91 protein-coding genes (2 of these 91 running past the window's edge) are annotated in these 115,343 nt (G+C 63.5%); 34 read left to right on the forward strand and 57 right to left on the reverse strand.

Going from position 1 to position 115,343, the window contains the following annotated elements; all coding sequences use genetic code 11:
- On the reverse strand, positions 1–471 hold the beginning of the coding sequence (locus JQ507_07855; protein QRI71378.1) for a PAS domain S-box protein. Its footprint begins 1,230 nt before the window's first position; the window shows 471 of its 1,701 coding nt (coding positions 1–471); its start codon is at positions 469–471; its stop codon lies beyond the left edge, outside the window.
- 210 nt (positions 472–681) lie between these two features.
- Here JQ507_07855 and JQ507_07860 point away from each other — a divergent pair, with 210 nt between their 5' ends.
- The 4 genes from JQ507_07860 to uvrA all read left to right on the forward strand — a co-directional run bounded on the left by JQ507_07860 (position 682) and on the right by uvrA (position 5,613).
- The gene (locus JQ507_07860; protein ID QRI71379.1) at positions 682–1,377 is read left to right on the forward strand and encodes a Crp/Fnr family transcriptional regulator; all 696 of its coding nucleotides are present in this window, start codon (positions 682–684) and stop codon (positions 1,375–1,377) included.
- A gap of 220 nt (positions 1,378–1,597) precedes the next feature.
- Positions 1,598–2,188 carry a GAF domain-containing protein gene (locus JQ507_07865; GenBank protein QRI71380.1) on the forward strand — a complete coding sequence of 197 codons (591 nt, stop codon included), beginning with the start codon at positions 1,598–1,600 and terminating at the stop codon, positions 2,186–2,188.
- 1 nt (position 2,189) lies between these two features.
- A complete protein-coding gene (locus tag JQ507_07870; protein QRI71381.1) occupies positions 2,190–2,837 on the forward strand; it encodes an MEDS domain-containing protein in 648 nt (215 codons plus the stop codon).
- Between the two features lie 178 nt (positions 2,838–3,015).
- A complete protein-coding gene (gene uvrA / locus JQ507_07875; GenBank protein QRI71382.1) occupies positions 3,016–5,613 on the forward strand; it encodes an excinuclease ABC subunit UvrA in 2,598 nt (865 codons plus the stop codon).
- A gap of 53 nt (positions 5,614–5,666) precedes the next feature.
- On the opposite strand, the gene JQ507_07880 is transcribed toward uvrA, so the two are convergent.
- From JQ507_07880 to JQ507_07900, 5 genes are all read right to left on the reverse strand, one after another.
- A complete protein-coding gene (locus JQ507_07880; GenBank protein QRI71383.1) occupies positions 5,667–5,975 on the reverse strand; it encodes an antibiotic biosynthesis monooxygenase in 309 nt (102 codons plus the stop codon).
- 197 nt (positions 5,976–6,172) lie between these two features.
- On the reverse strand, positions 6,173–7,396 hold the full coding sequence (locus JQ507_07885; protein ID QRI71384.1) for an adenylate/guanylate cyclase domain-containing protein: 1,224 nt from the start codon (positions 7,394–7,396) through the stop codon (positions 6,173–6,175).
- 211 nt (positions 7,397–7,607) lie between these two features.
- On the reverse strand, positions 7,608–9,905 hold the full coding sequence (locus JQ507_07890; protein ID QRI71385.1) for a xanthine dehydrogenase family protein molybdopterin-binding subunit: 2,298 nt from the start codon (positions 9,903–9,905) through the stop codon (positions 7,608–7,610).
- The gene (locus tag JQ507_07895) at positions 9,905–10,903 is read right to left on the reverse strand and encodes a xanthine dehydrogenase family protein subunit M (GenBank protein QRI71386.1); all 999 of its coding nucleotides are present in this window, start codon (positions 10,901–10,903) and stop codon (positions 9,905–9,907) included. The genes JQ507_07890 and JQ507_07895 overlap by 1 nt, the downstream gene beginning before the upstream one ends.
- On the reverse strand, positions 10,900–11,406 hold the full coding sequence (locus tag JQ507_07900) for a (2Fe-2S)-binding protein (protein QRI71387.1): 507 nt from the start codon (positions 11,404–11,406) through the stop codon (positions 10,900–10,902). Before JQ507_07900 ends, JQ507_07895 begins: the two co-directional genes overlap by 4 nt.
- 95 nt (positions 11,407–11,501) lie before the next feature.
- Between JQ507_07900 and JQ507_07905 the strand changes: the two genes are divergently transcribed.
- The 9 genes from JQ507_07905 (at position 11,502) to JQ507_07945 (ending at position 20,780) form a co-directional block, all read left to right on the forward strand.
- The gene (locus tag JQ507_07905; protein QRI71388.1) at positions 11,502–11,720 is read left to right on the forward strand and encodes a hypothetical protein; all 219 of its coding nucleotides are present in this window, start codon (positions 11,502–11,504) and stop codon (positions 11,718–11,720) included.
- Positions 11,721–11,943: 223 nt separating this feature from the next.
- Complete coding sequence (gene clpB, locus JQ507_07910) at positions 11,944–14,583, forward strand: ATP-dependent chaperone ClpB (GenBank protein ID QRI71389.1); 2,640 nt, start codon at positions 11,944–11,946, stop codon at positions 14,581–14,583.
- Positions 14,584–14,718: 135 nt separating this feature from the next.
- On the forward strand, positions 14,719–15,027 hold the full coding sequence (locus JQ507_07915) for a UBP-type zinc finger domain-containing protein (protein QRI71390.1): 309 nt from the start codon (positions 14,719–14,721) through the stop codon (positions 15,025–15,027).
- 168 nt (positions 15,028–15,195) lie between these two features.
- Positions 15,196–16,770: an aldehyde dehydrogenase family protein gene (locus tag JQ507_07920; protein QRI71391.1), complete on the forward strand. Its 1,575-nt coding sequence runs from the start codon at positions 15,196–15,198 to the stop codon at positions 16,768–16,770.
- Positions 16,771–16,836: 66 nt separating this feature from the next.
- A complete protein-coding gene (locus tag JQ507_07925) occupies positions 16,837–18,534 on the forward strand; it encodes an FAD-dependent oxidoreductase (GenBank protein QRI73249.1) in 1,698 nt (565 codons plus the stop codon).
- Between the two features lie 84 nt (positions 18,535–18,618).
- Positions 18,619–19,104, forward strand: a complete 486-nt coding sequence (locus JQ507_07930; GenBank protein QRI73250.1) for a DUF1931 family protein — start codon at positions 18,619–18,621, stop codon at positions 19,102–19,104.
- 148 nt (positions 19,105–19,252) lie between these two features.
- Positions 19,253–20,104 (forward strand): aldo/keto reductase, encoded by an 852-nt coding sequence (locus JQ507_07935; protein ID QRI71392.1) that lies wholly within the window; start codon positions 19,253–19,255, stop codon positions 20,102–20,104.
- 17 nt (positions 20,105–20,121) lie between these two features.
- A complete protein-coding gene (gene trxC, locus JQ507_07940; GenBank protein ID QRI71393.1) occupies positions 20,122–20,583 on the forward strand; it encodes a thioredoxin TrxC in 462 nt (153 codons plus the stop codon).
- Between the two features lie 26 nt (positions 20,584–20,609).
- A complete protein-coding gene (locus JQ507_07945) occupies positions 20,610–20,780 on the forward strand; it encodes a hypothetical protein (GenBank protein QRI71394.1) in 171 nt (56 codons plus the stop codon).
- Between the two features lie 370 nt (positions 20,781–21,150).
- Here JQ507_07945 and JQ507_07950 read toward each other — a convergent pair whose 3' ends face one another.
- The 10 genes from JQ507_07950 to JQ507_07995 form a co-directional block, all read right to left on the reverse strand.
- Entirely contained in the window at positions 21,151–22,362 is a 1,212-nt protein-coding gene (locus JQ507_07950; protein ID QRI71395.1) for an alkene reductase, read from the reverse strand.
- 401 nt (positions 22,363–22,763) lie between these two features.
- A complete protein-coding gene (locus tag JQ507_07955; protein QRI71396.1) occupies positions 22,764–23,495 on the reverse strand; it encodes a hypothetical protein in 732 nt (243 codons plus the stop codon).
- Positions 23,496–23,568: 73 nt separating this feature from the next.
- Positions 23,569–23,847, reverse strand: coding sequence for a hypothetical protein (locus JQ507_07960; protein ID QRI71397.1), 279 nt, complete (start codon positions 23,845–23,847; stop codon positions 23,569–23,571).
- A 2-nt stretch (positions 23,848–23,849) separates the two neighbouring features.
- Positions 23,850–24,761 carry a J domain-containing protein gene (locus JQ507_07965; GenBank protein ID QRI71398.1) on the reverse strand — a complete coding sequence of 304 codons (912 nt, stop codon included), beginning with the start codon at positions 24,759–24,761 and terminating at the stop codon, positions 23,850–23,852.
- A 45-nt stretch (positions 24,762–24,806) separates the two neighbouring features.
- Positions 24,807–25,349, reverse strand: coding sequence for a nucleotide exchange factor GrpE (locus tag JQ507_07970; GenBank protein QRI71399.1), 543 nt, complete (start codon positions 25,347–25,349; stop codon positions 24,807–24,809).
- 42 nt (positions 25,350–25,391) lie between these two features.
- Positions 25,392–27,305 carry a molecular chaperone DnaK gene (gene dnaK, locus JQ507_07975; protein ID QRI71400.1) on the reverse strand — a complete coding sequence of 638 codons (1,914 nt, stop codon included), beginning with the start codon at positions 27,303–27,305 and terminating at the stop codon, positions 25,392–25,394.
- A 138-nt stretch (positions 27,306–27,443) separates the two neighbouring features.
- Positions 27,444–27,884, reverse strand: coding sequence for an Hsp20/alpha crystallin family protein (locus JQ507_07980; protein QRI71401.1), 441 nt, complete (start codon positions 27,882–27,884; stop codon positions 27,444–27,446).
- 74 nt (positions 27,885–27,958) lie between these two features.
- Positions 27,959–28,612 (reverse strand): BON domain-containing protein, encoded by a 654-nt coding sequence (locus tag JQ507_07985; protein QRI71402.1) that lies wholly within the window; start codon positions 28,610–28,612, stop codon positions 27,959–27,961.
- 235 nt (positions 28,613–28,847) lie between these two features.
- Positions 28,848–29,453 (reverse strand): hypothetical protein, encoded by a 606-nt coding sequence (locus JQ507_07990; protein ID QRI71403.1) that lies wholly within the window; start codon positions 29,451–29,453, stop codon positions 28,848–28,850.
- Positions 29,454–29,519: 66 nt separating this feature from the next.
- Positions 29,520–29,990 carry a PRC-barrel domain-containing protein gene (locus tag JQ507_07995; protein QRI71404.1) on the reverse strand — a complete coding sequence of 157 codons (471 nt, stop codon included), beginning with the start codon at positions 29,988–29,990 and terminating at the stop codon, positions 29,520–29,522.
- Positions 29,991–30,298: 308 nt separating this feature from the next.
- Here JQ507_07995 and JQ507_08000 point away from each other — a divergent pair, with 308 nt between their 5' ends.
- Positions 30,299–31,006, forward strand: a complete 708-nt coding sequence (locus JQ507_08000) for a helix-turn-helix domain-containing protein (protein ID QRI71405.1) — start codon at positions 30,299–30,301, stop codon at positions 31,004–31,006.
- A 237-nt stretch (positions 31,007–31,243) separates the two neighbouring features.
- Here the strand turns inward: JQ507_08000 and JQ507_08005 are convergent, their stop codons facing one another.
- From JQ507_08005 to JQ507_08020, 4 genes are all read right to left on the reverse strand, one after another.
- Positions 31,244–31,813 (reverse strand): type 1 glutamine amidotransferase, encoded by a 570-nt coding sequence (locus JQ507_08005; GenBank protein QRI71406.1) that lies wholly within the window; start codon positions 31,811–31,813, stop codon positions 31,244–31,246.
- Between the two features lie 44 nt (positions 31,814–31,857).
- Positions 31,858–33,066: an alcohol dehydrogenase catalytic domain-containing protein gene (locus JQ507_08010; protein ID QRI71407.1), complete on the reverse strand. Its 1,209-nt coding sequence runs from the start codon at positions 33,064–33,066 to the stop codon at positions 31,858–31,860.
- 335 nt (positions 33,067–33,401) lie between these two features.
- Positions 33,402–34,013, reverse strand: a complete 612-nt coding sequence (locus tag JQ507_08015) for an HdeD family acid-resistance protein (protein QRI71408.1) — start codon at positions 34,011–34,013, stop codon at positions 33,402–33,404.
- A gap of 244 nt (positions 34,014–34,257) precedes the next feature.
- Entirely contained in the window at positions 34,258–35,274 is a 1,017-nt protein-coding gene (locus tag JQ507_08020; protein QRI71409.1) for an NADP-dependent oxidoreductase, read from the reverse strand.
- Positions 35,275–35,358: 84 nt separating this feature from the next.
- Here JQ507_08020 and JQ507_08025 point away from each other — a divergent pair, with 84 nt between their 5' ends.
- Complete coding sequence (locus JQ507_08025) at positions 35,359–35,880, forward strand: hypothetical protein (GenBank protein ID QRI71410.1); 522 nt, start codon at positions 35,359–35,361, stop codon at positions 35,878–35,880.
- Positions 35,881–36,060: 180 nt separating this feature from the next.
- Complete coding sequence (locus JQ507_08030; protein ID QRI71411.1) at positions 36,061–36,534, forward strand: phosphate-starvation-inducible PsiE family protein; 474 nt, start codon at positions 36,061–36,063, stop codon at positions 36,532–36,534.
- Between the two features lie 20 nt (positions 36,535–36,554).
- On the opposite strand, the gene JQ507_08035 is transcribed toward JQ507_08030, so the two are convergent.
- Together JQ507_08035 and JQ507_08040 are read right to left on the reverse strand one after the other, a co-directional pair.
- Entirely contained in the window at positions 36,555–36,944 is a 390-nt protein-coding gene (locus JQ507_08035) for a PRC-barrel domain-containing protein (GenBank protein ID QRI71412.1), read from the reverse strand.
- Positions 36,945–37,206: 262 nt separating this feature from the next.
- Positions 37,207–38,178 carry a helix-turn-helix domain-containing protein gene (locus JQ507_08040; protein QRI71413.1) on the reverse strand — a complete coding sequence of 324 codons (972 nt, stop codon included), beginning with the start codon at positions 38,176–38,178 and terminating at the stop codon, positions 37,207–37,209.
- 537 nt (positions 38,179–38,715) lie between these two features.
- Here JQ507_08040 and JQ507_08045 point away from each other — a divergent pair.
- The 3 genes from JQ507_08045 to JQ507_08055 all read left to right on the forward strand — a co-directional run bounded on the left by JQ507_08045 (position 38,716) and on the right by JQ507_08055 (position 42,011).
- Complete coding sequence (locus tag JQ507_08045) at positions 38,716–39,306, forward strand: WHG domain-containing protein (protein QRI71414.1); 591 nt, start codon at positions 38,716–38,718, stop codon at positions 39,304–39,306.
- A gap of 1,300 nt (positions 39,307–40,606) precedes the next feature.
- Positions 40,607–41,062 (forward strand): hypothetical protein, encoded by a 456-nt coding sequence (locus tag JQ507_08050; protein ID QRI71415.1) that lies wholly within the window; start codon positions 40,607–40,609, stop codon positions 41,060–41,062.
- 1 nt (position 41,063) lies between these two features.
- Positions 41,064–42,011 carry an SDR family oxidoreductase gene (locus tag JQ507_08055; protein QRI71416.1) on the forward strand — a complete coding sequence of 316 codons (948 nt, stop codon included), beginning with the start codon at positions 41,064–41,066 and terminating at the stop codon, positions 42,009–42,011.
- Positions 42,012–42,037: 26 nt separating this feature from the next.
- On the opposite strand, the gene JQ507_08060 is transcribed toward JQ507_08055, so the two are convergent.
- The 11 genes from JQ507_08060 to JQ507_08110 form a co-directional block, all read right to left on the reverse strand.
- Entirely contained in the window at positions 42,038–42,610 is a 573-nt protein-coding gene (locus JQ507_08060; protein QRI71417.1) for a hypothetical protein, read from the reverse strand.
- Positions 42,611–42,613: 3 nt separating this feature from the next.
- Positions 42,614–43,663 (reverse strand): PilN domain-containing protein, encoded by a 1,050-nt coding sequence (locus tag JQ507_08065; GenBank protein ID QRI71418.1) that lies wholly within the window; start codon positions 43,661–43,663, stop codon positions 42,614–42,616.
- Positions 43,663–44,604 carry a general secretion pathway protein GspK gene (locus JQ507_08070; GenBank protein QRI71419.1) on the reverse strand — a complete coding sequence of 314 codons (942 nt, stop codon included), beginning with the start codon at positions 44,602–44,604 and terminating at the stop codon, positions 43,663–43,665. The genes JQ507_08065 and JQ507_08070 overlap by 1 nt, the downstream gene beginning before the upstream one ends.
- Positions 44,601–45,338 carry a prepilin-type N-terminal cleavage/methylation domain-containing protein gene (locus JQ507_08075; GenBank protein QRI71420.1) on the reverse strand — a complete coding sequence of 246 codons (738 nt, stop codon included), beginning with the start codon at positions 45,336–45,338 and terminating at the stop codon, positions 44,601–44,603. Before JQ507_08075 ends, JQ507_08070 begins: the two co-directional genes overlap by 4 nt.
- On the reverse strand, positions 45,335–45,745 hold the full coding sequence (locus tag JQ507_08080) for a hypothetical protein (protein QRI71421.1): 411 nt from the start codon (positions 45,743–45,745) through the stop codon (positions 45,335–45,337). The genes JQ507_08075 and JQ507_08080 overlap by 4 nt, the downstream gene beginning before the upstream one ends.
- Before the next feature lie 28 nt (positions 45,746–45,773).
- A complete protein-coding gene (locus tag JQ507_08085) occupies positions 45,774–46,223 on the reverse strand; it encodes a prepilin-type N-terminal cleavage/methylation domain-containing protein (GenBank protein ID QRI71422.1) in 450 nt (149 codons plus the stop codon).
- 9 nt (positions 46,224–46,232) lie between these two features.
- Positions 46,233–47,438, reverse strand: a complete 1,206-nt coding sequence (locus JQ507_08090) for a type II secretion system F family protein (GenBank protein ID QRI71423.1) — start codon at positions 47,436–47,438, stop codon at positions 46,233–46,235.
- A gap of 7 nt (positions 47,439–47,445) precedes the next feature.
- Positions 47,446–49,161, reverse strand: a complete 1,716-nt coding sequence (locus JQ507_08095) for a type II/IV secretion system protein (protein QRI71424.1) — start codon at positions 49,159–49,161, stop codon at positions 47,446–47,448.
- A 125-nt stretch (positions 49,162–49,286) separates the two neighbouring features.
- Positions 49,287–49,919 (reverse strand): sigma-70 family RNA polymerase sigma factor, encoded by a 633-nt coding sequence (locus tag JQ507_08100; GenBank protein ID QRI71425.1) that lies wholly within the window; start codon positions 49,917–49,919, stop codon positions 49,287–49,289.
- A gap of 245 nt (positions 49,920–50,164) precedes the next feature.
- Positions 50,165–52,618 carry a tetratricopeptide repeat protein gene (locus JQ507_08105; protein QRI71426.1) on the reverse strand — a complete coding sequence of 818 codons (2,454 nt, stop codon included), beginning with the start codon at positions 52,616–52,618 and terminating at the stop codon, positions 50,165–50,167.
- A gap of 183 nt (positions 52,619–52,801) precedes the next feature.
- Complete coding sequence (locus JQ507_08110; GenBank protein ID QRI71427.1) at positions 52,802–54,991, reverse strand: tetratricopeptide repeat protein; 2,190 nt, start codon at positions 54,989–54,991, stop codon at positions 52,802–52,804.
- A gap of 370 nt (positions 54,992–55,361) precedes the next feature.
- On the opposite strand from JQ507_08110, the gene JQ507_08115 reads away from it, so the two are divergent.
- On the forward strand, positions 55,362–57,296 hold the full coding sequence (locus JQ507_08115; protein QRI71428.1) for a substrate-binding domain-containing protein: 1,935 nt from the start codon (positions 55,362–55,364) through the stop codon (positions 57,294–57,296).
- A 173-nt stretch (positions 57,297–57,469) separates the two neighbouring features.
- Positions 57,470–57,961, forward strand: a complete 492-nt coding sequence (gene gspG, locus JQ507_08120) for a type II secretion system major pseudopilin GspG (protein ID QRI73251.1) — start codon at positions 57,470–57,472, stop codon at positions 57,959–57,961.
- Between the two features lie 65 nt (positions 57,962–58,026).
- On the opposite strand, the gene JQ507_08125 is transcribed toward gspG, so the two are convergent.
- The 3 genes from JQ507_08125 to JQ507_08135 are packed head-to-tail and all read right to left on the reverse strand — an operon-like array spanning position 58,027 to position 63,306.
- Complete coding sequence (locus JQ507_08125) at positions 58,027–58,755, reverse strand: hypothetical protein (protein ID QRI71429.1); 729 nt, start codon at positions 58,753–58,755, stop codon at positions 58,027–58,029.
- A 20-nt stretch (positions 58,756–58,775) separates the two neighbouring features.
- Complete coding sequence (gene gspD, locus JQ507_08130) at positions 58,776–61,169, reverse strand: type II secretion system secretin GspD (protein QRI71430.1); 2,394 nt, start codon at positions 61,167–61,169, stop codon at positions 58,776–58,778.
- On the reverse strand, positions 61,159–63,306 hold the full coding sequence (locus JQ507_08135) for a hypothetical protein (protein ID QRI71431.1): 2,148 nt from the start codon (positions 63,304–63,306) through the stop codon (positions 61,159–61,161). The genes gspD and JQ507_08135 overlap by 11 nt, the downstream gene beginning before the upstream one ends.
- A 360-nt stretch (positions 63,307–63,666) precedes the next feature.
- Here JQ507_08135 and JQ507_08140 point away from each other — a divergent pair, with 360 nt between their 5' ends.
- The 3 genes from JQ507_08140 (at position 63,667) to JQ507_08150 (ending at position 78,871) form a co-directional block, all read left to right on the forward strand.
- A complete protein-coding gene (locus JQ507_08140; protein QRI71432.1) occupies positions 63,667–64,170 on the forward strand; it encodes a hypothetical protein in 504 nt (167 codons plus the stop codon).
- Between the two features lie 278 nt (positions 64,171–64,448).
- On the forward strand, positions 64,449–77,732 hold the full coding sequence (locus JQ507_08145) for a filamentous hemagglutinin family protein (protein ID QRI71433.1): 13,284 nt from the start codon (positions 64,449–64,451) through the stop codon (positions 77,730–77,732).
- Between the two features lie 233 nt (positions 77,733–77,965).
- A complete protein-coding gene (locus JQ507_08150; protein QRI71434.1) occupies positions 77,966–78,871 on the forward strand; it encodes an FkbM family methyltransferase in 906 nt (301 codons plus the stop codon).
- 98 nt (positions 78,872–78,969) lie between these two features.
- On the opposite strand, the gene JQ507_08155 is transcribed toward JQ507_08150, so the two are convergent.
- A complete protein-coding gene (locus tag JQ507_08155; protein QRI71435.1) occupies positions 78,970–80,943 on the reverse strand; it encodes a substrate-binding domain-containing protein in 1,974 nt (657 codons plus the stop codon).
- A gap of 625 nt (positions 80,944–81,568) precedes the next feature.
- On the opposite strand from JQ507_08155, the gene JQ507_08160 reads away from it, so the two are divergent.
- Together JQ507_08160 and JQ507_08165 are read left to right on the forward strand one after the other, a co-directional pair.
- The gene (locus JQ507_08160) at positions 81,569–84,673 is read left to right on the forward strand and encodes a DEAD/DEAH box helicase (GenBank protein QRI73252.1); all 3,105 of its coding nucleotides are present in this window, start codon (positions 81,569–81,571) and stop codon (positions 84,671–84,673) included.
- 757 nt (positions 84,674–85,430) lie between these two features.
- Positions 85,431–86,981: a porin gene (locus tag JQ507_08165; protein ID QRI71436.1), complete on the forward strand. Its 1,551-nt coding sequence runs from the start codon at positions 85,431–85,433 to the stop codon at positions 86,979–86,981.
- Positions 86,982–87,480: 499 nt separating this feature from the next.
- Here JQ507_08165 and JQ507_08170 read toward each other — a convergent pair whose 3' ends face one another.
- From JQ507_08170 to JQ507_08185, 4 genes are all read right to left on the reverse strand, one after another.
- Positions 87,481–88,515, reverse strand: a complete 1,035-nt coding sequence (locus tag JQ507_08170; protein QRI71437.1) for an LLM class flavin-dependent oxidoreductase — start codon at positions 88,513–88,515, stop codon at positions 87,481–87,483.
- Between the two features lie 211 nt (positions 88,516–88,726).
- Entirely contained in the window at positions 88,727–89,650 is a 924-nt protein-coding gene (locus tag JQ507_08175) for a glutathione S-transferase family protein (GenBank protein ID QRI71438.1), read from the reverse strand.
- A 112-nt stretch (positions 89,651–89,762) separates the two neighbouring features.
- Entirely contained in the window at positions 89,763–90,521 is a 759-nt protein-coding gene (locus JQ507_08180; protein QRI71439.1) for an SDR family NAD(P)-dependent oxidoreductase, read from the reverse strand.
- 37 nt (positions 90,522–90,558) lie between these two features.
- Positions 90,559–91,128 carry a TetR/AcrR family transcriptional regulator gene (locus tag JQ507_08185; protein QRI71440.1) on the reverse strand — a complete coding sequence of 190 codons (570 nt, stop codon included), beginning with the start codon at positions 91,126–91,128 and terminating at the stop codon, positions 90,559–90,561.
- A gap of 102 nt (positions 91,129–91,230) precedes the next feature.
- Between JQ507_08185 and JQ507_08190 the strand changes: the two genes are divergently transcribed.
- Together JQ507_08190 and JQ507_08195 are read left to right on the forward strand one after the other, a co-directional pair.
- Positions 91,231–92,019: a crotonase/enoyl-CoA hydratase family protein gene (locus JQ507_08190; protein QRI71441.1), complete on the forward strand. Its 789-nt coding sequence runs from the start codon at positions 91,231–91,233 to the stop codon at positions 92,017–92,019.
- Between the two features lie 310 nt (positions 92,020–92,329).
- The gene (locus JQ507_08195) at positions 92,330–93,178 is read left to right on the forward strand and encodes an AAA family ATPase (GenBank protein ID QRI71442.1); all 849 of its coding nucleotides are present in this window, start codon (positions 92,330–92,332) and stop codon (positions 93,176–93,178) included.
- Between the two features lie 15 nt (positions 93,179–93,193).
- Here the strand turns inward: JQ507_08195 and JQ507_08200 are convergent, their stop codons facing one another.
- The 4 genes from JQ507_08200 to JQ507_08215 all read right to left on the reverse strand — a co-directional run bounded on the left by JQ507_08200 (position 93,194) and on the right by JQ507_08215 (position 97,917).
- Complete coding sequence (locus JQ507_08200) at positions 93,194–94,846, reverse strand: hypothetical protein (GenBank protein ID QRI71443.1); 1,653 nt, start codon at positions 94,844–94,846, stop codon at positions 93,194–93,196.
- Entirely contained in the window at positions 94,759–95,619 is an 861-nt protein-coding gene (locus JQ507_08205) for a sugar phosphate isomerase/epimerase (protein QRI71444.1), read from the reverse strand. The genes JQ507_08200 and JQ507_08205 overlap by 88 nt, the downstream gene beginning before the upstream one ends.
- A 3-nt stretch (positions 95,620–95,622) precedes the next feature.
- The gene (locus JQ507_08210) at positions 95,623–96,966 is read right to left on the reverse strand and encodes an MHS family MFS transporter (GenBank protein ID QRI71445.1); all 1,344 of its coding nucleotides are present in this window, start codon (positions 96,964–96,966) and stop codon (positions 95,623–95,625) included.
- Between the two features lie 78 nt (positions 96,967–97,044).
- Complete coding sequence (locus JQ507_08215) at positions 97,045–97,917, reverse strand: phytanoyl-CoA dioxygenase family protein (GenBank protein ID QRI71446.1); 873 nt, start codon at positions 97,915–97,917, stop codon at positions 97,045–97,047.
- Positions 97,918–98,014: 97 nt separating this feature from the next.
- On the opposite strand from JQ507_08215, the gene JQ507_08220 reads away from it, so the two are divergent.
- The gene (locus JQ507_08220) at positions 98,015–99,025 is read left to right on the forward strand and encodes a LacI family DNA-binding transcriptional regulator (GenBank protein ID QRI71447.1); all 1,011 of its coding nucleotides are present in this window, start codon (positions 98,015–98,017) and stop codon (positions 99,023–99,025) included.
- Between the two features lie 63 nt (positions 99,026–99,088).
- Here the strand turns inward: JQ507_08220 and JQ507_08225 are convergent, their stop codons facing one another.
- From JQ507_08225 to JQ507_08260, 8 genes are all read right to left on the reverse strand, one after another.
- Positions 99,089–99,622 carry an NADH-quinone oxidoreductase subunit B family protein gene (locus tag JQ507_08225; protein QRI71448.1) on the reverse strand — a complete coding sequence of 178 codons (534 nt, stop codon included), beginning with the start codon at positions 99,620–99,622 and terminating at the stop codon, positions 99,089–99,091.
- Between the two features lie 12 nt (positions 99,623–99,634).
- Positions 99,635–101,146 carry a nickel-dependent hydrogenase large subunit gene (locus JQ507_08230; protein ID QRI71449.1) on the reverse strand — a complete coding sequence of 504 codons (1,512 nt, stop codon included), beginning with the start codon at positions 101,144–101,146 and terminating at the stop codon, positions 99,635–99,637.
- An 18-nt stretch (positions 101,147–101,164) separates the two neighbouring features.
- Positions 101,165–102,613: a hydrogenase 4 subunit F gene (locus tag JQ507_08235; protein ID QRI71450.1), complete on the reverse strand. Its 1,449-nt coding sequence runs from the start codon at positions 102,611–102,613 to the stop codon at positions 101,165–101,167.
- Positions 102,610–103,272, reverse strand: a complete 663-nt coding sequence (locus JQ507_08240) for a hydrogenase-4 component E (GenBank protein ID QRI71451.1) — start codon at positions 103,270–103,272, stop codon at positions 102,610–102,612. Before JQ507_08240 ends, JQ507_08235 begins: the two co-directional genes overlap by 4 nt.
- Complete coding sequence (locus tag JQ507_08245; protein QRI71452.1) at positions 103,272–104,228, reverse strand: NADH-quinone oxidoreductase subunit H; 957 nt, start codon at positions 104,226–104,228, stop codon at positions 103,272–103,274. The genes JQ507_08240 and JQ507_08245 overlap by 1 nt, the downstream gene beginning before the upstream one ends.
- A complete protein-coding gene (gene hyfB / locus JQ507_08250) occupies positions 104,219–106,231 on the reverse strand; it encodes a hydrogenase 4 subunit B (protein ID QRI73253.1) in 2,013 nt (670 codons plus the stop codon). Before hyfB ends, JQ507_08245 begins: the two co-directional genes overlap by 10 nt.
- Positions 106,231–106,503 (reverse strand): helix-turn-helix transcriptional regulator, encoded by a 273-nt coding sequence (locus JQ507_08255; GenBank protein ID QRI71453.1) that lies wholly within the window; start codon positions 106,501–106,503, stop codon positions 106,231–106,233. Before JQ507_08255 ends, hyfB begins: the two co-directional genes overlap by 1 nt.
- 160 nt (positions 106,504–106,663) lie before the next feature.
- Complete coding sequence (locus JQ507_08260) at positions 106,664–107,491, reverse strand: CHAD domain-containing protein (GenBank protein QRI73254.1); 828 nt, start codon at positions 107,489–107,491, stop codon at positions 106,664–106,666.
- 359 nt (positions 107,492–107,850) lie between these two features.
- Here JQ507_08260 and JQ507_08265 point away from each other — a divergent pair, with 359 nt between their 5' ends.
- The 3 genes from JQ507_08265 to JQ507_08275 all read left to right on the forward strand — a co-directional run bounded on the left by JQ507_08265 (position 107,851) and on the right by JQ507_08275 (position 110,134).
- On the forward strand, positions 107,851–108,285 hold the full coding sequence (locus tag JQ507_08265; GenBank protein ID QRI71454.1) for a MarR family transcriptional regulator: 435 nt from the start codon (positions 107,851–107,853) through the stop codon (positions 108,283–108,285).
- Positions 108,286–108,361: 76 nt separating this feature from the next.
- A complete protein-coding gene (locus JQ507_08270; GenBank protein QRI71455.1) occupies positions 108,362–109,129 on the forward strand; it encodes an enoyl-CoA hydratase/isomerase family protein in 768 nt (255 codons plus the stop codon).
- Between the two features lie 114 nt (positions 109,130–109,243).
- Positions 109,244–110,134: an aldose 1-epimerase family protein gene (locus JQ507_08275; protein ID QRI71456.1), complete on the forward strand. Its 891-nt coding sequence runs from the start codon at positions 109,244–109,246 to the stop codon at positions 110,132–110,134.
- Between the two features lie 111 nt (positions 110,135–110,245).
- On the opposite strand, the gene JQ507_08280 is transcribed toward JQ507_08275, so the two are convergent.
- Complete coding sequence (locus tag JQ507_08280) at positions 110,246–110,980, reverse strand: SDR family NAD(P)-dependent oxidoreductase (protein ID QRI71457.1); 735 nt, start codon at positions 110,978–110,980, stop codon at positions 110,246–110,248.
- A gap of 197 nt (positions 110,981–111,177) precedes the next feature.
- Here JQ507_08280 and JQ507_08285 point away from each other — a divergent pair, with 197 nt between their 5' ends.
- Both JQ507_08285 and puuE read left to right on the forward strand, forming a co-directional pair.
- Positions 111,178–111,591, forward strand: coding sequence for a DUF3830 family protein (locus tag JQ507_08285; GenBank protein ID QRI71458.1), 414 nt, complete (start codon positions 111,178–111,180; stop codon positions 111,589–111,591).
- Position 111,592: 1 nt separating this feature from the next.
- Positions 111,593–112,531 carry an allantoinase PuuE gene (puuE, locus tag JQ507_08290; protein QRI71459.1) on the forward strand — a complete coding sequence of 313 codons (939 nt, stop codon included), beginning with the start codon at positions 111,593–111,595 and terminating at the stop codon, positions 112,529–112,531.
- A 279-nt stretch (positions 112,532–112,810) separates the two neighbouring features.
- On the opposite strand, the gene JQ507_08295 is transcribed toward puuE, so the two are convergent.
- The 3 genes in view from JQ507_08295 to JQ507_08305 are tightly spaced (at most 15 nt apart) and all read right to left on the reverse strand, a layout consistent with a single transcriptional unit that may run on beyond the window.
- Positions 112,811–114,340, reverse strand: a complete 1,530-nt coding sequence (locus JQ507_08295; GenBank protein ID QRI73255.1) for an ABC transporter ATP-binding protein — start codon at positions 114,338–114,340, stop codon at positions 112,811–112,813.
- A complete protein-coding gene (locus tag JQ507_08300; GenBank protein QRI71460.1) occupies positions 114,340–115,023 on the reverse strand; it encodes a cysteine hydrolase in 684 nt (227 codons plus the stop codon). The genes JQ507_08295 and JQ507_08300 overlap by 1 nt, the downstream gene beginning before the upstream one ends.
- Positions 115,024–115,038: 15 nt before the next feature.
- Positions 115,039–115,343, reverse strand: the end of a protein-coding gene (locus tag JQ507_08305) for an ABC transporter permease (GenBank protein QRI71461.1). It continues 622 nt past the right edge of the window; 305 of the gene's 927 nt are visible here — the last part of the coding sequence; the start codon falls outside the window, past its right edge; the stop codon is at positions 115,039–115,041.

Consider the following 115,343-nt stretch of genomic DNA (forward strand, 5'->3'; position numbering starts at 1 on the left):
TTGCATGGCGAGCGTTGCCTGGTTCGCCGCAATTCCGAGAAGAAGCCGGTGTGTTTCGCTCGGAAATTGCGGATTGAGGGAACCTGCAACGATCCTGGCGTTGCCGCCAAAGCCCATCGGCGCAGCCGCGATCCGTAATGTGCCCCTCCCGAGCGGGTTGTCGATCGCGGATATCTGCTCGCGGCTTCCGCGCCACGCACCGCGGAGGATGCGTTCAACGTGACCAGATGGCCGGGAGGACACCGTTTGGCTCGTGCGCACTACTTCGGCCGCAGCCTCGTCGCGCAGTCCCGGTACAGACACGCAAATGACGTCGGCATTGAGCATCGAAAGCATTGCGGCTGCCACGCTGTCGGCGATCTGCCGCGTATCGTAGTCCTTCCAGATTGCCGGCAGCGTCGAAAGCGCGACGAGATCGCGGATGCAGCGCCTGAGTTCTTGCGGCTCGGACAGCTCATCGACCCAAGGCATTTCGCCTGATCCAATCCACAACGCATACCGAAGCTCAGCCTGGATGACCGTTTTTACTCGGTTTGTCACGGAGCCGTCTGTCGGTTATCAAACTAAGGCTGGCTATTTTGTTCCAGCGGAGCTAATATCCCTCATTACTGAGCAATTGATGGCTTCAGTGACTGAGAGACGCTCCTGCGCTCCCGCCGAAACGGCAGAGGGAGCCTCGTCATGTCTCAGTCCCCCAACCGAATTCTCAACGCACTCCCGCAAAAGGTCTTTGCGGCCATAAAGCTCCACCTCAAGCCGGTGAAGCTGTCCTTTGCAGAGGTGGTCGCCGAAACCGATCAGTCGATCACACAAGTGTACTTCCCCTTCAGCGGAGTGGTGTCGCTGGTCGTCGATATGAGCGTAGGCGAAATGATCGAAACGGCGATGGTAGGACGCGACGGGGTGGTCAACGGCACGTCCGCGCTTGACGGCAGGACTGCGCTCCATAGAGGCATTGTCCAAGTTGCCGGTGAGGCGGCGGCGATCCACCCGAACGCTCTGCGACAGCTCGCCAAAGAATATGAACCTTTACACGCCATTCTCATTCGTCATGAGCAGGTGCTGCTCGCTCAGGTGCAGCAGTCGGCTGCCTGTAACGCAAGCCACTCGGTCGAAGCTCGCATGTGTCGCTGGCTGTTGCGCATGCGCGACCTGACAGGTTCTGAGGAGTTGATGCTGACGCAGGAGTTCCTCGCGCAGATGTTAGGCGTGCGGCGCACCAGCGTGTCAGTTGTGGCCGGGACCCTGCAAAAGGCCGGATTCATTCAATACAAGCGCGGCAATATCCGGCTCTTGGATGTGGAGCAATTATTGGAGGGTAGTTGCGAGTGCCATGCAACGGTCAAGCGTCACTACGAACGCATGCTGGCCATATGAATCCTTCTTGAAAAGCTCAACTGGACGGGATTGGGGCGGTCACGCGGGGGACTGACCAGGAAGATATCGGGCAACGCGCCTTGGTTACCGTCGGATTCCGCCGGCACGCACAGTGCAAATGATTACGTAGAATTACCTAATCTGCTTCGCCATCATCCTCTCTTACATTTCATTTGGCCGCGACAATATTGCCGCGGTACGGTCCGCGGAAGCGAAGGCGATGGCAAACCTCAAGGAGCCGCTCGACGCTGCAACTGGACAACAAATCGACGCCGTCCTGCAGCGGCTGAGAGATTCCCAGGATGTCGGTGCAGACCTGCTGCGGGTCGTCGATATCGCGATCGGAATAACCCACGCCGACATGGGTACGCTGCAGCGATTCGACGAAAAAGCCGACTGCCTGACAATTGCTGCCAGCCGCGGACTTTCCGGCAAAGTCCTGACATTTTTCAGTGTCGTACGCCGCGACAATAACACCACATGCGCTGCCGCGCTCACGCGGCGCATGCGGGTATTTGTTGAGGACGTATCGACGAGCTACCTGTTTGTGGGCACGCGCGAACTCGATGTACTGCGTGCCGATGGTATTGCTGCCGTACAATCGACGCCGCTCATCAGCAGCAATGGCCGCCTCTGGGGCGTTTTCACGACGCACTTCCGCGAACCGCAGATCGAGAGCGAGTACGATCATGCTCCACTGGATCGGCTCGCCGTCCAGGTCGCGAACACCCTGGAACAACGAGAGCGCCTGGTGCCGGGCCAGCACTTTCACGGCAAGCAGGCCCCAAAGGACCCTCAAACGGGAGGCTGACATGAATTCAACTGCCAAGCCCATTCCTTTTGGACGATCCATGCTTCGGGAGCACCGCCATGTCTGCGCGTTCTTCAGTTCGGCAGTGGAGGAATACGACGCTTTGGTGCCGTTCATCTGCGACGGTATCAACTGCGGCCAACGCGCGCATCATATCCTCCCGTCTCAGCACAGGGAGGATCACCTCAATTGGTTGCGCAGCGCCGGCATCGACGTGGAGAACGCGATTAAAAGCCGCCAGCTCGAAGTCGAGCCGTTGGAAAGCACTTATCTCAGGACCGGACGCTTCAACATGGACGACATGATCGTCGTGATCCAGGAGGCATTGAAGGCCGGCGCCGAGTTCGGCTTCCCGTTGACGCGGCTGATCGCGCACGCCGAAACGGTCGTGGACGACTGGAGTAGCGGCAATAAATGGGTTGAATACGAGATGCGCCTCAATGAGGTTTTGCCAAACTACGACGATCCCGTGATCTGCACTTACGACATTAACCTGCTGACCACACCGCTTGCAGTCGATATTTTGCGAACGCATCCTATGGTCGTCATTGGTGGGGTCCTGATTGAGAACTCGTTCTTCTCGAGCCCGCAGGATTTTATCCGAGAGGTGCAGTCGCGAACCGGACCAAACCAATCCTATCGGGCATAACTCGACGAAGCCTCAAGTTCTTGTTTGTCGAGAGCAGCCCTCGCTTCCTGACGATCGTCAATGACAAGAGGCCTCGCCGGATCAACCCTCCTTGTAGTCCCGGCGGCAGGACGGAGGCGATGATGATCAAACCCCCGTTTGCGACGGAACTCCACTCGGCGCTCAGGCGTTTCGCCCGATGCTAGAAATCAACAAGCCTCGTTCTCAGGGAGCAGCGGGCGAGGAGCTGCGAGGTTTCGTCCGCGTGCGTGGAGCACGCGAGCATAATTTGGAGAATATCGATCTCGCCATTCCCCGCGATGCCCTGGTGGTGTTTACCGGTGTGTCCGGCTCGGGCAAATCGTCGCTGGCCTTTGGAACGCTCTATGCGGAGGCGCAGCGGCGGTATCTCGAATCCGTCTCGCCTTATGCGCGGCGTCTCTTTCATCAGATGGCGGTTCCCGAGGTTGATGAAATCGATGGCTTGCCGCCGGCCGTTGCCTTGCAGCAGCAACGCGGGTCGCCCACCACGCGCTCGTCCGTCGGCAGCGTCACGACGCTGTCCAACCTGCTTCGAATGCTGTACTCGCGCGCCGGCGACTATCCACGGCAACAGGCGCATCTCGATGCCGAGGCGTTTTCGACCAATACGCCGGCGGGAGCCTGTCCCCGATGCCATGGGCTCGGTCGGGTCTACGAGGTAACCGAACGCTCGATGGTGCCGGATGATTCCAAAAGCATTCGTGAGCGCGCGATTGCAGCCTGGCCGCCCGCCTGGCATGGCGGCAACCTGCGCGACATGCTGACTTCGCTCGGTTACGACGTCGATCGTCCATGGCGAGAATTGCCGAAGAAAGCTCGCGACTGGATCCTGTATACCGACGAGCAACCGGTGGTTCCGGTTTATATCGGGTATGATGCAGACGAGGCGCGAAGGGCGATCAAACGCAAGGAGGAGCCCAGTTACCGAGGCAATTTCTCCAGCGCCAGGCGATATGTGCTGAACACCTTTGCCACCACCGAAAGTGCGTCGATCAAGAAGCGGGTATCGCGCTACATGGTAAGCACCGAATGCCCGCTCTGCCGTGGCAAGCGGCTTCGTCGCGAATCGCTGTCCGTCAAGTTCGCCGGACTCGATATTGCCGACATCTGCAGGATTCCGCTGGCAAGGCTCGCCGACCTCCTGCGTCCCTATGCGGAGGCCACCGCTCCGACCCTGACCAAGCTTAAGGCGCAGCATCCGGAGAAGGCGATGGTGGTGCAGCGGATCGCCGAGGACTTCGGCGGCCGCCTCACGGTTCTGCTTGACCTCGGACTAGGCTATCTTTCGCTGGAGCGGAGTACCCCGACGCTCTCTCCGGGCGAACTGCAGCGCCTACGACTGGCAACCCAAGTGCGCTCCAATCTGTTCGGCGTCGTCTATGTGCTCGACGAGCCGTCCGCCGGACTTCATCCCGCGGATACCGAGGCGCTTTTGACGGCGCTTGCCCGATTGAAAGCCTCCGGCAATTCGCTGTTTGTGGTCGAACACGAGATCGATGTGATCCGCCATGCGGATTGGGTTGTCGACGTCGGGCCTGGCGCCGGCGAACTTGGCGGCCAGGTGCTCTACAGCGGTCCGCTACAAGGGTTCAAGCAGGTCGAAGGTTCGCAAACCCGCCGTTACCTGTTCGGCGACGACATCGTGTCAGGCCGCACGCCGCGCTCGCCGAAGGGCTGGTTGCGATTGCGTGGCGTCAGTCGCAACAATCTCCACGACCTTGATGTCGATTTTCCGTTGGGGGTATTCACGACCGTGACTGGCGTGTCCGGCTCGGGCAAATCGAGCCTGGTGAGCCAGGCCCTGGTGGAATTGATTGCAAACACGCTAGGCCATGCGCTGCCGTCGATCGACGATGAAGGCGACGAGCTCGAGCGGACCGTCGTGACCACGCTCGGTGGCTGGATCGCGAGCGGAATGGAAGGTGTCTCGCGATTGGTGGTCGTCGACCAAAAGGCGATCGGCCGCACTCCGCGGTCCAACCTCGCGACGTATACAGGGCTGTTCGATCACGTTCGCAAGATCTTTGCAGCCACCAAGTCGGCGCGCGCCCGCCGCTACGACGCTGGACGCTTTTCCTTCAATGTCGCCAAAGGCCGCTGCGAGACCTGCGAGGGCGAAGGCTTTGTTTGCGTCGAATTGCTGTTCCTGCCCAGCGTGTATGCGCCGTGTCCAAGCTGTCATGGCGCTCGCTACAACGCCAAAACCCTTGAAATAAAATACCGCGACAAGAACATAGCCGCGGTCCTCGGAATGACGGTCGATACCGCCTTCGCGTTCTTTGCCGAGGAGGCGCAGGTACGCCGATCCCTCGATGTGCTACGACAGGTTGGCCTCGGCTATCTAAGACTTGGCCAGCCCGCGACAGAGCTTTCCGGCGGCGAAGCCCAGCGGATCAAACTTGCCACCGAGCTGCAGCGAACGCAGCGCGGCCAAACGCTCTACGTCCTTGACGAGCCCACCACGGGACTACACCCGGCTGATGTCGAGAAGCTCATCGCCCAACTCGACGGGCTGGTCGAAGCCGGCAACACAGTCATCGTGGTGGAGCATGATATGCGCGTTGCTGCCGGCAGCGACTGGGTCATGGATATCGGCCCAGGGGCAGGTGACGAAGGCGGTCGTGTGGTGGCGTTTGGCACCCCTGCCGAGGTCGCTGGATCGTCCAAAAGCCGAACCGCGCCGTACCTGTCGAGGTTCAGGGCCCGGCTCGCGGCCGACGCATCAACGTCCAATCGCCTCGCGGCACCTCAGTAAGCCACGCGCGTGCGCGCTGCCCTCGGACGGCTACCCAAACGACCACCACACCCTTACCCCGCCGACTTGTCCGCGATGATATCCAGTTTATGAATTTCCGGTGTGTTGTCGAACATGTCGCCCGCCTTGATCTTCTCCATCAAGGCGGCAGCGACCTTTCCATTGAGGTGCGCGTCGCGTCCGACCTCGTCGTCGAAGGTATCGAAGATCGCGAAGGAGGAGGGCCCTTCCTGAATGGCATACCATGAGATCGTCCCGGGTTCGGCGTTCACCAGTGGAACCGCCGACCGCAGAAAGTCCGCGACCTCTTTCTCCTTGCCGGGCTTGGCCACAAGCGGAACGTACAGCGCGAATTTTGTCATTCTACTCTCCTGTTGTCGTCGTCGCGAGTATCAAATCAATTGCGATCTCAGGAACTTGTATCGCGGGCAAGCGCGCGCTGCATTGACCGATGTCAGTGTCGGCGAACGGGATCGTCCCATAGGTAGAAGAATTGAGTGGCGCGCGCTTGTCAAACTATCAAAAGCGAACGCATCGGCGGAATCGGCGTTCTCTTTCATCAAGCTGCCATCCCCGGCAAGTATTCTTGGTCGTTGGGTCTTTCACCTAGAATATGCCAGATCTCCATTTCGCCCGATCCCTTGACGTCTATCGTCCCGCGCGTTTCGCAGACGAAGTCATCCTTGATCAGTTCGTAAGTTGCGTGTGTGATCTGAATGGCTTCGCTCTGGCCGTAAGATTCCATACGACTGGCCATGTTCACAGCATCGCCCCACAGATCATAGATGAACTTCTTCCGGCCGATGATCCCGGCCACTACCGGGCCTGAGTTCATGCCGATGCGGAATGTCAATCGCCTGCCGCCGAAATCACGCGCGGCCACACAAGCTTGCATCTCGAGCGCCAGGCGCGCCAGAGCGTGGGCATGGTCGGCACGCGGGCGCGGCACGCCGGCGACCACCATATAGCAGTCGCCGATCGTCTTGATCTTCTCCAACTGATATTTATCGACCAGCAAGTCGAAGCACATGAAGACCTCGTCGAGCAGCCCGACCAGTTCCATGGGCGACATGGACCGAGCCAGCGGGGTAAACTGCACCACATCGGCGAATAAGATACTCGCCGCGTCGTACTGATCGGCGATCGTGCGGTACTCACCTTTCAGTATGTTGGAGATCTCGATTGGCAAGATATTCAACAGCAGCATTTCGGATCGTGCCTGGAACCTGTTTTTCTTGTCGACGAAATAGTAAAGCATCGCAAAGGCAATACTCAGGACGCAACCAATATTCAGTATGTAGAAGAAAGTGACCATCGACAAAGACAGGGAGGCAGAGCCGTCGGAGGATTGCAGGAGCGCGCTGCTGGCGAGCAGGACGAGGAAGGCCCAGAACCAACGGGAGGCGGTTCGAAGATCATGGACGACAAGGGCGCCCAAAGGACAAAGCGTGGACCAAAGGATTACGGCACTTGAATTGTGGAAGCCGCCGAGACTTATCGTCATCAGCCAAGGCAGAAGCAGGATCAGCGCCAGCTGGGTGAACCGATAGACCTGGTAGCGGCGAAACATGCCGAACAGAAAGGTGTTGGCCAGCGACAATGCGCTATACGCCGCGGGAATGCTGCCGGCGGCCCGTGCTCCGACGCCAATATAAACGAGACCCCACAGTGCTGCTGCGACGGCGGATGTCAACACAACGCTGACGAGTATCATTTTCTGCAGCGCAACGTCGTCGCTGTCGCGTCGGTCAACGCCTATCTTGGCGATCAGGGGGATCCACATACGAAAGCCGGCCTCTAAGGGCATAGGTTACGGAACCACAGTAATATCGGGGAATCGGGCCCAGACGCGGCGTCGGCCAGTCAGGGATCGGAGATTATGCGTCGACATGGCACTAGCCCCATCCGTCGCGCGCGGACGCGCAAGATCGTCGTCGCGACGTTCGTGACTCCGAGATTGTCGGCCTGGTCCTGAACGTCGGCCGATCGCGCACCTACATCAGCTTCTCCATCGTGATCGGCAGCTCGCGCACCCGCTTGCCGGTGGCATGGAATACGGCATTGGCGATAGCAGCGGCGGCGCCGACGACGCCGATTTCACCAACTGTCTTGCCGCCAAGGGCGCTGGCGTGAAAGTCCGGCTCGCCGACTGAAATGACCTCGATATCAGGCACGTCGGCATTCACCGGCACGACGTATTCGGCAAGGTTGTTGTTGGTGATTCGCGAATAGCGGCGATCGATGTGTATGGCTTCGAGAAGCGCTTCTCCCATTCCCATGATCATGCCACCCTTCCACTGACTTTCCGCGAGCCTCGGATTGTACAGCCTGCCGCAATCGAAAGCTCCGAGCATCCGGCGGACACGCACGGTTCCATAGTCCTCGTCGACACGAACCTCCACGAATTGCGCACACCATGCATAAGTCGCGTGGGTCGCTGACGGCGGGCCCATATATTTGAAGCTATCGTAGGCGTCGCGCTGCTCTGTTTCGGACGATGCCTTGTCGGCCGGCATGGTGTTGCGCGTGACCTCGATCCGATCGCGACCGACCATTCGCATCAGCTCGACGATCGTGACGGCGTCGGCGGAGCCATCCGTTGGCGCGATCATTCCATCCTTGATCGTGAAGTCGTTCACGCGCTTGGCCTTGAACGGTGAACCAGCATGACTGGACGCGAGCGTCAACAGCTCCTCGCGGGCGGCGCGGGCGGTCTTATCCACGGCGCCGGTGAGAAGATTGGCAATCTGTGAAACGCCGGCCACCGGTGCGCGGGGCAGGCTGGTGTCGCCGAGACGAACGCGCACCTGCTCGAACGACACGCCGAGCGCGTCGGCTGCCGTCTGAGCAAGGATGGTGTAGGTACCGCCCCCGATGTCCGGGCCGCTCGATGCAACATGGACCGAACCATCGGCGGCAATCGTGACCCTCGCCTCGCCGGGCGTGTGCACGTTCGGAAACGCTCCTCCCGCCATGCCCCATCCGATCAATTCGCGGCCATCCCGCATCGAACGCGGCTCCAGCGAGCGTCGCTCCCAGCCAAATGCCCGCGCGCCGGCTTCATAGGCTTCGCGGAGCCGGCGGGTCGACCAGGGTTTCGCCGATTCAGGGTCCTGACTGGCATAGTTGCGCAGCCGCAATTCGATCGGATCGAGTTTGAGCTTGTAGGCAAGTTCATCCATTGCGCTTTCGAGCGCATAGGCACCGATCGCTTCTCCGGGCGCGCGCTTCCAACTTGGAGTAAAGGAACTGACCCGCACCAGTTTCTGAGTCGAACTCAGGTTCGGCACGGCATACATGACCCTGGCGGTGGCCGCGCCACCCTCGACATAATCGTCATCGACGGAGGTCTCACTGGTGTTCTCGTGAATGAGCACCTGCAGCTTTCCGTCCTCGCTCGCACCGAGCGTCAGCTTCTGCCGTATCGCGGGCCGCAAGCCGTTGCCGGTGAAGTTCTGCGGACGCGACAACGCCAGCTTGACGGGTCGTCGCATTTCGCGAGCAGCCATCGCCGCGAGCAGCGAGTCGGCGTGAGCTGTGACCTTGACCCCGAAGCCGCCGCCCACGAACGGTGAAATGACGCGCACCTTCTCCATCGGAATGGCAAACCATTCGGAGAATGCCCTTCGTGCGCCCTGTGCCCATTGGCTCGGCATCCAAACGGTCAGGGCGCCGTCATCGTCCCAGGTTGCGATTGCTCCAAGCGGTTCCATCGGACAGGAATATTCGCGCGGCGTGGTGTAGACGACGTCCATGCGCACCGCTGCCGCCGCGAGCGCACCCTTTGCGTCGCCCCGGGCCGGACCCGACGACGGCGCCCCGGGGACGTCGATCGATGTAGCCGCTGGATCATCGATGTCGGCGACGGCCAGTTCGGTCTCGTAGTCGATCCGCACGCGGCCCGCAGCCTCCGTCGCATGTTCGAAGCTATCGGCGACCACGAGGGCAATGGGTTGACCGTTGTACCGGATGCGAGCGTCCTGGAGCGGCAAGAAGCTCTCCATGACGCTACCTGCTGGAACCATGGGACAGCTCTTGAGCGGCAGGGCATCGGCATGGGTCAAGATCCGCAGCACACCCGGCATCGTCCGGGCCACGGCAAGATCGATCTTCCCGATGCGCCCCGACGGCACGGTGCTCTCGACAATCACAGCATGGACAACGCCTGCCAGATTGTGTTCGAGAGCGTAGTCGGCTTGCCCGGTAACTTTCGCGACGCCATCAACCCGCGCGATGCGACGTCCGAGAAACGTTCCGTTGCTCTTCAGCGATTCAGACTCGTTGACAGCCATCAGGCGATCCCTCCAACGGTCAGTAGCGCACGCGCGACGACGCGGGGAGCCAATTCGATCTTGAAGCGGCTTTCGCCATGGTCGACGGCACCCTCGGTGGCCAGGCGACTTGCGGCCCGCACAGTCGCTTCGTCGAAAGTACGTCCGACAAGCGCCGCTTCGACGGCACGAGCCCGCCACGGCTTCGTGGCGATACCGCCGAGCGCGATCCTGACGTCACGGACGGTGCGACCGTCCGCTTCGAGTTCCAGGCCGACAGCGGCGCTTGCGGCCGCAAACTCGTACGACTCGCGGTCGCGCACCTTGAGGTAATGCGAGCGGCGCAGCGCGGCGGAGGTCGGAATCTCGACCGCGACGATCAACTCACCGGACGTGAGCGGGTGCTCAACATCGGGCGTGTCGCCGGGCAAGAGGAAGAAGTCATCGATCGGAACGGGACGTTGTGGCTTGCCATTCTCGACGTAAACAGCGGCGTCGAAGGCAACGAGAGCAACTGCAAAGTCGCCGGGGTTGGTAGCGATGCAGCTTGGACTCGTGCCCAAGACCGCATGCCCGCGGTTGACGCCCTCGAGTGCAGCGCAGCCCGAACCGGGATCGCGTTTGTTGCAGGCGCCATAGACCGCCGGCTCCCGGAAATAGCTGCAGCGTGTCCGCTGCATGAGATTGCCACCGATCGTGGCCATGTTGCGCAGTTGGGCCGAGGCGCCGCGCCACAGCGATTCCGACAAAACCGGAAACTCCTTCCGGATTATCGGATGATCGGCGACATCGCTCATTCTTGAGAGAGCGCCAATCCGCACGCGCGCCGGACCAGCCTCGATGGTATCGAGGCCCGGCAAGCGCGTAATGTCGATGAGCGCAGCAGGAACCTCCACCCCGCATTTCATGAGGTCGACCATGGTGGTACCGCCAGCGAGGAAGCGGGAGCCAGCCTGATCGGCAACGGCCCTCAGCGCGTCGGGAATAGCGGTGGCCCGAACATATTCGAAATTGTTCATCGTCCTCGCCCCTCTGCAGAATCGATCGCCTGCGCCGCATCGCGCACAGCTGCGACAATGTGCGGATAGGCGCCACAACGGCACAGATTGCCGGACATATATTCGCGGATGCTCGTGTCCGAGACGGTTCGGCCTTCGTTAATACAGGCGACAGCCGACATGATCTGACCGGGCGTGCAGTATCCGCACTGGAAGGCATCGTGGCGGATGAACGCTTCCTGCACCGGGTGCAGGCTGCCGTTGACCGCCAAACCCTCGATTGTGGTAATCGCCAGCCCTTCGACCTGGGACGCAAGCGTCAGGCAAGCGAGGACGCGCCGTCCATCGACGTGAACCGTGCAGGCGCCGCACTGGCCCTGATCGCATCCTTTCTTGGTACCATAGAGGTGCGTATATTCACGCAACGCATCCAACAGCGTGACCCGCGGCTCGATCTGCAGCAGATGCTCGGAGCCGTTGATGCGAAGTCTGACCCCTGCGTCCGTGATGGATGATTTCGCCATGGCTCGAACTCCTGTAATGACCGTTGCGCGCAGAACAGCCGGTCGATTTCGAAGGCCTCATACCACTCTCATGACACCACGACGCAATGAGCGCCATGACAACCGTCAACTTCAGCACGCCGCACCGCATGAGCCAATCACGACGCAATATCGCGCGCGAATTCTCGAGCGATGCCGCCCAGAAAGATCGGCGATACGCTTTTGCGTTGCTTCAAAATGCGTGCTGCCCCAATGCGGAAGGTCTCTCTATTGACTTGTGCCGGTGGACGGAGTGCGCGCTCAAAGGCGACGACATTGAACGTTCTCTGTCGTAGCATGCGTCAACGCAGGCGATGAAAGCCGCTTGGCGAGTTGACAAACGTCAGTGCGAGCTCGCGGAAACCCGACGACTATCCCGTATGCGGATCATTCGCTTAATGGCGTGCGGTTGGCGACTCGTGGACCCAATACCTTGACCGCGATCGAGCGCAAGAGTGGTACGCTCTTTTTTGGTGATCGTACGTCGGGGTCGGAGCGGCAGGCCGAGGGAAGACGACGATGAATATTGAACAATATACCGAGCGCTCCCGCGGCTTCATCCAATCCGCGCAGTCGCTGGCGATGCGCGAGGGGCACCAGCAGTTTTCAACCCTGCATCTGCTGAAGGTCCTGCTTGATGACAGCGAAGGCCTTGCCGGCGGTCTGATCGACCGCGCCGGCGGCAATTCCCGTGCAATCCTGAAGGCGACCGAGGATGCCCTGAACAAGGTGGCGAAGGTTTCCGGCGACGGTGCCGGGCAGGTTTATCTTGCACCCGAACTCGCGCGAGCCTTCGACGCCGCTGAAAAGGCAGCCGAGAAGGCCGGAGACAGCTTTGTCACGGTCGAGCGTCTTCTGCTCGGCCTTGCCATAGACAGGAACAGCGAGGCCGGCCAGTTGCTGGCCAAGGGTGGAGTTAACGCACAGAACCTGAATGCGGCGATTGAAGCGTTGCGCAAGGGTCGCACCGCAGACAGCGCGACGGCCGAGAACGCCTATGATGCGCTGAAGAAATATGCCCGCGACCTCACGCAGGCTGCGCGCGACGGCAAGCTCGACCCGGTGATCGGCCGCGACGAGGAAATCCGCCGCACCATCCAGGTGCTGTCACGCCGCACCAAGAACAATCCCGTCCTGATCGGCGAGCCCGGTGTCGGCAAGACCGCCATCGCCGAAGGGCTCGCGCTACGCATCGTCAACGGCGATGTTCCCGAGAGCCTGAAGGACAAGAAGCTGCTGTCGCTCGACCTCGGCGCGCTGATTGCCGGGGCGAAATACCGCGGTGAGTTCGAGGAACGGCTGAAAGCCGTGCTCCAGGAGGTAACCGGGAGCGAGGGCACCTTCATCCTGTTCATCGACGAGATGCACATGTTGATCGGCGCCGGCAAGACCAACGGCGCGATGGACGCCTCCAACCTGCTCAAGCCTGCGCTGGCGCGCGGCGAGTTGCACTGCATCGGTGCCACCACGCTCGACGAGTACCGCAAGCATGTCGAGAAAGATCCGGCGCTGGCCCGCCGCTTCCAGCCGATCTTTGTTAGCGAGCCTTCGGTCGAGGATACGATCTCGATCCTGCGCGGATTGAAGGACAAATACGAGCAGCACCACGGCGTGCGGATCACTGATTCCGCGCTGGTGGCGGCGACGACATTGTCAAACCGCTACATCACCGACCGTTTCCTGCCCGACAAGGCGATCGACCTGATGGACGAAGCCGCAGCGCGGCTGAAGATGCAGGTCGATTCCAAGCCCGAGGAGCTGGATTCTCTGGATCGCGAGATCATCCGGCTCAAGATCGAGCAGGAGGCGCTGAAGAAGGAAAGCGACCCGGGCTCTAGGTTGCGTCTCGAGGCGCTGCAGAAGGAGCTGGCCGAGCTCGAGGAGAAGTCCGCGGCGCTGACGGCGCGCTGGAGCGCTGAAAAGAGTAAGCTCTCCAACGCCCAAAAACTGAAGTCAGAGCTGGACGCCCTGCGGGTCGATCTCGCAGATGCTCAGCGCCGGGGCGAGTTCCAGAAAGCCGGCGAGCTGGCCTACGGCCGGATCCCGCAACTCGAGAAGCAGCTTGCGGATATCGAGGCCAAGGAGAACTCCGGCGAGATGGTGGAAGAGGCTGTGACCGCCAACCACGTCGCGCAGGTCGTCTCGCGCTGGACCGGCGTGCCGGTCGACAAAATGCTGGAGGGCGAAAAGGACAAGCTCCTGAAGATGGAAGATGCGCTCGCCAAGCGCGTCGTGGGCCAGGCCGAAGCCGTGCGTGCGGTCGCAACCGCCGTACGCCGCTCGCGCGCTGGCCTGCAGGACCCGAACCGGCCGATGGGCTCGTTCATGTTCCTGGGGCCAACCGGCGTCGGCAAGACCGAGCTGACGAAAGCTCTTGCGGAGTACCTGTTCGACGACGAGACTGCGATGGTCCGCCTCGACATGTCCGAATACATGGAGAAGCATTCGGTCTCGCGGTTGATCGGCGCGCCTCCGGGCTATGTCGGTTACGACGAGGGCGGCGCGCTCACCGAAGCGGTGCGGCGCCGGCCTTATCAGGTCGTGCTGTTTGACGAGATCGAGAAGGCGCATCCTGACATCTTCAACGTCCTTTTGCAGGTGCTCGACGACGGCCGGCTGACCGATCGCCAAGGCCGCACCGTCGACTTCCGCAACACGCTGATCATCATGACCTCGAACCTCGGGTCGGAGTTTTTGGTGAACCAGCCGGAAGGCGAGGACACCGGGGCGGTCCGCGACCAGGTGATGGGCGTCGTGCGGGCGCATTTCAGACCCGAGTTCCTCAACCGCGTCGACGAGATCATCCTGTTCCATCGCTTGCAGAAGAGCGAGATGGGCCGGATCGTCGAGATCCAGTTCGCGCGGCTGCAGAAGCTGCTCGCCGATCGCAAGATCACGCTCACGCTCGATGCGGATGCGAGGGATTGGCTCGCTGCCAAGGGCTGGGATCCCGCGTACGGCGCTCGACCACTGAAGCGGGTGATCCAAAAGCATCTGCAGGATCCCCTGGCAGAGATGATCCTCGCAGGCGAGGTGAAGGATGGCGACAAGGTCGCGATTTCGGCGGAAGGCAATGTCCTGACATTCAACGGCAAGGCGCCGCAGACTGCGGAAATAGCACAGTTCAACGCGCCATCTCCGAAACGGAGATTGCACTGAACGGCCTGCCTGGACGCAGGCATAGTGGGCTGCGCTTGCGAGTACCAGCACTGGTAGGACTAGGACGGCAGGCTCTGCAACGCGCGGGAATTGAGATCAGACAGAAAGTAGCAACCAGATATCGAGCAGGATGACATGGCACAACATTGCAGGCACTTGGGAGGAATTCACGATGTTATTCCCCATTCTCTTGGGTGTGAAGAATGCCTGCAACTGGGCGATCCATGGCTGCACCTGCGCGTCTGCCGAACTTGCGGTCATGTCGGTTGCTGTGATCAGTCACCCAATCGACACGCCACGAAGCATTTTCATGCAACCGGTCACCCCATCATCGAAGCCTATGATCCGCCCGAAGGCTGGGGCTGGTGTTATGTCGACGAATTGTTGTTTGACTTGTCGGATCGACCCACGCCTCAACTAGGTCCGATCCCCAGGTTTTATTGACGCACTACAGCGCGCTGCACGGCCGGCGACTCTGAAGGCGTGGCCCAGCCGTAAACAAGCAGTCGATGCAAGATGCTTTCCGGCGTTTGGGTTGACGGCTGTCAAGGTGGAGAGCCGCTCGACGGGTCATCGTCGGCCGTGAAAGCCAACCTGCCAAGGAAGATGGACATGGTCGCGCGCAGTGCCACCCGCAGTTCCGACCGACATGAGACCTTAGTGCCGGATGGCGCCAAAGTTCGAACCAGAGATCCGCAACCTTATGATCAGTTCGAGTTGCTGCCGATCGCCGGGAGTTGGCGCCATGGCCAGGCAGAGCACAGGCTGGTCGACACGAACCCTTTTACCGGCGATGTCCTCCTCGAAATCAAGCAGGCCGATCGTCACGATCTTGATGCGGCGTTTGCAGCGGGTGCCAAGGCTCAGGTGGAGTGGGCCGTCTCAGCACCAGCGGCGCGGGCGCAGGTATTTCGCCGCGCGGCAGACGTGATGGAAGCGCGCCGTGGCGAAATCGTCGATTGGCTGATCAAGGAATCCGGCAGCACACGGCTGAAGGCGAACCTGGAGTGGGAAGTGACTCATACGGTCATGCTGTGGACGACCTCGGTGCCCCATGCTGTCGAAAGCCGCTACATTCCGTCCGACATCACGGGTAAGGAAAATCAGGTGCGGCGCAAGCCGGTCGGAGTTGTCGGGGCGATCAGTCCTTGGAACTGGCCGCTCCACCTGAGCAATCGTACCATCGCACCTGCACTTGCGGTAGGAAACGCCGTTGTGGTGAAACCCTCGAGCGATACACCTGTAACAGGCGGATTGTTGTTGGCGAAAATCTTCGAGGAGGCAGGTCTGCCGGCGGGGCTCCTCAGCGTCATCGTCGGCGCCGGCAGCGAAATCGGCGACACTTTCGTCAGCCATCCCGTTCCACGAGTCATTTCGTTCACCGGCTCAACGCCAGTCGGCCGCGGGATCGCGGCACTTGCGGCGAAGGCGTCGATCATCAAGCGCGTCGATCTGGAACTCGGTGGCAATGCTCCCTTCGTTGTGCTCGCGGACGCCGATCTGGATCAGGCCGTTGAGGCCGCAGTGTTCGGCAAGTTTCTGCACCAGGGCCAGATCTGCATCGCTATAAACCGCATCATTGTCGAGGAGCGCGTCTATCACACGTTCGTCGATCGCTTTACGCAGCGGGTGGCGAAGTTGAAAGCAGGCGATCCCCGCGATGGCGATACCATGATTGGTCCGATCATCAACAACTCGCAGCTTCAGAAGCTGATGGCACGCATTCGCCGCGCGCGCGACGACGGCTGCAAACAGGTGCTCGGAGGCGGGCCGGACGGTTTCGTGTTGCCGCCGCATGTCTTCGTGAACGTCACCAACCAGATGGAACTTGCAGCTGAAGAAATATTCGGCCCGCTGGCACCGGTCCTCCGGGTCAGCAATGCCGAAGAAGCCTTGGCCGTGGCCAATGAAACAAGTTTTGGACTAAGCGGCGCCGTGTTCACGCGCGACTTGCACCGGGGCGTGCATTTTGCCCAGCAAATGCAGGTTGGTATGGCTCATGTCAATGACCAACCCGTCATCGACTTGCCGACCTGTCCGTTTGGCGGCGAGAAGAATTCCGGCATTGGCCGATTCAATGGCTCTTGGGCGATCGAGGCGTTCACGACGGACCAGTGGCTGACTGCGCAGCACGCGCCACGAGGCTTTCCCTGGAGCGCTTCGGCCGTGCAAGGGCCGTGGTCCTGAAAGGCGTATGGGATGGACGACGTATCCAACACGGTTGCCGCTGGTCTACAGACGAACAGCAACGGCATGCTTGAGTCCCGCCGCGAGCACATGTTTCCCAAGTTCGCGCCCGACGAGATCGACCGCATGCGCCGATTCGGCGAGGTCAAACACTACGCCGTCAACCAATATCTTTTCCGGACGGGCGAGATTCCGCCGGGCATGTTCGTCATCGTTGCCGGTCGGGTATCCATCGAAGCTCGCGATCGACCCGGCCGGACGGAGAAAATCGTTGAACTGGGTGCAGGCGAATTCGTCGCCGAAGTCGCGCAACTCTCCGGCGGACCCGCCCTGGTCGATGCGCGCGCAACCGAGCCCGTTGAATCGCTGCTCTTTTTGCCAGCCAGACTTCGCGCTTTGCTGATCGCCGACGTGCAACTCGGCGAGCGCATTATGCGTGCCCTTGTTTTACGACGGGTGTTCCTCATCGAGGCGGGCGCCGGAGGACCTTGTCTCATCGGGCACGATGGCCATCCCGGAATGGTGCGTCTGCTGGAATTTTTAGCGCGCAACGCTTATCCGCATCAGGTTCTCGACCCCGCAAAGGATCCGGATGCGCAAATGTTTTTGACGCACTATCCTTGCAAGTCGGGTGAATTGCCGCTGGTGGTCTGTCCGAACGGGGCAATCCTGAAAAATCCGAGCGAAGCTGACTTGGCTCGGGCCTTGGGGATGGTGCCTCCGGATCTCGACGGGCGCCGATACGACGTAGCGATTGTCGGTGCAGGTCCAGGAGGACTTGCGGCTGCCGTTTATGCGGCATCCGAAGGTTTGTCAGTCGGCGTGTTCGATGCCCGCGCGTTTGGGGGGCAGGCCGGTGCCAGCAGCTGCATCGAGAACTATCTGGGATTTCCGACCGGAATTTCAGGCCAGGCGTTGGCCGGGCGTGCCTATGTGCAGGCGCAGAAGTTCGGCGTGGAGATGATCATCCCCGAGACGGTCGCGAACCTTCGTTGTGAGCACTACCCATTCGCGATCGAGCTCTCCGACGGTCGGAGCGTCACCGCGCTGAGCGTGGTGATCGCGAGCGGCGCGCGCTATCGCAGGCCAAACATACCGAATCTGGAGAGTTTCGAGGGGCGTGGAGTTTGGTATTGGGCTTCCCCGGTCGAGGCTCGGCTATGCCGGAACGAGGAAGTGGCGCTGGTCGGCGGAGGCAATTCTGCAGGGCAAGCGGCTGTGTTTCTGAGCCGCTATGCCAAGAAGGTATGGATGCTTGTGCGAGGATCGAGCCTCTCCGAGACCATGTCGCAATATCTGATCGACAGGATCGCAGCGACAGCCAATATAGAGTTGCTGACCTGCACGGAAATCGTCGGATTGTCGAGCAATGAGCAGGGCCAACTCGAACGGGCCCGCTGGCGCGACAAGACCGGCGGCGAAGTTGAGAAAACGATCCGCAACGTCTTCATGTTCATCGGTGCGGAGCCCGCAACAGAGTGGTTGAGCGATTGCAACGTTAGCCGCGACAGCAAGGGGTTTGTGCGAACCGGCACGAACGTACCCCCTGACGACCTTCTTTCGGCCGACGGCGCGAGCCCGCCCGCATCGCTCGAGTCGAACATAGCAGGTGTATTTGCAGTGGGTGATGTTCGTTTCGGATCCGTCAAGCGCGTTGGCGCGGCGATCGGCGAGGGAGCCACCGTTGTGCAGCAGATTCACGCGTTTCTCGAGACGGCGCGGACCAGCCGGAGCGGAGAGCCGGTGCAGGCCGCCGCAGCATGATAAAATGGCGGTCGAGGACGAAAGAGCTCAGCGTATATGACGCCTGTCAATGCGACTGGCGGCGAACAATGGCAAACATACCCGATGATCGCTCAACTTCCGCCAGAAAAAATGCCGCCGCCGCGCCCAGAGGGCATACGACAGTTCCAGCGACTATTTCGCGAGGCGGCTGGTCTCAACCTGGACAAGGCTGACCTCAAGCGTTACGAGGAGTTCGTCGACCACAGGATTTATCGGTTTTTACTGCGCGCCGAGGCCGACGCCAAAGCTGGCGGCGACGTCCTGATCGAGCCCTGGAATCTCCCGATCACCGCTGGGCTCCAGGAATGCATCGAGCAATTCAGAAGGTTGAATGAGACGATAGAGCTGGCGCCGATTCTCGACCGTCTCGCTCATCGGCCGCCGCTGCAATTCAGCTACAGCGACGAGACCGAAGCAATGCTGCCGGACCTTGCCGGAGGACTTGGCGTAGCGGTCGCACGAGCATTGAAGATCATCGAGCCGGATTTGAAAAACCCGCAGACCAAGCAGTGGGACCTCGCCTCACGGATCTTCGAGTTGCTGCTGTAGTCGGTCGCACCCGGCTGAGGTTCGCACGTCGATGTCGGATTCATCTGCCGGTGATCTCCCTTATCGATCTCGATAGGGCGATGTCCGATGTTTGCGAAATCCGCCACGTCTACATGCGCGAGAATGTGAAACACCAGGGAGTGCCCCCATGGCTCTGACGGAGACCACCCGGACAGTCGTGCTTCCTTCAGGCGAGCAAATTCCGCGGCTCGGCCAAGGGACTTGGCACATGGCCGAGAATCCGCTGAATCGAACGGGGGAGGTGAACGCGCTGCGTCTCGGCATCGATCTCGGCATGAGCCTGATCGATACCGCCGAAATGTACGCCGACGGTGGCGCCGAGCGTGTCGTCGGCGAGGCGATCAAGGGACGGCGTGACGAGATTTTTCTGGTGAGCAAGGTGCTGCCTCAGAATGCCACCCGGCACGGCACGATGGCGGCCTGCAACCGAAGTCTGGCTCGGCTTGGCGTGGACAAGATCGACCTCTATCTGCTGCATTGGCCGGGGTCGGTTCCGCTGGAAGAGACCGTCGATGCCTTCGACACCCTGGTGGGCGCGGGTAAGATCCGATATTGGGGCGTCAGTAATTTTGACGTCGGCGACCTGCAGGGGCTCGTCGACTTGCCTCACGGTGCAAACGTTGCGACCGATCAGGTGCTCTACAACCTCGCGCGCCGCGGCATCGAGTTTGATCTCATGCCCGCGTGCCTGCGCAGTGGCCTGCCGATCATGGCCTATTCGCCGATCGAGCAGGGTCGTGTGTTGCATCACGTCACGCTCAAGACGATTGCGGCGCGTCTCGGCGCGACGCCGGCTCAAGTGGCGCTGGCCTGGGTGCTGCGCCAGGATGGCGTGTGTGCGATACCCCAATCAGGCAAGCCGGAGCATGTGCGCGAGAACCGTGGAGCGCTCGACGTTCGCCTGACGCCTCGGGATCTGGCGGAACTCGATGATGCCTTTCCGGCTCCGGCCCGCAAGCAACCTCTGGCGTCGCTCTAATTGGGGAGAGATCGAGAATGAGCAAAGACGCCCGCCACATCGTTTGCCCGCATTGCACAAGAACTAACCGCATTCCGGACCGGAGGGACGCGCGCCAAGCGAAATGCGGACACTGTCGGCAGCACCTGTTTACGGGACATCCGATGCCGGTTTCAGCCCGCAGCTTCGCCGCTAACATCCAATGCAACGATATTCCGGTTGTGGTCGATTTTTGGGCGGCATGGTGCGGGCCTTGCAAAGCGATGGCGCCGGCCTTCGAACGCGCCGCCGGCGAGTTCGAACCCGAGCTTCGCTTTCTGAAGGTTGACACCGAGGCGGAAGCGGAGCTGGCGGCCCGCTACGACATTCGAAGCATTCCGACCCTGATGCTGTTCCACAAAGGCAACATCGTCGCTCAGCGGGCCGGCGCCGTCGGTGTCGAGGCTTTGCGCGACTGGTTGCGCCGACATGCGCCGTCAACCGCGACCGCAGCCTCATGAGTTGAAGAGCAGGGTGCTTTGCACCAGTGGAGAAGCTCCTGGTGATTGGGCATGCCGCGGCCGAGCAGCAGGTGCCCGCCTTTTCAATGCTCGCGACGACCTTTCAGGCAAAAGGTGTTGCGCAAAACCTATTGGCGCGACGGTCGCGGCACTGGCGCATCGAGGCGAACCTGAGGGTTCGAATGAACGGCAGGTGATTATTGTGATCTCTCCGTTTCGGCCGATGTCCAATGGAACTCACGTGGCGGCTGCAATTCGCTATTGAGGAGATTCCAAAGATCCCGTCGCTGCATCGGATCATTGCAAGTAACGCCTGGGCGCCCGGCATCGGCGGCTCGCTTGCGAACCAGCCAAATCATCCTCGCGCATTCCGGACAAGGATACGACCTGAAACTTCTGCCCATGATAGTGCTCGCGCTCTGTTTGAACTCTAAGTTCTTCCGCACGCCACACTAGCAGCCACGGCTGACACGGCTCGCTAGCAAAGAGGGCTCGATGGCAGGGAGTTGACTGTGCGACGTAAGGACGATTGATCTTCTCACGCAGACCGGCTCCTCCTCTGTTGCATCATCGCCAACGCTGGTCGACGCAGGCCTTCGCCTTTTCGCCGCGGTCCTGTTCCAGTGAAGGGTAGTCCGTGTAACCGTTCTCGCCGCCACCATAGTATGTCTTGGGATTGTCCACGTTCAATGGTGCACCAACGCGCAGCCGTTCGGGCAGATCGGGGTTGGCAATGAACTTGCGGCCGAAGGCGATTAAGTCGGCCTGGCCATCGCGCAACCATTGCGTGGCGCTATCGGCGTTGAAGCCTCCGGCCACGATGAGCGTTCCCTGATACTTGTTCCGGATCAATCGGGCCATGCTGAGCGCATACGGTTCCGGCTTCTCGCCGTTCTGCATCTGCTCGAGCGCCGGGTTGACGATGTGCAGATAGGCCAAACCGTAGCCGGAGAGCTGCTCGGCGAGGTAACCGAACGTCGATTCCGGGGCATCGTCGCTGATGTCGTTCATCTTGCCGAGAGGTGAGAGCCGGACGCCTATCCTGTCCGCCCCGAGAATGGGAATCAGGGCTTCCGTGATTTCAAGCAGAAGCCGCACTCGATTCTGAACTGTGCCGCCATAGGCGTCACTGCGTCGGTTCGTGCTGCTCTCGATGAACTGATCGAGCAGGTAGCCGTTGGCCGCATGAATCTCGATGCCGTCGAACCCGGCGGCCTCCGCATTCCGCGCCGCGCGCTCATACTGCCTGATAAGGTATGGCATCTCCTCAAAAGTCAGCGCGCGCGGACGCACGAATGGAACCAGTTCTGCCTCGCCGCGCTCGTTTTCGATGAAGGCCTTGCCCGCGGGCGTGATCGCCGAGGGCGCTACGGGTAGCATGTTGTCGGGCTGCAGGGCCGGATGTGAGATACGACCGACGTGCCAAAGTTGGTTGAAGATCAGCCCATCAGCCTCGTGCACAGCCTTCGTAACCTGCCGCCAGGCTTCGACTTGTTCGCGGCTATGGATACCTGGCGTCCAGGCATAACTCTGGCCCTGCATCGAGATCTGGGTAGCCTCGCTTATGATCAGGGCGGCAGACGCACGCTGCGCGTAATAACACGCCGCGAGCTGAGACGGCACATTACCCGGCTGTCGTGCTCTAGAACGGGTCAATGGCGCCATGACGACTCGATGGGACAGGCTGAACGGCCCGAGCCGACATCCTTGGAACAGGGGGTTCGCTTTCCCATTCGAAACCCAGTTGAGCGCACGGACTTGCGTGGTGGCTGTAACCATGTTGCCTCGAGTCGAAGGAGTTAAATGCTTCGAGCTTTCGGTAAGAGAGCGGGCCGAAGATATTTGGATCTCTACACCCTAATATAACGGCGGATCGGTGCATCGCGCTGACAGTCGTCAATGCTCTTGCCGCTGCAGAAGAGAGGTGTGGGTTGCGCAGGCGACGGAAGCCTTCAGCGTTCCTGCAGGGCGATCTGGTGGCAATACGGTTGGCTGACGAGCAGATCGAGTCCCGTATTGGCCGGCTTGAGATTGCAGGATGGTTTGCCGGCGCCAACACGATGTGGAGAGAATGGCTGGCATCAGTGCCGGAAAGGCGTCACGAGCGCGAGATATGACCGTGCAGGGGCGGCAGCGCGGTCAGCCGGGCGATTTGCCGGGTTCGACTGAGCGACGCGTCGTCAAGATTGAATCGGTACACGCGCGATCGTTCGTCCCCATTCATCGGTGACAACGACAGAAAAGCCGGACCAGTCGCCATCCCGCGCCAGTTCTCGAGCAATGGTCAGTCCGCGTTCCGCGGCGTCGTGGGGCGAGAGGAGAATGCTACCGCATTCGTCCGGGTAGTTCACGCCGTTCTCAATATGAAAAAAGAAGCGACCACCTTCTGCGGGGGTCGTTTGCGGATCGCCAATTTGCTGTCCTCCGTTCCGGCGATCGAGATGGCAGCGCGCCGCATACCTGAGGGGTCCCGTGATCGTAGCGATCAGTGGCTCGACATCTTGAGAAAAATGGCGTCCGATCCGTTGATGAACGCCAAGAATGACGGAATGACCTGCCGTGTCCGCGAGCCGCGTTCCGAGGATGTCCCGAACACCGCAGCTCAGCACAAACTCATTGTACCACTCGCTTTTCCGCAAAACGGGCTGTGGAAGACATTTGGAGAGCATGATCCAGCGTGCATCCAGGAGTGGCGAGTATGGATCGAGCGTGGCGTAGTGCTCGACGTAGCGGGATTTGAATTCGGCACTGAGACCGCAAAAGACAGCTTCGTCGACCGTACCCGTCGTCTTGTTCGTGACAATCAGCGCCGCACCCGCCACGCCCGCCTCATCCATCAGCCTGCGAAGCATTTTTGGCCAGGCATCCCAGTGCATCGCTGCATCGTTAAGTGTTGAGAGAAGTGACTGCATGATCCGTGGCCTTCAAGGAGATTGGCGAAGCCCGAACGCGCAAGCTCATGATAGCCGATCAATCGCAAGCGCATCAATGTGTGCGTTCGGAAGCTGTCGTCCGCATCGCCTGGATGTCTCGGAGCAGGCAACGCAGCCCGTATAGCTCATCCAGCAGATACAGGGCCAGCGCGATACCTTCATCGTTGATCCCCAGGTCGCGCTTGAGATCCTGGATGAGGTGGGCTCGTGCGAGATCCTGATCGGAAAACTGATGTCCTGGTGGATGCGCCACCAGCCATTCCGCATTCACCCAGGCTTCAATCGTGGAGGGATCGAGATGAGATCGATCGGCAAATTCCTGGAGCTGCATTGTCACACTCGCATCGACTGTCTCGGGCTATCCGAAGGCTGCCACTCACTCACAAAGCGTTCGAGTTCCGGGTCTGGCTTTTTCGGCAGCACCAGTTTCAGCGTGACGTACTGGTCCCCTCTGCCGCCATCGACGCGCGGCACGCCGCGTCCCTTGATCCGCAGAACCCGGCCCGAACTCGACCACTTAGGTACAGAGACCGCGACAGCGCCGCTCACGGTCGGTACCTTGAGTTTCGCGCCCAGCACGCCCTCTTTCAGTGAGATCGGCAGGTCCAGATGAATGTCGTCGCCTTTGCGGACGAAGTAGGGGTGCGGCAGGACCTTGATCTCGATCAGGGCGTCGCCTGGCGGATTGTCTCCGGCTCCCCGACGACCCTTGGCTTTCAGGCGCAGAATCTGGCCGTCGCGCGTGCCGGGAGGAATGTTGACCTCGAGCGTAGTTTCGTCCGGCAGCACAATGGATTGCTTGCCGCCGTTCACGGCATCGAGAAAGTTGAGCTCCAGGTGATATCGGGCGTCAACCCCGCGTCCGCGCCGGGTGGTGCGCCCGGCGCGCCCAAAGATCTCGGAGAGAATATCCTCGCTGCCGGCGAAGTCATTGAAATCGGCAAAGCCGGCCCCACTCGTGTAGCCCGACCAGCCTTCCCGATCAGCGAAATCGCGGTAGTATTGCCGGGGCTGCTGCTCGGTACCCGATGCATCGATCTCACCGCGGTCGAAACGGGCGCGCTTTTCCGGATCGCTCAAAAGCATGTAGGCGGCAGATAGGTGCTTGAATTTCTCTTCTGCCGCCTTGTTGCCGGGATTGAGATCAGGGTGCAGCTTCTTCGCAAGCCGCCGGTAGGCCTTTTGAATGTCGGCCTGTGCCGCGTCTCTCTTGACGCCTAGCGTTGCATATGGGTCTGTAGCCAACACCAGCTCCTGTTTACGCGTCGGCCGGACCGATCGGCCGGCGCTTCATTGTTGCGGGGGTGGCGGCGATTGTGGCTTAGGCGGTCTGGCTACAACGACCCGGGCCGGCCGCAAGAGCCGGTCGTGAAGCATGTAGCCATTCTCTAAAAGGTCCACGACGTTCCCGGGAGGCTGATCGGACCGATCGGTTTCCATCACGGCTTCGTGCTTCATTGGGTCGAATGGCCGATTTAGAGCGTCGATTTCCTCGACACCAAAGCGTTTCAATATCTGTGTCAGGATCCGATCGGTGGCGACAACTCCGGCCAGCAGGCCGTCGTCGTTCTTGACTCCCTGGTCCGGCGAGCTAGCGTCGATGGCTCGTCGCAGATTATCCGCCACCTGCAGCAGCTCGCGGGCAAAGTCGGCGATCGCATATTGTCGGGCGTCCTGGACCCGACGCTCGGCCATGCGCCTCGTGTTCTCGGCGTCCGCAAGCGCACGCATCAGGCGGTCGCGCTCGGCGCTGGTCTCCTGCGCCTGGTCGCTTTCCCTGTGCTCGCCCGCGAGAACCTCGCCGAGCACATCATCCACGGTCTTGGTGGGCATGTGGTGCTCCATTTGTGGCGTTTGTCCCGGATTGGAAAGACTTCAGGAAGCCTTCCGGCTGCCGGGATCGACCTCTTCGAATTCCGCGTCGACGACATCTTCGCTGCTATCAGGCGATCCTGCCTGTCCGCCGCCGGGAGCCCCGCCTTGGGACGCTGCGCGGTTCAAGGCTTCGCCGATCTTTGATGCCGACTGCTGCAACCGCTGAGTTGCCTGCTGAATCGCTGTCACGTCCTCGGCGCTCAGCCGTTGCCTTGCCTCGGCGATCGCCTGCTCAATCTCCCTCTTGACGTCGGAAGGGATCTTTCCCTCGGAGTCCTTGAGCGCCTTCTCGGTGCTGTAGATCACCGCGTCGGCCTGATTGCGGGTTTCGATGAGCTCCTTGCGCCGCTTGTCCTCGTCCGCATGGGCTTCGGCCTCCTTGACCATCCTCTGGATGTCCGCTTCGGTCAGGCCGCCGGACGCCTGGATCCGGATACTCTGCTCCTTGCCACTCGCCTTGTCCTTGGCCGATACGTTGACGATACCGTTGGCATCAATATCGAAGGTCACCTCGATCTGCGGCACGCCCCGCGGTGCCGGTGGGATTCCGACCAGATCGAACTGACCAAGCAGCTTGTTGTCAGCCGCCAACTCACGTTCGCCCTGGAAGACCCGGATCGTGACGGCGGTTTGATTGTCCTCCGCTGTCGAGAACACCTGGCTCTTCCTGGTCGGAATGGTGGTGTTGCGATCGATCAGCTTCGTCATGACGCCGCCAAGCGTCTCGATGCCCAATGACAGGGGTGTCACGTCGAGCAGCAGGACGTCCTTGACGTCGCCTTGGAGCACGCCGGCCTGGATCGCGGCACCGACCGCGACCACTTCATCCGGATTGACGCCCTTGTGAGGTTCGCGCCCGAACAGCTTCTGCACGGTCTCCTGAACCTTTGGCATGCGGGTCTGGCCGCCGACCAGTACGACTTCGTTGATGTCAGATGGCTGCAGGCCGGCGTCCTTCAACGCTGCCTTGCAGGGATCGATGGTGCGCTGGATCAGATCGTCGACCAGCGCTTCGAGCTTGGCGCGCGACAGCTTGATATTGAGATGTTTCGGTCCAGCCTGATCTGCAGTGATGAAGGGCAGATTGACGTCGGTCTGGGTGGCGCTGGAGAGTTCGATCTTGGCCTTCTCTGCGGCATCTTTGAGCCGTTGCAGGGCGAGACGATCTTTGCGAAGGTCGATTCCGCTTTCCTTGCGAAACTCGTCCGCCAGATAGTCGATGATCCGCTTGTCGAAATCCTCTCCACCGAGAAAGGTGTCGCCGTTGGTTGCCTTGACCTCGAACACACCGTCGCCGACCTCCAGGATCGAGACATCGAACGTGCCGCCACCGAGGTCATAGACCACGATCTTGCCGCTGCCTCTCTTGTCGAGGCCGTAGGCTAGAGCGGCCGCAGTCGGCTCATTGATGATGCGCAGGACTTCCAGCCCGGCGATCCGGCCGGCATCCTTGGTTGCCTGGCGCTGCGCGTCGTTAAAATAGGCGGGCACGGTGATGACGGCCTGTGTGACGGCGCTGCCAAGCGTGGCTTCGGCGGTTTCCTTCATCTTGGTGAGGATGAAAGCGCTGATCTGGCTCGGACTGTACTTCTTGCCCCGGACGTCGACCCAGGCGTCGCCGTTGTCGCCCGGCACGATGTGATAGGGCACCATGGTCTTGTCTTTTGCTGTGATCGGGTCGTCGTAACGTCGGCCGATCAGTCGCTTGATGGCATAGATCGTGTTCTCGGGGTTGGTGATACTTTGCCGCTTGGCCGGCTGCCCGACCAGGACTTCGCCATCCTCCGTGAAGGCAACCATGGACGGCGTGGTGCGTCCGCCCTCGGCATTCTCAATGACCCTGGCTTTGCTACCTTCCGTGACAGCCACGCAGGAGTTTGTGGTTCCGAGATCGATACCGATTGCTTTTGCCATGATCAGTTCCTTCGGGTTTGAATCCTGGGACAGCTGCGGCCGTCCAAAAAATTGTGGCGTCTCGCGCTCTTGGCGGCGAGCGGCGAGACGCGCCGAGCTGGGCTGTTAGGAGACTCGGGCGTCTTGCCGCGTGAACGGTCAAGCAGCTTCCTTGACTTCGATTTTCTTCGGCTCCGGCTTTGCGGGCTTCGGAATCGTGATCTTCAGGACGCCGTTGGTCATCGTCGCCTGGACGAAGGAAGGATCGATGCCGGGCGGCAGCTGCAGCACGCGAAGGAACACGCCGTAGCTGCGTTCGCTGTGCTGGACATTCTTGTCGTTCTTGCCGTCGCCTGTGCCCTGCTCCACCTTCTTTTCGCCTCGAATAGTAAGCGTGTCATCCTCGAGGGAAATGTCGACGTCCTTGCGCTCGAGCCCCGGCATTTCAACGGTGACTTCGATCGCTTTGTCCGTTTCCGCGATTTCGATGTTCGGCACGAGCTGCTGTCCGTTTGGGCTCAAGCCCTGCGAAAACTCGCTGAACAGCCGGTCGATTTCCCGGTGCAGGCCGAACAGGCCGAAGTCGGGCCGCATCAGCATTCCTGCATCACGAGACGGGACGAGTGATCGTAACCTCATTTGGTTCTCCTTTCAGCTTGCGATGCAACTCGGTTCTAGGGGCTCACGACGATGCGATCGTCGACCTTGCTCACGCCGGGCGCCGACCAGGCGACGCGCTCAGCTTCCTCGCGTTCGATCCAGGAGCGCACCGTTCCTTTAAGGATCACTTCGCTGCCGTTGGCCTCGACCTGAATCCGATTGGCGTCGACTTCCGCGTTGCGCTTGAACGCGTCCTGAATCTTCTGCTTGAGCTCGGAAGGCTCGACTTTCGGCTTGACCATGATCACGTTGATGACGCCCTTGACGCCTTTGACCTTGCGGACCGCATTCTCAGCTGCGGTCTTTTGATATTGCCATTCGGCGGAACCTTCGAGTGTGATCCAGCCGTCTCTGACCGTGGCCTTTATCTTGTCGTGAGAGATCGGAAGCTCCGACTTGAGCGCGGAGACGGCGTCGCGTGCGATATCGGGATCCGGGCGCTGATCGATCGATGGCAGCCGAACCTCGATGTCATTGGCTATGGCGCGAACGCCCGCTACGCGCTTCGCCGCGAATTCTGCCTCTAGCCGATCGGCGTAGCTGTGTGTGAAACCTGCAAGCGTGACAACGCCGTCCTTGACCGAAACGGCTATGTCACTGGCATCGAGGTCAGGGTTCCATGTCAGTTCGTCACGGACGTCACGTTCGATCTCACTGTCTGACTTCATGATTGGCTCCTGGCATTTGCGAGTGGTATTCTCGGCGCTGCTCCGTCATCGCCGGTCGGAACAACTTGCGCGTGACGAGAGCAAGCAAGCCATGACGACCGTCAACTTCCGTCTCGACTTTCTCGCTTGAGATCCTGTGAAAGCGAACTGGACGAAGGTCGCCGAAGATGATCTCCGTGGGCGAAGTGAGAAAAGCTGGGAGAAATGACGCAGCGTGGCATGTGTCGCGGCCTCGTTACGGTCGCCCGAGGCGTTCGTCACCCAGCCAGGGATCGGGACGAAGTGAGTGCAGCGGCAGATCTTCCGGCCGCTTTTCGAGGTCGATTTCATGAACGTGCACGGCCTGCCCGCCATGCCGCATCAGAATCTCCTGGGCCTGAGCTTCCTTCTCAGGTGCGCGAACCCGAACCCAGATCAAGAGACCATCCCATTCTGCCGCCGGCTCCAAGCCTTTGGCGCGCTCGCGGCGCAGTAGTCGGTGTATGGGCACGATGACGATGGCTCCTGTGAAGATCCCGATCAGGATCGACCACATGGCGACTGCCATAGTCTCATAGCCTTTGATCATCAGGAAAAGAGCGCAGCCAACCGCTGCAATGCAGCCGAGAACGCCGCTGGCGACGGCTTCGGCGCTAGCCAAATCGTCGTCGCCAAAGCAGGGCTGTCTCGGCGTGGTCGCCATGTCGGCGAGATCGGCTGGAGGAACCACAGCGTAATTCATCCGTCGCTGCACTTCGTCGGGAGATGCGCTGAGGTCGATGTCGGAGCGATCGAATCCCGACAGCAGAAGATCCTGGGCCGCGTCATCGAGCGTACGTCGCGAATGAAAGACACCGGTCACTTCGCGAGTGCGCCTGTGGTCCAGGATCGTGTCGGTTGATCTTGACACCGCCATATGATGCGACTGTCAAGAGGATCGGTAGTGGAATTCCGACAGCTTCTTCAGCTCTTCTTTGGATGCGCCGGGGAGAGTGACCTTGCTGCCGGTATCGTCGATGACGAGGCTTTCAACCGGGACTGCGACCAGATGGCCGCCTGCGCCGAGGAAGCCGCCGACCTGTAGAATCGCGAAGTTGAGTTGTTTCTTATCTTTGGCGGCAATCAAATCGTCCAGGCTTCCGATCTTCTCATTCTTGTCGTTGATGACGGTGCTGCCGATCAGCTTGCTCATGCGATAGCCCTGCGCGACGACACTTAAGTCGACCTTGACGAGAGCCACGCCAGCCTGCGGAAGTGCGGGGCTGATGCTGAGGACAGCCACTATTCCGGCAAGTGCCGCTAAGCCGGAATATCTCCTCCGCGTCGCTGCGTTCTGCCAGCACGGAGTGGCTGCGCTGCTGATGAGTTTCGAAAGGGGACGGGGGATGGTTGCTTCCATGTCTCGCTCCTATGACTGCTGGTAGCTTAGCGAGTACCCTCTTCGAACCAGGAGTGCGCTGACCATTGTCAATTCGCGGGTCGCTTAATCCGGCAGTGCGGGTGAACGCCTTGACTGTCCAACCGTCATGACCGCGCATTCGCGGCAGCCCGCGTCTGGATGTGGCTCAAGCGCCGTTACGTGTTTATACGTATGAAAATTTCCCAGATTTACATGGATGTACTGCTGATAGTTGATTGTCTGCGAACGGATCGTTCCTCCCGCCGAGAGTGCTTGAAGTAAGCGACTGAAGAAGGAAGGACAGAGAAATGAAGCCGATAATCCACCCAGCGGACTATTATCGAAGGATTCTCGCCGCACAGTCGCACGCGTTGAAGGGGCTCGATGGACCGGTTGCAATTATCAAGCTAAACCGTGACCAGCAGGTTCCGGAAGACAAGGGTAGCGCGGGACATTGGTACTACGTGATTGCCGGCGCCGTACGGCGGTCGACCATCCGCACCGACGGACGCCGGCAGATCCTGGACTTGATGCTGGTGCATGATTTCTTCTTTGTCGGGAAGAGCCAGAGAGAAGAGCCGATCGAGGCCATTACGGGAGAGACCGTGCTCGCGGGCTATTCGGGAGCGCGGCTCGAGAGCTTCGGCGAGCGCGATCGCCAGTTCGCAAGAGAGCTGAGAGACATCACCTTTCAATCGTTGGAACGGACCCGACAGCAACTTGTCGTCCTCGGGGGTGTTACGACGGCGGACAAGGTGAGTGCGTTCCTGCTGTTGCTTGAAAGGCGCTACGGAGATCAGCGGGGAAACATACGGCTTCCGATTACGCGGTATGATCTTGCCGAGTACCTCGCCGTGTCCGTCGAGACTGTATGCCGCGCGTTCTCAGACCTGCAGCAGCGCGGTATCATTGCCCTGATTGGGATTCGAACGGTCCGAATTGTGGATCGCGACGCACTGGAGCACCAAACTGGTAGAAAGTATCCGAACGCTGGTTCTGATACGATCGCTGCCTGAATGTGCTCCATCTGGGACGTGGACTTTTCTAACGCGCAGCCACAGCCCGATTGATGCAGGTTGAATCCTTGCGACTTGCTTTGCGGCGAGTTTAATGCGCGTGCCACCGCCCGCGCTGCGGCGGTGGATGCCTTAGGAATCGCCAAGATACAGCGTCCTTGGCCGATCGCCGCGACCGCGCGTCCGAAGGAACCAAAACGCAGGCGCACGAGGCCAATCAGCTTGCTCCGTATGGCGTCACGCAGCAGAACGGCGTCCTCGCGCTTCGGCGAAGAGCTTGATCATCTCTTTGTTGAATGCTGTCGGGATATCATCGGGCTTGCGGCTCGTGACCAGGCCTCTGTCCACAACCGCTTCCTGATCCACCCAATCCGCGCCGGCATTTTTCAGGTCGGTCCTGAGTGAAGGCCACGACGTCATACGACGTCCCCGTGCTGCGCCGGTCTCGATGATGGTCCATGGCCCGTGGCAGATCGAGGCGACCGGTTTGCCGGCATCGAAGAAGGCTTTTGCGAAGGCAACCGCCGCAGGCTCGATGCGAAGCGCGTCGGGATTGATGACGCCACCCGGCAGCAACAGCGCGTCGAAGTCTTCTGCTTTGGCCTGATTGAGGGGAACGTCCACCGGGAACGCGTCGCCCCACTCCGTGAACTTCCAGCCACGGACTTGCTGGTCTTTCGGCGACACGATGCTGGTTTTGGCGCCGGCTTGGTCGAGCGCCTTGCGCGGCTCCACCATTTCGACTTGCTCGAATCCATCCTCGATCAGAATCGCAACCTTCAGGCCGTCGAGTGTCTCACTTGCCATGATTCAAACTCCTATCGCTCACAGGCGTAGCGCTCGGCGCGCGTTCAGGCAGCCTTTTTCAACATATTGTGCGGATCGATAACGAACTTCTTGGGCGAGCCGTCGCTGAAGGTCTTGTAGGCCGCGGGAGCGTCTTCCAACGAGATAATCTCGGTGTTTGCCACTTTGCGCAGATACGGCATGCGGTCCCACAGGATCGCCATCATGAGATCGCGATTGTAGTGCATAACAGGCGCTTGGCCGGCGGTGAGTTTCGGTGACTTGATCCAGGCCTTGCTGAAGGCGAGCGGAAGTTCACCTTTTTTTGCCATGGCGGTCTTCGGCGCGGCGGGATCCAAATTGGTATAAATGCCCGGGATACCCATCGCGCCGCCGGCGCGGACGATGTCGAACAAAACATTGATGATCGCTTCCGAGTGCTCCTCCCGGTCTTCCTCGCCGTAACCGTGAGCTTCCAGGCCGACGCAGTCGACGCCCGCATCAACTTCACGCTCTCCAAGGATCGCCTCGATCTGATCGGGCACCGGCGTCGCGCTGGTCGTATCGACGGTCTCGTATCCGCATTCCTTCACGAGGTTCAACCGCTCCCGCAACCTGTCCGCTACGATGATGCACGACGCTCCGAGAAGACGGGCGCTGGCAGCGGCACAACGGCCGACCGGCCCGGCGCCTGCGATGTAGACGGTCGAGCCGGTCCTAACGCCGGCCTCGATGCAGCCATGATATCCGGTCGGCAGGATGTCGGAGAGCAAAGTGAGATCCAGGATCTTCGCCATCGCTTGGTCTCTGTCGGGGAATTTCAGCAAATTCCAGTCGGCATAGGGGACCAGCATGTAATCGGCCTGTCCGCCTTGCCAACCGCCGAGATTGAACCCATAAGCGCCACAGTCGACGATGTCGTTGACGTAAGAATTTTCACAAACATCGGTATGCCGCTCCTTGCAATTGCGGCAGCGGCCGCAGGAGACGTTGAAGGGAACTGATACCAGGTCTCCCTTCTTGATGAGTTCCACGTCGCGGCCGACCTCGACGACCTCACCGGTATTTTCATGACCCATGACCATGCCTTTCGGAGCCTCAAAGCGACCGTGATAGATGTGCTGGTCGCTGCCGCAGATGTTGGTCGACACCAGCTTGATGATCACGCCGTGTTCGATCTTTCTGCCGTGCGGATCCTCGAGCTTCGGATAGTCAATGGTTTTGACTTCGAGCTTCATGGGACCTTGAAATGTCAGAACGCGATTGCCGGCCATGGTTTGAGTCCTTTGCGTTGAACGGAAGTTTTGCAGCATGCCTGTCGGTTTTGCGCGCTCCTAGCGAGCAACAAATCGCTGCGGGTCGTTCGTGCGATCTCGGGGAGCGTTGGTTGCAGACAGCATACGGAAGTTTTTTTTGCGCGCCCTGACGTTCGTCAATAATTGCGAAAGCGAACTGGAAGGACTGCTTCGGGTTGCCGCCCAGTCCGCAGCGCGATGAAGACATCGTTCGGCTCGTTGACTGTTGAATGGAAAAGGAAGCTCCAATGCCTCTTTACTTCTTTCATTCGGAAGGTGCACCAAGTGCGCCTTGAGATGCTTCGAAGGGATGCTCACGCCGCCTCGGCGAGCGAGCCAGTCTGCTCCTCCTGGCGGGCGCGCAACTTAAAGGACAGAACGACCAGCGCAATGCCAAAGGCCATCGCGTAAGCTCCCATCCACCACGTAAGCACCACAGCCCCGATCAGCGGCATAGCGACCAGCAGCGCGCCATAAACCACGGACAACAGCCCGCCGAAAACCATCCACCAGCGGCCGTGATCAAGCTTGAGGCGAAAGCCAGCACTCATCATCAGCGCGCCCGAGACGATCGCCCAGGCGGCGACCATGAAGACAAAGGCAAACACCGTCAGGCCGGGCCAGATAAAGGCGGCAACGCCGAGGGCGATATTGAGAAGGCCTTCAAGTATCAACAGTCCCCATTGATCCTTCCGTCGCATCGCACGAACAGCGGATATGATTCCTGCTATGCCGTCGACCAACATGTAGGCCGAGAACAATAACACCAGCGAGAGCATGGTGGGACCAGGGAAGAGCAAAGCGAGCAACCCGAAGACAATTCCGAAGATGCCTCGCAACAGGAACAGCCACCAATTCTTGGCAAGCATCGCGGAGGCAGAGTCGATGTTAAAGTCAGCATTGCTGTTGAAGGTCGTGGTAGCCATGTCGAGCTCCAAGATAACCGCCGGTTTCCAGGTCGGGTCATAGTAGCGATCTGCCGCGAGCACGTGCCTTGACAGCTATCAAGCTTTGCTGGCTGTGAGACCATTCGAATGGCGAGGCTTTACGTTCGGTCCGTGCGGCGTTCCCGCAGCGCCCGAACCAGCCAAGGTGACGCCGCAGCGCGTGAAGCAGACGCCGCTGTGCCCATGTGGATCCAGGCCACCCCTTGGTCGGGAAGGATCTCAATCATGCGCCGTGAACTGTCAGCACGATTTTTCCAAGGACCTTGCCTGCCTCGAGACGTAAGTGCGCCTTGTGGGCGTCGGCCAGCGAATAACGCTCTGCGATCGGGACCTTGAGCTTCGCCGCCTGCACTGCGTCATTGAGGTGCTCGAATTCGCGGACCCCGGCAACGGCGTCATATCGAGTCAATGTGATACCGCGTCGCTTCCTTGGCGCTGGCTCGATGCCGTTTGGGTGAGCCACCTTTCCGTTTGGCCGAAGTGCATCGAGGCATTGCCCGAGCGCGTCGCCGCCGGCGAGAGCGAGCACGGTATCAACTCCCTTGGGCGCAAAGGCGCGCGCGCGATTGTCGATGTCGACCACCCGCTTGCCGTCGACGACCGCGTCAGCACCCATCTCTCGCACCAGTTCGACGCCCTCTATTCCGGAAGCCGTAGCAAATACGCGAGCGCCACGCAGCTTGGCAAATTGAACGGCCAGCGTGCCGACGCCGCCCGAGGCGCCATGAATGATGATTGTCTCACCCGCCCTTAAAGTCAGGGCATCGTCGATACCTTGCAGAGCCGTCAGACCTGTTGTCGCAATAGCTCCTGCGTGCTGAAGGTCCAGCCGTTTCGGGATCGGCGCCCCATTGTTGGCGGGTACTGCCACGTACTCGGCGTAGAAGCCGCCTTTCGGGTTCTGCCAGCTGTACGAATAGACCTCGTCGCCAACTTTCAGTCGGCGCACGCGAGAGCCGACAGCCACGACAATACCGGCGCCATCGACGCCCGGAACCATCGGGAAGTGTGGCTTGCGGCCGGCAAAGCGTCCGCGACGCACGTCGATATCCCATGGTCCGACTCCTGATGTATCGAGCGCAATCAAAACCTCGCCAGGATCAATCGTCGGAACCGGCAGCGCGTGCCCGATGAGTACGGCGGGTTCGCCAAAGCGATCCATGGCTGCTGCATACATCGTGCGAGGAATGCGACCTGAGTGAATTCCGGCAAGGGCGGCACGGCGGGGTCGGTCAAGCATGGGTTGGCTCCTTGACGGGCAACGACCAGCGGGCTGGGGCGAGCGACCAAGCAAGCGGCTCGTCGTACTGCCGGGTAGCAATTCATGCATGTCGTAACGGCCTTAAGTACCCATTATCAGCAGATTGGCGTCCAGCTTGCGGCATTCCTCGATCAGCACGCCGGCGGTCTCGAGCTAGCCGAGTTCGTTGTCCTGATCTGGCAGTCCAGTACCGTGGAGCGGCCGCCAGATGCCATGATGGTTGTCAAGCCAAGCTGGGCCAAAGTCTCAAGCGCAGCTGGGTGCGGGCCGCGGCTCGTGTCGCGATCGGTGCCTTCGTTGTGGATGCAAGGAGAAAGTCTGTCGATCACTTTCGTGGACGCCATCCGTGCAACTCTCGGGCTGCTCGGCCTGTTCTTCGGGCCGACGATCATGGTCGCTTTGCTGTCCATGCGGCGCGAGGGGGGCTGCGCCCCGCGCCGGCTGATCTTTCATGCGTGCGGAGAAAGAAAGGACCGCGCAGCTGTGTGCTGGCGGTCCAAGTCGAGGGAGGAAACCCGGGACGGGCTGCGACGGTGCGAAACCTCGCACTTGGATCATCGCAAAAGCCAAGGGGCCGTGCATTGACGATTCTCAATTGAAGCGCGGAAAAATGATGAGCGCGGCGTGCCATGGACGCCGAACATCTGCTGACAGCAGTCAAGGCGAAACAATATCTTCCCGCCATATGGTCCCGTTCGATCCCGATTGACAGCTCGGCCCGACAACGCGCGTCAGGCCAGCGAAGGGAAGAGAGCGAGGGCGATCATGTCGATTAGGGATGAACTCCACGAGACGAAGAGCCAATTCAGGTTGGTGTCACTTTATCAATGGTTTGAGCACGCTGTAGTGCTCTTCCTGACGTCCCTGATCGCGATCGTTGTGGTCGCGGCGGTTTGGACACTGAGCCTGAAGATATTGTTTGGGTTGGTGTTGGCCGGCAGTCTGGATCCGTCTGATTTCAGGGTATTCCAGGCCGTTTTCGGCATGATCTTTACCGTGATCATTGCGTTGGAGTTCAAGAAGTCCTTGCTGGTGGTGGCTGAACGTCGAGAGGCAGTGGTGCAGATCCGGTCCGTGATCGTGATCGCGCTGCTTGCCATCTGCCGAAAGGTCATCATTCTGGATCTGAACGAAACATATGCCTTACACACGCTGGCATTTGCGACCGTTATCCTCGCGCTCGGTGTGGTGTATTGGCTGGTACGCGACAGCGATTGCCGACAGGAAGAAGCAGCCTGAAGGAAGGAGCAACGTTGGCGCTATGGACTGCTGAGATAGACGGGCAGTTTTCCGAGAGCTGCCTGGCTGGCGCCTGGAAGCACAATCTCTCCACGTTGATCGTCGAGCTTGAGACCATGGAAGGGTATTGCGACGAGATGACCACCGGAGCCAACGAGATCGCTGACCGCGAGGACGGCGTAGATGTTGCCATCCTTACCAAATATGAAGTCGCTAATCCTTCCGATCATCTCGCCCTTGTCGCTGATCACAGGCTTTAGCTTGAGGGCCTCAGCCCGATAGCCTTTGGCGACCTCCTTCGACTCCATGGGCGTCAGGGCGATTTCCTGACCTGCGGCTCGGCCAAGTCCTTGAACAAGGGTTGCCAGAACAAGGGCGATCGCGGCGAGAAAGGGACGAATACGGTTCATGAATATCGGCTCCTGGTCGGAAAGAGCGGAGACGCTCGTTGCCGAGAAACCCTTAGCGGATATCGAGGAGGCTTTCCTACAAATGTTCTCGCCCGATCCGGCATCGCCGCCATTTTGGGGCCTCGACATCCGATCTCGCTAACGTCAGCAGCCAACGGCTGCATTGACGATTGTCACGGCGCCACTGCAAATTGTCAGCGGTCGCACTCGCGAAGTTCGCCCGATGCAATTGACGTTGGTGAATGCGATGTAATTTTCAGCTTCAAGTCGTGATCACTTGCATCCGGCGAGCCAGCACCTGGCATTCGCTTGGGGTAATGCCGTAAGTGGCTTTGAATTTCCGCCCGAAGTGAGTGAGATCACCGAATCCCCACCCATATGCTATTTCGCTCACAGTACGATGAGCCTGATCGGGATCCTCCAGAGCGTATCGGCACCGGGCCAGACGCCTCGCCAGCACCAGTTGCATTATGGACGTGTCTTGCGCTGACAAGAGTTCATTCGCATAGCGAACACTGATGCCGACCGCTTCAGCTATGTCCTGTGCATGCAGATTCGAATCGGTCAGCCTCGCCTCTATCGCCGTACGAATACGAGCAAGCAAAATCGCCTTTGATGACGAAACCCGAACACTTCCGCCCTCAAGAGTTCGGGCGATGGACAAGGCAATCAGGTCCACCGCGTGATTGCCCACCATCTCCTCCGTGACAGACGCCATCTTCGCGGCGAGAGAGGGCAGCATCCCAGTGAGCGTCAGGGTCAGGCTGTCATCGACCCGGATCGGACGGACGAGACGGGCGACAAGTTCCCGATTTCGACCAAGGCGGGCTCGCAACTCGAGCCGCGGCACCTTCAAAACGAGCGTCTTCGAGCCATCAAAGAACCTGCAGTCATATGGAAGCAATGGATCGATCAGCGTGAGGTTTCCCGCGCTCAAAGTCACTTCGCGTGCATTTTGTGCGATCAAGACGGAACCGGAGACCTGGTAACACACGAATAGTTGGTCGGAACGCGCGCGAGTCGCTTGCGCGAGGGTGTGGCTTACCTGCATAGGAGAATTGCGAAACTGGACAAGTTCCAGATTGCCCAAGCCGCCAACCTCAATTGAGGCCCCAAAGTTCAACCGATCCGCGGGGATCGTCTCGTGCTCCACGATCCGTTGGCAAGCGACGCTATGCCAATAGTCAAATCGGTCGCGAGCATGCACCTGATCGGTTGTGAAAACTGTCCGCAAGTAACGATCCCTTTACCGTCGTTTGGCCGAGCAATGGCGCTCATTCGACCGAGCGCCCCCCGAGGAGGGGCTTATGCTCAGTCTTGTTCGAAAATTCCCAGGAATGCGTCCGCCTTAGCCAACTGTCGAAGAAATAGCGACTCAAAAGTCCCGTCGAATATCCATAAAACGACTTGCGCCGTGCAACGATGCTGAACACGTCCGGACACGAAAAGAAGCCTCCGTCGATAGCTCCAAGGCAATCGACCGGATCTGATCCTGCGAAAGGCCGACCTCAGACGTTAGGCTTTCCAGCACTTCGCGCCAAACCGAAAAGGGTCACGTTCACTGATCCGTTGGATGCGCGGTGCGTCGCCCTTGACGAGTCATGGTCGACCGATTGCCAAGTTCTAAGCGTGTGGGATGGCGGAGCGCGCTTGTTGGTCCGAGATCCGCAAGACCTGACCAGATTCTTTCTGATTTTCGCGTCGGGCCCGAAGCCGGTATTTCGACGATGCAGGCGGGTCTGGGTCCGCGGCAACAAACTTGAAGTCAACTATGAACGGCAGCAGCCTTGCTTCGCACTGGAAAGGAATCCGCTCGATGAAGCACCCGCGCGATTTCTCGATTGATGAAATCCTGGCCTCGAACTGGGACAAGCGGCTCGCGCACGACATTGCGGCCGAATTGGAACTCGCCTCAGGTGAACCACGCACCAGCATTCCGGAGATCCGGCGGTTTTTCGCGATCAGGTCGTGCCGGAATCTTTTGGGTCGGCTCGAAAGCGCACGGAACGGCAAATCGTCGTTTTCGGCGCTCAGGGCAGTCGCCACTGAAATGCGCCGGTTTGCGGTCGAGCACCCTGCACTGGCTGCAACGACTTTTCGCGCACCTGTAACCGAATGTCCGGAATGGCATCGAGCTTATCAGGAGGTCCACGAGTTCATGATCGCGGTGTTCGCTGAATGCAATCTCAGCGGCCGGAAAGGCGATGTCGCCTTGCAAATTCTCCGATGTCTGGTCCGCGGCTTTGCCCTGCACGAATTCATGGATGCGTTCTTACATACATTTTCTTACGATGAAGCATACGAGCTGGCGCTGGATATTTTTATTGCGGGTCTGCGTGTCAGCGAGACAGGCCGGCTCTGAGTTGGGTTTACGACATGGTGTGTCCGCGGTGACGAGCGATCCGAGGATCTAGTGAGCCCTTCGTCCGTTTCAATCTCCGAAAGTTGGCGGCAGCGCGCAGAGCGTACGCGGTCCCCCATCCAACGGAGCTAACGATCACCTCCGCCGAGTGTCCAGCCAAACGAGTGGCACCGGCTCTCCCGCGAGGGCTCTTCGGCTCGGGGAACCGCTGCGATTGCGCGATCGTCTCGCCCACCATGCCAAGCGTTTCCTCGACCACTCTCTCGACGATTGCTATCCAAGGCTCGTTAACTTGTCCTCGATGGTGCGGGCCACCACCGCCGCAAACAGCGCTTCTTTGCCGGCAAGTGGCCGTAGATCATCGAGTTACTTTCAAGTTCATCGAGAGCGTGCTCTGGTTCTTCGATGGCCTGGAATCCTCAATGACCTGCGCGAAAATGTCGCCACTGTTCGTCTGGCGACGCGCCACCACAAGCTCCGCAGCGATAGCAGGGGAGGCGCTAATCCGGGATGGCTGTTGGCTGTCTATTTGTGGTTCCACCCGATCGGTAGTTCACCAGCTTTTTATCCCTCGCCGAGCAAGGCTCGCTAAACGGGATGATTGTGCAAACGCGCGTTGAAATCATTGAATAAACAAGCAGGTTTTGATTCCGCCATTCGGAGGTTCGATCCCTCCCGCCCCAGCCAGTAATTGAGTCGTTGATTTTGATAGAAAAATAGATTCGCCCCGGTCCAGGCCCGTGCGGCCGTTGAGGACAGGGACCGGCTTGCGCACAAGGAATGCGGCGTTGGCTCCAAGTCGACCCGTGCTCGGCATCGAGTCGCGCCGCCGCGCGAGGTTGAGCGATGTTCAAATCATGCCGGATTCGCCGCAGACGAAAAATATCCTCGGCCGTCGCTCTGTGGCGCGCAGGCGAAAATGCTTGACATGGAGGCCGGCGAAGACCGGCTCGAGAGTGCGGGCGTGTCGTCAGATCATCTGCGCCGTCACGACGCAGCTCTCACCGCCGACACTGCTCGACGTTGAGGCGAAATTCGGATCGACACGCGAGAAATTTTTTGCACGTTAGCCCGGCGTGAATCGTCGCACCTCACCAAGCGATCGGATATTTGCGCGAAGTCGCATCAGCTCTTCTCGCATCACGCAAAACGCAAGCGCTACGAAACGATCAACTGCGCACGTTCGACACTGCGCAGTCATTCGCGCAACGCAGTGCGGACAAGACAATTACAACGGGAAACGCCACAAAACTGCAATGGCGCGATGCTAACGTCCGCTGCCTGCCACGCGGCAGTTGCAATGAATGTCCGCAGTGCGTTCGCCCCCATGTTTCGCTCATCCTATCGACAGCTCGTTCTGACGGCGATGGCGGCGATACTCTCGTCTCGCGCCGATGCGGCTGAATTCACCATCGTCAATGCCTCCAACACGCCGCTGCAGCATCTCTACATTTCGCCGTGTGGAGCGGGGCAGTGGGGGCCGGATCAATTTACCGAGGCGTTGCCGCCGTCGCGATTGCACACGGTCTCGCGCATCGTGCCGGGCTGCTACGATATCCAGTTCGTGGTTGCTCCCTGGAATAACTGCGTCATTGCCGGGGCGGCGCTCCGACGCAACGAAATCTGGAAAGTCACGCAGTGGATGGTGTTCGGTTCACAGGGCGGCGATTGTTCGCATGTCGCCGGCTACGTTCCCTCGCGTCGACGCGCATGGGTCTGGCAACCGCCTTCAGGCTCGGACATGAAGAGGGAGTGACGTGGCAAAAGTGCTGGTGACCGGCGGGGCCGGATTTCTTGGCTCACATCTGTGCGAGCGGCTCGTCGAGCAGGGCCACGATGTGCTCTGCGTCGACAATTACTTCACCGGCAGCCGGGCCAACATTGCGCATCTGGTCGGCAATCCCCGGTTCGAGGTCATGCGCCACGACGTCACGTTCCCGCTCTATGTCGAGGTGGACCAGATCTACAATCTGGCGTGTCCGGCTTCGCCGATTCATTACCAGTTCGATCCGGTGCAGACCACCAAGACCAGCGTTCACGGCGCCATCAACATGCTTGGTCTTGCCAAGCGCGTGAAGGCAAAGATCCTCCAGGCGTCGACCTCGGAGGTCTATGGCGATCCGGAAATCCATCCGCAGGTCGAAGCCTATTGGGGACACGTCAATCCGATCGGACTGCGCTCCTGCTATGATGAAGGCAAGCGCTGTGCCGAGACGTTGTTCTTCGACTATTGGCGACAGCACGGCCTGCGGATCAAGGTCGTGCGGATATTCAACACCTACGGGCCCCGCATGCACCCCAATGATGGCCGGGTGGTGTCGAACTTCATCGTCCAGGCGCTCAGCGGCAATGATATCACCATCTACGGTGACGGCCGCCAGACCCGCAGCTTCTGCTACGTCGACGATCTGATCGAGGCGATGATCCGGGCGATGGACACGCCGAACGATTTCACCGGGCCAATCAATATCGGCAATCCCAGAGAGTTCACCATCCGCGAACTGGCCGAGCAGGTCATTGCAATGACCGGATCAAGAAGCAGACTGGTGTTCGCGCCGCTGCCGTCCGATGACCCCCGGCAAAGGCAGCCGGACATTTCGCTGGCGCGCGCGGTGCTCGGCTGGGAGCCGGCTATCGATCTCGGCCGTGGCCTCGAGCGAACGATCGGCTACTTCCGCGGCCAGTTGAAAGCGGCGGCCGAATAGCATCCGTCCGATTGGGACACCGTCGGTCAAGCCGTCCTGCGGCGCCAGAAGGCGTGCACCGTCAGATTGACCTTCAACACCAGATCGCCGGCGCTGCGTTCGGCCGATCCTCCGGGCTGCACTAGCAGTGCGTCGACGAACACATAGGGGGTGCCGCTTTCGAGCCGGTAGAGCAATGTCTGCAGCGCCGAAAGCGTGGCATTCAGGGAGATCTGCAGTCTGATGGCGTCGCTCTTGTCGTCGCGCTCGGCGGGAACGCCCGACGAGACCAGGACGGCATGCTCGCTTGTCACCAGTTCGGAGAGATAGGCCTGCAACTGCGCGGTGGCGAGGCCGCTGGTCGGCGCATCCAGGAAGGCCGCTGCTGGCGCTGCGAGGCGTTGGGTCTGTGCACCCTTGTTGGCAGCCGGCCGCGAATGTGCCTCCAGCGCCGCCAGCTCGTCGCGCTGTTCGGCGAGGTGTTGCAGAGCGTTGGAACGTGCCTGCAGCGCGCCGGCAATCGCGATCGCACAGAGCATCAGCAGCGCGCAGAAGCCGCCGACCGCGAAGACCTGCTCGCGGCTGATGTCGAACTTGAAGTTGAGCCTCGGCTTCGGCACGGTTCACTCTCCATCGATCCTGACATGCGGCTCGACGCGCGCCTCGATATGGAACACGAAGCGGCCGCCGTCGGCATTGCGCGTGGTCGGGGCAAAGAAATGCACATCCTTGAAATGCCCGGAGCGTTCGAGCGGCGCGATCAGCGACGGCGCATCGCCTGCCAGGCCTGTGATGCGCAGCGTCGAGCCGTCCATGTTCATCTCGGTGAGATAGGACGTATCGGGGAGGGCGCGGGACAGCGCTTCGACCACCACCACTGCAACCGGCGACGTCTCCTTCAGGGCGCGCGCCCGCTCGGCCGGCGCGAGCGAGGCGATGGCCGCTTTCGACGAGCTGCCCCTGATCTGGCGCTGCAGCGTCGCAACGCGCGGTCCGATTTCGTCGCTGTCGCCGTCCGCGGATGCCGCACTCATGAAGGCCCAGACGTTGACGACCAGCGTCAGACAGACCGCTCCGATCATCAGGCCGGCGACCATTCGGCGTGTCCGCGACAGGTTGCTGTCGGTCGCATGGGCCAGGCGCGACCACAGCGTGATCGCTCCGTCATCGCGGTCCTTGCCTGCAACGACGCGATCGACCCGCAGCCCCAGGGCACGGAGCTCACCGCATGCCTCGTCGAGCGTCGCGCGCGAGGTGGCGAGGACCTGCACATTGAGGATATTTGCGTCGGCGCCGGCGGCTACCTTGAAGCCGTAGGCGGCCTGGCTCGCCCGCCATGGAAACAGTCGCTCGATCTGATTGCGCACGATGCCCGCCAGAAGATCGCGCGCCTGTGCCGGAACGGTCATCGCGCGCGAAACAATATCGGGGGCGGGAAGCTCGAGAATGACGAACGATTTCTGCGCGGCGCGAACGATCTCGTCCGGCAGCGCGATGCCTGCAGACCCCGCCGCGGACGTCGATCTCGTCGATTTCTTCGCGTCTTCAAGAATCCATTCGCTGCCGACCCTGGTCACTTTCAACCAATGCCGGGCGCGGCGCCGCTCCTGCCAGCCGAGCCACAGCCGGGCGAGGATGTCGATCCAGCGTCGCATGATCACGTCGATGTTCATCAGGGCACCTCCAGCGATGCGACCGCACCTGGCGTTGCGAACCGCGATACCGGTGTCCAGGCCAGAACCCGGTACGGCTGCTTGTCGTCGGGGAGCAGCACGATGAACGCCTTGGCTCTCGCGGTGTATCCGCCGGTCGTGCCGGCGACGAGGTTCACCGCGACCACATGCGTCTGCGGCGCCTTCAGATATTTCTGCGCCGGTCCGAGCAGGAAGGAGAGCCGCTCGGGATCGACCAACGGAGAACTCCGCATGTCGAGGAAGGTGTCGAGACGCTCCGCATCGAACGACGGCAGGGCCCGCAGTACCGCCACCGGTGCGGTGAGCGGATCGACGCCGTCGCCGCCGAACACGGTGATCAGCGGTGCCATCGCGGCCATCCACTGCGGCTGCATGCCGGGAATACCGGCGATCTGCCCGATGTCGGTGAACGGTGCGGCAGCAGGCGTGGCCGCGGGCTGGTCCGGCTTGGCGGGCGCCGATGGCTTCGCCCTATCGTTCGGCCGCGGCTGCGCATCGTTCGGTCGTGCTTGCCCTGCAGACTCGCGTAGCGCGACGATCCGTTGCGCCAGGATGCCGGCATCGTCATCCTCGGCACCGACACTGCGCAGCAGTGACGCGAGCAGCTCGACCGGGGCCCTTCCGATGTCGATGCGGCCGCCTTCGTCGCTGACGGTCAGCTGGACCGATCCGGCTGCGAATGTCAGCGTGGAGCTGCGCTCGGTAAGCGGAGCATCTCGCGACGCCGCAACGATGCCGGCGGCGGCCTCGAGCCCTGCGGCCAGCAGCCCATCGGCTTGCACGCGCTCCCGGTCGATCCGAACGATGCCGGCGAGGCTGCGAAACGTCGTCGACGTGGCCATGGCGAGGAGGGCGCACAGCGCGATCGCCCAAAGCACGGCGAGCAGAACCATGCCGCGTTGGGCATGATGCTTGCTCATCGGCGTGCTCCCGGCGCCGGGCCCTTGACCGGTGTCTCCTTTGGCGATCCGGACTTGCCGGTGACGCAGTCGGCGTTGGCTCCGGGCTGAGCGCAGCCCATCGGGGCGTCGGCGCGCAACGTAAACTGAACGCCAGGCAACAGATCGGCGCCGCTCGCGCGATCCCGAACGGTCAGCCGCACCAACTGCGGCAGCAGCGGCTGTCCGGCCCATGTCGCGCTCCAGGACAAGGTCCCGTCCGGGCCAGGATTTCCGAACGCGAATGTGATGTCGACCTGGCCTTCGATCATGCGGACCGGGTCTTGCAGCGCGACGCCCGCGAACGGCGTGCGCTGTCCTTGCCATCGGGCCCGGCGCCGGACCAGACGATTGACACCGTCCGTCTCCTCGACCTGCAGGCTGACGACTTCCTCGCCCTGGCCACCACCCGCACTGCTTCCGGTGACGAACGTCATCCGGTTCGCGTCGCCGTCGAAGGCGGCCGTCGCGTCCGCGCCGTCCCCCTGTTTCACCTGCCGGGCCGACCCGATATCCGCCGCGAGGCGGTCGACCGCGAGCAGCAACTGATCGGTCTTTCCCACCAGGCCCGTCCTGCGATCGAAATTCAGCGCGACGTTGTTGATCAGCACCGCGGTTGCGGCAATCACCGCGGACCCGATCGCGAGCGCGGCAAGCACCTCGATCAGCGTGAAGCCACGCGACGCATGGACTACTCTGCGAGGTGGGGTGCTCATTCGTCAGCCTCAGGTCCGAGCCGCAACGTATCCGCGCTGACCATCTGTCCGGGCGCCCACGACACCGTCGCAACGAGATGGTACGCGATCCAGTTCGGCCGCTTCGTTGCCGCCTCCGCCTTCTTGTCCGGCGGGGTTGACGTCGGCGCGTCCCGCCGTACGGCGATGGCACCGACGAACATCGGCTCCGACGTGACCGACCAACGCAACCCGGCGGTCTCGCCGTCACGCGTTCCATTTGCGAGAATCGCACGATCGACCGGAGAATCCAGGATCGTGCGCAACAAGACCTGAGCTGCAATACGGCCGTCGATCTTGTCCGCGATCCTGCGTGCGTAAAAAAGATGCGGGCCGAGCACCGATACGAACGCCAGGAGCAGCGCCATTGCGACCAGCGCCTCGATCAAGGTGAACCCTGCCTCAGCTGCGCGAGGTTCAGGGCAGATCGACCGCAACGCGGCCGTTGTACCAGTTGACGTCCACCTCATAGCGCACATTCTCCCAGGAGAACTTCAGCACCGAGCCGGTCGAGGCGCCGTCCGGCTCGAACCGCACGACCGCCTGCCGTCCCGACCAGAGCTCGTTGACGCCAATCACATCGACCCGGACGTCGCGGGGGATCGCGATCGTACCGGCCTGCGCGACGATCGTGCGCGTATTGCCGTCGAGCGACACGCGGCGGCTCTGCCCGGTGAGAATCGCCGCAAGTCGCTCGCGTCGCAGCAGCGCTACGGTTTGCAGCGTCAGCGCCTTCAGGCTGCCGCGCCCGGTGCCCGGAACGGTCGCCACCACCAGCGATGCCAACATCGCGATGATCAGCATCACCGCCATCATCTCGATCAGGGTGGAGCCCGCCATCGAACCGCTGATTGTCGTGCGCGCCATCGGCCATCCCTACATCGCAAGCTCGGTGATGCTGAGCAGCGCGCTCATGATCGATACCACCAGAGTTCCGATGCCGATGCTGACCGCGATGATGGTGATCGGTCCGATCGCGCCCATCAGCCGGTCGAGGCCGATGGCGAGCCGCTGCTCGTAGAGATCTGCGGCGTGCTGTGCGATTGCCGACAGATCTCCGGTCTCGTCACCGACCCGGAGCATGCGGACCGCAAGCGGCGGCACCAGGTCGCTCTCGGACAGCGCCTCGATGAAACGCCGGCCGTTGCGCACCTGCTCATGCACCTGCTCGACCGCCGCGGCGTAGCGGGGCTCCGTCATGATATCGCGCAGGATCTTCAGCGCGGTCGGCAATGCGACGCCGTTCTCGACCAGCAGTCCGAGCGTGCCGATGAAACGGGCGGTGCGGCGATCGTGCATCGGGCCGGATATGCCGGGGATGGTCGCGAGCAGCGCCATCAGCGATGCGCGCGCGGCCGGCTGGCGCAGCATCAGCCAGCCGAGCAACAGCACCGCGCCGCAGCCGCCAAGGAACGTGTCGAGATGGGCGCGCAGCCAGGTCGACATCGTGAGCGCAAACGCCGCGCCGGAATTGAGACGTCCGCGCAGCTCGGTGAACACCGATTCGAACTGCGGCACGACATAGAGCAGGAAGAAGGACAGGATGACGAGTGCCGACCCGACCAGGAACATGGGATAGCGGACCGCCGAGGTGATCCGTTGCGACAGCTGCTCGCGCCGCGTCCGGTCCTCGACGATCGCCCGCAGCACCACTTCCAGCTTGCCGGACGCTTCGCCGGCGCGCACCATCGCGATGTAGATCTGTTCGATGATCTGGTTGTGGCGCTCCAGTGCCTCGGCGAAGCCGTCGCCGCCGGAGACCGCTGAACGCAGCCCTCCGGCAAAACGGGCCACCGCCTTGTTGGTGTCTTCCTCCAGGGTCTGGAGCGCCGCTTCCAGCGTCAGTCCAGAGCGAAGCAGCAAGGCCAGCAGGCGGAGGAATGTGGTGAGCTCGCGTGGCCGGGGCAGGCTCCCGCTTGAAACACCGGCGCGCAGTGCGCTGCGGCCCGCGACCTCGGCCTCGACCGGCAGGTGGCCGAGATACTCGATCCGCCGCAGCACCTCCTCGCGCGACGGCGCGTCGACGTCGCCGAGAATGATCTCGCCGGCCTTGGTCAACGCGCGGTAGCGATAGTGCGGCATGACCGTCCTACAGGCTCATGGTCAATCGGAATATCTCGTCGAGCGTGGTTTGCCCGGCACGAATCTTTGCGACGCCGTCCTCGGTCATCGAGGTCATGCCGGCGCGCCGGGCAACGGCCTCGAGGTCGGAGGCATCGGTTTTCGGGCCGATCGACCGTCGCAGTGCCGGACCGATCTCCATGATCTCGAACACGCCCTTGCGGCCGCGGAAGCCGGTCGAGCCGCACCAGTCACAGCCCTTGGGCCGGCAGATCACCTCACCGGCCTCGATGCCGAGCGCTGCATAGCGTTCGTCGGCCGCGATGTCGGCGGCCGACAGGGTGTGCGGTTCCTTGCAGTGATCGCACAGAATTCGGACCAGTCGCTGTGCCACGATCACCCGTGCGCACGAGGCCAGCAGGAAGCTCTCGATTCCCATGTCGATCAGGCGCGTGACGGCGCCAGCGGCGGTGTTGGTGTGCAGCGTCGTCAGCACCAGATGGCCGGTCAGCGCGGCGTGGACGCCGATATGGGCCGTCTCGGAATCGCGCATCTCGCCGACCATGATGACGTCGGGGTCGAGCCGCATGAAGGAGCGCAGCGCGGATGCGAAGGTAAGCCCGATGCCCGGATGCACCTGGGTCTGGGTAATGCCCGGTATCTGGTACTCGACGGGGTCCTCGATGGTCAGGATCTTGCGGGTGGGCTCGTTGATCACCGCGAGCGAAGCAGCCAGCGTCGTCGTCTTGCCGGATCCGGTCGGGCCGGTGACGATGACCATGCCATAGGGGGCAAGCAGCGCCTTGCGCAGGATTGCCTCGTGATGCGCGCTGAGCCCGATCTGGTCGAGCGAGACCAGGCCGGCCCCCTTGCGCAACAGGCGAATGACCGCGCATTCGCCGTGCATCGTCGGCATGGTGGCGACCCGCAGGTCGATCCCGTTGCCACCGACCACAATGTGCGCGCGTCCGTCCTGCGCCAGTCGGCGCTCGGTGATGTTGAGGCCGGCCATGATCTTGAGGCGTGACAGGATGCCCTTGGCCATCGCCATCGGCGGTGCCGGAACGTTCTTCAGCATGCCGTCGACGCGCAGGCGAGCCTGCAGTGCATTGCCGGTCGGCTCGATGTGCAGATCGGTCGCGCGTTGCTCGACGGCCAGGCGGAGCAGATCGTCGAGCGCCCGCACGACCGGCGCGCCGCGCGCGAGATCACGCAGATTGTCGAGATCATCCTCACCGGCGCCGGTCGCGGCCTGCGGGGTATCGCCCGGTTGATCCGGCTCGAGCCGCAGCGCCAATGCGGCTTCGAGATCGTCGGCGGTCGCGGCCGCAAGCGCGACCGGCCGGCGCAGCATGAGTTCGACCGCTCGCAACGTCTCTTCGTCAATCGGGGAAGCCACTGCCAGACGTAACATTCCGGCCGCGCCCTCGTAAGGAAACAGGCGCTCCTCCTTGAGGAACCGGGTCGACATCTCGGCGCCGGCAAAGCGTCCGTCCACCAGGTCGTCGCGGCGAACCCGGTCGCAACCGTAAAAGCTGGCGAGCTCGTCGGCCAGCGCCGACGACGTCAGCTTGGTGACGGCGCTCCAGTCGACATGGCCGGCCGACCCGTCGCCGTTGCGCGGGCGACCAGCGCCTTCATCCTTCTGGCTGTCGCGCAACGCGCCCCGGCCGGCGAGGTACGCCATGAAGTCGATCGGCGGCGCCACAGGTGTCGCCGGCGCACCGTTGTCACGCGCTAGCATTGCTTCGCTCCGACTGCCCCGACCTTGCGACGTCGACCTTGGTGAGGATGTTGCAGCTCAAGCGCCGGGCGCGATGTGGCGACCCCGGCGCGACGGACGATGTGGATCTGCCTTGCCATCGTGCATCACCTGCTGCCGCCCAACGGCAATCGCCGGCCAAGCAGCGTATCGCTTTCGCTCGCTGGATGAAGCGCCGCGCGGTCCCGTTCGCTGAACGGGTTTCGACGCCGAAACCCGACCCGCGGCATCTGCGCGTTCCGATCGATGCACACCGCGCAATGCACCAGCGCCTGCTTGATCTCGACCTGGACCGTGCGCACGCTGATGCCGAACCGCTTCGCCACTTGTTGCAACGGGATTTCTTCAACGCATATCGCCATGAAGATCTCCCGGCGACGCGCAGGTAGTTCCTGGATGGCGCGGCGGAGCGCACTGATCTCGGATCGCGCCTCGATGATCCGGTCCGGGCCGGGAGTTTCGTCCGGCAGATCGAACACCGTATCCGCTTGCGGCACCGTGCGACGGCGACGTTCGGCGACACGCCGGTTGCTGATGGCGCTCATCGCCACGCGGAACAGATATGCGGGCAAATCGCGAACTGGTCCGATGCCGTCCGCTTTGCTCAAGCGCAGAAACGTGTCTTGCAACGCCTCGTCGGCGAGATCGGCCGATCCGGTCCGCCGTGTCAAACGTTGTTTGAGATCGTCGTAGCTTGTGACGAGGAGCGCGAGCAACGCCGTTCGATTGGTGTCGCTCATTGCAGGGGCCCCATCCCCAACCGCGGCAATCGTCACATTTCAAGTCCGTCACGACATTTCTAGCGACGATTGGTGACATGGAAATGAAACCACAGCGAGTGTTCACGTCACGGCATGCCACGCCACGATCGATGATGCGGAATTGATCTGCGTGCTGCACGCGTGCTGCGCGCGTCACGGCTGCGGCCACACAAGATCGTTCGCAAGCGTCGAGCACGAAGCGAACACCGGTGAGGAAACGCATGTCACGATATTCCGCTGACGATTGTGTTCCGCTGCACCGCCCGCTCAATTCCGAGCAAGGCCGCAGCACTTCCGGCATCGATTGCCAGCGCCTCACGGAAACTTGTCGATGCTTCATCTGGGCGTTCGAGCGTGAGATAGAGATCGGCAAGCGCACAATGGGCGGTCACCCGGCGCGGATCGAGCGCAACCGCGTGTTTCAGGCTGATTTCCGCGCCCTGCGAATTGCCGCGCGCGGCACATGCGCGACCAAGCGCTTCGTAGAATTCCGAAGACTGTTGCTGATTGATCTTCGTTGCCGCCAAAAAGTGCAGCATGGCGTTATCGATATCGCCGAGTTCGCAGAGGGCCAGTGCATATTGCGCATGCAATGCGTCGCTGGTGGGCGCGAGTTCCAGCGCCTTGCGGTAATGCTGATGTAGCTGTCGCTTCAACATATCGGCATGCATGCCGCTTGCCTGCTCGTCACCGCGGAGCTTTCGCAGCGCATTTGCGTAGGCCGCGTGCGCATCGACGCTCGTCGGCGCAAGCTCGATCGCCTTGCGGTATTGCGCAACCGCTTGCTCGCTCCTGTGGGTAGCGATCAGCACGTCGGCGAGCGCAATACGTGCCGGCGCCAGGTCGGGCGCCGTCGTGACTGCGGTCTGCAGCAACGTGTGGGCGCGCTCATGGTGGCCGCGGCCGAGCTCGATCGCGCCGAGATTGCACAATGTGTTGATGTGTCCGTGATCGAGGCAAAGAACGTGCTCGAAGAGTCTGGTGGCGCGATCCAGCTTGCCTGCGCGATGCTGGCGGCAGGCCTCGACGAACAGGGCGTCGCACATCAGCGCGTTATTCTCCTGGTGCGGGACCGTCATCTTGAGCGCGGAGGCCATGATCTGGTCGGTGATCGATTCGGTCGTCTGCTCGGAGCCGGCCCCGGCGAGCGACCTCAGCGCGGAGTTCAGCCGTCCAATCACCTCCGCCCAATCGCCCGGTCTTGTCTGCCTGAACAGCCGGGCTTGCGGATACCAGGGCGTATCGCTGCGATCCCGGAGCCAACGCCAATCGCTGCCGTTGGCGAGCAGAATCCAGACCGGCTTTCCCATCGCCCCGGCAAGATGCGCGATCGCGCTGTCGATCGAGATGACGAGGTCGAGATTGCCGATGATCGCCGCCGCATCGGCGAAGGATGCCACATCGATCTGTGCGGCGGTATCGAGGATACGCTCGTCGAAATCGGCGAGCTGCTCGCGTCCGCGGCCGATCTGCAGGCTCACAAACCGTGTGCCCGGACAGTCGAGCAGGGGACGTAGCAGATCGAGCCGGATCGAGCGGCGCTGATCATTGAGATGGCCGGGATTGCCTTGCCAAACCAGGCCGACGGAGATGCGGTGGCCGGGATTGCCGCCGAGGCGCTCGCGCCATCGCGCGACCAGATCCTGATCGGGAGCGACGTAGGGAATTGTCGCCGGAACGGCGTCGACCTGCGTATCGAAGATCAGCGGCAAAGACAGCAGCGGCAGCTGGACGTCGAATGCCGGCGCCATGGTCGTATCACTGATCACTTCATCGACGCCGGCGACGGTTTGCATCAGGGACAGCAAGACTTGCGGCGTTCGCAGGATTACGCGGCCACCCCGCGCTTTCACCATCGGCGCATAGCGCACGAATTGAATGGTGTCGCCAAAGCCTTGCTCGGATTGCAGCAGGATGGTCCTGCCGGCAAGGTCCTCACCCTGCCAACGGGGCCGGTCGGTCGAGATCAAATGCCTGCTGACACGCGGATCCGACAGCCGCCCTTCATACTCCGCCCAGGCCGCCGACCAGCTGCCGACGCCGAACAGGCAGACGGCAAGCACGGCGCGCAGTTCTGCGCGCTCCGGGTATCGTTCCAGCGCGCTACGTAGCAACGTGATGCCTGCGTCGTGCCGGTTGGTGTCGCTGAGCAACCATCCGAAATCGACGATCGCATCGATGTAATCGGGAGCGCCAGCGATCAGGTCGCTGAATACCTCGTCGGCGAAATCGCTCAGTTCGAGCATCGCCAGCGCGCGGGCAAGGCCGAGCTGCGCCGCTAGATTGTCCGGCCGCAGCGTCAGCGCGGCAGTGTAGGCGGCCAGCGCCTGCGGATACTGGCGGCCCTTCAGCAGCAGGACGCCGAGATTGCCATGCGCTTCTCCGTCGGCTGGATTGAGCCTGACTGCTTCCTCGATCAGCTCCAGTGCCCGCTCGTCATCGTCACGCTGCAGCGCGATCACGCCGCGAATGTGCAGGACGTGTGGCCGCACTGCGGGTTCCTGCTCCATGGTTTCGAGCAGCAGATCAGCGCTGTCCAGCTGGCCGTCGCGAAACAGCGCGATGGCGCGGTTCATGACAGTCTGGATGAATTCCGCGCGCCGCCCGGACGAAGCTTGATTCAGCATCGCCAGCCCTGCACGCATCGTCTGCGCCTCGCTGATCCCTGCCTTCGACATCAACGCACCCCTTACTCTCGACCTGCGTGTCGTTCGGCCAAGCGACGGCCCGTTATTTTGTCCGCTTCGCCCGCGATTGCGGCTGACGCGCGATGAGATCAGGTCGGATCGTCATCGCGCTCTAGCTCGTTGTTCGAGCATGGTCATTTCGGAAACCCGCGTCGTACTGTTCCGGATCATGCTCTAGGCCGCCGCGTTGGTGCGGGCCTCGCACCACTCCGCCCAGAGCTTCATCAATTCGCGCGAGAGATTGTCGGCGAAGCGCGGCGCGTCACAAAGCGGCGAGGCGGCGACGCGGTCGCGCAGCGTACGGCGCAACTCGGCGAGTTCATCGCGCCGGCGCGTCCATCCGACTGCCATGGCGACGTAGTCGTCGATGCTGTGCGCGCAAAAGCTGCCCAGTCCCGCCGCGGTGAGATGGGCCGCCGAGTGACGGCCGGCGAACGTATCGCCGACGAAGGTCACGGTCGGAACGCCCATCCACATCGCCTCGAGCGTCGTGACGCCGGCAGAATAGGGAAACGGATCGAGCGCGACATCGACCTCACCGTAGGCCACAAGCAGCTTGTCCTGCTCGGTTTCGCCGACCAGCTCGACCCGCTCGCGTGGCATGCCGCCCTGGCCGAGCACGTTGTAGACCGCATCGCGCGTGCTGGTCTCGCCGAGGCCGCCATAAACCATCAGGATGCGGGAATCCGGCACCTGCTCGAGTATCCGCGCCCAGGCCTTGCCGAGCTCGCTGTTGAGCTTCGCCGGACGGTTGAAGCAGCCGAAGGTGAAGCGGCCGCCGCTCAAGCTCGGCAGCGGCGGCACCTCGGGCGCCTTGGCCGGCGGGTGATAGCAGACATAGCAGTCGGGCAGGCGGATCGGGCGCTCGATATAGCTCGCGTCGTGCTCCGGCGGAATCTCCACCGGATCGGCGATCAGACCGTCATAGGTGTCGAGCCCGACCGTGCCGACATAGCCGGCCCAGCTGAGCTGGATCGGCGCCGCGCGCATCGCGAACAGCGAGAGTCGGTTACCGGCGGTGTGGCCGGCGAGATCGAACAGGACATCGATACGGTCCTCGGCAATCTGTTGCCCGAGGGCCTGATCGTCCATCCCCGAGACGTCGCGCCAGGACAGCGAGATTTCCTTGTAGCGTTCGCTGAAATCGTCGTCCTGCCGCTTGCTGTCGGTCTTGTAGCAACAGATCTCGTAGCCGAGCGCGGCGAGCGCCTCGAAGGCGCGCAGCACCAGGAACGACACGGCATGCCGGTGCAGGTCCGCCGACACCAGGCCGAGCCGCGGCTTGCGCGCCGGATCCGGCACGTTGGCGAATGCAAGACGATTGAGCGGCGCGCTCGGCCGGTACAGCATCGCCCATCGCTGGTGCTCGCGCAGCAGCTCGCCGCGCGTCACGCCCGGCTTGTGCTGAAGTGCGAACAGCAGGGTTCCGGCGATGCCGGCGCTTCCGGGATCGAGCTCGCCGGCGCGCCGGTAGGCCGCGACGGCCTCCTCGATGCGACCTTGTCCAAGCAATCCGAAGCCGCGGCCGACATGATGCTCCGCCTGCAGCGGATCAATCGCCAGCGCGCGGTCGACATAGCTGAGCCCGCGCTCGAACGCGCGGTGATTGATCAGAAAGTGGCCGTAGAGATATTGCGGCAGCGCGACGGTCGGCGCGCTTTCGGCGGCGATCTCGAACAGCCGCGCCGCCTGCTGGTCGCGCGCGGCGATGCCGAAATTCATGCCGAGCTCGATGATCGCCTTGTAATTGTCGCTGTCGATCGTCGAGGCGGCCCGGAGATCGTCGACCGCCTTGTCGAACTGTCCGTCCATCACATAGGCGAGGCCGCGGGTGCGATAGGCTTCCCCGTTTCCGGCATCGAGCTCGATCGCCTTGTCCAGCGCCGCGAGGGCCTCGCTGCGCCGGTTCTCGGTCAGGAGCGCAAGGCCGAGGCTGTACTGTGCGAGCGGCATCTTCGGCAGCAGGCGCAATCCATCCTGGAGATAGGGAATGCCGTCGCGGGTGCGTCCGGTGCGTGCGAGGCAGGTGCCGATCTCGGCAAGCGCCGGCGCATGCGTCGGTGTCACCCTGAGTTCCGCGGCGAATGCCTCGCGCGCGTCGTCGAAGCGATCGAACCGGCACAGTGCGACGCCCTTGCAATAATTGAAGCCGGACTGATCGGGCGCGAGCCGCACCGCTTCGTTGAATGCGCGCAGCGCCGGGCGCCAGCGATCCTGGCGTGCGTGTGCCACGCCCTCCTGATGCAGCGCTTGCGCCCGCTTCAGGTCAGTCGATGGATAGCCGCCGTTCAGCGGGCGCGCCAAAATTGCATGGCCGCCATGCCCCACACGAATCGCAAGACGCCCGCTCGAGTTGTCTTCCATGTGGGAGGCCTCGCTTGAATGAAAGCCCGCGGAGATTGCTCTGTCTATCACTTGCGATCAGACAGCGAGCTGTCGGACGCAGAGTCCATAGAGCATCTGACGAGGTATTGCCAAGATGTTTTTCGGGAGCTGATCGAAAATAATCCCTGCGCGATCCCAATCGTCGAATTGTCTATCAGACGTGAAGTCAATCATCGGCGACGGAGACATGACGTCGACGGCAGAGGTGCTTGCCTAATCATAGATTTATTCCAATAAATCTTGGTTAGGTAGAAAGTAAACTTCTTCTTGCTTGAAGATTACTTTGCACTCTCGTGACGACGCGATGACGATGTGTGCCGGTGGTGATCAACCCCACAGGAACAGCGCAATGAAAATGCAATCGTCCAAATACATGCTCGGCACCGCTTCGGTGCTCGCCCTGCTCGCGTCCTCGAGCATCACGCCCGCGAACGCGCAGGCCTCCACCGCCACTGCCGGCATCTACACGGGCGGCAGCACGCTCGCCTCGGAAGCCTTCCGCCAGATCTTCGACTGCTACATGGGCGCCAACGTCGGCTTCGGCACCGCCTATCCCGACGGCTTCGCGTTCGACCCGAGCTTCCCGGCGCCGGGCAAGCTGCCGACCACCTGCACGCTGACGAGCCTGCCGATACAAGGCATGTATGCCGGCGTCGGCAGCGGCAACGGCGTGCGCGGCTTCATCACCAACGATCCGCAGCAGTGGTACAACGGCACGGTCACGCCGAACCCGTCGGCCAACATCTCGATCAACACGCCGCTGCCCGCGAACCAGCCCGCGACGATCGACCTCGCCAATCCGGGAAGCCCGGCGACCCAGTTCGGCAGCTATCCCTATCCGCGCGTCGACATCGGCCTGTCGGATTCGCCGCTGGCCTTCGTTGGTACGTCCACGACGCTGACCACGTCGTCGGTCAGCTTCAACCCGACGCAGAGCTGGACCACCACCGGCGGCGCGCTGACCCAGATCACGCTGAACAGCACCTCGACGGCTTCGGTCGCCTACAACGCCACGGTGTTCGGCAATCCGATCCAGATCCCGGCTTTCGAAGTCAACGTCGCGATCGGCGTCAACACCAGCTCGATGACCGTCTACTCGGCGGTCGCCGGCACCGGCGCCACGCCGGGCACCCAGGCCAACCAGGGCGCGGCCATCCAGCTCTCGACCGCGCAGCTGTGCGCGATCTTTACCGGCCTCGTGACCGACTGGAACGACATCACCGTCGGCAAGATCCCGTACCTCAACAACGCCGGCGGCCAAGTGCTCGCGGCCTTCGACTACACCAACATCGACAACACAGGCGCGGCACAACGCTACACGAGCTCGTCCTTGCCGATCAAGATCGTGTACCGCGGCGATGGCAGCGGCACGAGCTTCATCCTGACCAACTATCTCAAGGCCGTCTGCCCGCTGCTCGATTCCACCGGTGCGTACGGTTACCAGTCGATCTTCAACACCACAACCCTGCCGAGCACCAGTTTCTCGAACCTGATCACCCGCATCGCTGCGGTCCGTGGCGCGGGAGGCTGGAACAACACGACGGCGACGAACGCCTGGATCAGCGCGCAAGGCAGCGGAGGCGTGGCATCTGCGATCAGCACCGACAGCAGCAAGGCCGGCCGTATCGGATACATCAGCGCCGACTTCACCCAGCCCTACACCACACAGGTTGGGACCATCGCTGCGCCGCGCTCGGCGGCTCTGTCGAACGAGCAGCTGCGCAGTGCCGGCACCTATGTTCCGAGCCACGGAGTGTCGCCAGCGACTCAGCCGGCGAGCTTGACATTTATCGCACCGACACCGGATGGCGCCGCTGCCGCGTGGGCTGACACGAGGCTCAAGACGCCCTCCACGACCTGGACCTGGAACGACTACAACATCTACGCCAACGTGTTCGGCGCTGTCACCCAGTCGGGCGTGACCGTCACCGGCCTGCCGGTGTTGCCGCTCACCAACAAGCTGAACGCCTATCCGCTCAGCGGCACGACGTTCCTCGACCTGTACAGCTGCTACAACGTCCAGGCCGACGCCAACCGCCAAACCAACCTGGTCAACTTCCTGACCACCTACGTTGCCGGTGCCGACTCGACCGATCCGAACTTCGATCCGGACGTCTCGGCGGTGATCGAGAATGCCGGCTTCCACGCGGTGCCGGTCAGCTATGCGCAGAACATCAAGAAGCAGTACTGGGGCACGCTGCCGACCGCCATCAGCGCGGCTGCCGCTACCCAGACGAACGGCTGCTTGAACGTGGCCAACGGCGCCAGCGGCGGCGCCAAGTAAATCGGCGCATTGTGGACGGCGCAATCGCGATTGCGCTGTACCGAGATGGTGTCGAGCACATGACAAGGCCGGGCGCCTCAATCGAGGCGCCCGGAACTACCCCAGAGCGTCGAAAGTCTGGTGACGATCCTTGCCTTGCCGCTCATGGGACGAACAGTATTGGACGAACAGTGATGTCGAAGCAAAATTCCATCCTTGTTTCCGGGCGTCTCGAGCGACACAAGACGCGGCAGGGCGAGCGGGGATTCACGCTTGTCGAGATGCTGGTCGTCATCGCCATCATCGGCCTGATCATGGGATTGGTCGGCCCGCGCGTGCTGAGCTACCTGAGTGAATCGAAGGTCAAGGCCGCCAAGATCCAGATGCGGAGCTTTGCGAGCGCGCTCGACCTGTTCCAGCTCGATACCGGTCGTTACCCGACGACTGCAGAGGGGCTCACGGCGCTGGTGCAGCGAACGTCTGGCGCGCCCAACTGGAACGGTCCTTATCTCAAGGGCGGCGTGGTTCCAAATGATCCGTGGAGTCATCCCTATATCTATCGGGCGCCCGGCGAACGCGATGCCTACGATATTCTCTCCTATGGCTCCGATGGTCAGGAGGGTGGCAGCGGGACCGCCGGCGACATCTCGTTGGACAAGCTGACGAGCGCCGCCAGCAACGAGTGAATGTTGCTGCGATCAGCGGCATATCGAGTTGTTGGGCGAGCCTTTCCGAGCAGGTCGCCTCTGCCTTACCTTCCTTGTCGAGGCAGGACATGCTGCCCGGATCTTCCGGCGGCCTCGTGCGCGGGCTGATCGGCCGCTTGCGACCTCGTCGCTGCGTCCTCCGGCTGATTCCCAAGCCCAGCAAGCCATCGATCGTCCGGCGACGTCGGCGGCGGCGCGTGGCGTCGCGGCCGATCGGTCATGATCGCGCCCATGGCGCGCAGATCGTCGGGCGTCAGCCACGCGATCTCGTGGGCGTGCGTTGCCACCATCTGTCCGATGATGCGGGGCGGCACGCCGAACCCGCTGGCGACACGGGCCATGGCAATCGTCGCCTCTTCGGTTTGCGCCGTCTCATGGCCGAATTTGTCGGACACGCCGTGGACGCCGATCGCGGCCTCATAGCTCGCGAACTTCTCGTTTCCCGCCGCGAACACGATGAAGCAGGCCGACGCACAACGCGACCCGGCCGCAACGATCGTCGGCAGCTTGGCCCGGCGGATCAGCCCGGCGAGCTTGATCGCCTCGGCGAGGCTGCCGCCTGGCGAGTCGAGCCTCACCGCGGAGATCAGGCGGTTGCCGTCGTTGGCGGCCTTGATCAGGGCTTCCGCAGCCTCGGTGTCGCCTTGGGCGACGTCGCCGCTGAGTGCGACAATCGTGATGTCGCCCTTCAAGCTCACGCTGCTCAGCTCGGCCGCGATTGCGGCGGTGCTGAAGATGGCTGCACCCAGCACCTGGAGAATGGATAAGACCATCGCCATCGGCGGCCGCAGCGTCATTTGCGCGCGACGGCCGGCCGTGCCGCGCCCGGCACATCGAAGGTCGACGGTGCGCGCCGCATGCTGTCGAGGCGCTCGCGGAATTCCTCGGCGACCACCTGGGCATCGTGGCCGTTGCGCACGAGCTTCGTCGTGACGAACACGATGATCTCCGAGCGGAGCTTGGTGTCGCTCTTCTGGCTCAGCAGGTCGCCGAGATATTTGATCTGGTTGAGGCCGGGCAGTCCGGCCACCGAGCGCTCGTCGTCCTCCTTGATGAGGCCGCCAAGCAGCACGGTCTGGCCGCTGCTGGTGCCGACCGTCGAGTGGATCCGCCGCTGCGAGATGGTCGGCGTCAGGTTCTGGGCGCTCGCGCCGGCCGGATTGACGACATTGGAGACCTCCTGCTCGATTTCGAGCTCGATCGATCCATTCGGATGCACGTGCGGCAGCACCTTCAAGATGATGCCGGTGTTCTGGCGGCTGATGCTGCTGACCACATTGAGGCCGGTGACGGTGCTGCCAGTCGAGATCGGCACCTGGTCACCGACCTCGAGGATCGCCGGCTCGTTGTCGGCGACCACGAGCGACGGAGCCGACAACACCTTGACGGTGGTGAGATTGGACAGCGCGCTGAGGACCAGCTTCGGATTGGCCTCGGCACCGAGCAACAGGTTGAAGCCGGGCAGCACGCGCGCGAGCAGGGCGGTCTGCGCGGCGGATTGCGCGGCGCTGAACAGGCCGACCGATCCCTTGTCAGGGCCGGCGCCGGCGTTGGCGCTGGTCAGATAGGCCTGCACGCCATATTGCAGCTGGTCCGTGAGCGTGACCTCGGCGACCATCGCATCGACGGCGACCTGCAGCCGCGGGCGATCGAGCGACTCGATCGCCCGCTCGATCACCTGATAATCTTCCTGGTTCGAATAGACCATGATGGCGTTGGTCGATTTGTCGGCAGTGACGCGAACGTTCTGAAACACGCCGCGCGGCAGCGAACCCAGCCCCGTTCCGCCGCCGCCCGCCCCCGGCATATCCTGGTCGTCGTCCTTGCGATCGGAGAATCCGACCTGGGCCGCGTTGCCGTTGGTGCCGCCCGAGTTCTGGGTGCCGCCCTGCGGCGACGTCGTCGGATTGTTGCTGCTGCTGAGGGTGCCGGCACCGAGCGAGTCGATGCGCGACGTCGTTCCGCTCTGACCGGGCGCGGTCGCACTGGTCTGGCTGTCACTGGCCGATTGCGAATTGCGGCCGACGAACATCTCGTTGAGGATGCGGGCAATGCTGCGCGCGTTGCCGAAGCGCAGGCTGTAGACCCGCACCGTCGTGCCGGTGGGGTCGGAACGATCCAGCCGCCGCACCCATTGGGTGGCGCGCTCCAGCACCTTGCTGTTCTTGCTCACCGCCAGCACGGCGTTCATGCGCGACACCGGCTGAAACTTGATCACGCCCTGTCCCTGTCCGCCGTCGGCGGTGTCGAAGACCTTCTCGAGCTCGCGGATCATGGTCTCGGGCGCGGTCGACTTCAGCGGATAGAGCCCGACCGACTGATTGCGCAGCCACTCCACATCAAGCGTGCCGATGACGCCAAGCGCCGCCTGTCGCTCGGAGGCGGTACCCTGGATCAACAACACGTTGCGGGCTTGATCGACGCGAACGGCGCCGGGCCGCGACAGGAAGCTCTCCGCCGTCTTGCCGATGGCCGCGGCAGAGACGAAACGCAGTGGTACGATCGAGACGCCATAGCCGGGCTGTCCCGCACCGACGACAGAGACGCCGGCGCCCGCGGCCTCCGGCAGCGGCACGATGCGGATCAGATTGTCTTCGCGCAGCAGCGCCGCATTCGACATTCGCAGCACGCTCTCGAAGATCGGCAGCACGTCTTTGCGCGGAATCCGTTGCGCGGAGGCCAGCGTGATCGTGCCCTGCACGCGCGGGTCGACGATATAGTTCATTCCGAGGCTGTCGCCGATGACGGATTTCGCCACGGTCGGAATATCGGCGTTGTCGAAGTTCAGCTCGATGCCGCCGCTCTCGGTAGCGACGTCGCCGTCAACGGCGCTCGCGAAGCGCGTCGTCGTCGCCGTGACGGCGTCGCGCTGCGTCGGCGGTGCAGCGAGATCCTGATCGGCGCCGGGAAACACCATGGGTTGCGTGCGCGCGGAGGCCGCTGCGCCGGACGTTCCGCCGACCGGGCCGTTCCAGCGCGCCCGCAGGTCGGCATCGCGGATCGGATCGGTAACCTGGTCGCGTCCGGGCAAGTCGATGCTCTTGTCCATCATGCAGCCGCCGAGCAGGCCGGCGAGCGCAAGACATGTGGCGATCAACGCCTTGCGAGGGTGCCGCACGCCGAGTCTCTGTTGCCCGCTCTGCGCCGATGGTTCGGTGTCGCCGGCAGTTCGGTTGTCAATGCGCATCGCTTGCTGCCTTCCAGGGACGATCGGCGGGGGCCAGGCTGCTGCCGGCGAGGTCCTCGACCTCGTTGACCAATGCCCCGGCGCGACCGATCAGTACGCGGGCGTAGGACGGATTGATTGGCCGATGCCCGAAAGCAGCGCCATCGAGTTGCGTGTTGATCTCGCGTGTCAGGGCATCGCGTCTGGTCGTGATCGCGGCCATCATGTCGAGATAACGTTGATAACCGACATCGCCGCCCGTGATGGCCTGGGTCGCAAGGGCAAGGCTGTTGCGTCCGAGCTGGCCAAGCGGATCGTTGATCGTCTTGGCGGCACGCGCCAGATACACATAGGTCTCGCGATCGTCTGCGAGCTCAGCCGGCAGCGCGCTCGGCTCAAGCGCATCTCCAAGCACGACGCCGTCGTGGGTGTAGCGGTCGGTCAGACCCAGCACCGCCAGCAGGGTGGGCCGCAGGTCCGCGTGGTGCGAGAGGATGTCGGGTGTCTCGCCGCGGTGCGCGATCCCCGGCCCAGCCATGCCGAACCAGCTGCCGCCGAGAATCTGCGCGATGTCGCCGCGTACCCACGCCGTGTCGGGATTGACCGCAACGCAGGCCGGCGGTTGCGTACAGTCGGCGCGGCTGCCGGCCGTCCTGACGATGTAATCGGGGTCTGCGAACATGATGACATGCGGCGTGCGCGCCGGGCTTGCGGTCACCATGTGCATGAGCTGCATCTGCGCGCGGTCCGCGACCATCGACGTCAGGCGATCGGTGTTGCCGGTGACCGGGTTGACGACGGCAAGCCTGCCGACATCCTGCGCGAGCGTGCGTGTCAGCGGATCGGCGGGGAGCGGATTGCCGCGGATGTAGAACGGCGGCGCGTTGCCGACCTGAACATCGAACGTGGTCACGTTGTGGCGCTCGGTCGCGAGCAGCCGATCGATGGCGATGCCGATCGCGCCGATCGGCCGGTAGCTGCAAGGCACCGCAAGGCCGTCGCACCCTGGCGGGCTGGGCGGCCCGCCGACAAAACGGTCATTACCCGTGGGCACGACGACGAACAGCGTATTGCGCGTGGTGATCCCGCTTGCGCCCAGCCGGTCGATAAAGCTCCTGAAGGCGGCATCGTCGGCGGCGAGCCTAGCGACATGGTCGTGCTCTCCGGGGCCGAGGGCGCGCCGGCGCGTGGTGGGCGGCCGATGCCCATCGCCGATTCCGACATAGACCACCGGCACGCCGGCCTCCAGCATCGCCGCGGCATAGCCGAGCGATTGTGCGGCCGTTGTCGCTGACGCACCGGGAAAGCCCGGGTGACCTGCGTCGTCGTCGATGATATCGCCGTCAAGATCCCTGACCGGGCCGTCCGGCGAGATTACCGGCTGCACATTGCGGTTGCCGAACAACGCGCTGAAGCCGGCGTAGCCGCCCGGCTCATCGGGCAGCAGATCCGAACGTGCGTTGGCGTTGCTGCATAATGCGCTGCCGCGAGCGCAATGGATCGCAATGCCAAGGAAATCGGCCCGCCCCTTGAGCGGATCGCCGGCAGCGGCGCGGGCTTCGGAGGGGCCGAGCGTTGCCGCGATCTCGGGGCCGATCTCCTGCAGTGTCAGGCCGGTCGTTGCGAACGCGCCGACGTCGCAGCCGGCGGCCGTGAACGGCACCCACGGTGCGGGCACGGTCTTGCCGGTGTCGGCCAACATCAGCGGCTTGCCATCGCTGCTGGTCGCGGTCCAGTAGGCGAAGGCGCTGGCGAAGCCTATGCTGCCGTCGCTGCGGAACGCAGCATTGCTGTTGCCGGTTGCAACGCCCATCCGGTCGCCATGCAGACCGGTCAGGATCGTGAGCGCGTCAGTCGCGGTCTCGGCAAGCGGCGAGGTCTGATGATTGCTTCCGATGATTCCGTCGCGCGTGATGAAGTCGCGCAAATGCGGCATCTGCTCGAGATCCGACGGCACGTTGGGGTCGTCGCGGCGCAGGTGAACATTGTCGAGCTCGATCTGCACGACGTGCTTGATCACGCCGCCGCGCGAGCGCAACTCGCATGCCGCGAGCGCCTGCGCGGATCCGGTGCTGCACGTCACGACACAATCCAGCGCCAGGAACAGCGCGCCGAGCAGCAGCGGCATGAGGCCGGCACGGATGCGACTCGAACGCATGACGCCACGTCTTTGATACCGGTGTTTCGTCTCGACGGCTTTTAGGCGTCGATGCAAAGCGGCAGCGCCGGCAAGTTGCCGCCTGCTACACGCCTGGAGTGTGTGGGGCTTGGATGACGCCGTCGTAACAACAGCTCGCGCATGACGCGCATGGCGACAATGTCCGGCTGTGATTCACTTTCACAGATTTGACGCATACACGCTGCGATGCGCGACACAACGCGTTGCCTAGTAACGAGAAGCCTTGCAACGCAGGCGCTCCTGGCGCAGGTTGATTGTTGCACGCGGTGATGACGATCCGGTGCACGCGGACAGGTGCGAGCAGAAAACAACCAGCTCAGACCTAGGGACAGCCGACAGATGTCGATCGCAGTGCAAATGTTGATGGTTGCCGGGCTTTGTCTTTGCGCATTGTTTGCGCGCGCTGCGGAACTTGCGGCAGGCGGCGAGGTCGTCGTCAACAATCCGGTCGAAGTCCAGCCCTTGCAACAGTTGAGCGCGACCATCGACAAGCCGCTGTTCTCGCCGGCGCGGCGTCCGCCGGCCAAGCCGGTCGCGCCGGTGGCGCGGCAGGAAGCGCCACCGCCACCGCCGCCGCCGAGCGTGGTGGTGCTCGGCATTGTCAGCGAGAATGGCGACGGTCGTGCCGCGATCCGTGCCGCGAGCAAAGGCGACAAAGTGATGCGCGTACGCACCGGTGACGACGTGAGCGGCTGGAAGGTCGAGCGGATCGAGCCGCGCCGGCTTGTGCTCAAACAGGGGGAACGCTCGGTGGATTTCGCCCTGTTCACCGGCGCGGCGAAGCCGCCGAAGCCCGCCGAGCGGCCGCTCCGGCAGTCCAGAGCAGCATCGCCAACCAATTGACGCGACGGTGTTTTTGAACTGGCCGGTTCGCGCCGAGGTTGAGTTCCACCGCAGGGTTAAAACTTTTTTGCGAAATCGCTTCGCGTTAGCTCGTCTCAAACTGTCTTAAGATCAGAGAGGCGTCCCGAACTGTCGGGCGTGTCCGCTCGCGGGCGGCTGCGCCAGCAGGGTTGCGCGCTTTTCACTGAGATGTCGGCATCGGGCCAACTGATCGCAGGCTGGCCGGTGCCTCGTTGCGTCACGATCGTTCGCATCGTCTGCTGCATTGGAAGGCCCGCATGCATTCGCTCCCTCGCTCGATCTCGCGCCGTGGCCTGTTGCTCGCAGGTGCAAGTTCGATCGCGATCGCAATGAGCTCGCCCGCGGCGGCGCGCCCGTTCGGCGCCTGGGGTGGCGTCAGCAGCGCGGCCACGCAGGCGGCGATCAGCGCGGCGCAGGATGCCGCACAGCAGGCGCAGCAGGCCGCGCAGAACTCGCAAGCGTCGATGGCACGCGCCGCGCAGGCGATCCAGGCATTGCAGGCGGCCCAGAGCGTCGCGCGCGGGTTGGCAGCGAGCGCGCCGAGCGCAGTGCCGAACGGCCTCAATGCCGGCGGCCTGGTGCCGAACAGCGGCCTGGCCGCGCCCGGCGTCGCCAATCCCGTCACCAACTGGGTCGGTGCCGCCACGCCGACGCAGACCAGCAGCGGCGGCCAGACCACGGTCAATATCAACCAGACTCAGCCCCAGGCGGTGTTGAATTGGCAGTCGTTCAATGTCGGCAGCGGCACGACCGTCAATTTCAACCAGCAGGGCAACGCGAACTGGGCCGCGCTCAACAGGATTGCGTCGGCCGGCGTGCCGAGCCAGATTCTGGGAACGATCAGGGCCGACGGCGCGGTCTACCTGATCAACCAGAACGGCATCATCTTCGGCGGCACCAGCCAGATCAATGTGCACACCTTGATCGCCTCGACGCTGGATCTGCCGTCGCAGCTCAGCGGCAGCAATTATAAGGGATTCCTGCAAAGCGGGCTGTTCTCGCAGCTCGGCAACGTGCCGGTCAGTGTTGTCCCTCCCAATACGGCTTCGGGTGCTGCGATCTTCAACGTGGGCAGCGGCAGCGGAAAGGTCACGGTCCAGCCGGGTGCGATCATCGACACAACCGGCAAGCTGAGCGCGAATGGCGATGGTGGCTACGTCGCGCTGCTCGGCGACGGCGGCGTCAGCAATGCCGGTGCGATCACCACCAGGAACGGCCAGATCATCCTGGCGTCGGACAGCTCCGTCACCCTGGTAACGCCGCTGTCGACCGCAGTCGGCGTCCAGACCGCGATGCGGGTGCTGGCCAATGGAGGCGTGGTAACGAATCAGGCTTCCGGCCTGCTGACGTCCAATTCCGGCGCGGTCACGCTGTCGGGCGGATCGATCAACCAGCTCGGTGGCATCGTCGCGACCACCTCGACCACCCGCACCGGCTCGATCAACATGAACACGGCCTGCGTGCAAAGCGGCTGCGCGTCCGGTGCCGACGGCAATATCGTGCTGGGGTCGGCGAGCCTCACGTCGATCCTGCCGGACGAGACCAGCGGAACCCTGCCGACCGCGACGCTCAACACACCGACATCAGCGAACGGCGCCAGCAACGCGCCGTATTTCCAAACGGTGCTGCAGCCGCAGCTCAGCATAACGGCGGTTGGCAGCGTCGATGTGCAGGGCACCGGCGCGGGTGCCGCCGGTGCCATGATCAAGGCGCCGGGCGCCGCGCTGACGATCGGCGCCGACAGTGTTGCCGGCACGGTCCTGCTCGAGAAGGGCAGCACCATCGATCTCTCCGGCATCACCGGGGTCACGCTGCCGATGTCGATCAATCAGATCAGCATCCTCGTCACCGCGGCGGAGGTCGCCGACAGCCCGCTCGCCCAGGCCCTGATCGGCAAGACCGTGACCATCGATGCGCGCCTCGGCGGCACGCGTGCCGACGGTGTGAAATGGGTCGGCTCGCCGCTGCTCAACGCGGCCGGCTATGTCGGGCTGATCCCGCAAAGCATAGACCAGATCCTCACGGCTGGCGGCAGCTTCTCGACATCAGGAAAGAATGTCGTGCAGCAGCCGGGCGCGACCATCAACGTGTCGGCCGGCTATGTGCAATACACCGGCGGCTTGATCAGCACGACGCGCCTGCTGGGTGCCGACGGGCGCGTCTACGACATCGGCCGCGCCGATCCCACCATTGCCTATGTAGGCGTCGGCGGCGGCTTCACGGTCCTGCACAAGGTCAATGGCGTCGTCGATACCAAGCTGACTGAGATCTATCTCAGCCCCTGGGGCGGCAGCAGCAATTCGCATTATGAGGCGAGCTACATCACCGGCGCCAATGCCGGCTCGGTCACGGTCGCGGCCGTCAATCCGATCGTCAACGACATCATCGGCAACGTGGTGGCGGGCAGCCGGCAACGCGCGCTGGCGGGATCGTCGAATCTCTCGTCCGCCGACCAGATGCCGAAGGGTGCGTCGCTGAGCATCACGTTCGCGAATCCGACGGGCACCGGCAACCCGAACAATTTGGTGCTCACGTCGCAGGCCGCTGCCGGGGCGGATCCGTACGGTCTCGGCGGCTTGAACTTTGCCAACGCGTCGAGCTGGTCGCCTACGCTCGTCAACGGCCTGTTCCCGATCTTCACCGACCTCCTCTCCAATGCATCGCTCGGGGCCGTCTCGATCACGGGCGCGCATCGGCTAGACATGACAACGAATGCCGTTCTGTCGGTGCGGCCTGGTGGCAGCATCACGCTGGACAACGTCGCCACGATTGACGGCACACTCAGTGCGCCCGCCGGCCAGCTCAGCCTTACCGGCTTCACCTATCCCGTCAAGTTTCAGCCGGCGCAGCCGCCGGTTCCGGCCCTGGTCATCGGGCCGCATGCGGTGCTCGACGTGCGCGGGCGCTGGGTTAACGACACAGGCTTGTCGGCGGATCAGCTCGAGGGACGCGCTTACGTCAACGGCGGCAGCGTGAGTATCTCAACTCTCTCAGCCAGCAACGGGCCGAGCAGAGGTGACGGCGCCTTCGTCGACGTCACTCAAAGCATCGTGCTCTCGCCTGGCAGCGTCATCGACCTGTCCGGCGGCGGTTATGTCGATACGACCGGCAAGGTCAAGATCGGGTCCGATGGCTTGCCGGTCGGCAAGGGTGGTAGCTTGACCCTATCCCTCTACACCGGCGCCTTCTCCGGTAATCTTGGTAGCAATGAAAGCCCTGCCGACTTCAACGTCCTCCCGCACGGCACCAATCCGGATGGCACCGTCAACTATCCCAACCAGGCCAATGTGCTGCTTGGCGGCACCGTCTACGCAGGCGGCTTCGATGGCGGCGGTACGCTGACATTGCAGGCCTCGACCATTGCGGTCGACGGCGCGACCGCGGATGTGACGTCGTATGTTTCCACGAATACGGCAAACGCCGTCGCCCTCCAAAGCGGAATCCCTGTCGCGGGCATGGCCGTATCGGACGCGAAGGCCGGTCGGGTGGTTCTGCCGCCTTCGTTCTTCACCAGCGGCGGATTCTCCCAGTACACCCTGACCGATATTTCTGGCGGGGTCACCGTGACCGCGGGCACGCAGCTGCTGCTGCAGAAGCAGCCGAGCGCCGTGCTCTCCGGCCGCGAGGTGAAGATTCCGACCGGCGCGCGGGTGCGCGACTTCGCGTCCCTGGGACTGGTGCCCGATGGCTTGCGCAAACCGGTCAGCCTGACGCTGGGCGGGACTAATGTGCTGGTCGATCGTGGCGCCGCCATCGTCACCGATCCGCTGGCCACGGTCGCACTGAATGCGGTTGCGACGGCCGCTATTCGCGGCAACATCGTCGTGCCAGCGGGCAGCATCAATGCAACGGGTACGGAGGTGCGCATCGGTGCGACCGCCGTGCTCGATGTGAGCGGCGTGTTCGTGCCCAATCCGCAGGTGACCGCCTATTCGACGGGCACAGTGCGCGACGCCGGCACCATCTCGCTGTTGGCGACCAGCGTGGTGGCGGAGCCCGGCGCGCAGTTCAATCTGCAGGGTGCGGCGGTGACCGCGGAAAGCAACCTGATCCAGTTGCCGCAGGCTGGTTTCGGACCGCACGTCGTCGGGCAGGCGGCCTGGAGCAACGGCGGCAGTCTGCAGCTGTCCGGCAGGACGGTCTATTTTGCCGGGTCCGTCGATGCGGCGGGCGGAGCACCGCTTGCGACCGGCGGCAGCCTGACCATCGGCGTCGTCAATGACACCGCGAAGGGCGCTCCGCCGGCGCCGGACATCATCACGGTGCAGCAGCCCGGCGTGGTCGCAGCGAACCTGCCGGCTTTGGGCGCGTCGGCGACAGCGGGTGCATTCATCGGGGCCGATACGCTGAGCAACAGCGGCTTCGATTCCGTGACGCTCAATGCTCAAACCATTGCGTTCGGCGGCTCGGTCAATGTCAGGATTCCCGGCGCCCTGACCCTTAACGCGCGTGCCGGACACATCGCGATCGCGGACGGGTCGGTCGTCAATCTGAACGCCGGCTACGTTCGCTTGGTCGGACTCGTGCCCAGTGCCCAGTCGATCGTCCCGACTGCCGGCGCCGGCACGTTGAACGTGACGGCTCAATGGATCGACCTCGAGCGCGGCATCGGGCTCGACAACGCCGGCAGCGTCAACCTCACCAGCGCGGGCGCCATCCGGTTGCTGCCGCAATATTATGGTTTCGTCGACGGCAGCTTTGGCGCGGGAGAGACGACGTTCGGTGGAGCGCTGCTGGTTCCCGGCAATCTCACGCTGCGCGCGGCCGAGATCTACCCGGTCAGCAACACCGCGTTCCTCCTGATGTCGACCGGCGCGTCGGGCGCGATCACGATCGCACAGAACGGCATTCCGACGCCGCCGCTTTCGGCGGGCGGAAGCATTGTGATCAGTGCACAGAACATCGTGCAGGGCGGCACGCTGTGGGCGCCGCTCGGCAACATCATCCTGGGCGTGCGGACCAGCAGCGACGTCCCGGCCCAATTCATCAACGCGATTGCCAACGAGGGGCACGTCACCTTCGCCTCGGGGACCTTCACGCCGACGGCGAGCGTGACGCTGGCAGCGGGCAGCCTGACCTCCGTGTCGGCAGCCGGTCTGGTCGTGCCGGATGGCTACACCGTCGACGGCACCACCTGGTATCAGGGCGCTTCTACCAATCAGGGCGTGCCAGTGCTGGCCGCGCCGCCGAGCAAGTCGATCGACCTGTTCGGTACGAACGTGGCGACCCAGTCGGGCGCCTTGCTCGACCTCAGCGGCGGCGGCGATATCTATGCGACGGAGTTTGTCGCAGGCACCGGCGGCAGCCGCAACGTGCTGACGACTTACCAGCAGAACCCTGCGAATGGCAGCGCCATACCGACCTATGCTGACGGTCGCCAGATCTATGCGCTGGTCCCGACCTACTCGGCCGGCGTTGCCGCCTACGATCCCAACTTCGCCTTCGCGCCATACTCTTCCGGCCTGGTGGTACCAGCCGGCAACAGTACGAATGGCGCCCCTGCGGGAAGCGTGCAGCCGTTCGCGAATGGGATCGCGCCGGGCCAGTCGGTGACCATCGGTGCCGGCAGCGGCATCCCTGCCGGCACCTACACGCTGCTGCCGGGAATGTACGCAACGCTGCCCGGCGCCTACCGCGTCGTCCAGGTTGCAAACAACGTCAATCCGAATGCGGTCGCCGGTACCTCGAGCTCGGACGGCTCGCGATATGTCACCGGCACGTTCGGCAATCAATTGACCGGCGCGCGTTCGTCGCAATCCGCCGTATTCCAGCTGCAGTCGCAATCGGTCTGGTCGCAGTATTCGCGCATCGACATTACCTCGGGAACAACCTACTTCCGCAACCAGGCGCTTGCGGCAGGAAATGCTCCGCCGCCGCTGCCGATCGATGGCGGCGTGCTGGTGCTCGGCGCAACCAATTCGCTCAATCTTGCCGGCACCAACCGGTTTGCGCCCGGCACCAGCGATCTGGCGCCAGGCCTCGTCGGCGGCGGTGGCCAGGTGCAGATCAGCGGCAAGAACATCCTGGTCCTCGCTTCCGACAGAGCGGTGCCGGCCGGCGACTGCGTTGGAGGAAGCGCCGCCGGCTGCACGGACGCGAACAACTACCTCGTTCTCGATGCCGACCAGATCAGCGGGCTCGGGGCGTCCTCGGTGCTGATCGGCGGCACCGCTCAAGTCATCAACGGCGTGCAGAACATCACCGCCAGCGCGCTCAATCTCGAGGTCCTGACCGACGCGGCGCATCCGTTGACCGGGCCCGAGCTGCTTCTTGTCTCGCTCGCCGGCGACGGAGCTCTTGTCACCGGCAGGGGCCTTGTCATCGGTGACGGCAGCGTCGTCAGGGCGGTCGGCGCGGTGCCCGGCGGCACCGACCGTAACATCACGATCGGCTCGCTGCCGGTCAAACAGTCCGATGGCAGCTATGTGTTTGCCAGCGGCGACGGTGCGCTGCTGCGGGTTTCGAATGGCGACACGGTGACGGTCAGCCGAATCTATGTTCCCGGGCAATATGCCGGCAGCGGTCCGCCGCCGAGCAGCAAGGTTCCGCTGGGCGCCTTCTCGATCGGCGCCGGCGCGATCATCGATGGCGGCAATGCGCTGACGCTCGACACCAGCGGCAGCGGCACGCTCGCCTCCGACGCCATCCTGAATGCCAGGAATTACGACATCGCCGGATCGGTCATCAACATCGGCGGCGGCAGCACCGGCATTGTGTTGAATTCTACCATCCTCGCGAATTTCAACGATGCCGTCTCGGTCCGGCTGCGCAGCGCGACCGCGATCAATCTGTACGACGCCAACGGATTGCAGATCGGCGATGCTGCGCATCCGATCGGCACGCTGACCTTCGATGGCGCCGGGCTCTTCAGCCAGGGTGGCAACACCACGGTCAACGCCACCAACATCGATCTCGCCAACACCAGTGGCGCGACCGGGGTCGGCATCACCGGCGCCGGCGGCACCCTCACGCTCAATGCGTCGCAGGTCATCACCGAGGACGTCGGCGCCAAGCATCTCGGCGGCTTCAGCCAGATCAATTTCAACGCCGGCAAGGCGATCGCGTTCAGCGGCAACGGCACACTCGATACCGGATCGATTGCGGCTGCGGCGCTGGCGTTCAATGTCGGCGGCGTCACGATCTCGAACCCCGGCACCGGCTATACCGGAGTCCCGACCGTGACCATCTCGGGCGGCGGAGGATCCGGCGCCCAGGGCACCGCGTTGCTCGGCGTGGTCAGCTTCGCCGTCGTCAGTGGCGGTTCGGGCTACAGCAACGGCGATCCGGTCACGGTCTCCGGAACCGACAGTAACGGCAACCCGGTCACGGCGACCGGGACCGCCATCGTCGATGCCAACGGTGCGGTCACCGGCGTCAAGCTCACCTCGTCCGGCTCCGGCTTCCCCGGTTCTGTCGACTCCATCTCCGTCAACAGCGCCACGGGGGATGGCAGCGCCCAGTTGACCGCGGCGCTGGGCGTGGTCGGCGTGACCATCACCAATCCGGGCACCGGCTACACCAGCATGCCCACCTTCTCCTTCTCCGGCGGCGGAGGCGTGGCCACGGCGGCGCAGGTTCTCGTCAATGTGACGGGAATCAACCTGACCAATGCGGGTGACGGTTACCTGAGCACTCCGACCATCAAGATCAGCGGAACCGGCACGACGGCGACCGCCACCGTGTCCGGCGGCGCCGTCACCGGACTGGCGCTGACCAATGCCGGCACCGGCTATTCGAGCCTGCCGACCGTGACGTTCTCGGGCGGTGGCGCGGGCGCCGCGAACATGGTGCTGTCCGCCCCGGCGATCGTGGTCAACAGCGGGGCGACGCAATCGCTGAGCACGCTGGGCAATGTCAGCCTGCTCACCGCCGCAGGTAACAAGCCGGCGAGTGTCGCCAGCAATATCGGCGGCGCTCTCGCCATCGCCGGCGGGTCGATCACCGATAGCGCGACGATCCAGGCGCTGTCCGGCAAGGTCAGCCTGACCGCGACCGCCGGCGACGTCGTGCTGGGTAGCGGCGCGCTCATCAATGCGTCCGGCTCGCGCATTGCGATCCTCGACGTGGTCCAGGATGCACCCGGCGGCGACGTGCAACTCGCGTCGACGACCGGCAATGTGATTGTCGGGCAGGGTGCCACCGTCAGTGTTGCCGGGGCAGGCCGCGGCTTTGCCGGATCGGTGTCGATCCTGGCTGCAAACAGCGCGACGCTCAACGGCACCCTCGACGGTAGCGCTGCGTTCAAGGATCTCGGCGGCAATTTCACGCTGCAGGCGGGAACCCTCAATGGAGCGACCGGCCTGCCGCTCTCGGCATTCTCCGGCGGCTTCACGGTGCGCCTCGGCAATGGCGACATCCGCATCGATGCCGGCCAGACGCTCAGCTCCGGCAAGGTCCTGCTGGTTGCCAACAACGGCAGCGTGATCGTCAACGGCACCATCGATGCGAGCGGGCCGAGCGGCGGCCAGATCTCGCTCTATGGCGCCGGCGTCACCGCGGGCGGCGTCACCACCGGCGGCGTCAGTATCGGCAGCAGCGCCGTCCTCAATGCGTCCTACGCCGCAGGCAATCCATCCGACCCGGCCTACGCCACGGCCAGCCTGGTGCAGACCGGCGGTACCATCACGCTGGGCACCACCGGCACGCCCGACGCCGGCGGCGCCGTCAACGCCACCTATGGCTACCAGAACATGACGACCTCGGGCGCGATCAGCGTCGCCCCGGGGGCCATATTCGACGTCAGCGGTGGCCCGGGCGGGCCGAACATCAACAACTCCGGCGGTGCGGTCATCATCCGGGCGCCGATCCTCACCAACAACACCGTCAATGTCGATTTCCGCGGCACCGTCCGCGGCGTGCTCGATGCCAACGGCAACCCGATCGGCAAGGGTGTCGTGCTCAATCCCTACGCGGTGTGGAGCACCACCGACAGCTCGACCGGTGCACGGCACTTTGACGGCATCATCGATCCGGCCGGATGGTTCGACGCCGCCGGCAATCCGCTGCCGGGCACCGATCAGAACGGCAAGACGATCGTCGCGCCGACGCCGCAGGCGACCGGTACGGTATTCATCGTCTCGGCGCCGAATGCCGATCACGTCAGCTTCTATCAGAACACGCTGGCGGGCTTCGTCCAGAACCTGGCCGTGACGCCGGCGGGCGGCAGCGCGAGCTTCGCCAACATGCACGCGCGGCCGGAGATCGATCTGATCAATCCGAGCCTCAACATCAACAACGGCAACATCACGGTCGCCAGCAACTGGAATCTGGGCGCGGGCAGCGTCGACGCGTCCGGCCATGTCTCGCTGGTGTACCGCACCGCGACCGGCGGCGAGCCCGGATCGCTGGTTCTGCAGGCGAAGAACAACGTCAACATCAACGCGACGGTGACCGACGGCTTCTTCGTCAACTACACGCCGCGCGGCGGGGACGCGTCCGCGCTCTACGCCAGCGAGATCAATTCGAGCCTCTACAGCTCCTATCTCGGCATGTTCCAGAACGGCGTCCTGCAGTACAATTCAAGCGGCATCGTCGACTATCTGGTGAAGACCAACGGCTCGTGGTCGGGCCCGTCATCGCCCACGGCCTCGCCCAGCGCCGCGTTCTTCGGTCTGTCGGCTGCCGCCTATAACGCGCTCGCACTGCAGTTCAAGCTGGTGCAGCCGACTGTCATAAGCTCCAGCAATCCGGCGGTGATCGATCAGTACAATCTGTACTATTCCCAGTACCTGAGGATGTTCCGCGCCTACGAGACCGAGCTGGTCGGGGTCAACGTCAATGGGATCAACGCATCGATGACGGGCGTTTCGGCGCGCGGCGGCATCGTGCTGTCCTACGCAGACTTCGTGGCGTACACCAACACGCTGTCTGACAATCACGTGAAGCCGTCAATCAACGCGATCCCGGCGGCACCAACCACAAGGACACAATATTACAATCTGACCAACGGCATCGGAAAGTTGTTGTACAATTCGGGGACCGGCAACGTGGTCACCGGGGCGCAGGACTATGCCACTAAGTGGACGGCATACTTCCTCAGCGTCATCAATACCAATCTGGTGAACAACAATAAGGGCAAGTTGAACAATTTCGTCAGCCAACCGAATTTGCTGGGAGCCCTGGACCATGCGGCCGGAATCGACGTCGCCGACGGAATCCTTGCGGCTATCGCGGTGACGCCGCCGGCGGCGCCGCCGGCCTATACCACCCTGCAGGGGACATACGCGCCTTCGGGAGATCCGACACCTCCCGCCGACCGGATCGCGAACAATCCGACGATCTACAACCCGCCTGGTGGAAACCCCATCGTCGTCTTCAACACCACCGCGGCGTCGCAATTGATGTCGGCGGCGGTGAGCGGCAAGGGGAGCTTCTCCTACGATATCGTTGCCGGCGCGGCTTTCATCGGCAATACGCCATCGGTTGATCCCAACGCGGTGACCGCCTTGTCGTCGTTGCCGCCGACGGTGACGGGCAAGGTCACCATCGATGGCCACACCTCCTATCTGAACACCGAGCCAAACCTTGCAGGTGCCGGCACCATCTACATTCCGACGGTCGTGCGCACGGGCACCGGCTCCATCACCATCGCTGCGGCCGGCAATGTCGAACTGCGCGACCAGGTGGCTCCGGGCGCGGTCTACACGGCGGGCGCCGCCACGGCCACGCCCGCAGATTTCAATGCACCGACGCTATCTATCGGTTACGGTTTCAATCCGAACGGGCTTGTCAGCACGCCGACTTGGGCAACGGGCGGCGGGGCAGTCACCATCAGCGCTGGCGGCTCGATCATCGGCATCGAGATGCCGATCGATTCCAACGGCAGCCGGTTCGGCGTGCAGGGCGGGCCGGCCGGCCAGATGTGGAGCGACTGGTATGTCCATTACGGCCTCTCAAACGGCACGTCGACGCCGTTCGCGGCATGCGCGGCCTCGGGCTCTGTTGCCTGCCAGACGGCGGCTTGGGTCAATTACGCCACCTTCTTCCAAGGCTTCGGCGCGCTGGGCGGCGGCAACATCGCGCTTTCGGCGGGCGCCGATATCATCGATGTCGGCGCGTCGTTGCCGGAGACGCTCGTGGTCGGCGGCGGTTTTACCTCGGCCAATCCGCCAAAGATCACCTATTTCGGCGGTGGCAATCTCAGCGTAACCGCCGGCGGCAACCTCCTGAGCAGCGATTTCCTGGTTGGCCGCGGTGCCGGCCTGATCCGGGTGGGTGGCTCAGTCCAGGCCACCAGCAGCAATCCGTTGAACCAGGGCCTGCCGACGCTCGGAGTTACACTCGCCGCGAACTCCGTCGCCGGCACCTACCCGCTGCCCTTGTTGCTGGCGGTGCAGGACGGCTTCATCAGTTTGGCCGCGCGAGGTTCGGTGACGCTCGGCAACGTCTACGATCCCGCCGCATTGCCAGTCAATCTTGGGATCCAAGCCGACCCGACGCGATTTTTGCCTGGAGCATCGCCGGATGCTCGGAGCAATGGCAACGCCGCTTGGAGCAACTATTTCACTAGCTATGGCCCAGGCAGCGGCGTTTCGCTGACGAGCCTCACCGGCGATGTGACAGGCCCGACTGTGTCGGTGAATTCGATCCCAGGACTTTTTGTGCACAACGCGGGCGGTGTTCAGATCGGCGGTCAGGCAGACCCTGCGACCGTCGGTCTGCTGCTTCCCGCCACGTTCGATCTGATAGCACTTAACGGAAATCTGACCCTCAGCAAAACGGACGTCAGCAATCTGCTGCCGAGCAACACGGGCACGATCAATCTTGTCGCAGCCGGTTCAATTAGCCTCGGAGCCGGCCTCGCGATGCTAGATATCGATAGCCGCTTCACGCGATATATCGGCTCAAATGACACCTTCGTCAACTTGGCCGGTAACTCTATCAATCTCCTCGGAACTCCGTGGCCCACGCTGACCCAGGCGCTGCATGCCAACGATCCCGTGCCGGCCGTCATCGCGGCCGGCAAGGATATCTATGGCGTTGATCCCGTCAGCACTCTTGCCGCCAGCGTGACCCTGATCAAGCCGGCGCGGATCGAGGCCGGCCACAACATCTACGCGGGGCGGGCCCCGGGCGGCGGCGTCTCGACGACCAGCAATGGCACACCGCTGGGCGGCAACAGCCTTAATTTCCTCGGCCAGAACAACAATGCGACCGATATCACCAGCATCGTCGCCGGCAACGATCTGGTCGGCGGCTCCTATCTCCTCTACGGCCCCGGCACCTTCGTGCTGGAGGCCGGGCATGATCTAGGTCCGTTCTCGCCGTCCGACTCGTCGACACGCGGCATCGCGACGATCGGCAACGGCAGCGCGGCCGGCGGCGCATTCGCTAGTGCTCTTCCCAATAATCCTCTCAAGCCTTATTTGCCGTCCAAGGGAGCCGAGCTCGATCTGCTGTTCGGCGTGAAGCCCGGCATCAACTATGCCGCGGCGATCGCCAACTACGTCGATCCGGCGCAGGCCGGCACCGGCGGTATCGACTTCCTCACCGATATCGCCGCCGTGCTCGGCCAGCCGCGCGATCAGGCCTGGGCCACTTTCAAGGGCCTGCCGCAGGCGCGGCAGCAGCTGCTCGTCAACCGCGCCTTCCTCGATTTCCTGATCCAGGTAGGCAAGGACTTCAAGAATCCGGATAGCCCTTATTTCGGCCAGAACGCCCGAGCCTATACGGCGATCTCCACGCTGTTCCCGGCCGGCTACGGCTACACCGACAACAGCCTGAGCGTCGCCGGCAAGGCCGCGCCGAAGATCGCGACCGGCAGGTTCAATGTCGCGGCCTCCGTGCTGGAGACCCAGATGGGCGGCGACGTCAACATCCTCGGGCCGGGCGGCGGCATCACCGTCGGCCATTCCTCGCTCGATACCTTGAGCCCAAGCCAGGAAGGCATTCTGACCCTCGGCGGCGGCGCCATCCGTGCCTTCGCCGACGCCTCGATCCTGGTCAACCAGAGCCGCATCATGACCCAGCAGGGTGGTGACATCGGCCTGTTCACCGCCAATGGCGACATCAGCGCCGGCGCGGGACCGAAGACCTATGTCTCGAGCCCTGCGCTCGGCGAGATCTGCACCCTCGGCGGCTATTGTTACATCAATCCGCAGGGGCTGGTCACCGGCGCCGGCATCGCCGCGCTGGTCACGCTGCCCGGACAGGATCCGACCAAGAGCAACGTCACCCTGGTCGCGCCCCGCGGCACCATCGATCTCGGCGCGGCGGGCGTTCGCGGTCATGATCTCATTTTCGTGGCGCCGGTCGTCCAGAACGGGTACAACGCGCAGGCCACCGGCACGGAGACAGGGCTCACAGCCCCACCATCCGCGAACACGGCGCTGGCCGGAGTCACCAACAACGCGGCGGCGGCGACCCAGCAGTCCGGCCAGCCGGCGCAGAACAAGCCCAACGACCAGCCTTCGGTCGTGATCGTCGAGGTGCTGGGCTATGGCGGCGGTGGCGACGACGCGACGCCGGCCGGTAGCAGCGGCAGTGGCGACAGCCAGAAGCAGAACGGCAGCGACGACGAGCACCGCCGGCAGCAGCCGTAGCCTGTCGTTGGCCTCACGGTGAAGGCCAGTGAATGCATGCAACCTCGTCATTGCGAGGAGCGAAGCGACGAAGCAACCCATGGTTCCGCGCGTGTGGACGGATGGATTGCTTCGCGGAGCCTGTCATCCGGCGGCGCTTCGCGCCGACCGGGTGGCTCGCAATGACGGGGATTGAGCTTTGCGCTTCGACCGCAAGGTTCGACGCGCCTTGCAACGCTCCGTGAGGTCTCATGATGTCATCCCCGTCAACCGCGTCCGCGCCATCGCTTCCCGTTTCCGAGACCGACCCGCTGAGCACGCTGCTTGCAGCCGAACGGCTTACCGCTGTGGTCGATATCGGCGCCAACCCGATCGACGTCCCGCCCTATCTGCCGCTGCTGCAGAAACGCCTGTGCCGGCTGTTCGGCTTCGAGCCGCAACCGAGCGCGCTGGCCGAGTTGAATGCCCACAAGAGCGAGCTCGAGACTTATCTGCCTCATGTCGTCGGCAGCGGCGAGCAGGCCCGCCTCCGCGTCTGTGCCGCACCCGGGATGACCAGCCTGCTGGAGCCCGACCCAGTCATGCTGAAGCACTTCCAGGGCTTCAACGAATGGGCCCGCATCATCGCCGACAGCAGGATCGCGACGCATCGGCTCGACGATATCGGCGAGATCGATGCGATGGATTATCTCAAGATCGACGTGCAGGGCTCGGAGCTCGCGGTTTTCCAGAACGGACGGCGGCGGCTCGCGGAAGCGGTCGTGATCCAGACCGAGGTCTCGTTTCTGCCGCTGTACAAGAAGCAGCCGGTGTTCGGCGAGATCGACCTCGAGCTGCGCAGCCAGGGCTTCATCCCCCATGCCCTGCTGGCGATCAACAAGCGGATGATCTGGCCGATGCGCGGCGTCAATGCCTATGAGGCGTTCAACCAGCTGCTCGAGGCCGACGCCGTCTATGTCCGCGATTTCACCAAGGCCGACGCGATGAGCTCCGAGCAGCTCAAGCATCTCGCCCTCGTCGCCCATCACTGCTACGGCTCCTACGATCTCGCGGCGATCTGCATCCAGCATCTGCTCAATCGCGATGCGATCATCCCCCAGGCCGGAAGCCGCTATTTCGAGCTGGTCGCCGCGCAGCGCGCCGCCGCCACGGCCGGCTGATATGGCAACGAAACAGCCGGGCCTCGATCGAGAGCCCGGCTGCTGAAGTCTTGAAGATCGTGATCCGGATCGTCCCGGATCACGATCCGATGTCGGCGTCAGTTCGCGCCGCCGGTGACGCCGGCGCAGCCGTCGGTTTGCGTGCCCGACGTGCTGTAGGCCGCGATCGCGGTCGGCAGGCCGCCGGCCGCGCTCGATGTCAGATAGGCGTTCAGGATGTTGGTGGCCCACAGGCCGTCGAGTTCGTGGAAGCCGTTGTTGCGGATCACCCGGGCGACGTTCGGATCATAGCCGGGATTGTCGGAGTTCGAGGTCGCCGGATTGTAGTTCGGCAGCCCGGTGATCGATCCGCCGAAGTACCAGGCGAGCCAGTTCTTCACAGCAGGCACCCGCGTCCCGGCCGTGTCGCTGTAGCAGCTATACACGTTGAGGAAGCTCGCGCCGGTGATCGGATAGTCGCTCTGCGTCTGCAGCGGGATGCCGATGACGGACAGGCCGTCATAGGTCACGCCGCCGACGACGGTGCCGGCGGGATAGACCTGGGCATACAGGTTCCAGGCATCATAGCTGCTGTTGACGCTCGGCGCGGTCAGGTTGGAAAACGCCAGCTGGGCATTGTTCGGCGTCGGCCGGACGAAGTTTTGCGCCCTGCCATTGCTGCCGGTCTGACCGGGGTGATAGACGCCGAGCAGGCGCTGCCGTTCGTTCTGGACGCTGGCCGACAGCGGTGCCGCCGCGGAGATCGTGGTGCCGGCGATTTCCTCGGTCACGGTCTGCGCATAGGGCTGGGTGAAGTCGGCGCTGAGATAGCCGATGCGGCCGGCGAAGCGCGGATCGGTCCCGATCTTCAGCGCTTCGTGGTTGCTGCCCGACGCGCTGATCCAATGCGGATCCGGACGTTCCTCATCGTCGTCCACGTCGAACGGGTCGCTCTGGTCGGAGCTGCTCACCGCCCTGATGTTGTCGAGCAGGCGGGAGAACTTGCCGGACGGCAGGTTCGCCGTGGTGCTGCCGCCGACGCCGACGCCGGTGAAGATCTTCTTGTAGTTATAGGTGCCGGTCGGGTCGAGTAGCGGGCAGAGGTTGGCGAGGTAGTTGGTCAGGATGAAGCTCGCGCCGGCATCATCCACGCGGTAGACCACCTTGATCGGCAGCCGGCCGCTGGTATAGGCGACCGGGGTCAGCGAACCGTTGGTGTTGGCGTCGTAAAAGTGCTGGAATTGCTGCACGCCGTGGGCGTCGAGCGCGGGGATCAGCGTCGAGGTGTCGTGCCAGTCCGTCACGGTCGCCGAGAAGATCGCGCAGAGCTGCGCGGCGGAGAGCTGGATCGCTCCGCCGGCCTGGTTGTTCGGCGACAGCGCCGACTGGTTGGTCCAGGTCACGCCCGAAGCGGAGTTCGACGTGTTGACCGCAATCGCAACCGGGACCTCCATGGCCGGCACCTGGATCGGCGCGCCGACGGCTGACGGATTGAAGCTGGCGGCCGTGCTGCTCAGGGCGCCGATCAGCAACGTGTTCTGCCAATTGGTCGACGGGATGAAATTGCTGAACGAGATCGTGGTCAGGCTTGCAATCGAGCTGGCGAGCGGCGCGTCGCTGGCGGCGAAGTCGAGCCGCGGATAGGGATAGCTCTTGAAGGCCGAATTGGCGGTGTCGCGGAACGCCGGCTTGGCCGAGGGCTTGCGCACCACGGCCGGCGCGGAGGCCGGGCTGCCGCGGAACAATTGCTGCGCATCGTCGGCGATGTAGGCGCGCTGGCCGTTGCCGGAGCCGACGGCGGCGAACAATCCCTCGATCGAGGTCGAGAACAAGGTGCAGCTGGTCGGCAGCAGGTTCGGGCTCGGCGTCGCGGTCGAGAAGCTCGGCGAGAATGCCTGGCCGTCATTGGCCAGCGTCGCGCCCGCATAGCAGTCGAAGATCTGCCGCAGCGCCAGCGACGACAGCGTGCTGCCGCCACCGTAGATGCCGGTTTGGGCCGCAGCCGGTTGCTGGGCTCCGATCATGGCGGCGGCCGACAACACGACCAGCGAGGTCGTGCCCAGCACGCGTTCGGCGAACGATTTCGTCTTCATGATAACCTTCCCTGTTTTTGTTGCGTGACACAGAAGCGCCGCGTGACCGCCTGACGGCCTCGTGATGTCCAGAACGTCTTGTTCGATGGCAGTGAATGGGACGGCGATGAAGAAGACCTTGCAGGAACGTCTCAAGACAATCGAAGCTGTTCGCCGCCCAAGGTGAACAGCCCTGCGCGGCGTGTGTCGGCTTCGGCGCCGATGTGGCTCACACCCCTTAGACAATCTGAATTGGTGCGATGCGCAGGAGCTCGTGGTGATTTTTCAGACGAGTGGAGTTCTCGGACAAGTGGCGTCTCACCGGAGCAAAGCGCAAGCGCCGCGACCTGATGTGGGGGCCGGATGACAAAGGAGCTGACGGCACCGCGCGAGACGATCCCCGTTGCCGCAATTGATCCCCAACCCGCGGCTATCCAACGCGCGTGCGAGACTGTAATGAGGGCGCGGCCTGCGTGCGTCGGGGGGCGCCGGCGGCCTGCGGTCGCTTGTCACCAGGCGATCGCTCTCACGAAATAACGATGGATTTGACGTGGCGAATACCAAGAAGGCCCGCGCTGCTGCTGGCGCGACGAAGAACAGCAAGGGAGCGGCGCGTTCCGGGATATCATCTTCCTCGCCCCTCGGCATGTTGGCGCTGCACCTCCGCGAGCAATGGAAGCAGTCCGGCCGCGACGGCGTCGTTTTCCTTGCAGAGAGCGAGAACAGGGCCGAGCGCCTCGGCAGCGTGTTGCATTCGCTCGATGCTTCGCTCGAGGTGCTGGTATTCCCGCGGCTGAATACCTTGCCGTTCGACGGGCTGGAGCCGTCGCGCGAGATCGCCGGCCGGCGCAGTTCGGTGTTGCGGCGTCTTGCGAAGCGCAAGAAGCCCGTCTTCCTGGTGTCGACCGCGGAGGCGGTCATGGAGCGGCTGCCGTTGCCCGCGAGCTGGGGCCGCCTCAGCATCAGCTTGAAGGTCGGCGCGCGCCATTCCGAGCAGGATCTCAAGGATCGCCTGGAGGCGCTCGGATACGATCTCGACGAAGAGGCGGATTATCCCGGGAGCGTTCTGTTCCACGGCATGACGTTCGAAGTGTTTCCGGCCGGCGGCCTCGGGCCGTTCAGGATCGAGCATTCCGGCGACGTGATCCGCAGGATCGCCCGCGTCGATCCCAACGAGCACGACGTCGTCTTCGACACGCAGGAGCTGCTGATCGATCCGATGTCGGAACGGATCGCGCTCGGCGGCAAGCGGGCGCAGCGGGCGGTGCTGCCGGATTATTGTGAGCGCGCACGCTGGATCGCGGACGCGGGCGTGTCCGGTCACGCCGATAGCTGGCTCAGCACGATCAAGGAGGCAGCCGGCCGCAGGGAGACCGAGCGCGAGTATTTTGCGCCTGCTGACTGGAAGCGGCTGACCAAACGCATGAGCGTGCTGCCGCGAAAGGCGGCGTTCACTCCGACGCCTGATTTCTCCAAGGTCGCCTCGTCGCGGAAGGCGCTCCGCGCCTTTGTCGCCGACACGGAGCGCGCCGGATCGCGGCTGCTGCTGGTTGCGGCGGTTGAGGACGACCTGCGCGCGATGGAGCGGATGGGCGGGATCAAGGCGGAGCGCTTCACCGACTGGGACGAGGCGGCGAACGGACGGGGCGGCGAAGCAGCGCTGCTGGCGGACTTCGACACCGGCTTCATCGGTTCGGGCCGCAAGCCGCTTGTCGTCGTGACGGCGACCGACGTGCTCGGCAGCCGGGCCCATCATCCGCAGCCGATGGCCAGAGCCTGGAGTGCGGCGTTCGATCATCCCGACGTGCCGGAGCGGGGCGCGGTCGTGGTTCATCTGCAGCGGGGGCTCGCCGTGCTCGATGGCTTGCAGGCCCTCGACATGGGCAAGGGATCATCCCGCGAGATGATCAGGCTGGCATTTGCGGGCGATGATGCCGCGCTCGTTCCGCCCGCTGACCTCGCGCTGATCTGGCCCTATGCGGCGGAGCTCGGCAGGCTGACATTGGACCGGGCGGATGGCAGCACGTGGTGGGCGCGGCGCACCAGGGCGGAGCAGGAAATCCAGATCGCCGCCAAGGCGCTCGCCAAGCACATCGCGCAGCGGCGGCGCCGGCGCGCTCCGAAGCTGGTCGCTCCCGGTCCCGCCTACGAACGGTTCGTCGCGCGCTTTCCGTATTTCACGACCGTCGACCAGGCGAAGGCGATCCGCGATGTGCTCGACGATCTTGCGTCGGGTCATCCGATGGACCGGGTCGTCTGCGGCGACGTCGGTTTTGGCAAGACCGAGGTGGCCTTGCGCGCGGCGGCGGCCGTTGCCCTGTCGGGCAAGCAGGTTGCCATCGTCGTGCCGACCACCGTTCTGGCAAGGCAGCACGTCGCAACGTTCCGCAAGCGCTTTGCACCGTTCGGCATCGAGGTGGGAAGCCTGTCACGCGCGACGTCAGCGCAGGAAATGCGAGAGACCAAGGAAGGCCTGCGAAGCGGCAAGATGAAGGTCGTGGTCGGCACGCAGGCGATCGCCTCGAAGGACGTGAAATTCGCCAAGCTCAGCCTGGTCATCGTCGACGAGGAGCAGCACTTCGGGGCCGCGGAGAAGGCGAAGCTCTCGGGGCTCGCGAAGGGCGTCCATACGCTCTGGATGAGCGCGACGCCGATCCCGCGCACGCTGGCGGCGGGTCTTGCGGGCTTCAGGGATCTGAGCGTGATCGCATCCCCGCCTGTGCATCGGCTTCCAATCGTGACCAGGATCGCGCCGTTGTCGGACGCGGCCATTGCCGCGGCATTGCTGCGCGAGCAGCGGCGTCACGGGCAGAGCTTCCTGATCTGTCCGCGCATCCAGGATCTCGATCCGCTGCTGGCGCGCGTGCAGGCGGTCGCCCCGGAGCTCCGCATCGTTTGCCTGCATGGCAAGCTCCCCGCCGACGAGCTTGACGACCGCATGATGAGCTTTGTCGAAGGTGAGGCCGACGTTCTGCTGGCGACCAATATCGTGGAGAGCGGTCTCGACATTCCCCGGGCGAACACCATCGTGGTCTGCTGGCCGGAAAAGTTTGGCCTCGCGCAGCTGCACCAGCTGAGGGGACGGGTGGGGCGCGGCGGAACGCGCGCCTTCGCGTACATGCTGACTGAATCGAGCTCGGAGCAGTCCGGCAAGCGTCTGGCGGTTCTGGAGGAGTTCAGCAGGCCGGGTGCCGGCTTTGCGATCAGCGAGCGTGATCTGGACCTCAGGGGTGCCGGAGATTTGTTGTCCGAGCGGCAGTCCGGCCACGTGCAGGTGTTCGGACCGGTGCTGTACAGCCACCTTCTGAAGCAGGCTTCGGAGAAGGCCAGCGATCGGTCCGGCGATCTGTGGGTGCCGGACCTCAATATTCCGGTCGCGGATCTCTTGCCGAGGAGTTACGTGCAGTCGGAATCGATGCGCCTCGAAATCTATGGCCGCGTCGCGAGGTGCCGGAACGAGGACGATCTGGAAGATCTCGAGGAAGAGACCTCTCGCCGCTTCGGCAGGCTGCCGCCGGCGGGGCGCGACTTCTTCGCGGCGGCAAGACTGAGGATCGATTGCAAGCGGCGCGGCATCGTCAGGCTCGACGTCGGACCGGAGGCCGTCGCAGCGACGTTCCTGCCTGGGCGGTTGCCTAAATCCAGAGCGCGATCGCTACAACGTGACGGCGATCGCGTCTTCTACTCGGGCCGGACGCAAGAGCCGCCGTTCGAGCGGATCAACGATCTGCTGGATATCCTGGACGAGTGACTGCGACGGCGTTCGTCGGCGGCGTCATCTCACGGCGTCGCGCCTTGTGACTGCTTCACGCATGCAGTGGAGATATTTCATCGCGTGGCTGCTGCGGAGAACGAATCGACTGATCTGCGGACTGACATCGCGGTGACATGTAGCGCCGCTAATGCAGACAACAAGCGGTCCGTCCGCCGTCTTCGTGCCTGCTCCGAGCCGATCGGAAAGCCCCCTTCCAGGCGCGAGTCGACGGTATTTTGGGCGGGCTATGTTCTACAGATAGCGGTTTTTTTGGACTGAAACAGTCTGCCCGTGGCCGGAATCAGTGCCGCCAAAACGGGCTCCGATTTTCGCCTTCTCCGTAGGACTACGCGTTTTGCACACCGTTCCGCCCGGTGTTGCCCAATTTGTGCCCGCTAGCGGTAACTCCAAATATTATGTATATTTTTCAATGACTTGCTGAAATGCCGCAGTTCAAAAGCCCGTGATATTTGTGCAACATTTGCCCAAAAACAGCCGCAACTCCTGCCAAGGCGAGCGGTCTTTTGTTGCGTGATCGGGGGCCTTCTGTCTCATATGGAACTGCGACGGAGGGGGGCATCCCAAGGTCGTCCCGTTCTAGGTGGTTCGCTTAAGTCCCTCGCGTTCATGCGGGTGTGTCCGAAGGCGCGAAGCGACTGAGCGGGGATTTAAGGGACAAAGGGAACCAACCTGAGGGTGTTTTACCCGGCGGATCCGGAACCTTCCCTGAGATAGAGCAACTTGGAGGTTTAACATGAAGATGGTTAAGAGCCTTATCCTCGGCTCGGCGGCGGCACTCGTCGCGGTCGGCGGAGCTCAGGCGGCCGATCTTCCCGTCAAGGCCAAAGCGGTCGAGTACGTGAAGGTTTGCTCCCTGTATGGTCCCGGTTTCTATTACATCCCGGGCACCGACACCTGTATCAAGCTGGGCGGCTACCTGCGCGCCGACGTCGTCGTGAACTCGAACTCGGATCACACCGGCAACACCTCGGGTGCCGGCGGTGCAAACAACCGGTTCACCAACGGCTACACCTGGCGCTCTCGTGAAGACCTGAACATCGATACGCGTACTGCGACCGAATACGGTGTCGTCCGTACCTTCTTCGATGCGACGTTCTCGTGGACTTCGGATACCTACGCCGGCCAGGGCAACGGTGCGACCGTTTACTCCCCGATCGGCGCGGTTCAGGCCCCGAACAACGCGAACTCCGGTGCGGTTGCAGGCGGTACGGTTGGCGTCTACTACGCCTTCATCCAGTTCGCCGGCTTCACGATGGGTAAGGCAGTCTCGCAGTTCTCGGCTCCGTGGGCCAACTATCCGGGCAACAACTTCGACGGCCTCGTCGGCGGCGGCGGTACTATCACTGGCGTGAACCAGTTCACCTACACCGCTCAGTTCGGCAACGGCGTGTCGCTGTCTCTGTCGGCTCAGGACCAGACCGCCTACTACCAGGCTGGCGTGAACAACATCCTCGCGGGTGGCGCTTACGGCACCAGCGATTACGCCGGCACGATTGCTCCGGACCTCGTCGCGATGCTGCGCGTCGACCAGGCTTGGGGTCTGTTCCAGGCGTCGTTCGCGGCGCATAACAACCACGCGGCCTACTACGGCGGCACTGAGTTGACCGGTCATCCGGACGACAAGTGGGGCTGGGCTGGTCAGCTGGCCTTGTCGATCAAGAACATTCCGACCGGACCTGGCGACACGATCAACGTGCAGGGCGTCTACACCAACGGTGCGACGCGCTACAACATCCAGGACCTCGCTGGTTCGGCTGGTGCGAACACCATTTATGGTGGAACCGGTCTGCCGGGCGCCTACCAGAGCGTTGGTATCGGCGTTGCGCCGGACAGCGTGTTCGGTGCTATCGGTGGCGTGAACACCGGGCAGCAGCTGGTCACGACCTGGGGCTTCCGCGGTGCATACGTGCACAACTGGAGCCCCTACTGGAACACCTCGATCTACGGTGCTTATGCCGGTATCACCTACAACGATACGGCTAAGACCCTGCTCTGCGGCGTCGGCGGCGTGGGCGGTTCGGTTCGGACCACCCTCAATGCTCTGGGCGGCGCGATCACCACCTGCAACCCCGACTACAATATCGCGCAGATTGGCACCCAGACCCAGTGGACCCCGGTCAAGAACCTGACCTTCACGGCAGACCTGACCTACACCCATCTGGATCAGAAGTATGCTGGTACGGTGGCGGCGCCCAGCGCCGCGATCGGCAAGCCTGCTGCTCTCTACGAGTTGAAGGACCAGAATACTGTGACCCTGCTGCTCCGCGCTCAGCGCAACTGGTAATACCGGTTGATCTGATAGCCAGCTAACAGAGCCCCCGGCGCCAAAACGCCGGGGGTTTTGCTTTGTTCGGGCAATGCGGCTGCTCTCACAAGAGCGCCATTTTTTCGTACGATGTCATATTTGGTTCATTAATCAGTACCGATCCACCGATGGATCGTTTTTGGCGACCGATGACGGTAGCTCAACAAATAATTCGGCTTATTCGCGAACAGCCGGGTCTGACCGAACGCCAGATTGCCGAGCGTATCTTCGGCGACGGAGGCTCCATACAGCGCGTCAATCCAACGTGCCGAAAGTTGGTGGCAGAGGGCTGGCTGGAGCGACATGGTCGAGGATGGGCGGCGGACCCGTTCACGTATCACGCCGCGAGACCCAACCTCTGAACCAAGATTGAGGTTGATTCGATTGTTTCGGCCAGCCAGGCATCGCGGGCCTGTCTGTAATGCGCCCCGGCGCTAGAACGCCGGGGGTCTTGCTTTGTGTGGGCGGCTCGCAGGTGTCACGCGGCGAGCATGTCGCGCACCATCGGCACCACCTTGCTTCCATAGAGCTCGATGCTCTTCATCAGCTTCTCATGCGGCAGCGGGCCCGCCGAATATTTCAGCTGGAAGCGCGCGGCACCGAGCGCCTTCACGGTCGCCGCGATCTTGCGCGCGACGGTTTCCGGCGCTCCGACATAGAGCGAGCCGTGCTCGGCCTCGGCGACGAACTCGTCGCGGCCCATCGGCGGCCAGCCGCGCTCCTTGCCGATCCGGTCACGCATCACCTTGTAGTGCGGCCACAGCTCTTCGCGGGCCTGCGCGTCGGTCTCGGCGACATAGCCCGGTGAATGCACGCCGATCGGCTGCGGCGTCCGGCCGAACTGCTGGTAGGCGCGCTGGTGCAGATCGACATAGGGCGCGAAGCGCTTGGGATCGCCGCCGATGATGGCGAGCATCAGCGGCAGGTCGTAATGCGCTGCGCGCACCACCGATTCGGGGCTGCCGCCCACGCCGATCCAGGTCTTCAGCCGGCCGCGCTCGACCGGCGGATAGACCGACTGGTCCTTGAGCGGCGGCCGCAGCTTGCCCTGCCAGGTCACCGGTTCCTGCTTCAGGAGCTCGGTGAACAGGTCGAGCTTCTCCTCGAACAGCTCGTTGTATTGCCTGAGGTCGAAGCCGAACAGCGGGAACGATTCGGTGAAGGAGCCGCGGCCGAGGATCACCTCGGCACGGCCGTTCGAGACCGCATCGACGGTTGCGAAGCGCTGGAACACGCGGATCGGATCGTCCGAGCTCAGCACGGTCACCGCCGAGCCGAGGCGGATATTCTCCGTGCGCGCGGCGATGGCCGCCAGCACGGTCTCGGGCGAGGAGATCGCAAAATCGGCCCGGTGGTGCTCGCCGAGCCCGATGAAATCGATTCCGAGCTGATCGGCCAGCACCGCTTCGTCGACGACGTTGCGGATCACCTGGGCGTGGGCCAGCGGCGCCCCGCCGGCGTCGTTGGTGACGTCGCCGAACGTATCGAGCCCAAATTCGAGGGAGGTCGTCATCACATAGTCCAGTTTGTCGGCGTGGCGGAGCATCCGCCACGGGCCACCCATCGCACGCAGGCCGAGAGGTCGTGTTGCTTGCTGAGATGTCCGCAAGCCCGCGCTGTGGAGCCTTCAGTTGGAGATGGGACGGAAATATTACCGGTTCGCGGCCCGACAAGGTCACGTCGCGAAACGCAGCGTTTCCAGGTCGCGGGGCGCCGCTGGCTGATCAGCCCGGAACGACCAGGAAGCCGGCGCGCGGGAAATGCACCACGACCGCGCCGGCGCGTTCGTCGGACCGGCGGATCGCGATGTGCTGGGCCGACAGCGAGACGATCTCGCCGCGGACCGGGACCTTGCCGTAGTCATCCGGCATCACGCTGACGATGTCGCCCGGTTTGCGGCCGTTCGGATCGGCAGGGTCGCCGAAGACGGGCGACTCCGGCCGCGCCTTCGCCGCGATCTCGAGCGCGTCGCCCGACGACATCTCGGTGCGCGTGCCGTGGCCGATGGCGCGGATGCGTTGCTCCCAGGCCGCAATGCGGGGCCAGGATTTCATCATCTCGTCCATCGTGGCGAGGCTCTGCCGCGCGTACCACACGTTCATGTAGGCGCTGACGTCGGCGAGGCTGAACTCGCCGAAAAGAAACGGCCTGTTGTCACCGAGTTGCGCCTCGATCCAGTCGACATTGGCGCGGAACTGGTCGCGCATCTGTGGCAGCGCCGCGGTCATGGCGGCAATGTCGAACTTGCCGCCACGCAGCTTCTCGCGGTCCGCGATAAAATCCTGCGGGACCTTGTCGCCGATGAAGCCGAATACGAGGTTCACCGTGCTCTGGAAGAATGGCCGGTCGGTCCACATGCCGAGCGCCCAGGGCATCCCGGCATGGCCTGCCGGAAACAGCGTCGGCGTTGGAAAGCGCCGCTCCAGTTCGCGGATGATGATCTGGGTGTCGCAATAGATGTCGGCACCGATCTGCATCGTCGGCGTGCGGCGGTAGCCGCCGGTCATCGGCATCAGGTCCGGCCGCGGCATGATCCGGGAAATCCGCACCGAGTTCCAGGCGAGCTGCTTGAATCCGAAGATGACGCGGATCTTCTCGGAGAACGGCGACTGGTCGAAATGATGCAGGATCGGCGTGGGCTGCGACATGGCCTTCTCCCGGGACAGGTTGCGATCTCGAACGGACCTTGTCGCATAGCCTGACAAGATTTGCGCCGATCGCAATCGATTTTCCCGGGTGAAGGCGTGCCGCCACGGGCGCTCAGAACTGCTCCGCCCACGGCCGCAGATCAAGCTCCAGCGTCCAGGCGCTGCGATGCTGGTGATGCAGCACCCAATAGGCGTCGGCGATCGCAGCGATGTTGAGCAGCCCGTCCGGTCCGCGATCGTCCTTCAACTGCGGACGCAGGCTCAGCAGGCGATCCCCCTCGATGCCGCCGTCGACCACGACGTGGCCGACATGAATGCCCTGTGGCCCGAATTCCCGCGCAACGCTCTGCGCCAGCGCGCGCAGCGCCGCCTTGGCGGCGGCGAAGGGCGAATAATTGGCTTTGCCGCGCAGCGAGCCGCTGGCGCCGGTGAACACCAGCGTGCCGCCGCCGCGCGCGAGCAGCGCGGGGATCGCGGCCTGAGCGAGCTGGAAACCGCCGAGCGCGTGCTCGCGCCAGTGCTCCTCGAAACGCTGCTCGCTGACCTTGAGAAACGGCGCCGGCCGGTTGGAGCCCGCATTGTGCACGGCCATCGCGAGCGGCGCGAGCTTTTGTGCAGCCTCGACGAAGCGCGCGACGTCGGCCGCGGTGGAGGCATCGCCAACCACATGCGTGACCCTGGCGCCATCAGCAGCGAGTTCGGCGGCGGTTGCGGCGAGCTTCTCGGCATTGCGCCCGGCGATCGCGACGGGATAGCCGCCGGCGGCAAAACGGCGCGCGATCGCGGCGCCGAGGCCATTGGATGCGCCGACGCCGGCAATCAGCACGCTGCCCTGCACGGCAATTGGTTCAAGGCCGGATCGGTTGTTCATGGCTCACTCCATTCAAGCTGCCCGCGTAGCGGGAGGATCATTCGTCCGATGCCATTGCCACGATACCGTCGCGCACCGTGCGCAACACGGCGTCGGAGCGCCTCGAGTCGGTCAGCACGCGCGAGATCGCAAGCGCGCCGACCATCGCACTGACTGCCAGGATTGCGCGGCTATCGTCATCATCATCGAATGTCTCGGCGACCTTGGCGATGAAGGATTCGATGTGCGGTTCCATCACCGCGCGGCATTGCGCGTCGGCGCGGCCGACATCGGAGATCAGCGCGCCGATCGCGCAGCCCGACTTGGGCTGGTCGCGATGGGCGCGGCTGAGATAGCTGCGCACCAGCGTGTTGATACTGACCGGCTTGTCGGGGTCGCGCGCTGCATGCGCCGACGCTTCACCGGCATTCAGCGCATGTTCCAGCGCCGCGGCGACCAGGTCGGAACGCGAGGCGAAATGCCCGTAGAATCCGCCATGGGTGAGCTTCACCTGCTGCATCAGGCTGCCGATGCTGAGCGCGTCGAGCCCCTTGTCGCGGATCTGCGTTGCGGCCTCGTTCAGAATCCGCTCGCGGCTCCTGGCCTTGTCGGCCTGGGAATGGCCCATCTCAGTACCCCTGTTTGACTCTCATTCTGGATTATGACCATCATGCATCTGGATGACAAGCATCATCCAGAAAATAGTCAGTCACAAAGCAGGGAGCAACAGATGTCGGGCAGCGCGAGCGAGGGTCGGGTCCGCCACGAGCGTCACGATCACATCCTGAAGATCATCATCGACAATCCCGCGAAGAAGAACGCCTTCAGCCCGGAGATGATGGCCGAGCTGTCCGACGCGCTGACACTGCTCGACAATGACGACGGTCTCTGGGTCGGCGTGCTCTGTGCTGCCGGCGGCAGCTTCACTGCAGGTCTCGACATGCCGAAATTCTTTGGCCCGACCGCATCGCGCAAGCCGCTGCCGGAGGGCAACGTCGATCCCTTTGGATTGTCGAAGCGCTGCCGCAAGCCGATCGTCACGGCGGTGCAGGGCATCGTATTCACCGTCGGCATCGAGATGATGCTGGCCGGCGATATCGTCGTCGCCGCCGATGACAGCCGGTTCTGCCAGATGGAGGCCAAGCGCGGCATCGCGCCGCTGGCCGGTGCGCATTTCCGCTACATCAGCCGCGCCGGGTGGGGTGATGCGATGTATCACCTCTTGCTGTGCGACGAGTTCACCGCAGCAGAAGCGCACCGGATCGGCCTCGTGCAGGAGGTCGTGCCAGCGGGTCAGCAGGTGGAGCGTGCGATGGCGCTTGCCGGGATCATTGCGCGCAATGCGCCGCTTGGAATCCAGGTGACGAAAGAGGCGGGCCGCAAGTTCATCGAAGCCGGCGAGCAGGCGGCGATCGCGATCATCCCCGAGATCCGCGAACGCGTGCTCAACACGTCGGATGCGGCCGAAGGCATCAAGTCATTCGTGGAACGCCGCGCCGCCGTGTTCCAGGGGCGCTGAAGCATGATCCGGAAAAGTGCAAAGCGGGTTTTCCGGAAAGATCATGCTCGAACAAGGCGCTAAAGCGCGATGACGATCCTACCTGGTCTCATCGCGCCTTCGTCTCAGGGACGTTAGTCCCTGAGACGTGCATTGCGTTCACGGTACGTGCCCTCGATGCGGTTGTGACAATGATGTCGCAACCGCACGAATTTCGATCACGGTGATGTTGCGACGACTCTTGTCGAGATTCGTCGAATCAGGGAGATTCAAAGCATTCATGAAATTTGATTTCGTCCTGCTTTGGCTCAAGCGTCCGGTAGGGATTCCCATGACAAACGCACGCGTCATCGTTGTAGGAAACAACAAGGGCGGCTCCGGCAAGTCGACGATTGCCATGCACGTCGCCGTCGCGCTGATCAAGGCGGGTCAGCGCGTCGCCACCATCGATCTCGACAACAAGCAGAAATCGCTGACGCATTACGTCGATAACCGGCGGGACTGGGCGCGAGAGACCTCGCTCGATCTCGGCATCCCGGCACATATGTGCTTCGAGACGGTGAGCGGCAGGAGCAGCGAAGTCGAGACGCTCGGCCGCAGCGCGCTTGCCGAGATCGTCGAACGGCTCAGCCGGTCGCACGACTTCGTCGTCATCGACTGTCCCGGCCATGACACTTATCTGACGACGTTCACGCATGCGCTGGCGAATACGCTGATTACGCCGCTGAACGACAGCTTCGTCGACTTCGACGTCCTCGGCACCGTCGATCCGAACGACTTCAAGGTGACCGGCATCAGCCACTATTCGAAAATGGTGGAGGAGGCGCGGCGGCAGCGCAGCGCGAACGACCAGCCGGCATTCGAATGGGTGGTGCTGCGCAACCGTCTCTCCACGATCGGTTCGCGCAACAAGCGCGTGGTCGGCGAAGCCCTCGGCGAGCTATCGAAGACGCTGAACTTCCGCCTGGTCGACGGCTTGGCCGAACGTGTGATCTTCCGTGAATTCTACCCGCGCGGATTGACGGCGGTCGACGACGTCAATCAGCTCGCGATTGGCGGCCGCCCGACCATGTCGCATGTCACTGCATGGCTTGAGATGGAGCGGCTGATGACAGCGATCATGCTTGGCCATCTGGTGCGCCCGGCAGCCTCCTCCGAGGACAGCCGCGACGCGGCGTAAGGCGGCGTCGGCTCGCTATCGGCAATTGGTGTTGCCGGCATTGGCAATGGTCAGGAACGTGATCGTCGCGGGCGCGAAGGTGATCGGTCCGGCCGCGGCAACCTCACCATTCAGCGCGGGGATCTGGTCGAAAGCCGCCAGCGCCAGCGGGCTGTCGTTGAGCCGAACGGTGCCGTCTGCGGGGTTTGCGCTCGCCAATGTGTATCGTTGCGAGGCGGCTGACAGGGTCAGCTTGCGCTGGTAACGCCGATCATTGTTGATGACGAGCAGGGCTACTCCGTCCGGCATGTCGCGTGCGCAATGCGCATAGACGTGGAGGCCGGGCTGCACGGTGACGCCGGCATCGAGCACGCTGGTTCCCATCAATCGCCGCCACAGCAGCGCGGCCCAGTAGTTCGGCCGCGGCAGATGGGTTCGCTCATCGAGCAGCCCGTAGTCGCTCGCCGCGAGCGTGTTGTGCATCACCACTTGAACGCCGGCCCTGGCGAGACGGCCGAGCTGATCGAGGTAGCGGAACGTATCGGTGAAGGTTGCAGCCCAGCGATTGCCACCGCAGGCAGTTTCCGCGGTCTCGGTCAGCCAGATCGGTTTGCCCGATGCGAGCCGGTCGCGAAGCGTTCGGTAGAAGGCGAGCGTCTTCCCGGTTCGTGCCAGCCAGGCGTCCGACAGGGCGAACTTCGCGGTGCGATCGCCGGAGCAGCGCGCGGAGAGGGCGCCGTAATGATGATAGGAGACCTCGTCGATGCCCGCAGCCGACACCGCAAAGCGCGCGCGTGTATCGGCGCCGGTGCCGATCGTGCCTGGACCGAGGATCGTCACATCGGGCGCTGCGTCCTTCATGAAGGCACTGAACGCTGCAAAGTCGCGGCCGTAGGCTGCGGCGTCATAGCCTGCGGGAGCGCCGCCGATCGTCGGCAGATCGGGCTCGTTCATGAATTCCGCTGCGGCGATATGGCCACCGGCCGACCGCGTGAAGGCGAGAAGCTGCCGGGCCTGTTCCGCGCTCCATCGCCCCCCGGCGTCACGCGTGCCGGCGCTGATCGCAAAGGACGTGACGATGGGAGCGTCGACCGCGTGCGAGAAATCGATCACCTCTCGCCATTGCTGCCGTGTCAGCACGCCGTTGAAGCCGGCCGGCGGTGCGGCCGGCGGCGTATCGGAATCGGCAAAGAACGTGCTGTTGGCCCAGGTTCCGCTCACGCGAAGATAGGCCGGAGCGAGCGCTGCGGCGAGTTTGCGCAGCCTGCCATCGCGCAGATCGATCGGTGTGCGCGGTGCCAATTGTTCCGTCTTGGCACTCGCATCGGCGGCCGCATAAGGCTTCCAGAACCGTCCGCCGGTCACCTCGACCATCTCGATGTTGTAGGACTGGAAGCGCGGGCCGATCGTGGCGACGCGCGGCATGGCGGCGACATCAAGCGTCGGCTCCGCCGCGATCGCCTTCGTGCCGAGGCAGGCGGCGATCGCCAGGACGACGACGCATGCGAGGCGTCGAAGCGGATATGCCAAGCGGTCGCGCACAGCCCCTCGCGTCCCTCCGAATTGCGGTTGTCGCAGGATGCGGCCGCGGCTCGTCCAAATCAACGCGGCGGCGGGCGTGGCGGCTCGTTCGCGATGCGCTCCCACAGCGCGCGGATCATGTCCTTCATGACCAGCGCGTCCTGCCATCGGTCGGACAATTCCCTGCCGTCGGGCCCGGTGATGGCATAGGGCGGCGGACCGAGCTCGCACAGGAAGGTCAGGGTTGCATCGGGCCCGGCGCGCTTCCGCCAGGAGCGGATGCCGTAGTCCCACCAGTCCATGAACAGCGACACCCAGCCCTGATGCTGCGCGAAGCCAAGCGAGATCTGCACCTGCTCGCGGCTCGCGATCCGGCCGTGGATGCCCCAGGCATGGTCGAGAATGCGATGCATCATCGCATGATTGACATCGTCGACCGGCCAGGCGAATTCGCGGCCGACCAGATAGTGCGAGAGGTCGGCGGTCAGCCGCAGATCGGGAAAGCAGTCGAGCAGATCGAGCATGAAGAACAGGTCGGTCGTCATGCGGTCGCGATGGGTCTCGACATGCACGGGAACGCCGGCCTCCGCGGCAAGCCGTCGCCAGCCTTCGAGCAGGGGAATGCAGTCGGCGAGCCGGCGCGGCCGGACGTCCGGCTGCAGGTTGACGTGATCGGCGCCGAGCTCGGCGACCAGCTCGAGCACCGGCTTCAGGTCATCGACGCACTTCGGGTAGCATTGCGCCTGCCAGATCATGCCATGCGCGCGCAGGAAGCCCGTCACCTCGCGCGCGAAGGCCGGATCGATGAAGCGGACGCCGGCGCCGTCAAACCCGGCATCGCGGATCATCGCGAGCTGGGTTTGCAGCGGCCATTCGGCCTCATCCGCCAGCCGCCGCTCCATCGCCCAGAGCGATTGCAGGACGCGCAGCTGCTGCGCCACCGCTCAGGCCCGTGCCGGGATCGCGGCGGGCAGCTCGGCCTGCTCGCTGGCATCGGCCGCGATGTTCTCCTGATAGGTCTCCGGTCCGATCCAGATCGCAACCACCGTACAGGCCGACAGGAACATCGCGTAGCAGGCGACCGGCCACCAGGTGCCGTAGGCCGCCACCAGCGCGGTGGCGACGAACGGCGCCGGGCCGCCGGACAGCAGCGAGCCGAGCTCGCGCGCGAAGGCGAAGCCGGCGAAGCGGCGTTGCGGCGGGAACAGTTCGGCGAAATACGCCGCCTGCGGCCCGAACATCGCCGCCGTCACCACCGCGCGCGCCAGGATGAAGGCGAGCGCGATCATGATCCACTCCTTGGTGCCGACCATCCAGAAGAACGGGAAGGCGAGCGCCACGCCGGCCAGCGCGCCGAACATGTAGACCGGACGCCGTCCGATCCTGTCAGACAATGCCGCGAAGCCGAGGATCGCAAACAGCTCGACCGTGAACGCCAGCATCAGCGCGCTGAGCGCCTCCGCTTTGGGCACGCCGAGCGTGGTGATGACGTAGCTCAGGCCGAACACCGGGAAGAAATAGCCGAGCCCGTTCTCGGCCATCCGCGCGCCGAGCACGACGAAGAAGTTGCGCGGGTGCTGGCGCAAGGCCTCCATCGCGGGATTGCTCTCGACCTTGCCGCGCTTGACCACCGCCTCGGTATAGACCGGTGTCTCGGTGATGCGCATGCGGACGAAGATACCGACCACGATCAGGAGGAAGCTAGCCAGGAAGGGCAGCCGCCATCCCCAGCTCATCAGCGCCTCGCGCGGCAGCATGGTCACCAGCGCGAAGGCGCCGGCGGCGAGCAGATTACCGACGGAGACGCCGAGCGGCGCGAAGCCGCCCCAGAAGCCCCGATGCTTCGGCGGTGCATTTTCAACCAGATAGATCACCGCGCCGCCATATTCGGCGCCGGCGCCAAGGCCCTGGATGACGCGCATCGCGACCAGCAGGATCGGCGCCCAGACGCCGATCTGCGCATAGGTCGGCAGGAAGCCGATCGCCGTGGTGCCGATGCCGATCATCAGCAGGGTTGCGACCAGCACCGGCTTGCGGCCATAGCGGTCGCCGAGGATGCCGAACAACAGGCCGCCGAACGGTCGCACCACGAAGCCGACGCCGAAGGTCAGGAACGACAGCAGCGTGCCGACCACCGGATCGCTCTTCGGGAAGAACAACTCGCCGAACACCAGCGCGGCGGCGGTGCCGTAGAGGAAGAAGTCGTACCATTCGAGCGCAGAGCCGATGCTTGCGGCGAGAATCACACGCAGGCGCGATGTGCTGGCGCCATCTGCCATCTTGGTCATTCGTTTCCCCGTTGTATTGATTTTTATGGTTTGAAAGCAGCAACGCCCGCGGCCTGGCCGCGGGCGTTGTCGTCAGTCTCAGGCGGCGCGCGTGAAGTAGGATTTCTTCGACGCGGATTGTGTCTCGTAGATTGATCCCTGCCGCTTGGCCGGCGGCAGCGGCATCCGCACCGGCACGTCGGTGAGCCGCGGTGCGACCACCGGTGGCCCCGCCAGCAGGCGGCTGTTGAACTCGTCGAAATCCTTCACGCCCATCAGCGGCCAGGCGTCACTGGCGGCGACTTCATAGAGCAAGAGGTTGCGCGGCCGGTTCGAGGTGTTGGTCGCCGAGCCGTGCAGCGCGCGCACATGATGGAAGGACATGCTGCCGGCCTTGCCCATGCAGGGCACCGCGCGCTTGATGTCGTCCTGGATCTGGTCCGGATCGATCAGGCCGGCGAAGCAGCCGTCCTCGCCATGGTGATCCCACATCGTGGCGCCGGTGTGCGTGCCTGGGGTCACCAGCATCGGGCCATTCTCGAGATCGCAATCGTCGAGCAGCACGCCGATCGCGAGGATGTCGTCATTGGTGTGCGGATAGAACGCCCAGTCCTGATGCCACTCGACCGGCGAGCCGTATTGCGCCGACTTCATGTTGAGCTTGGAGCCGTGCAGGCGCAGCCCGGGACCGATCAGCTTGGTCAGGATCGAGATCACGGCGGGGCTGCGGACGATCTCGTCGAAGATCGGGTGCACCTTGTGCGGCGCCTTGATGCGGCGGACGCGCGGGGTCTCCGGCGTGTGGCCCGGTTCGAGATCGTAGACATCGGTGTGCTCGGTCACCGCGGCGGCGCCGGCCACCAGCTCCGCGAGCACCGTGCGCACCCGCCCCAGGGTCTCCTGGTCGAGCACCTCGGGGACCACGATCACCCCGTCGCGCTTGTAGGCTTGAGCCAGCTCGTCCGAAATCATGCCGTTTCTCCCATTTTCATTGATGTTAGCGCTAACATAAGGCAATGCTAGCGCTAACATCATGGCTTGGCAACCCGGAATCGTGCAGGCTCCCGCCATGAGCTCCGAACTGACCGAACCCGGGCCCGGCCCGGCCGGTGCCGCGCCCACCCTCTCCGAGGTGGCCAAGCGCGCCGGCGTGTCCTCGATCACGGTGAGCCGGGTGGTGCGGATGCCCGACCTGGTCGCCCCCGAGACCCGGGCGCGGGTCGAGCGGGCAATGCGTGATCTCGGTTATGTCCCGAACCTCGTGGCCGGCGCGCTGGCGAGCGCGCGGACCAATTCGGTCGGCGTGCTGGTGCCGACCATCGCCAATTCGATCTTCGCCGACACGGTGCAGGGCCTGTCCGACAAGCTTGAGCCGCTCGGCTTCTCGGTGATCCTGGCGCAGTCGCGCTACGATGCGGCGCGCGAGGACCGCATGCTGGCGGCGCTGCTGTCGCGGCGGCCCGAGGCGATCATCATGGTCGGCTCGCCGGCGACCGAAGACGGCACCCGCCTGCTGCGCAACGCACGGATCCCGATCGTCGAGACCTGGGATCTGCCGGCCAACCCGATCGATGCGGTCGCGGGCTTCGACAATTACAAGGCCGGTGTCGCTGTCGCGAAGCATCTGGTCGCGCAGGGACGCAAGCAACTCGCCTTCATCGGGGGCGACGATCCGCGCGGCACGCGTCGCTGGTTCGGCTTCAGGGACGAGGCGCTGGCAGGCGGTCTCGCCGAGCCGCGAAGGTTGATCCTCGACCGCAAGGACTCCGGCAGCGTGGCGGCGCATGCGCGCCTGCCCGATGTCGACGCGGTGTTCGCTGCCAATGATGCGCATGCGATCGGCTTCATGTCAGGGCTGCGCAAGGCCGGCCTGCTGCGTGACGGGCCCGCATCGGCGCAGCCGGTTGCCGTGATCGGGCTTGGCGATCTCGAAATGGGCCAGCTGATTTCGCCGACATTGAGCACGATCAGCGTGCACGGCGATGCGATCGGGCGCACGGCGGCGACGCTGACGCTGGAGCGCGGCGGCGAACGCCGCGTCGATCTCGGCTTCGAACTGGTGCTGCGCGACAGCGGCTAAAACATGATCCGGAAAAAGTGCGTAGCGGTTTTCCGAGAAGATCATGCTTAAAAGCGCGATCCCTCAGCGCGCCGCGCCGCCGGCGTCCACCTCCTCGAGCAAGCTGAGAAGACCACGCAGGATCGTCATCGGAGGCGGAGGGCATCCCGGAATGTGGAGATCGACCGGGACAATTGCGGAAACCCCGCCCACCACTGCGTAGCTGCCAGCAAAGCATCCGCCGTCCCTGGCGCAATCGCCCGCCGCGACAACCCATTTCGGATCGGGCGTTGCATTGTAGGTTCGCTCCAGCGCCTCGCGCATGTTCTTCGTCACCGGACCCGTGACGAGCAGGACATCGGCGTGACGGGGTGACGCGACAAACCAGATTCCAAATCGCTCGACGTCATAATACGGATTGCTGAGCGCGTGAATTTCCAGCTCGCATCCGTTGCACGAGCCGGCATCAACCTCGCGGATCGACAGGCTGCGGCCGAGGCGGCGCCTTGCGGTGCGGCCGACCGTGGCCGCGAGTTCCGCGATCGCGGCGTCATCGGGACGCGGCGCCTGCTCGGTCAATGGCTGGCGAAACAGACTCTGAAGCAGAAGTTTGCGCATCGCGTCCGGTCCTCAGAGGTCGTGCCCTGAATAGGAGCAGTTGAACGACTTGTTGCACAGCGGGAAGTCCGCCACGATGTTGCCTTCGATGGCCGCCTCGAGCAGGGGCCATTGAAACCATGACGGATCGCGCAGATGACATCGTTCGATCCGGCCATCGCTCAGGCGGAGCCATGCCAGGATGTCGCCCCGGAAACCTTCGACGAGCGCGATGCCCTCGCAAGGCTCCGGCGCAATCTGCAACGGCACCCTGATTGGGCCGGCCTCGAGTGCATCGAGGATCTGGCCTGCCAGCGACAGGCTCTGCTCGACCTCGCGGATCCGGATCCAGACGCGGGCGTTCACGTCGCCGTCGTAGAGCGTAGGCACATCGAAGCGCAGGCCATCATAGGGGTGATAGCCGGGGCTGCGGCGGGCATCGTAGGTGCGGCCGCTGGCGCGTCCGACATAGCCGCCGGCGCCGAATTGAGTTGCGAGTGCCGCGGTGACGATGCCGGTGCCGACGGTTCGGTCCTGCAACGATGCCGTGTTGTCATAGAGCTCGACCAGCGATGGAAAATGCCGGCGGATCTGCTCGAGCGCGGCCCGGATTGCCGCAGGTCCTTCGCCGGCGATGTCGCGTGCCAGGCCACCGGGAACGACGATGTCGCGCATCAGGCGGTGGCCGAATGCGGCGTCAGCCGAGCGCAGCACCTGTTCGCGCAGCACGCCGCAATGCGCATGCATGAGCGCGAACGACGCGTCGTTGCAGATCGCGCCGATGTCGCCGAGATGGTTGGCCAGCCGCTCGAGCTCGGCCATCAGCGCGCGCAGCAACACCGCGCGCGGCGGCACCGCAATCTGCTGCGCGGCCTCGACGGCTTGCGCGAACGCCAGTGCATAGGCAACCGTGCTGTCGCCGGACACCCGGCCGGCCAACCGCGCGGCCTGCTCGACGGTGCGTCCCGCCATCAACCCTTCGACCCCCTTATGGGTGTAGCCGAGCCGCTGCTCGAGGCGAACCACGGTCTCGCCGCTGGCGGTGAAGCGGAAATGTCCGGGTTCGATGATGCCGGCATGCACGGGGCCGACCGCAATCTGGTGCAGGCTGTCACCTTCGGCCGGAAGGAACGGATAAGGCGCTGGATCCGGTGCCGCATCGAGACGTTGGCCCAGCGGTGCCTGCATTTGCCAGCGACCATGATCGAGCCAGGGGCGGCTGTCCGGCGTCGCGGTGGCCACGAGTCCGAACAGGTCGTGGATGGTGCGCTCCGGTCGAAGCGCCGGGCGATGGCGGGCGGCGACGGAGGGGTAGCGGCGATCGGGGCAATCCAGGCTGATCACACCAATATTGGATGTGCTGTTGTCAAGCAGCGCCATATGCACGCGCGACGGCTCGCCCCACAGTCCGAGCAAGCTCAGGCTGCCGTCCGCAAGGGCGCCGGCGGCGGAGCGCCAGGTGCCGCCGTCGACGCTGACGCGCGGCCATGGGTGATGCCGTTCAACTCTGCGGCCTGCCCGGATCAGATCGATCAATGCCGGCATGTCTCGTTCTCCCTCGCGCTAGCCCAGGAGGTTGGCGACGTGTTGGAACCAGACAACGAGCGGTCTCGGAAGATAGATGCCCGCAGTCAGCACCAGCGCGAAATGCGCGAACATCGGCAAATAGGACGCTTCGGCCGGCGCCGCACTGCCGCGCGGCTCGCCGAACGCAAGGCTCGTCAGGCGCAGCACGAGCGCGCCGAAGGCGAGCAGCAGGCCAAAGACCAGCGGGATCGCGAGCAGCGGCTGGCGCGCGAAGGTCGAGCTGACGATGAGAAATTCGCTCATGAAGATACCGAGCGGCGGCAGACCGGCGATTGCGACAACGCCGATCACCAGGCCCCAGCCGAGCGCGGGATGGGTTTCAGTCAGGCCGCGAATGTTGGCGATCCGCTGCGTGCCCTTCACCTGCGCGATGTGGCCGACCGCGTAGAAGATCCCCGACTTTGTCAGGCTGTGCATCACCATGTGCAGCAGGCCGGCGAAGTTGGCGAGCGGGCCGCCCATCCCGAATGCAAACACGATGATGCCCATATGCTCGATCGAGGAATAGGCGAACAGCCGTTTGATATCGCGGCGGCGGTAGAGCATGAAGGCCGCGAACAGCAACGAGGTCAGCCCCATCGTCACCATCAGCGGACCCGGTGATATCGCGTCCGGATTGGCGGCAAGCAGGATCTTGAAGCGGAGCACCGCGTAGAGCGCGACGTTGAGCAGCAGGCCGGAGAGCACGGCGGAGATCGGGGTCGGGCCCTCGGCGTGCGCATCCGGCAGCCAGGCGTGCAGCGGCGCGAGGCCAACCTTGGTCCCGTATCCGAGCAGCAGGAAGATGAAGGCAACGTTGAGCAATGCCGAATCGAATGCCGCGGCGCGGCTGACCAGCACTGTCCAGACCATCGCGTCCTGACCCTCGCCGACGACCGGCAGCGCGGCCATGTAGACCAGGATGGTACCAAACAGCGCGAGCGCGATGCCGACGCTGCCGAGGATGAAATATTTCCAGGCAGCCTCCAGCGCCGCGTGGGTCCGGTAGATGCCGACCATCAAGACGGTGGTGAGCGTCGCGATCTCGATCGCGACCCACATCAGGCCGATATTGTTCGACACGAATGCGAGGTTCATGCCGAACATCATGACCTGATACATGGCATGGTAGAATCGCAGATAGCGCGGCGTCAGCCGTCCGGTCTCGAGCTCATGAGCAATGTAGCTCGCGCTGAACACGCTCGTGGTTAGACCGACGAAGGTGTTGAGCACGATGAAGACGATGTTGAGATCATCGACCAGCAGATACGGGCCGGGTTGCGGGCGGGCGACGACGAGCAGCGAAAGCGCAGCCAGGAAGGTGCTGAAGCTGGCAACGATATTGAGCCCCGCGGTCAGCCGATAGCCGGGCAGCGCCGCCAGCACCGCTGCGGCGCAGATCGGTATCAGGAGAATCCAGGCAACGGCATCCGACGCCGCGTTCATCGCCGCTCCCCCCTGAACTCATCGAGCGCACCGACATCGACGGTGTCGAAGCGCTCCCGGATCCGGAACAGGAACACGCCGATGACGATGAACGCGATCAGGATCGAGAAAGCCACGCTGATCTCCACGACCAGCGGCATGCCCTTGGCGCCGGTCGCGGCCAGCACCAATCCGTTTTCCAGCGACATGAAGCCGACGACCTGGCTGACGGCGTTGCGCCGCGTCACCATGACGAGCAGTCCCAGCAGCACCACCGACAGCGCGAAGGCGAGATCTTCCCTCGCCAGCGGATCGGCCGCGCCGGTCACCCGCAGCATCAGTACCATCGAGAGGGCGACGAGGCCCATGCCGGCCAGCATGGTCGGGCCGATACCGACTGCGGTCTCGATATCGCGATGAATGCCGAGCTGCTTGACGATCCGGTGCAGCGCCACCGGAATGATGATCGCCTTGAAGACCAGTGCGATGACCGCGGTCACGTAGAGATGCGGTGCGTTCTGGATGAATGCCTGCCAGGCGACGGAGAGCGCGAGCACCACGGCATGAGCTGCAAAGATGTTCAGCAACGCATACAGGCGATCCTGATACAGCATCATGAAGCTGATCAGCACGAGCCCGCCGGCGAGCAGATGAGCAATGTCGAAGGCGAGGTTGTGCATCAGAAGCCTCGCGATACGAACCGGAGAAGCGTACCGAGCAGGCCCAGCATGAGCGCGGCGCCGAGGAACTCGGGAACACGGAAGACCCGCACCTTCGCCGTCGCGGTCTCGAACATCGCAAGCAGGAAGCTTGCGATCACGAGCTTGAGGATGTAGGCGGCGACGCTCACGAGGTAGGATAGCGGGCCTGCGCCTTCGGTGGTGATCTGCCAGGGAAAGAACACGCAGATGATCAGCGAGACGTAGAGCTGGAGCTTGAGAAAGGCGCCGAACTCGATCATGGCGAGATGGCGTCCGGAATATTCCAGGATCATCGCCTCATGCACCATGGTCAGCTCCAGATGCGTGGCCGGGTTGTCGATTGGAATACGGGCGTTCTCGGCGAGCGCCACCATGATGAGGGCAATCATCGCCATGCCGAGCGAGACGCGCAGGCCCACTTCGGATGACGCCATGAAGGTCGCGACCGTCGACAGCTGGGTCGAGCCGGCGATTAGCGCGACGCAGAACACCATCAACAGCATGGCCGGTTCGGCGAGCGCGGCGATCATCACCTCGCGGCTGGAGCCGATGCCGCCGAAGCTGGTGCCGACATCCATGCCGGCAAGCGCGAGGAAGAAGCGCGCGCTGCCGAGCAGGGCGACGATTGCGATCAGGTCGGCACTCCAGCTGAACTCAAGGCCGGTGGCAAATGTCGGGACCAATGCCGCGGCGACCCAGATCGCGGCGAACGTGATGTAGGGTGTGACGCGGAACAGCCAGGACGCGTTTTCGGCCAGAACGACTTCCTTGCGAAGCAACCGCAGCAGATCACGATACGGCTGGACGATCGATGGTCCTTTGCGGCGTAGCAGGCGAGCCTTCATCTTGCGCACGACGCCGGTCAGGAGCGGCGCAAGCAGCAGAACAAGCGTCATCTGGCCCAGTTGAACGAGGATGTCCGAGATCACGACCATATCGCGAGCGCCAGCAGCAATGTGACGAGGGTTGCGAAGACCAGGCTGAGATAGCGGCGGATGGTGAGGAACTGGAGCTGGTTCAGCCGATCGGCAAAGAACCACACCGTTTCGGTCACCGGCGTGTAGAGCCGTTCCCAGACTGGATCGTGCATGTCGATCCTGAGGCGGGCCGGCCGCAAGTCACCCGGCGGCGGCATGTCGACGTGTTCGCGGGCCTGGAAGATCAATGTGCCGAACACGCGGCGGATCGGCTGGACGAAGCTTACTCCGGAATATTGCGCCGCCGGAGCCGGATCGGTAAAGCCGCAACCCCAGGCGGGCCCGCGCCTGATCGCGCGCGATGCAAACCGATGGATGAAATACACGGCAAGCGATGCCGCAGCCGTGATGAAGATGAAGACGAGCAATCCGTTGTAGGAGCTGCGGCTCTCCTCGATCGGAACGATCGAAAGCCAGGCGTCGCTCGCCTGAACCGGCATTCGGTTGCCGATCACGGCCATTGCGACGGGCGACAGCGCGTCGATCACCAGGCCCGGCAGAATTCCGGCGAGGAAGCACAGCGCGGCGAGGCCAAACATCGCGGCGAGGCTATAGCGATCGACCTCGCCGGCGGCCTCAGCGGCCGGGCTTCGCGCGCGGCCGAGGAAGGTGATCCCGAAGGCCTTGACGAAGCACGCGGCCGCGAGCGCTGCCGCCAGCGCCAGCAACGCGCCGACCGCGGGCACCATGATCTTCAGCATCCATTGTGGCAGATCGGGGCTTTGCAGGACCGCCTGGAACATCAGCCATTCCGATACGAACCCGTTGAACGGCGGAAGCGCCGAGATCGCAACGCAGCCGACGAGAAAGACGAAGCTGGTAAGCGGCATGCGGTGGATCAGGCCGCCCAGTTTCTCCATGTCGCGTTCGCCGGTGGCCGTCAGCACCGCACCGGCGCCGAAGAACAGCAGGCTCTTGAAGAACGAATGGTTGAGGACGTGGAACAGCGCGGCTGTGAAAGCGAGGGCCGCCGCCAGGCCGTAGCCGTTCGCCTGAAACGCCAATGCGAGACCGAGGCTCGCGAACACGACGCCGATGTTCTCGATCGTGCTGTAGGCGAGCAGGCGCTTGAGATCCTTCTCCATCAGCGCATAGAGGATCCCCATCACCGCGGTCACTCCGCCGAGCACGAGAACGACGACACCCGCCGACCAGTTCGGCGGTCCGAGCAGATCGAACACGACGCGGATGAATCCGTAGACCGCGACCTTCGTCATCACGCCGCTCATCAGCGCCGAGACATGGCTCGGGGCCGCGGGGTGAGCGAGCGGCAGCCATACATGCAGCGGGACCAGGCCGGCCTTCGACCCGGCGCCGAGCAGCATCAGCGCAAGCACCAGCGCGGCTTCGAACGGCGTGTGCTGGACGCCGCGCATGGCCGCAAAGCTGTAACTGCCGCCGGCTCCCGACAGCAGGCCAAACGCAAGCAGCAGAGCCAGGGTCCCGAAGCTTGCCATCACGAGATAGACGTAGCCCGCCCGAGCATTGTCTGCTTCACGGTGGTGCGCCATGACGAGCGCCCACGACGCGAGCGACATGAATTCCCAGCACAGCAGATAGGTGAACGCGTCGTCGGCAAGCACAACGAGATTCATTCCGGCGAGGAACGCCGGAAAGAACGGCAGGACGCGTTGCGGCGTCGATTCGTGGCTGCCGTAGCCGAGCCCATACAGGCTTGCGGCCGCACCGCCGAGATTGACCACCGCGAGAAAGAATGCGGCGAGCGCATCGAGACGGAAATGCGAGCCCAGCCAGGGCAGGCCGACCGGCAACATCAGTTCGGTCGCATTGCTGTGGGCGATCAGCGCGTGCAGCGCCGCGGCCAGCGCGATCGCCGAGATGGCAAAGGTCGCGCCGTAGACGACGGCTGTCGATCGGCGTGATCGGCTGGTGGCAATCGCGAGAATGGTCGTCGCCAGCAGCGCGGCTACACACCAGAGCTGCTGGGCGACCGTTGAGATCACGTCTGCACCTTCGGCGAGCCTGACCCGGCCCTCAATCGTACGCCGCGGCCGCCGCCGCTGCTGACGGCGCCCTCGCCGATGACCTCGACGCCGGCCGCACCGAGTGCGTCGATCAGTTTCACCAGCGAGTCGACATTGCCTCGAATGGTGCCTTCGCTTGCTTCCATGCGCTGGATGGTCGGCACCGACAACCCGGACAGCTCGGCGAGCTGCCGCTGGTCGATGCCAAGCAAGGCTCTTGCAGCCCGAAGCTGCGCTGCAGTGATCATCGATCGGGCCGTCGGTTGGGAGTCGGGTCTAGCTGAATGTCATCTATGCATATTAAGTAATGATGTTGCAAGTGCAATAAGTAATGTTTTATACATCATTTATGGGCGGACTATCGGCGCGATCGATGCCGCGTGCGGGCAAGAATCCGCTGCTGGGTGCTCAGTCGGCGATCTTTCGGTAGACGTCCGCAGCGCGGCGCAGCAGCTTGCTCTTGCGCTTCCGCTCGTGCACGCGCTGGTGCTTGGCCTTGCGCTCCTGGGCGCGCTGCGCCAGGGCATCAGCACTTTCGACCAACGCGCGGCGCACCTCGTCATCGTTCAACTCGCCGAGCAGCTGCTGTCCCTTTCGCAGATGCTTCAGCACGTTCCGCCATGATGCGTAGACATCGGCAGGCAAGCCGCCCTCCGAGAACTCGATGGCGTAGCGCAGCCGCTTGCTGGCGAGCCGGACGCGGTGGCGCTTGTTCTTGCCCATGCCTTGCAGCCCGCGGCTCCTCTGGCACAGCTTGCCATGCCACCGCGCGAGCCGGCGGGCGTGAAACACTGCGACCGGTACCGCACGCCGCTGCGCGGCGCGGCGGTTCTGCCGCGTGGTCCAGGGGCCGCTGCCGACCCAGTCCCACATGCCGTCGAACCATCGCCAGTATCGGTCGCTTTGCAGCGCTTCCTTGAGGGCGTCGAACGCGTCGGTTCGCGCCGTCTGGAGCATGCGCTCCTCGGGCAAGCCCTTGCTGTTCGCGATCGCCACGTCGAGATCGCGCGTCGCGCCGAGATGGGCGCTCAGCCATTTCAGTTCGGACTTCAATCGCGTCCATTCGCTGTCGGCCACCATCGGGCCGTAGAAGGCGACCGCCGCCTTCAGCCGGGTCAGTGCGATCCGGGTCTGGTGGAGCGCTGCGGGATCGCCGGAGCTCAGCGCCTCGTGGTTGGTCGCGACCTCCTCGAGGCATTCGGACAGGATCAGGCGAAACGCGGTCTCGCAACGCATGGCCTGGCTGAGATGACGCGGCCGCTTCGGGCGGACGACGCGCTCCCTGTCCGGACTTGCCGCTGCCGACATGACACTCCCGTGGCGCCGCCGGAGCCGCAACGCAAATGCGGCTCCCGGATGGAGATTTCCCGTTTGATCGTTGTCGATCAAGGGTTTTCTGCGCGGCCGCGATGCGACGCTCCGGCGGCGCGATCAAAATGTCGCAATCGACCCCGCTCGACGGGGCTCATTCCAGCCAGCATATGGGTTCTGTCGCCGGAGTTTTTGGAGGTGTCGCAACCGATGGCGGCAAATATCAAAATGTTTCGCGTGCGAAACATGTTGATATTTCGTACGCGAAATATATAACGGCGTGTATGAAAGCGGAACACCGGCTGATCTTCCTTCTGACCGTGGCCTATCGACGGCTGCAACGCGCCATCGATCAGGAGACGGCCGCGCACGATCTGACGTCGGCCCAGGCCGGCGTGCTGTTCTTCCTCGGCCGCAACGACGGCGCGCTGATCGGCGACGTGTCGCAGGCGCTCGACATCGTGCCGTCGGCGATGACCGGTCTTGCCGACCGGATGGAGCGCGCGGGCCTCGTGAAGCGCCGGCGCGACGGCGAGGACGGGCGCAGCCAGCGGCTCCATCTGACCTCGGCGGGGCAGGAGCTCGGCAAGCGTGCCGCGACGCGGACCAGGGTGATCAACAACCGCCTGATGGATGGCTTCTCGGAAGCCGAGATCGACGTGGTATCGCGCTGGCTGACCAGCCTGCAAGACAAGTTTCCAAAGGACAGGGACGGTTAGCGTTCGCGAGCGAAGCCGGCACCCGTTCGCGCGAAGCGAACGCGTCAGACAAGCAGCAAGCAACAGGAGTGAGAGCATGAGTGAGGTGGTCGTAACGCTGGACGGTGGCGTCCTCACCGTGACGATGGCGCGTCCGGACAAGAAGAATGCGATTACCAATGCGATGTATGGCGCAATGGCCGATGCGCTGCAGCGCGCTGAAAGCGATACCGCGATCCGCGCCGTGCTGTTGCAGGGCGACGGCGACAGTTTTACTGCCGGCAACGAGCTCGTCGATTTCGCCGCGGTGTCGCGCGGCGTGCAGGGCGAGCGTCACGTGAGCCGTTTCCTTGGCTGTCTTGCCAAGGCGACGCGGCCGCTGGTTGCGGCCGTGCAGGGCAATGCGGTCGGCATCGGCACCACCATGTTGCTGCATTGCGACCTCGTCTACCTCGCGCCGACCGCGCGGCTGATCACGCCGTTCGTCAATCTGGCGCTGGTGCCGGAGGCGGCCTCGACCTACCTGCTGCCGCAACGGATCGGCTATGCGCGCGCCTATGCGATGTTCGCGCTGGGTGAACCGGTCGAGGCCGAGACTGCGGTCTCCATCGGTCTTGCCAATGCCGTCGTGCCGCTCGCGGATCTTCGTGCCAAGGCACGCGCTGCTGCTGACGCATTGGCGAAGCGGCCGTTCGGCTCGCTGCAGCACACCAAGGCGTTGATGCGCGATCCCGCTGGGATCAGCGCGCAAATGGCGCGCGAGGGCAAGATCTTCCAGGAGCGGCTGATGAGCGCCGAAGCGCGCGAGGCGTTTGCGGCCTTTGCCGAGCGTCGCCAGCCGGATTTCTCCAAGATCAGCGGTTAGGCTTGGCGCCCCGGGGCCGCTACGCGGGGGCGGCCCCATCGCTTTTGGGTTGACGGCTTCGCCGGCATCGAACATCTCGTGGCGGGGCACAGTGCAACCCCGACGAGGCCAGCCATGACCGACAGTCACACCCTGCGCGGCGACGGGATTGCCGCAACCATCAACGCCCAAGGCGCCGAATTGTCGTCGCTCAGGAATGCCGAGGGAAGGGAGCTGCTGTGGCAGGCCGGCCCGCAATGGCCACGCCATGCGCCGATCCTGTTCCCGATCGTCGGCCGGTTGAAGAACGACAGGCTTCGCCACGACGGCAAGACCTATCCGATGACGCAGCACGGCTTCGCGCGCGATCGCCGCTTTGCCTGGGTGGAGCAGGGGACCCAGTCGTGCAAGCTCGCGCTGTCAGACGATGCGGAAACGCGGGCGCGCTATCCTTTCGCGTTCAGGCTGGAGGTCACCTATGCCGTTGACGGCGCAGATCTCGAGGTCGGTTTCGAGATCATCAACACCGGCGACGAGATGCTGCCGGCCTCGCTCGGCGGTCATCCCGCGTTCAATTGGCCGCTGGTGCCGGGGCTGCCGAAGGAGGCCTACACGCTGACTTTCGGCAAGACTGAACCCGCGCCGATCCGGCGGTTGAAGGATGGATTGATGCGGCCGCAGCCTGAGCCCAATCCGGTCAAGGGCAGAACGCTTGCGCTGACGGAGGAGCTGTTCGATGACGACGCGATGGTCTTCGATCAGATCGCAAGTACATCGATCCTGTTCACGGCGACACTGGGCCCGGCAGCAGCCACGCAAGGCCCGGCGATCGAAATCTCCTGGCGTGGATTCCGCGAGCTTGGCGTCTGGTCGAAGGTTGGCGGGGCCCCGTTCCTCTGCATCGAGCCGTGGCACGGTTATGCCAGTCCGGCGGAGTTCGAAGGCGAGTTCGCCGACAAGCCCGGCCTGCTGCAGATTGCGCCCGGCGCGCGCCGATCGCTCAGCTACCGGATTCGCGTGAGCTGACGAAACGGCATCGCTTGCGTGATCCGCTCAATGCGCGCGGTTGCCGACGGCGGATTTTCGTGCGCCCAGGCCTCATGCGCGGCGAGATCGCGGTCGATCGTGCTCGGGAACTTAGTTGAACGCCATGCCGCCGCTCATCGCGATGGTCTGTCCGGTCATGTAGGGATTGTTGACCAGCAGCATCACGGCCTGCGCGACTTCCTCGACGGTGCCGAAGCGGCCGACCGGGATGCGGCTGACCAGGCTACTCTGTCCCTTCATCATGTCGGTCTCGATCAGTGAGGGCGCCACCGCGTTGACGGTGATGCCTTCCTTGACGAGGCGCGCGGCATAACCGCGGGTCAAGCCTTCCACAGCCGCCTTCGATGCATTGTAGTGCGGCCCGATTGCACCGGCGCCACGCGCGGCACCGGAGGAGATGTTGACGATGCGGCCCCATTTCCGGGTGCGCATCATCGGCAGCACCGCCTGCGTGCAGAGAAACGCCGATTTGAGGTTGACCGTGATGGTGCGGTCGAAATCCTCCTCGGTGAGGTCGTCGACACCCCTGACGATCGCGATGCCGGCATTGTTGACGAGAATGTCGACCGGGCCGAGCTCGGATTTGGCACGTTCGACCAGCGCGGCGACGGCGGCTGCTTCCGAGACGTCGGCGGCAATCGCAACCGCCCGGCTGCCGGCGGCAATGATGCCCTTCGCCAATGTCTCGGCTTCGGCCGAGCGTTCGCGGTAATTGATCGCGACGGCAGCACCGGCCTCCGCCAGCATCTTGACGATCGCAGCACCAATGCCGCGCGATCCGCCGGTCACCAGCGCCACATGTCCGTGCAGACTGTTTGTCGTCATCTGGGCACCCTGTTTGACGTGCCCTCACAGGTTCGCAAACGGGGCGACGCGGCGCAATGCAACCCTGCTCAAATCTGCGTTGCCGCAGCCGGCATGCGGCGAAAAACCGGCTTCCGGGGCCGGAATCGGCCTTGCGTCCGGCGCGGGCCGGCGGCAATGGTTGGGGTATCACTTCTTCCAGCTACCACGAGAGTCCGATGAGCAAACTGATTGTCCGCGCCGGCGATTTCACCTTTGACGCCCGTTTCGAGGAACAGCTGGCGCCGAAGACGGTCGCCGCGTTCCGCAAGGCGATGCCGTTCGAGAGCCAGGCGATCCACGTGCGCTGGAGCGGCGAAGGCGTCTGGATGCCGCTCGGCGATCTCGATTTCGGCGTCTCCTACGAGAACCACACCAGCTATCCGGCGCCGGGCCAGATCATCCTCTATCCCGGCGGCATCAGCGAGACCGAGATCCTGCTCGCCTATGGCGGCGTGCACTTCGCCAGCAAGATGGGCCAGCTCGCCGGCAATCATTTCATCACGCTGACCTCGGGGCTGGAGAACCTCACCGCGTTCGGCAAGACCGTGCTGTGGAAGGGCGCGCAGAACATCCGGTTCGAGGAAATCTGATGTGACCGAGGCCCGCTATCCGCGCGATCTCCGCGGCTACGGCCGCAACCCGCCGGATCCGAAATGGCCGGATGCTGCGCGGATCGCCGTGCAGTTCGTGGTCAATTTCGAGGAGGGTGGCGAGAACAACATCCTGCACGGCGATCGCGCCTCGGAAGCGTTCCTGTCGGACGTGCTCGGCGCGCAGCCCTGGGTCGGCCAGCGTCACGCCAATATCGAAACGATGTTCGAATATGGCTCGCGCGCCGGCTTCTGGCGGCTGTGGCGGATGTTCACCGAGCGGAAGCTGCCGGCGACGGTGTTCGGCGTCGCGATGGCGCTGAAGCGCAATCCGGATGTGGTCGCCGCGATGCAGGAGGCGGGCTGGGATATCGCAAGCCACAGCCTGCGCTGGGTCGAGCACAGGGACATGTCGGAGGACGAGGAGCGCGCGGAGATCGCGCGCGCCATCGCCGTGCATACCGAGGCGACCGGCGCGCGGCCGCTCGGCTGGTACACCGGCCGCTCCTCGATCAACACGCTGCGGATTTTGATGGAAGCGGGCGGTCTGCGCTATCTCTGCGATTCCTATGCCGACGATCTGCCGTACTGGATCAAGGCTGCCGGCACCGAGCCGCATCTCGTGATCCCCTATACGCTCGATGCCAACGACATGCGCTTCATCAACGCACAGGGTTTTGGCGGCGGCGACGAGTTCTACACCTATCTGAAGGATAGTTTCGACGTGCTCTATGCCGAGGGCGCGACGTCACCGAAAATGATGTCGGTCGGCCTGCATTGCCGTGTCGTCGGCCGTCCTGGTCGCGCGGCCGCGCTGATGCGCTTCCTCGATTACATCGGGAAGCACGAGCACGTCTGGGTGCCGACCCGGCTTCAGATCGCCGAGCACTGGCAGGCCAATCTCAGGCATCTCGCTGAGCAGGCGTTCGAGATCGGCTAGCGCGGTCGTTAGCGACTCGTGGCCACTTCGCCTCGCCTGCGGCAGGGCAATCGCATATGGCAAAGAACTTCGTCGTCCCGGACAAGCGCAGCGCAGATCCGGGACCCAAAACCACAGGGCGTGGTGATAAAATCGAGCTGGGGGCACAGCCTTGTTCAACAACAAGGCCCTGTGGTTATTGGTCCCGGCCTACGCCGGGACGACACCGAACTTTTGTCATGCTGCCTGCGGGGAAAGGCCGGAACGCATCGCCAGATGCGTTCCGGGTGAGGGAGAACCTCAATGCCCCGCCATATGCCGGCCGATCTCGGTGAGGTCGGCTTCGCTGGCCCGGGCCTCGTGGACGAACGCGCCGTGGAACATCACGACCAGCCGATCCGACAACTCCAAGAGCTCGTCGAGGTCTTCGCTGACCAAAAGCACCGCCGCGCCACGGTTGCGGGCGGCCATGATCTCGGCATGGATCTGCGCCACCGCAGCGAAGTCGAGCCCGAAGCAGGGATTGGCGGCGATCAGCACTTCGACGTCGCCCGACAGCTCGCGTGCCAGCACCGCGCGCTGCACGTTGCCGCCGGAGAGCGCGGCAATCGGCGTCTCCGGCGTGCGGGTCTTGATCTTGTAGCGGTTGATCTTGCGCTCCGCATCGCTCCTGAACGCTTTGCCGTTCAGCCACCAGCCGCCGCGGGCGAACGGGGCGCGGTCGAATTCACGAAACGCGATGTTGTCGGCGACGCTCATGCCGCCGACACAGGCGTTCTTCAGCGGCTCCTCCGGCAGCAGTGACATCCTGTGCCGCCGCATCTCCTCGCGGCTCGCCGCATAGGCCTCGCCCTGGACGCGGATCACGCCGCTCTCGGCCTCGCGCTGGCCGGCCAGCACCTCGACCAGTTGGCGCTGGCCGTTGCCGGAGACGCCGGCGATGCCGACGATCTCGCCGCTCTTCACCGTCAGCGAGACGCCATGCACCGCGATCGCGCCGGCATCGTCAAGCGCGGTGAGTCTGTCGAGCTCGAGCCGCGCTGCGCCGGTCTCGCCGGTGCGCGGCGGCTGCACCGTCAGCTGCTCGGCGCCGATCATGGTGCGGGCCATCTCGTCGGGCGTGAGGTCGGCGACCCGGCCGGTGCCGGCGAGCTTGCCGCGGCGCAGGATCGTCACCTCGTCGGCAAACGCCATCACCTCGCGGAACTTGTGCGTGATCATCAGGATGGTCAGTTCGCCCGCGACGACCATCGCGCGCAGCATGCCGAGCACTTCGTCGGCTTCGCCCGGCGTCAGCACCGAGGTCGGCTCGTCCAGGATCAGGAAGCGGCGCTTCAGATAGAGCTGCTTGAGGATCTCGCATTTCTGCCGTTCGCCGGCGGAGATGTCGGAGACTTTTGCGTCGAGCGGCACCTTGAACGGCATCCGCGCCAGGAAGGCCTCAAGCTCCTTCTTCTCCTTGCGCCAATCGACGATCGAGGGCACGTCGTCGCGTGCCAGGACCAGGTTCTCGGCGACCGTCATCGCCGGCACGAGGGTAAAGTGCTGGTAGACCATGCCGAGACCGAGCGCATGCGCGTTCTTCGGATTGGCTATGCTCTGCTGGCGGCCGCCGACGATGATGTCGCCCTCGGTGGCGTGGTAATAGCCCATGATGCATTTCACGAGCGTGCTCTTGCCCGCGCCGTTCTCGCCCAGCAGGGCGTGGAACGAGCCGGGGCGCACTTTCAGTTCGACATTGTCGAGCGCGAGAAAGTCGCCGAACCGCATCGTCACGGCGATGGCGTCGACGCCGAACGCGCCTGACGGTGCGGGCGGTTCGCCGATGATCACGACAGCGCTCCGATCAGGTCGGCGGATCTGGTCACCGCGCCGAACACGCCGCCCTGCATCTTGATCATCTTCAGCGCGTGGTCGTGGTTGCTCCGGTCGGTCGCGCCGCAGCAGTCCTCGACCAGCACGCATTCGAAGCCGCGGTCGTTGGCCTCGCGCATCGTGGTGTGGACGCAGACGTCGGTGGTGATGCCGGTCAGCACGATGTTCTCGATGCCGCGCAGCCGCAGCATCAGTTCGAGGTCGGTGGCGCAGAACGAGCCCTTGCCGGGCTTGTCGATGATGGGCTCGCCCGGCAGCGGCGCCAGATCGGGGATGATGTCCCAGCCCGGCTCGCCGCGCACCAGGATGCGGCCGCACGGACCGGGGTCGCCGATCCCGGCGCCGATCTGGCGCGAGCGCCAGCGTTTGTTGTCTGGCAGGTCGGCCAGGTCAGGCCGGTGGCCTTCGCGGGTGTGGATGATGTGAAAACCCTGCGCGCGCATCACCGCGAGCAGCTTCTTGATCGGCTCGATCGGCGCCCGCGTGAGCGAGAGGTCATAGCCCATCTTGTCGACATAGCCGCCGACGCCGCAGAAATCGGTCTGCATGTCGATGATGATGAGCGCGGTGTTCTCCGGCCGCAGGTCGCCGTTGTAGGGCCAGGCGTAGGGCTCGGATTTGATGAAGCGCTCGGGCATGAATGATCTCGCGGTCTATCGGGTGATGGACAATTCGGCCGGTGCGCCGGTCAGCGTGCGCTTCGGCGAGCAGGTGATGATCATGATCGCCAGGGTCAGGATGTAGGGCGCGGCGTTGAACAAATGATAGCCGGAGGTAATGCCGACCGATTGCAGCGCCGGCCCGAGGGCTGCGGCGCCGCCGAAGGCGAGCGAGGCCCACAGGCACAGCATCGGGTCCCAGCGCGCGAAGATCACCAGCGCCACGGCGGTGATGCCTTGTCCCGAGGAGAGGCCTTCGTTCCAGCTGCCGGGATAGAACAGCGACAGGAACGAGCCGC

Source organism: Bradyrhizobium sp. PSBB068 (genome assembly GCA_016839165.1).
Lineage (GTDB): Bacteria > Pseudomonadota > Alphaproteobacteria > Rhizobiales > Xanthobacteraceae > Bradyrhizobium.

Excerpts from the sequence above, each read along its gene's own strand:
- JQ507_08020 (QRI71409.1), bottom strand. The coding sequence starts at position 35,274 with ATGCTTGACCGACCCCGCCGTGCCGCCCTTGCCGGAATTCACTCAGGT.
- JQ507_08115 (QRI71428.1), top strand. The coding sequence starts at position 55,362 with ATGAAAATGCAATCGTCCAAATACATGCTCGGCACCGCTTCGGTGCTC.
- JQ507_08175 (QRI71438.1), bottom strand. The coding sequence starts at position 89,650 with ATGTCGCAGCCCACGCCGATCCTGCATCATTTCGACCAGTCGCCGTTC.
- JQ507_08030 (QRI71411.1), top strand. The coding sequence starts at position 36,061 with ATGTCGATTAGGGATGAACTCCACGAGACGAAGAGCCAATTCAGGTTG.
- clpB (QRI71389.1), top strand. The coding sequence starts at position 11,944 with ATGAATATTGAACAATATACCGAGCGCTCCCGCGGCTTCATCCAATCC.
- JQ507_08025 (QRI71410.1), top strand. The coding sequence starts at position 35,359 with ATGCATGTCGTAACGGCCTTAAGTACCCATTATCAGCAGATTGGCGTC.
- JQ507_07865 (QRI71380.1), top strand. The coding sequence starts at position 1,598 with ATGGCAAACCTCAAGGAGCCGCTCGACGCTGCAACTGGACAACAAATC.
- JQ507_08170 (QRI71437.1), bottom strand. The coding sequence starts at position 88,515 with ATGACGACCTCCCTCGAATTTGGGCTCGATACGTTCGGCGACGTCACC.
- JQ507_08105 (QRI71426.1), bottom strand. The coding sequence starts at position 52,618 with ATGTCGAAGGCAGGGATCAGCGAGGCGCAGACGATGCGTGCAGGGCTG.
- JQ507_08265 (QRI71454.1), top strand. The coding sequence starts at position 107,851 with ATGAAAGCGGAACACCGGCTGATCTTCCTTCTGACCGTGGCCTATCGA.
- uvrA (QRI71382.1), top strand. The coding sequence starts at position 3,016 with ATGCTAGAAATCAACAAGCCTCGTTCTCAGGGAGCAGCGGGCGAGGAG.
- JQ507_08235 (QRI71450.1), bottom strand. The coding sequence starts at position 102,613 with ATGAACGCGGCGTCGGATGCCGTTGCCTGGATTCTCCTGATACCGATC.
- JQ507_08135 (QRI71431.1), bottom strand. The coding sequence starts at position 63,306 with ATGCGTTCGAGTCGCATCCGTGCCGGCCTCATGCCGCTGCTGCTCGGC.
- JQ507_08165 (QRI71436.1), top strand. The coding sequence starts at position 85,431 with ATGAAGATGGTTAAGAGCCTTATCCTCGGCTCGGCGGCGGCACTCGTC.
- JQ507_07925 (QRI73249.1), top strand. The coding sequence starts at position 16,837 with ATGCTTGAGTCCCGCCGCGAGCACATGTTTCCCAAGTTCGCGCCCGAC.
- JQ507_08070 (QRI71419.1), bottom strand. The coding sequence starts at position 44,604 with ATGAGCAAGCATCATGCCCAACGCGGCATGGTTCTGCTCGCCGTGCTT.
- JQ507_08150 (QRI71434.1), top strand. The coding sequence starts at position 77,966 with ATGTCATCCCCGTCAACCGCGTCCGCGCCATCGCTTCCCGTTTCCGAG.
- JQ507_08180 (QRI71439.1), bottom strand. The coding sequence starts at position 90,521 with ATGAACAACCGATCCGGCCTTGAACCAATTGCCGTGCAGGGCAGCGTG.
- JQ507_07870 (QRI71381.1), top strand. The coding sequence starts at position 2,190 with ATGAATTCAACTGCCAAGCCCATTCCTTTTGGACGATCCATGCTTCGG.
- JQ507_08255 (QRI71453.1), bottom strand. The coding sequence starts at position 106,503 with ATGATCACTGCAGCGCAGCTTCGGGCTGCAAGAGCCTTGCTTGGCATC.
- JQ507_08160 (QRI73252.1), top strand. The coding sequence starts at position 81,569 with ATGTTGGCGCTGCACCTCCGCGAGCAATGGAAGCAGTCCGGCCGCGAC.
- JQ507_08145 (QRI71433.1), top strand. The coding sequence starts at position 64,449 with ATGCATTCGCTCCCTCGCTCGATCTCGCGCCGTGGCCTGTTGCTCGCA.
- JQ507_08190 (QRI71441.1), top strand. The coding sequence starts at position 91,231 with ATGTCGGGCAGCGCGAGCGAGGGTCGGGTCCGCCACGAGCGTCACGAT.
- JQ507_08230 (QRI71449.1), bottom strand. The coding sequence starts at position 101,146 with ATGCCGGCATTGATCGATCTGATCCGGGCAGGCCGCAGAGTTGAACGG.
- JQ507_08015 (QRI71408.1), bottom strand. The coding sequence starts at position 34,013 with ATGGCTACCACGACCTTCAACAGCAATGCTGACTTTAACATCGACTCT.
- gspG (QRI73251.1), top strand. The coding sequence starts at position 57,470 with ATGTCGAAGCAAAATTCCATCCTTGTTTCCGGGCGTCTCGAGCGACAC.
- JQ507_07950 (QRI71395.1), bottom strand. The coding sequence starts at position 22,362 with ATGGTTACAGCCACCACGCAAGTCCGTGCGCTCAACTGGGTTTCGAAT.
- JQ507_08300 (QRI71460.1), bottom strand. The coding sequence starts at position 115,023 with ATGCCCGAGCGCTTCATCAAATCCGAGCCCTACGCCTGGCCCTACAAC.
- JQ507_08110 (QRI71427.1), bottom strand. The coding sequence starts at position 54,991 with ATGGAAGACAACTCGAGCGGGCGTCTTGCGATTCGTGTGGGGCATGGC.
- JQ507_07985 (QRI71402.1), bottom strand. The coding sequence starts at position 28,612 with ATGAAGTCAGACAGTGAGATCGAACGTGACGTCCGTGACGAACTGACA.
- JQ507_08075 (QRI71420.1), bottom strand. The coding sequence starts at position 45,338 with ATGAGCACCCCACCTCGCAGAGTAGTCCATGCGTCGCGTGGCTTCACG.
- JQ507_07900 (QRI71387.1), bottom strand. The coding sequence starts at position 11,406 with ATGGCGAAATCATCCATCACGGACGCAGGGGTCAGACTTCGCATCAAC.
- JQ507_08090 (QRI71423.1), bottom strand. The coding sequence starts at position 47,438 with ATGCCGCACTATCGCTACCGCGCGTTGACCAAGGCCGGCGAGATCATT.
- JQ507_08225 (QRI71448.1), bottom strand. The coding sequence starts at position 99,622 with ATGCGCAAACTTCTGCTTCAGAGTCTGTTTCGCCAGCCATTGACCGAG.
- JQ507_08085 (QRI71422.1), bottom strand. The coding sequence starts at position 46,223 with ATGGCGCGCACGACAATCAGCGGTTCGATGGCGGGCTCCACCCTGATC.
- JQ507_08245 (QRI71452.1), bottom strand. The coding sequence starts at position 104,228 with ATGGTCGTGATCTCGGACATCCTCGTTCAACTGGGCCAGATGACGCTT.
- JQ507_08240 (QRI71451.1), bottom strand. The coding sequence starts at position 103,272 with ATGCACAACCTCGCCTTCGACATTGCTCATCTGCTCGCCGGCGGGCTC.
- JQ507_07895 (QRI71386.1), bottom strand. The coding sequence starts at position 10,903 with ATGAACAATTTCGAATATGTTCGGGCCACCGCTATTCCCGACGCGCTG.
- JQ507_08260 (QRI73254.1), bottom strand. The coding sequence starts at position 107,491 with ATGCGTTGCGAGACCGCGTTTCGCCTGATCCTGTCCGAATGCCTCGAG.
- JQ507_08005 (QRI71406.1), bottom strand. The coding sequence starts at position 31,813 with ATGGCAAGTGAGACACTCGACGGCCTGAAGGTTGCGATTCTGATCGAG.
- JQ507_07960 (QRI71397.1), bottom strand. The coding sequence starts at position 23,847 with ATGCAGCTCCAGGAATTTGCCGATCGATCTCATCTCGATCCCTCCACG.
- dnaK (QRI71400.1), bottom strand. The coding sequence starts at position 27,305 with ATGGCAAAAGCAATCGGTATCGATCTCGGAACCACAAACTCCTGCGTG.
- JQ507_07905 (QRI71388.1), top strand. The coding sequence starts at position 11,502 with ATGACAACCGTCAACTTCAGCACGCCGCACCGCATGAGCCAATCACGA.
- JQ507_07980 (QRI71401.1), bottom strand. The coding sequence starts at position 27,884 with ATGCTGATGCGGCCCGACTTCGGCCTGTTCGGCCTGCACCGGGAAATC.
- JQ507_08270 (QRI71455.1), top strand. The coding sequence starts at position 108,362 with ATGAGTGAGGTGGTCGTAACGCTGGACGGTGGCGTCCTCACCGTGACG.
- JQ507_07930 (QRI73250.1), top strand. The coding sequence starts at position 18,619 with ATGATCGCTCAACTTCCGCCAGAAAAAATGCCGCCGCCGCGCCCAGAG.
- JQ507_08155 (QRI71435.1), bottom strand. The coding sequence starts at position 80,943 with ATGAAGACGAAATCGTTCGCCGAACGCGTGCTGGGCACGACCTCGCTG.
- JQ507_07935 (QRI71392.1), top strand. The coding sequence starts at position 19,253 with ATGGCTCTGACGGAGACCACCCGGACAGTCGTGCTTCCTTCAGGCGAG.
- JQ507_07880 (QRI71383.1), bottom strand. The coding sequence starts at position 5,975 with ATGACAAAATTCGCGCTGTACGTTCCGCTTGTGGCCAAGCCCGGCAAG.
- JQ507_08220 (QRI71447.1), top strand. The coding sequence starts at position 98,015 with ATGAGCTCCGAACTGACCGAACCCGGGCCCGGCCCGGCCGGTGCCGCG.
- JQ507_08000 (QRI71405.1), top strand. The coding sequence starts at position 30,299 with ATGAAGCCGATAATCCACCCAGCGGACTATTATCGAAGGATTCTCGCC.
- JQ507_08280 (QRI71457.1), bottom strand. The coding sequence starts at position 110,980 with ATGACGACAAACAGTCTGCACGGACATGTGGCGCTGGTGACCGGCGGA.
- JQ507_08185 (QRI71440.1), bottom strand. The coding sequence starts at position 91,128 with ATGGGCCATTCCCAGGCCGACAAGGCCAGGAGCCGCGAGCGGATTCTG.
- JQ507_08065 (QRI71418.1), bottom strand. The coding sequence starts at position 43,663 with ATGAACATCGACGTGATCATGCGACGCTGGATCGACATCCTCGCCCGG.
- JQ507_08275 (QRI71456.1), top strand. The coding sequence starts at position 109,244 with ATGACCGACAGTCACACCCTGCGCGGCGACGGGATTGCCGCAACCATC.
- JQ507_08215 (QRI71446.1), bottom strand. The coding sequence starts at position 97,917 with ATGATTTCGGACGAGCTGGCTCAAGCCTACAAGCGCGACGGGGTGATC.
- JQ507_08045 (QRI71414.1), top strand. The coding sequence starts at position 38,716 with ATGAACGGCAGCAGCCTTGCTTCGCACTGGAAAGGAATCCGCTCGATG.
- JQ507_08195 (QRI71442.1), top strand. The coding sequence starts at position 92,330 with ATGACAAACGCACGCGTCATCGTTGTAGGAAACAACAAGGGCGGCTCC.
- JQ507_08210 (QRI71445.1), bottom strand. The coding sequence starts at position 96,966 with ATGACCAAGATGGCAGATGGCGCCAGCACATCGCGCCTGCGTGTGATT.
- JQ507_07955 (QRI71396.1), bottom strand. The coding sequence starts at position 23,495 with ATGCAGTCACTTCTCTCAACACTTAACGATGCAGCGATGCACTGGGAT.
- trxC (QRI71393.1), top strand. The coding sequence starts at position 20,122 with ATGAGCAAAGACGCCCGCCACATCGTTTGCCCGCATTGCACAAGAACT.
- JQ507_07915 (QRI71390.1), top strand. The coding sequence starts at position 14,719 with ATGGCACAACATTGCAGGCACTTGGGAGGAATTCACGATGTTATTCCC.
- JQ507_08050 (QRI71415.1), top strand. The coding sequence starts at position 40,607 with ATGAATGTCCGCAGTGCGTTCGCCCCCATGTTTCGCTCATCCTATCGA.
- JQ507_07890 (QRI71385.1), bottom strand. The coding sequence starts at position 9,905 with ATGGCTGTCAACGAGTCTGAATCGCTGAAGAGCAACGGAACGTTTCTC.
- JQ507_08100 (QRI71425.1), bottom strand. The coding sequence starts at position 49,919 with ATGAGCGACACCAATCGAACGGCGTTGCTCGCGCTCCTCGTCACAAGC.
- JQ507_08035 (QRI71412.1), bottom strand. The coding sequence starts at position 36,944 with ATGAACCGTATTCGTCCCTTTCTCGCCGCGATCGCCCTTGTTCTGGCA.
- JQ507_07920 (QRI71391.1), top strand. The coding sequence starts at position 15,196 with ATGGTCGCGCGCAGTGCCACCCGCAGTTCCGACCGACATGAGACCTTA.
- JQ507_07995 (QRI71404.1), bottom strand. The coding sequence starts at position 29,990 with ATGGAAGCAACCATCCCCCGTCCCCTTTCGAAACTCATCAGCAGCGCA.
- JQ507_07860 (QRI71379.1), top strand. The coding sequence starts at position 682 with ATGTCTCAGTCCCCCAACCGAATTCTCAACGCACTCCCGCAAAAGGTC.
- JQ507_07885 (QRI71384.1), bottom strand. The coding sequence starts at position 7,396 with ATGTGGATCCCCCTGATCGCCAAGATAGGCGTTGACCGACGCGACAGC.
- JQ507_08095 (QRI71424.1), bottom strand. The coding sequence starts at position 49,161 with ATGCTAGCGCGTGACAACGGTGCGCCGGCGACACCTGTGGCGCCGCCG.
- JQ507_08285 (QRI71458.1), top strand. The coding sequence starts at position 111,178 with ATGAGCAAACTGATTGTCCGCGCCGGCGATTTCACCTTTGACGCCCGT.
- JQ507_08200 (QRI71443.1), bottom strand. The coding sequence starts at position 94,846 with ATGGCAGGACGCGCTGGTCATGAAGGACATGATCCGCGCGCTGTGGGA.
- JQ507_07970 (QRI71399.1), bottom strand. The coding sequence starts at position 25,349 with ATGCCCACCAAGACCGTGGATGATGTGCTCGGCGAGGTTCTCGCGGGC.
- JQ507_08010 (QRI71407.1), bottom strand. The coding sequence starts at position 33,066 with ATGGCCGGCAATCGCGTTCTGACATTTCAAGGTCCCATGAAGCTCGAA.
- gspD (QRI71430.1), bottom strand. The coding sequence starts at position 61,169 with ATGCGCATTGACAACCGAACTGCCGGCGACACCGAACCATCGGCGCAG.
- JQ507_08125 (QRI71429.1), bottom strand. The coding sequence starts at position 58,755 with ATGGTCTTATCCATTCTCCAGGTGCTGGGTGCAGCCATCTTCAGCACC.
- JQ507_08140 (QRI71432.1), top strand. The coding sequence starts at position 63,667 with ATGTCGATCGCAGTGCAAATGTTGATGGTTGCCGGGCTTTGTCTTTGC.